Origin of the sequence: Xanthomonas sp. NCPPB 2922 (assembly GCF_041520885.1) — a bacterium.
GTDB classification, from domain to species: Bacteria; Pseudomonadota; Gammaproteobacteria; order Xanthomonadales; family Xanthomonadaceae; genus Xanthomonas; species Xanthomonas campestris.
Map to the genome: position 1 here is coordinate 57,672 of NZ_JBGOFY010000012.1, position 91,628 is coordinate 149,299.

Annotated in this window: 80 protein-coding genes, 2 tRNA genes and 2 other RNA genes; 38 read left to right on the forward strand and 46 right to left on the reverse strand. The window is 65.6% G+C overall.

The features are described from left to right. Positions 1 to 107: 107 nt before the first annotated feature. Both ACD584_RS14075 and ACD584_RS14080 read right to left on the reverse strand, forming a co-directional pair. Entirely contained in the window at positions 108 to 2,573 is a 2,466-nt protein-coding gene (locus ACD584_RS14075; RefSeq protein ID WP_076037305.1) for a hypothetical protein, read from the reverse strand. Positions 2,574 to 3,175: 602 nt separating this feature from the next. Further along, entirely contained in the window at positions 3,176 to 5,353 is a 2,178-nt protein-coding gene (locus ACD584_RS14080) for a hypothetical protein (protein ID WP_175611708.1), read from the reverse strand. A gap of 169 nt (positions 5,354 to 5,522) precedes the next feature. Here ACD584_RS14080 and ACD584_RS14085 point away from each other — a divergent pair, with 169 nt between their 5' ends. Both ACD584_RS14085 and ACD584_RS14090 read left to right on the forward strand, forming a co-directional pair. Next, positions 5,523 to 7,037: an acetyl-CoA hydrolase/transferase family protein gene (locus ACD584_RS14085; RefSeq protein WP_076037307.1), complete on the forward strand. Its 1,515-nt coding sequence runs from the start codon at positions 5,523 to 5,525 to the stop codon at positions 7,035 to 7,037. A 194-nt stretch (positions 7,038 to 7,231) separates the two neighbouring features. Next, positions 7,232 to 7,378, forward strand: coding sequence for a hypothetical protein (locus tag ACD584_RS14090; protein WP_349764469.1), 147 nt, complete (start codon positions 7,232 to 7,234; stop codon positions 7,376 to 7,378). Between the two features lie 804 nt (positions 7,379 to 8,182). Here ACD584_RS14090 and ACD584_RS14095 read toward each other — a convergent pair. Beyond that, a complete protein-coding gene (locus tag ACD584_RS14095) occupies positions 8,183 to 9,256 on the reverse strand; it encodes a 3-deoxy-7-phosphoheptulonate synthase (protein ID WP_076037309.1) in 1,074 nt (357 codons plus the stop codon). Between the two features lie 408 nt (positions 9,257 to 9,664). Next, positions 9,665 to 9,739: non-coding RNA, sX9 sRNA (locus tag ACD584_RS14100), on the reverse strand. Between the two features lie 367 nt (positions 9,740 to 10,106). Here ACD584_RS14100 and yjjJ point away from each other — a divergent pair. Next, on the forward strand, positions 10,107 to 11,483 hold the full coding sequence (gene yjjJ / locus ACD584_RS14105; RefSeq protein ID WP_076037310.1) for a type II toxin-antitoxin system HipA family toxin YjjJ: 1,377 nt from the start codon (positions 10,107 to 10,109) through the stop codon (positions 11,481 to 11,483). Positions 11,484 to 11,554: 71 nt separating this feature from the next. On the opposite strand, the gene ACD584_RS14110 is transcribed toward yjjJ, so the two are convergent. Continuing rightward, positions 11,555 to 14,443 (reverse strand): TonB-dependent siderophore receptor, encoded by a 2,889-nt coding sequence (locus ACD584_RS14110; RefSeq protein WP_076037311.1) that lies wholly within the window; start codon positions 14,441 to 14,443, stop codon positions 11,555 to 11,557. 435 nt (positions 14,444 to 14,878) lie between these two features. Here ACD584_RS14110 and xopX (ACD584_RS14115) point away from each other — a divergent pair, with 435 nt between their 5' ends. After that, entirely contained in the window at positions 14,879 to 16,852 is a 1,974-nt protein-coding gene (gene xopX / locus ACD584_RS14115) for a XopX family type III secretion system effector (protein WP_070689541.1), read from the forward strand. Between the two features lie 374 nt (positions 16,853 to 17,226). After that, positions 17,227 to 19,341 (forward strand): XopX family type III secretion system effector, encoded by a 2,115-nt coding sequence (xopX, locus tag ACD584_RS14120; RefSeq protein ID WP_076037312.1) that lies wholly within the window; start codon positions 17,227 to 17,229, stop codon positions 19,339 to 19,341. Between the two features lie 239 nt (positions 19,342 to 19,580). Here the strand turns inward: xopX (ACD584_RS14120) and yghX are convergent, their stop codons facing one another. From yghX to ACD584_RS14135, 3 genes are all read right to left on the reverse strand, one after another. Further along, positions 19,581 to 20,468 carry a YghX family hydrolase gene (gene yghX, locus ACD584_RS14125; RefSeq protein WP_006451548.1) on the reverse strand — a complete coding sequence of 296 codons (888 nt, stop codon included), beginning with the start codon at positions 20,466 to 20,468 and terminating at the stop codon, positions 19,581 to 19,583. A 342-nt stretch (positions 20,469 to 20,810) separates the two neighbouring features. After that, on the reverse strand, positions 20,811 to 22,454 hold the full coding sequence (gene groL, locus ACD584_RS14130) for a chaperonin GroEL (protein WP_023902681.1): 1,644 nt from the start codon (positions 22,452 to 22,454) through the stop codon (positions 20,811 to 20,813). Positions 22,455 to 22,599: 145 nt separating this feature from the next. Then, positions 22,600 to 22,887, reverse strand: a complete 288-nt coding sequence (locus tag ACD584_RS14135; protein WP_040940519.1) for a co-chaperone GroES — start codon at positions 22,885 to 22,887, stop codon at positions 22,600 to 22,602. Between the two features lie 272 nt (positions 22,888 to 23,159). Here ACD584_RS14135 and ACD584_RS14140 point away from each other — a divergent pair, with 272 nt between their 5' ends. The 7 genes from ACD584_RS14140 (at position 23,160) to accC (ending at position 31,863) form a co-directional block, all read left to right on the forward strand. Continuing rightward, positions 23,160 to 24,950, forward strand: coding sequence for an endonuclease (locus ACD584_RS14140; protein WP_076037313.1), 1,791 nt, complete (start codon positions 23,160 to 23,162; stop codon positions 24,948 to 24,950). Between the two features lie 603 nt (positions 24,951 to 25,553). Further along, entirely contained in the window at positions 25,554 to 25,886 is a 333-nt protein-coding gene (cutA, locus tag ACD584_RS14145; protein WP_070689538.1) for a divalent-cation tolerance protein CutA, read from the forward strand. Positions 25,887 to 25,891: 5 nt separating this feature from the next. Further along, entirely contained in the window at positions 25,892 to 28,198 is a 2,307-nt protein-coding gene (locus tag ACD584_RS14150; RefSeq protein ID WP_076037314.1) for a protein-disulfide reductase DsbD, read from the forward strand. Positions 28,199 to 29,040: 842 nt separating this feature from the next. Further along, the gene (aroQ, locus tag ACD584_RS14155) at positions 29,041 to 29,487 is read left to right on the forward strand and encodes a type II 3-dehydroquinate dehydratase (RefSeq protein WP_076037315.1); all 447 of its coding nucleotides are present in this window, start codon (positions 29,041 to 29,043) and stop codon (positions 29,485 to 29,487) included. 79 nt (positions 29,488 to 29,566) lie between these two features. Then, positions 29,567 to 30,049, forward strand: a complete 483-nt coding sequence (gene accB, locus ACD584_RS14160; RefSeq protein ID WP_011035766.1) for an acetyl-CoA carboxylase biotin carboxyl carrier protein — start codon at positions 29,567 to 29,569, stop codon at positions 30,047 to 30,049. 77 nt (positions 30,050 to 30,126) lie between these two features. After that, a complete protein-coding gene (locus tag ACD584_RS14165) occupies positions 30,127 to 30,453 on the forward strand; it encodes a four helix bundle protein (RefSeq protein WP_254843726.1) in 327 nt (108 codons plus the stop codon). Positions 30,454 to 30,495: 42 nt separating this feature from the next. After that, positions 30,496 to 31,863, forward strand: a complete 1,368-nt coding sequence (gene accC / locus ACD584_RS14170; protein WP_076037317.1) for an acetyl-CoA carboxylase biotin carboxylase subunit — start codon at positions 30,496 to 30,498, stop codon at positions 31,861 to 31,863. 231 nt (positions 31,864 to 32,094) lie between these two features. On the opposite strand, the gene ACD584_RS14175 is transcribed toward accC, so the two are convergent. The 3 genes from ACD584_RS14175 to ACD584_RS14185 are packed head-to-tail and all read right to left on the reverse strand — an operon-like array spanning position 32,095 to position 33,585. Further along, positions 32,095 to 32,283: a hypothetical protein gene (locus tag ACD584_RS14175; RefSeq protein WP_139328398.1), complete on the reverse strand. Its 189-nt coding sequence runs from the start codon at positions 32,281 to 32,283 to the stop codon at positions 32,095 to 32,097. A gap of 19 nt (positions 32,284 to 32,302) precedes the next feature. Then, on the reverse strand, positions 32,303 to 32,668 hold the full coding sequence (locus ACD584_RS14180) for a hypothetical protein (protein ID WP_011035763.1): 366 nt from the start codon (positions 32,666 to 32,668) through the stop codon (positions 32,303 to 32,305). After that, entirely contained in the window at positions 32,665 to 33,585 is a 921-nt protein-coding gene (locus ACD584_RS14185; protein WP_076037318.1) for a hypothetical protein, read from the reverse strand. The genes ACD584_RS14180 and ACD584_RS14185 overlap by 4 nt, the downstream gene beginning before the upstream one ends. 452 nt (positions 33,586 to 34,037) lie before the next feature. Here ACD584_RS14185 and prmA point away from each other — a divergent pair, with 452 nt between their 5' ends. Next, a complete protein-coding gene (prmA, locus tag ACD584_RS14190) occupies positions 34,038 to 34,958 on the forward strand; it encodes a 50S ribosomal protein L11 methyltransferase (protein ID WP_076037928.1) in 921 nt (306 codons plus the stop codon). A 1-nt stretch (position 34,959) separates the two neighbouring features. On the opposite strand, the gene ACD584_RS14195 is transcribed toward prmA, so the two are convergent. After that, the gene (locus ACD584_RS14195; RefSeq protein ID WP_228438041.1) at positions 34,960 to 35,451 is read right to left on the reverse strand and encodes a hypothetical protein; all 492 of its coding nucleotides are present in this window, start codon (positions 35,449 to 35,451) and stop codon (positions 34,960 to 34,962) included. 150 nt (positions 35,452 to 35,601) lie between these two features. Between ACD584_RS14195 and ACD584_RS14200 the strand changes: the two genes are divergently transcribed. From ACD584_RS14200 to fis, 3 genes are all read left to right on the forward strand, one after another. Then, positions 35,602 to 35,979 carry a helix-turn-helix transcriptional regulator gene (locus ACD584_RS14200; RefSeq protein ID WP_011035759.1) on the forward strand — a complete coding sequence of 126 codons (378 nt, stop codon included), beginning with the start codon at positions 35,602 to 35,604 and terminating at the stop codon, positions 35,977 to 35,979. Positions 35,980 to 36,452: 473 nt separating this feature from the next. Beyond that, the gene (locus ACD584_RS14205) at positions 36,453 to 37,748 is read left to right on the forward strand and encodes a DUF3426 domain-containing protein (RefSeq protein ID WP_076037319.1); all 1,296 of its coding nucleotides are present in this window, start codon (positions 36,453 to 36,455) and stop codon (positions 37,746 to 37,748) included. Between the two features lie 115 nt (positions 37,749 to 37,863). After that, positions 37,864 to 38,136 (forward strand): DNA-binding transcriptional regulator Fis, encoded by a 273-nt coding sequence (gene fis / locus ACD584_RS14210; RefSeq protein ID WP_011035757.1) that lies wholly within the window; start codon positions 37,864 to 37,866, stop codon positions 38,134 to 38,136. Between the two features lie 282 nt (positions 38,137 to 38,418). Here the strand turns inward: fis and ACD584_RS14215 are convergent, their stop codons facing one another. Genes ACD584_RS14215 through ACD584_RS14250 form a run of 8 tightly spaced genes read right to left on the reverse strand, consistent with a single transcriptional unit; the run spans position 38,419 to position 46,364 of the window. Next, complete coding sequence (locus ACD584_RS14215) at positions 38,419 to 39,393, reverse strand: phosphatidate cytidylyltransferase (RefSeq protein WP_012437216.1); 975 nt, start codon at positions 39,391 to 39,393, stop codon at positions 38,419 to 38,421. Continuing rightward, complete coding sequence (locus ACD584_RS14220) at positions 39,390 to 40,022, reverse strand: 1-acyl-sn-glycerol-3-phosphate acyltransferase (RefSeq protein WP_076037320.1); 633 nt, start codon at positions 40,020 to 40,022, stop codon at positions 39,390 to 39,392. Before ACD584_RS14220 ends, ACD584_RS14215 begins: the two co-directional genes overlap by 4 nt. Further along, positions 40,019 to 40,666: a CDP-alcohol phosphatidyltransferase family protein gene (locus tag ACD584_RS14225; protein ID WP_175611710.1), complete on the reverse strand. Its 648-nt coding sequence runs from the start codon at positions 40,664 to 40,666 to the stop codon at positions 40,019 to 40,021. Before ACD584_RS14225 ends, ACD584_RS14220 begins: the two co-directional genes overlap by 4 nt. Beyond that, the gene (locus ACD584_RS14230) at positions 40,666 to 42,159 is read right to left on the reverse strand and encodes a TIGR04222 domain-containing membrane protein (protein ID WP_175611711.1); all 1,494 of its coding nucleotides are present in this window, start codon (positions 42,157 to 42,159) and stop codon (positions 40,666 to 40,668) included. Before ACD584_RS14230 ends, ACD584_RS14225 begins: the two co-directional genes overlap by 1 nt. Continuing rightward, entirely contained in the window at positions 42,156 to 42,599 is a 444-nt protein-coding gene (locus ACD584_RS14235) for a hypothetical protein (RefSeq protein WP_076037323.1), read from the reverse strand. The genes ACD584_RS14230 and ACD584_RS14235 overlap by 4 nt, the downstream gene beginning before the upstream one ends. After that, entirely contained in the window at positions 42,596 to 43,933 is a 1,338-nt protein-coding gene (locus tag ACD584_RS14240; protein WP_076037324.1) for a phosphatase PAP2/dual specificity phosphatase family protein, read from the reverse strand. Before ACD584_RS14240 ends, ACD584_RS14235 begins: the two co-directional genes overlap by 4 nt. Further along, positions 43,930 to 45,693, reverse strand: coding sequence for a bifunctional alpha/beta hydrolase/class I SAM-dependent methyltransferase (locus tag ACD584_RS14245; protein WP_076037929.1), 1,764 nt, complete (start codon positions 45,691 to 45,693; stop codon positions 43,930 to 43,932). The genes ACD584_RS14240 and ACD584_RS14245 overlap by 4 nt, the downstream gene beginning before the upstream one ends. 56 nt (positions 45,694 to 45,749) lie before the next feature. Continuing rightward, positions 45,750 to 46,364, reverse strand: a complete 615-nt coding sequence (locus ACD584_RS14250; RefSeq protein WP_076037325.1) for a CDP-alcohol phosphatidyltransferase family protein — start codon at positions 46,362 to 46,364, stop codon at positions 45,750 to 45,752. 75 nt (positions 46,365 to 46,439) lie between these two features. On the opposite strand from ACD584_RS14250, the gene purH reads away from it, so the two are divergent. From purH to yccS, 4 genes are all read left to right on the forward strand, one after another. Then, entirely contained in the window at positions 46,440 to 48,023 is a 1,584-nt protein-coding gene (purH, locus tag ACD584_RS14255) for a bifunctional phosphoribosylaminoimidazolecarboxamide formyltransferase/IMP cyclohydrolase (RefSeq protein ID WP_042597277.1), read from the forward strand. A gap of 8 nt (positions 48,024 to 48,031) precedes the next feature. Continuing rightward, a complete protein-coding gene (locus ACD584_RS14260) occupies positions 48,032 to 48,730 on the forward strand; it encodes a hypothetical protein (protein ID WP_138922023.1) in 699 nt (232 codons plus the stop codon). 4 nt (positions 48,731 to 48,734) lie between these two features. Continuing rightward, complete coding sequence (purD, locus tag ACD584_RS14265) at positions 48,735 to 50,030, forward strand: phosphoribosylamine--glycine ligase (RefSeq protein WP_076037326.1); 1,296 nt, start codon at positions 48,735 to 48,737, stop codon at positions 50,028 to 50,030. A gap of 117 nt (positions 50,031 to 50,147) precedes the next feature. Beyond that, positions 50,148 to 52,361 (forward strand): YccS family putative transporter, encoded by a 2,214-nt coding sequence (yccS, locus tag ACD584_RS14270; protein WP_175611712.1) that lies wholly within the window; start codon positions 50,148 to 50,150, stop codon positions 52,359 to 52,361. Positions 52,362 to 52,547: 186 nt separating this feature from the next. On the opposite strand, the gene ACD584_RS14275 is transcribed toward yccS, so the two are convergent. Then, a non-coding RNA gene (locus ACD584_RS14275) (sX9 sRNA) lies at positions 52,548 to 52,614 on the reverse strand. Between the two features lie 61 nt (positions 52,615 to 52,675). Then, positions 52,676 to 53,866, reverse strand: a complete 1,191-nt coding sequence (locus tag ACD584_RS14280) for an MFS transporter (protein ID WP_076037328.1) — start codon at positions 53,864 to 53,866, stop codon at positions 52,676 to 52,678. Between the two features lie 101 nt (positions 53,867 to 53,967). Between ACD584_RS14280 and ACD584_RS14285 the strand changes: the two genes are divergently transcribed. The 5 genes from ACD584_RS14285 (at position 53,968) to ACD584_RS14305 (ending at position 58,786) form a co-directional block, all read left to right on the forward strand. After that, positions 53,968 to 54,870, forward strand: coding sequence for a LysR family transcriptional regulator (locus tag ACD584_RS14285; protein ID WP_076037329.1), 903 nt, complete (start codon positions 53,968 to 53,970; stop codon positions 54,868 to 54,870). A gap of 67 nt (positions 54,871 to 54,937) precedes the next feature. Beyond that, entirely contained in the window at positions 54,938 to 56,860 is a 1,923-nt protein-coding gene (locus ACD584_RS14290; RefSeq protein ID WP_076037330.1) for an MFS transporter, read from the forward strand. 334 nt (positions 56,861 to 57,194) lie between these two features. Continuing rightward, positions 57,195 to 57,539: a CD225/dispanin family protein gene (locus tag ACD584_RS14295; protein ID WP_014509198.1), complete on the forward strand. Its 345-nt coding sequence runs from the start codon at positions 57,195 to 57,197 to the stop codon at positions 57,537 to 57,539. Next, on the forward strand, positions 57,539 to 57,949 hold the full coding sequence (locus ACD584_RS14300; protein ID WP_014509199.1) for a DUF2752 domain-containing protein: 411 nt from the start codon (positions 57,539 to 57,541) through the stop codon (positions 57,947 to 57,949). The genes ACD584_RS14295 and ACD584_RS14300 overlap by 1 nt, the downstream gene beginning before the upstream one ends. A 378-nt stretch (positions 57,950 to 58,327) precedes the next feature. Next, complete coding sequence (locus ACD584_RS14305; RefSeq protein ID WP_161555966.1) at positions 58,328 to 58,786, forward strand: DUF4240 domain-containing protein; 459 nt, start codon at positions 58,328 to 58,330, stop codon at positions 58,784 to 58,786. A 217-nt stretch (positions 58,787 to 59,003) separates the two neighbouring features. Here ACD584_RS14305 and ACD584_RS14310 read toward each other — a convergent pair whose 3' ends face one another. The 5 genes from ACD584_RS14310 to ACD584_RS14330 all read right to left on the reverse strand — a co-directional run bounded on the left by ACD584_RS14310 (position 59,004) and on the right by ACD584_RS14330 (position 62,669). After that, positions 59,004 to 59,897 (reverse strand): membrane protein, encoded by an 894-nt coding sequence (locus ACD584_RS14310; RefSeq protein WP_012437204.1) that lies wholly within the window; start codon positions 59,895 to 59,897, stop codon positions 59,004 to 59,006. A gap of 136 nt (positions 59,898 to 60,033) precedes the next feature. Beyond that, on the reverse strand, positions 60,034 to 60,933 hold the full coding sequence (nudC, locus tag ACD584_RS14315; protein WP_076037332.1) for an NAD(+) diphosphatase: 900 nt from the start codon (positions 60,931 to 60,933) through the stop codon (positions 60,034 to 60,036). A gap of 76 nt (positions 60,934 to 61,009) precedes the next feature. Beyond that, entirely contained in the window at positions 61,010 to 61,396 is a 387-nt protein-coding gene (gene erpA, locus ACD584_RS14320; RefSeq protein WP_011035737.1) for an iron-sulfur cluster insertion protein ErpA, read from the reverse strand. A 79-nt stretch (positions 61,397 to 61,475) separates the two neighbouring features. Further along, positions 61,476 to 61,928, reverse strand: coding sequence for a polymer-forming cytoskeletal protein (locus ACD584_RS14325; RefSeq protein WP_011035736.1), 453 nt, complete (start codon positions 61,926 to 61,928; stop codon positions 61,476 to 61,478). Between the two features lie 3 nt (positions 61,929 to 61,931). Continuing rightward, entirely contained in the window at positions 61,932 to 62,669 is a 738-nt protein-coding gene (locus ACD584_RS14330) for a DUF6776 family protein (RefSeq protein WP_011035735.1), read from the reverse strand. Between the two features lie 127 nt (positions 62,670 to 62,796). On the opposite strand from ACD584_RS14330, the gene ACD584_RS14335 reads away from it, so the two are divergent. Genes ACD584_RS14335 through ACD584_RS14345 form a run of 3 tightly spaced genes read left to right on the forward strand, consistent with a single transcriptional unit; the run spans position 62,797 to position 67,724 of the window. Continuing rightward, a complete protein-coding gene (locus ACD584_RS14335) occupies positions 62,797 to 63,423 on the forward strand; it encodes a DUF4126 domain-containing protein (protein ID WP_011035734.1) in 627 nt (208 codons plus the stop codon). 38 nt (positions 63,424 to 63,461) lie between these two features. Further along, complete coding sequence (locus tag ACD584_RS14340) at positions 63,462 to 65,420, forward strand: EAL domain-containing protein (RefSeq protein ID WP_070689519.1); 1,959 nt, start codon at positions 63,462 to 63,464, stop codon at positions 65,418 to 65,420. Between the two features lie 39 nt (positions 65,421 to 65,459). Continuing rightward, a complete protein-coding gene (locus ACD584_RS14345; protein WP_175611880.1) occupies positions 65,460 to 67,724 on the forward strand; it encodes an ATP-binding protein in 2,265 nt (754 codons plus the stop codon). A gap of 308 nt (positions 67,725 to 68,032) precedes the next feature. On the opposite strand, the gene bfr is transcribed toward ACD584_RS14345, so the two are convergent. The 3 genes from bfr to ACD584_RS14360 all read right to left on the reverse strand — a co-directional run bounded on the left by bfr (position 68,033) and on the right by ACD584_RS14360 (position 69,634). Next, on the reverse strand, positions 68,033 to 68,503 hold the full coding sequence (gene bfr / locus ACD584_RS14350; RefSeq protein ID WP_011035731.1) for a bacterioferritin: 471 nt from the start codon (positions 68,501 to 68,503) through the stop codon (positions 68,033 to 68,035). 223 nt (positions 68,504 to 68,726) lie between these two features. After that, positions 68,727 to 68,936, reverse strand: a complete 210-nt coding sequence (locus ACD584_RS14355; RefSeq protein WP_011035730.1) for a bacterioferritin-associated ferredoxin — start codon at positions 68,934 to 68,936, stop codon at positions 68,727 to 68,729. Between the two features lie 80 nt (positions 68,937 to 69,016). After that, the gene (locus ACD584_RS14360) at positions 69,017 to 69,634 is read right to left on the reverse strand and encodes an RNA pyrophosphohydrolase (protein WP_076037334.1); all 618 of its coding nucleotides are present in this window, start codon (positions 69,632 to 69,634) and stop codon (positions 69,017 to 69,019) included. A gap of 117 nt (positions 69,635 to 69,751) precedes the next feature. Between ACD584_RS14360 and ACD584_RS14365 the strand changes: the two genes are divergently transcribed. Both ACD584_RS14365 and ACD584_RS14370 read left to right on the forward strand, forming a co-directional pair. After that, positions 69,752 to 69,828, forward strand: a tRNA-Met gene (locus ACD584_RS14365). A gap of 54 nt (positions 69,829 to 69,882) precedes the next feature. Then, positions 69,883 to 69,957: transfer RNA gene (locus tag ACD584_RS14370), tRNA-Gln, on the forward strand. A gap of 814 nt (positions 69,958 to 70,771) precedes the next feature. On the opposite strand, the gene rpsI is transcribed toward ACD584_RS14370, so the two are convergent. Together rpsI and rplM are read right to left on the reverse strand one after the other, a co-directional pair. Continuing rightward, complete coding sequence (gene rpsI, locus ACD584_RS14375; RefSeq protein ID WP_011035728.1) at positions 70,772 to 71,164, reverse strand: 30S ribosomal protein S9; 393 nt, start codon at positions 71,162 to 71,164, stop codon at positions 70,772 to 70,774. A 2-nt stretch (positions 71,165 to 71,166) separates the two neighbouring features. Continuing rightward, on the reverse strand, positions 71,167 to 71,595 hold the full coding sequence (gene rplM, locus ACD584_RS14380) for a 50S ribosomal protein L13 (protein WP_003483082.1): 429 nt from the start codon (positions 71,593 to 71,595) through the stop codon (positions 71,167 to 71,169). A 183-nt stretch (positions 71,596 to 71,778) separates the two neighbouring features. Here rplM and coq7 point away from each other — a divergent pair, with 183 nt between their 5' ends. Next, positions 71,779 to 72,432, forward strand: a complete 654-nt coding sequence (gene coq7 / locus ACD584_RS14385) for a 2-polyprenyl-3-methyl-6-methoxy-1,4-benzoquinone monooxygenase (RefSeq protein ID WP_011035727.1) — start codon at positions 71,779 to 71,781, stop codon at positions 72,430 to 72,432. Positions 72,433 to 72,768: 336 nt separating this feature from the next. Here coq7 and ACD584_RS14390 read toward each other — a convergent pair whose 3' ends face one another. Together ACD584_RS14390 and speD are read right to left on the reverse strand one after the other, a co-directional pair. Then, the gene (locus ACD584_RS14390; RefSeq protein ID WP_011035726.1) at positions 72,769 to 73,083 is read right to left on the reverse strand and encodes a multidrug efflux SMR transporter; all 315 of its coding nucleotides are present in this window, start codon (positions 73,081 to 73,083) and stop codon (positions 72,769 to 72,771) included. 163 nt (positions 73,084 to 73,246) lie between these two features. Beyond that, positions 73,247 to 74,041 carry an adenosylmethionine decarboxylase gene (gene speD / locus ACD584_RS14395; protein WP_005990692.1) on the reverse strand — a complete coding sequence of 265 codons (795 nt, stop codon included), beginning with the start codon at positions 74,039 to 74,041 and terminating at the stop codon, positions 73,247 to 73,249. A 137-nt stretch (positions 74,042 to 74,178) separates the two neighbouring features. Here speD and crp point away from each other — a divergent pair, with 137 nt between their 5' ends. Beyond that, positions 74,179 to 74,871 (forward strand): cAMP-activated global transcriptional regulator CRP, encoded by a 693-nt coding sequence (crp, locus tag ACD584_RS14400; protein ID WP_011035725.1) that lies wholly within the window; start codon positions 74,179 to 74,181, stop codon positions 74,869 to 74,871. A 340-nt stretch (positions 74,872 to 75,211) separates the two neighbouring features. Here the strand turns inward: crp and ACD584_RS14405 are convergent, their stop codons facing one another. From ACD584_RS14405 to rpe, 11 genes are all read right to left on the reverse strand, one after another. After that, positions 75,212 to 75,928 carry a haloacid dehalogenase-like hydrolase gene (locus ACD584_RS14405; protein WP_014509211.1) on the reverse strand — a complete coding sequence of 239 codons (717 nt, stop codon included), beginning with the start codon at positions 75,926 to 75,928 and terminating at the stop codon, positions 75,212 to 75,214. Continuing rightward, positions 75,921 to 76,718, reverse strand: a complete 798-nt coding sequence (gene trpC / locus ACD584_RS14410; RefSeq protein WP_076037335.1) for an indole-3-glycerol phosphate synthase TrpC — start codon at positions 76,716 to 76,718, stop codon at positions 75,921 to 75,923. The genes ACD584_RS14405 and trpC overlap by 8 nt, the downstream gene beginning before the upstream one ends. A 123-nt stretch (positions 76,719 to 76,841) precedes the next feature. Next, the gene (gene trpD / locus ACD584_RS14415; RefSeq protein WP_076037336.1) at positions 76,842 to 77,879 is read right to left on the reverse strand and encodes an anthranilate phosphoribosyltransferase; all 1,038 of its coding nucleotides are present in this window, start codon (positions 77,877 to 77,879) and stop codon (positions 76,842 to 76,844) included. Between the two features lie 124 nt (positions 77,880 to 78,003). After that, the gene (locus ACD584_RS14420) at positions 78,004 to 78,636 is read right to left on the reverse strand and encodes a flavin reductase family protein (protein WP_076037337.1); all 633 of its coding nucleotides are present in this window, start codon (positions 78,634 to 78,636) and stop codon (positions 78,004 to 78,006) included. A gap of 125 nt (positions 78,637 to 78,761) precedes the next feature. Then, on the reverse strand, positions 78,762 to 79,340 hold the full coding sequence (locus ACD584_RS14425; protein ID WP_076037338.1) for an aminodeoxychorismate/anthranilate synthase component II: 579 nt from the start codon (positions 79,338 to 79,340) through the stop codon (positions 78,762 to 78,764). 10 nt (positions 79,341 to 79,350) lie between these two features. Further along, positions 79,351 to 80,139 carry an SIMPL domain-containing protein gene (locus ACD584_RS14430; RefSeq protein ID WP_076037339.1) on the reverse strand — a complete coding sequence of 263 codons (789 nt, stop codon included), beginning with the start codon at positions 80,137 to 80,139 and terminating at the stop codon, positions 79,351 to 79,353. A gap of 18 nt (positions 80,140 to 80,157) precedes the next feature. After that, positions 80,158 to 81,234 (reverse strand): low specificity L-threonine aldolase, encoded by a 1,077-nt coding sequence (locus ACD584_RS14435; protein WP_076037340.1) that lies wholly within the window; start codon positions 81,232 to 81,234, stop codon positions 80,158 to 80,160. Beyond that, on the reverse strand, positions 81,234 to 82,709 hold the full coding sequence (trpE, locus tag ACD584_RS14440; protein ID WP_011035712.1) for an anthranilate synthase component I: 1,476 nt from the start codon (positions 82,707 to 82,709) through the stop codon (positions 81,234 to 81,236). Before trpE ends, ACD584_RS14435 begins: the two co-directional genes overlap by 1 nt. A 475-nt stretch (positions 82,710 to 83,184) precedes the next feature. Next, on the reverse strand, positions 83,185 to 84,114 hold the full coding sequence (yegS, locus tag ACD584_RS14445; RefSeq protein ID WP_011035711.1) for a lipid kinase YegS: 930 nt from the start codon (positions 84,112 to 84,114) through the stop codon (positions 83,185 to 83,187). A 373-nt stretch (positions 84,115 to 84,487) separates the two neighbouring features. After that, positions 84,488 to 84,979 (reverse strand): GNAT family N-acetyltransferase, encoded by a 492-nt coding sequence (locus tag ACD584_RS14450; RefSeq protein WP_076037341.1) that lies wholly within the window; start codon positions 84,977 to 84,979, stop codon positions 84,488 to 84,490. Next, positions 84,976 to 85,677 carry a ribulose-phosphate 3-epimerase gene (rpe, locus tag ACD584_RS14455; RefSeq protein WP_016945174.1) on the reverse strand — a complete coding sequence of 234 codons (702 nt, stop codon included), beginning with the start codon at positions 85,675 to 85,677 and terminating at the stop codon, positions 84,976 to 84,978. The genes ACD584_RS14450 and rpe overlap by 4 nt, the downstream gene beginning before the upstream one ends. A 279-nt stretch (positions 85,678 to 85,956) precedes the next feature. Between rpe and ACD584_RS14460 the strand changes: the two genes are divergently transcribed. Then, positions 85,957 to 86,796, forward strand: a complete 840-nt coding sequence (locus ACD584_RS14460) for an outer membrane protein (RefSeq protein WP_011035708.1) — start codon at positions 85,957 to 85,959, stop codon at positions 86,794 to 86,796. A gap of 413 nt (positions 86,797 to 87,209) precedes the next feature. Here ACD584_RS14460 and ACD584_RS14465 read toward each other — a convergent pair whose 3' ends face one another. Beyond that, positions 87,210 to 87,539 (reverse strand): DnaJ family molecular chaperone, encoded by a 330-nt coding sequence (locus tag ACD584_RS14465; protein WP_011035707.1) that lies wholly within the window; start codon positions 87,537 to 87,539, stop codon positions 87,210 to 87,212. A gap of 335 nt (positions 87,540 to 87,874) precedes the next feature. On the opposite strand from ACD584_RS14465, the gene ACD584_RS14470 reads away from it, so the two are divergent. The 5 genes from ACD584_RS14470 to ACD584_RS14490 form a co-directional block, all read left to right on the forward strand. Then, positions 87,875 to 88,801 carry a phosphoribosylaminoimidazolesuccinocarboxamide synthase gene (locus ACD584_RS14470; protein ID WP_161962074.1) on the forward strand — a complete coding sequence of 309 codons (927 nt, stop codon included), beginning with the start codon at positions 87,875 to 87,877 and terminating at the stop codon, positions 88,799 to 88,801. Positions 88,802 to 88,919: 118 nt separating this feature from the next. Next, positions 88,920 to 89,609, forward strand: a complete 690-nt coding sequence (locus ACD584_RS14475) for a hypothetical protein (RefSeq protein ID WP_175611714.1) — start codon at positions 88,920 to 88,922, stop codon at positions 89,607 to 89,609. Between the two features lie 170 nt (positions 89,610 to 89,779). Further along, entirely contained in the window at positions 89,780 to 90,397 is a 618-nt protein-coding gene (locus ACD584_RS14480) for a hypothetical protein (protein WP_372357301.1), read from the forward strand. A 247-nt stretch (positions 90,398 to 90,644) separates the two neighbouring features. Further along, positions 90,645 to 91,040, forward strand: coding sequence for a hypothetical protein (locus tag ACD584_RS14485; RefSeq protein ID WP_070689511.1), 396 nt, complete (start codon positions 90,645 to 90,647; stop codon positions 91,038 to 91,040). A gap of 109 nt (positions 91,041 to 91,149) precedes the next feature. Then, positions 91,150 to 91,628, forward strand: a 479-nt coding sequence (locus ACD584_RS14490; RefSeq protein WP_372357302.1) for a transglycosylase SLT domain-containing protein, incomplete at its 3' end; no start/stop codon positions are given.

Here is a 91,628-nt window from a genome sequence, read left to right on the forward strand (position 1 = left end):
ATCATAGTGCGCGCCTGTTCGGCGACTTGCACGCTGCACTGCAAAACAATACCCGGCAGTACAGAACTAGAGTTTTTCCTTCACATCGGACTCGCCACGTGCGGGCCTCAGCGCAACAGATCCGGCTGCGCGCGATACCACTCGGCGGCGCGTAGCAGATGCCATTCGGGCGTGTCGTTGCGCAAGCCCACCGCCGCACTCAATACACCCCAGCGCGCCAACAGGCTGCCGCTACGTTGCGTGCCACGCAGACGCAAACGTGCATCCACCTGATAACGCGCGTTGTGCGCCTGCAAGCGATCCACGATCACTTCATCGCCTTGCCAATGCACGCGCGCGGTGAGCTGCGCCTGGCCGGCGTCCACCAGCCGCACCATCCAGTTGGGCAACGACCGATCGCGTGCATAGATGGCCATCAAGAACGCCAGGTCACGCACGTCGATGCGCACGCGTCCATCCACACCCACTGGCGCATGCCAGTGCATGTGCGTGTCATCCAGCACGATGCGCGCCCACCAGCCATCGCGTCGCTGTCCATCGGGGCCGGTGAAACCGACATTGCGCAGGTCGATCTGGCTGGCATCAAGGCGGAAATTTTCTGCACGCAGATCGCCGCGTTGCAGTTGCAGGTTTGCATCCACATCGCCGCGCAACGCGAGCCCGGCAAACTGCAGGCGTGCCGACCGCGCGGCGATGCGCAAACCGCCCTTGCCGATACGTCCGCCCGGCTCGATCTGCAGATCGCCACTGAGCGCACCGCTGCCCCCATCGAACCGAAGCTGCTGTTGCGGCAGGTAGCGGTTATAGGCGCGCAGGTCTGGCACACGCGCATTGGTGAACACCAGATGCGCGCGCGTGGTGTCGCGCAAGCTGGCCAGGGTGCGTGCGTCGGCGCGGGTCTGCAGGTCCAGGCGCAGATCGCGCCCTTGCACGAACGGGCGCGCAAGTGCCGTGCGGTGGGCGATTGAAAACTGCTGCATGCGCAGTGCCAGCGACGGCAGCAGATGGCCGGCGGCATCGGCCTCCACGCGCAGGTCGGCGCTGGCCTGGCCTTCGATGGCGTGCTCCATCACGCCCACGCGCGCGGTGACGCGCGGCACCTGCAATCGGCTGCCGGCGGCCAGCTGTCCGCGCACGATGCGCAGGTCTGCATCCACCAGGCCGTCGCCCTCCAGCGTCAGCCAATCCACGCCGGGAAACAGTGCCGGAATCCAGCTCAGCGAGGCCAGCTGCCAATGCATGCGCGCGTGCCCGGACGTCCGCGGCAACAGGTTGCGCGGCGCCTGCAGTGGCAACCGCCGGCCCTGCACGCGCAGGTCCGCATCCAACGTCAGGCCGGCATCGGCCGGCTCGGGCATGCTGCCGCGCAGGCGCATGTCCTGATCCACCTGCAACTGCGCGGCCAGCTCGCCCAGCAATGCGTTTGGTGTGCGGGTACCGTCATGCAACGGCGCCCGCCATTGCAGATGGCTCCCCGGCTGCAGTTCACCGCGCGCCCAGCGCAGCTCGCCATCGGCACGGCCTTGCCCGGCTCGCGTCTTGAGCCTGGTTTTTCCTTGCGCATCGCGTGTCACTTCCAGCGCGGCGGTATCGCCACGCACACCGATGAGCGCGTCGGTGAGTTGCAACACCGCCAACCCGCGTGCCTGCGCCCCTGTATGCCGCGCAATGCTGGCTTCCAACCGTAACTGGCCATTGCGCAGCAGCTCGGTACCGGCCCAGTGCAGCGTGGCGTGCTCGAACACCGCACGCGATGGAAACACTTCGATCGGCCCGCCGCGCAATTGCTTGAACAGGCCGAATTGCAGCTGCCCGTCACCGGCGATCTGCAGCTGGCGAAGTGTCAGCGCATGCACCTGCTCGGCGACGATGCGATCGAACTGCAACGTCCACGCGGGGGAGTGGGTTTGACTGCGGGTGGAGCGTGCTGCTGGCTGCGTTGTTGCGGTGGCGGCTGCGGCAGTGGATGCGTTGGGCGCGGTGGCTGCAGTGGCAGCGGTGGGCGCTTCGCCAGCTGCGGCGGTGGATGCGTTCGCTGCCTTGGTTGCAGCAGGATTGACTGGCATCCCATCGGCTTGCGAAGCGCGTGGCGCAGATGCGCCGGTTGTAGTTGTCGCTGTCGCTGCGGCGCTAGAGGCAGTTGCAGTTGCAGTTGCCGATGAAGAGGCGGGCGCGGGAGATGCCACAGCGGCGCCTGGCAGGTCGGACGCATGCAAGCCGCCGCGCACACCCTGCGCATGTAGCTCCGGCACCAACAGTTGGCGATGCAACAGCGGCAGCAAGCGCACCTGGCCATGCAGGCGGTCCGCGCTCGCCTCCCAACGGCTGCGCGTCGTGCGGCCGTGCAAGCTGACGTCCCACAAGGTCAGGCGGCCCGGCCACCAGGTCATCCCCGCGCCCCACTGCATGGCGAAGCGGTCCGGCGTGCGATTGAGTGCGGCAGTGCCCAGCGGCGTATTGAGGAACAGATTGCCGAGCAGCAGGTACGCGGCGTACAGCGCCACCACCGCAAGCACCGGCCAACGCACGGCGCGGGGCACGGCACGCCAACGGGCGCGGACAGGCATCGTCATGACGGCAAGCTCCTGAAGACCGCGCAGGCGGCACAGCGCAGTGTGCCAAGCCACGCGTGATTGTCACGCGCAGCGGTGCGCGTCGCGATTGGTGTGATCGGGGCATTGCCTATGTGGCGATCCCATCGGTCGCAGCATCTCGTAGAGCGCACCGGGGCGCGACTGGGCATCACCGGGAAACCCTTGTCGCGCCCAGGTGCGCTCCTACGTGGTTATTCGCGTCAATCAGACGCGGTGTACGCGCGCCGATGACAAAAGACCGCCACACGTCCAATTACCCGCGAGCAAACGCGCTCGCGGTTGCTCCTGCATATTCCCGTCCGCCGCAGCAGCCCGTAGGAGCGCAGCCGGGGCGCGACGGGCATTACCGGGAAATCCTTGTCGCGCCCAAGCGCGCTCCTACGTGGTTATTCGCGTCACCATCGCTGTGTAAGCATGCCGATGACGACAGACCGCGACAAACGTGGTTTCCCACGAACTACATGCGTTGGTAGTTGCTCCCGCGTATCCGCTAAGCCGCAGCAGACCGTAGGAACCCACCCGGGCGCAATGTAGCGTTACTGGTAGATCCCCTAGCGCCCGGGTGCGCTCCACGCACACGCTCACTTCTTGTTCGCCATCGGCGGCAGCAAGGACGGGCGCCCCTCGTACCACTCGCGTGCGCCGGCTAGGTGCCATTGGCGCTGTTGGCCATCGAGCTCGATGCCTGCACCAAGCACGCCCCAGCGCAGATACAGGTCGCCCCGCTTGTGATCGTCGTCAATCGCCAAACGGGCGCGCAGCGACAGGCGTGCGTTCTCCGCGTGCAGGTCGTCCACCACCACCTGCTGCTTGCGCCAGCGCAGCCGGCCGGTGGCGTCGAGCTGGCCGGCATCCAGCAGGCCCAGCACCCAGCGCGGGTAATCGGCGCGTTGTGCGAACACCGACAGCAGCGGCGCGGCATCGCGCATGCGCACTGCCGCATCGGCATCCACCTGGAAGGGCGCGGTGGCCTGAATCGTGCCGGCCGGCACCTCCAACTCGCCCCACCAGGCGGCATCGGTGGCGGCGTCGCCCACGCGCATGTTGCGCAAGCGAATGTGCGTGCCACTCAGGTCGAAGAACATGGCCTTGAAGTCGGCACGCCGCAGGGTCGCCTGCAATTGCGCATCGCCGCGCATCTGGATGCCGGCGATGGACAGGTGCGCGCCCTGCCCGCGCAGGTCCGCATGGCCGTTGCCCACGTCACCGGCCGCATTGAGCGCCACCTCGCCACTCAGGCGGCCGCTGCCACCCAGCAGGCGCACGGTCTTACCGGAGAGATAGCGGTTGTAGACGGTGAGGTCCGGCACGCGCGCATCGCTGAAACGCAGCTGCGCCTTCATTGTTTCGCGCAGCCGCGCCAACTCCGCATCGCCCTGCATGGCCAGTTGCAGGTCGCGGCCGTCCAGCAATACCTGCCGTGGCGCATCGCTGGGCGTAGCCTTGAACGTGGGGATACCCACATCCAGATGCGCCTGCGGCGTGGCGGCATCGTCGATGTGCCCGTGCGCCTTGGCAACACCGGCCAGGCGGGTGCCAGCCACCTGTGCCACCGCTTCCACCCGCGGGATATCCAGCGTGCTGCCACTGGCCAGCCGGCCCTGCGCCAGGCGCAGATCCGCCTCGACCAGGCCACCGCCTTCCAGCTGAAACCACGGCTTGCGCACGAACAACTCGGCAATCCAGTTCAGCGATTCGAACTTCCAGCGGCCGCGTACCTGTCCGGACAGGCGCGGCAGCAGTTGCGCCGGTGCGGCGAACGGAATGCTGCGGCCGGCGATGCGCAGATCGGCATCCAGTTCGCTGCCGGTGTCCGCATCGCGCGGCAGCCGTGCCTGCACGCGGATGTCCTGCGCCACATCCAGCTGCAGTGCGAGCATGCCGCGATCGGTGGCACCCACACCGGCCAGCAACGGCAGCCGCCACACCGCACGGCTACCCGGCTTCAAGGCCCCGTTTTCCAGCGTGATATCGGCCTCCACGCGTGCGGCGGAAGGGCCGCTGCTGATGTCCACGTGCGGCGCGCCGGTGTCGATCTTCAGCGCCACCGTGCTGGCGTTGAGCTTCAGGCGTGCACGGGTGATGCCGAGCTTGCGCAGGCCCGGGGCCTGGTCGCGGTAATGGCGGGGGAACTGGAACTGCGCGTCCAGTTGCGCGCCGTTGAACACCTGCACGCCGTCGTAGCTGACCACCGCATCGGTAAAGCCCGCTTCGGAAGGAAACAACTCCGATGGCCCGCCCTTGAGCTGTTTGAGAAAGCCCACCGTGCCGTGGCCATGCCCGGCGATGAGCAACTTGCCCAGACGCGCACTGCGGATGCTGGTACTGCTGATCGCATCGAAGCGCAGCGTCCAGCCGCGGTTGCCGCGCGGCGGCGGCGGGATGGCCTTTTCGGCGGTTTCAACCTCGGCACTGAGGCCGGACGCATGCAGCCACGGCAGCCGTACCTCGCGCCGGAACAACGGCAGTAGCGCGATGCGCGCATGCGCGCGGTCGGCATGGAAGACATACACGGTCCGGTTGGCCTGCCCGCGCATGCGCACGTTCCAGGCCATCACCTGCCCCGGAAACACCGTGATTGCCGGGCCGGTCTGCATGGTGAACTTGTGCGGCTGCCGGTTGGTGGTGGCATCGAACAGCGGCGTGTTGAGAAAAATGTTGCCGGCCAGCAGATACAGCACGTACAGCCCCAGCAACACGACCACTGCAATGCGCCATGGCCGGGGCCAGCGCTGGAAGCGATCGCGAAGAGAGGGCATGGGTGCGCAGTGTGATGAGTCCACCGCCACTATCCCGGTTGGGCCGACGGCGACGCGTGAATGCCGGCGCCGCCGCCTGAGCGCACACACCATTGCACCATCGTCGAAGCCCCGCCCAGGCAGTGCAACGGCGATAATTCGGTTTCCCCCGTAACACGCGTGCCGCCCCATGTCCGACGAACGCATCCTCAACGCGCCGCTGCGCGACCGCCTGGTCTCTGCCGAGGCCGCTGCTGCGCTGATCCAGCCCGGCGAAACCGTGGCGATGAGCGGCTTCACCGGGTCGGGTTATCCCAAGGCAGTGCCCATGGCGCTGGCGCAGCGCATCGAAGCGGCGCACCTGCAGGGCGAGGCGTTCCAGATCAAGCTGATGACCGGCGCCTCCACCGCGCCGGAGCTCGATGGCGCGCTGGCCAAGGCCGACGGCATCGCCATGCGCATGCCGTTCCAGTCCGACCCGGATGCGCGCCAGCGCATCAATGCCGGCACGCTGGACTACATCGATATCCATCTGAGCCACGTTGCCCAGCACGTGTGGTTCGGCTTCTACGGGCAGATTGACACCGCGGTGGTGGAAGTGTCGGCAATCCGTGCCGACGGCAGCCTGGTGCCGTCCACCTCCATCGGTAACAACAAGACCTGGCTGGACCTGGCCAGCAAAGTGATCATCGAGGTCAACGACTGGCAACCGGCCGGCCTGGATGGCATGCACGATGTGTATTACGGCACCGCGCTGCCGCCGCACCGCAAACCGATTCCGCTGCTGCACGGCGACGACCGCATCGGCGAGCCCAGCCTGCGCTGCGACCCGGACAAGATCGTGGCCGTGGTGCGTACGCATGGCCCGGACCGCAACAGCCCGTTTGCCGCCGCCGATGACAGCAGCGAGCGCATCGCCGAACACCTGATCGCCTTCCTGCGCCACGAGGTAAGCAAGGGCCGGCTGCCGGCGAACCTGCTGCCGCTGCAATCGGGCGTGGGCAATATTCCCAATGCGGTGCTGGCCGGCCTGGCACGCAGCGGTTTTCGCGACCTGGAAGCCTTCACCGAAGTGATCCAGGACGGCATGCTGGCGCTGCTGCGCGATGGCGTCTTGCGTTATGCCTCGTGCACCGGTTTTGCGCTCAGCCCGGAAGGCAACGAAGAATTCAAGCGCAATATCGATTTCTACCGGCAGCGCATCGTGATGCGCACGCAGGAAATCTCCAACCATCCCGAGCTGGTGCGGCGGCTGGGCTGCATCGGCATGAACGGCATGATCGAGGCCGACCTGTACGGCAACGTCAATTCCACCCATGTCATGGGCAGCCGCATCATGAACGGCATCGGCGGCTCGGGCGATTTCGCGCGCAACGGGTTCCTGTCGATCTTCCTCAGCCCCAGCATCGCCAAGGCCGGCAGTATTTCTTCAATTGTGCCGATGGTCAGCCATGTCGACCACACCGAACACGACGTCTCAGTGATCGTGACCGAACAAGGCCTGGCCGACCTGCGCGGCCTGACGCCCAAGCAACGTGCACGCCAGCTGCTGGAGCACTGCGTGCATCCGCGTTACCGCGACGCGCTGGAAGACTACGTGGCACGTGCCAATCGCGACAGCTATGGCAAGCACACGCCGCATCTGCTGACCGAAGCATTGGCGTGGCACCAGCGGTGGCTGGAGACTGGAGATATGTTGGGGTGAGTTGGGGATTCGGGATTCGGGATTCGTCAGTTTCAGCCGCTCTTTGCGGCGCGATCGATGTGTTGCACGAACTTCAACTTGGGCCGGTGCTTTGCCGTAGATACTTGGCCGCGCCGCAGCCTTAGCGGCTCGCATCATGGGTGTCGTCGCTTTTCGCAACACGCATGAATCATGCTGTGGCAATGCGAACTGCCATGCTATTGCTGTTGCTGTTGCTGTTGCTGTTGTTGTTGTTGTTGCTGTTGTTGCTGTTGTTGCTGTTGTTGCTGTTGTTGCTGTTGCTGTTGCTGTTGTTGCTGTTGTTGTTGCTGTTGTTGTTGCTGTTGTTGCTGCTGCGCTGAAGCTGCGCAGCACGGTGCTTTCGGGGACGCCATGGTTCGACGGCAACGCTCCTACCCTTCTGATTCTTGCGGCATGCGAACGCTGCGCTGCAGCCCTGCTTTTGTCGGTGTGCACGCACAGCACAGAGCTCAACATGCGATTGCCATACCTGGCATTTAACGCTTCCCAAACTTCATTGCTGGCGTTGCCACGCTACGACATCGCGCTGGCACGTGGGTCGCGGATAACGTTCCTGCCCGCCCGTCACCGGCGGCAGGACGCCCCTCTGTCCCCTCCTGCCGCCGGTGACATCGGGTCATCACTGGGTGGTGTCCAATCCGTCGGGCCGGCTCCCTGTGCCGGCCCGGCGTTCTTGTTTTAGAACGCCATCGACCAACACTAATGCGCTCACCGTCAGGCTACTCGATGCGTTTTGTTGGCCGCTCGTGCCAACGAGATTATCGCCACCGGCGTGCAAGCACTTGTTTGGATGTGCTGCGTTTGGATGTGCTGCGTTTTTATGGGTGGCGCTTTGAAGATTTCGAGCACTGCTTGACGATGCCGAACCATGACTGTGCTGCGCTTTTGATGTGCTGCACGCAAATATTCTGGCCTTTGAATCTGTTGCACATGCACGCTTGTTACGACTACGGGTCAGTTGCAGGCACACGGCTTGGAATGGCTGTCTTCCGCCGTACCCTCACCCCAACCCCTCTCCCGGCGGGAGAGCGGCTTTATCCCTTCTCCCGCCGGGAGAAGGTGGCGCGGAGCGCCGGATGAGGGTGCGGGCGAAGCCTCGTATTCTCACGCCACTGCCTCAACGATCACGCGGCCTCGGCAACCCGCCGCGCACGACGTGCACGCACCGCACTCGCCAGGCGTTCCAGCACCTGCAGCGAGGTGTCCCAATCCAGGCAACCGTCGGTGATGCTCTGGCCGTAGGTCAGCGTGCCGCCCGGCACCAGTTCCTGCCGGCCGCCGACCAGGTGGCTTTCCACCATCACGCCAACGATGCGCGTCTCGCCGCCCTCCAGCTGCGTGGCGATGTCGTCGATGACCCTGGGCTGGTTGTCCGGGTTCTTGCCGCTGTTGGCGTGGCTGGCGTCGATCATCAGCCGCGCCGGCAACCCGGCCTTGTTGAGCACCTGGCTGGATGCTTCCACATTGGCGGCGTCGAAGTTGGGTTGCTTGCCGCCGCGCAAAATCACATGACAATCCGGGTTGCCCGCGGTGGCCGCCACCGCGGTGTGGCCATCCTTGGTCACCGCCAGGAAATGGTGCGGATGCGAGGCCGCACCCACCGCGTCCACGGCAATCTTGACGTCGCCACCGGTGCCGTTCTTGAACCCCACCGGGCAGGATAGGCCAGAGGCCATTTCGCGATGCACCTGGCTTTCGGTGGTCCGCGCGCCGATCGCGCCCCAGGCCACCAGGTCGGCGATGTACTGCGGCGAGATGATGTCGAGAAATTCAACGCCAGCCGGCAGGCCGAGGTTATTGATATCGCGCAGCAAGCCACGCGCCACGCGCAGGCCCTTGTTGATCTGGAAACTGCCATCCAGGTCCGGGTCGTTGATCAGGCCCTTCCAGCCGATGGTGGTGCGCGGCTTTTCGAAGTACACGCGCATCACGATTTCCAGCGCGTCGCCAAACTGCTCACGCAAGGGGCGCAGACGCTGCGCGTACTCCATCGCGGCCACGGGGTCGTGGATCGAACAGGGGCCGATCACCACCGCCAGGCGGTCGTCGCGCCCGTGCAGAATCTCGTGCAGGGCCGCACGTGCGTTGGTGACGGTCTCGGAGGCGCGCTCATCGCAGGGCAGCAGCGACAGCAGCTGCGAGGGCGGGGTCAACGGTTCGATCTTGCGGATACGCAGGTCATCGGTCAGCGGCGGCATAACGTTGTCTCGGGTCGGCGGTGCATCAGGGAAGCCAGGCGAGGCGGCAACAAAAAAGCCGCCAGTGTGCGCTGGCGGCTTTTCGGGAATGCTGCTGAAGTTTCCTTCAGGGTGAGCGCACTCCTTCCTCCGCCAGCGGCATCGGAAAACCGTAGTACCAAAAATAAAATTGGCTGCGGGGTGCGTTCATGGGGTGCATTGATAACACGCACGTTTCGGGTGTGCCACTGTTTCATCGGCAACGGAAAAGTGCAGCTGCGCGTTCGCGCTACCTTCTCGCCTACCCCGAGTCACACTGACGTTGCGCGCAGCACTCCACGTCGCATCATTCGCCCAGGAGGGCCACTTCCCATTGCGTGTGGCCTGCGCAAGCTGGATGCAGATCGGACGCAATGTGCGACTTAGAGTGGCTAACAAAACGTAGCGCGCAGCCGTCAGGTGGGCGCGGACGGCGCGGAGGAACCGGAGTGTACGTGGGTACATAACGATTCCGAGCACCGGCCGCGCCCGCCTGGCGGCTGCGCAGTCGTTTTGATAGCTGCTCTTAGTCAGCCTTTCGTGGAGCATCGAGCGCGATAGACGCTACGAAGCGCTGGCACGATCACCGTGCGGATTGATGCCGGTCCGCCGCAAGTTGCACCTTCGCGCCGGAGGAAACCCCCGGACACCGCCACCGTTCGCCTTGGTCCATCCTTGGATATGCTCAAGGAGCTAGCGACGTCAGGAATATCGTTTCATTTTCCAGGGCCGGAAAAGCGGAAACTGAACATAAAACCCTTACAGATCAGTTGACCGTAGAATTTCTTACGGCTTAGTATCGTTTCAGACATCGTTTCAAAAGCTGCGTTTCATGCCCCGTATAGCTGCAGTAGAACGCCTGATCACCACGCTGCGCGTCAACGGCCCCATGCGTGGGGCCGAGTTGGCGGTGCGCGTGGGCGTGAGCCGGCCGACTCTGTCTCGCCTAGTCGCAGATGCAGGCCCTGCGGTGCTGCGTTATGGCAGGGCGCGCAGCACCGGCTATGCGGCCACCGGTGAACTGCGGGGCGAGCGTATGTGGCCACTCTATCGGATTGATCACGATGCCCGCGTCATACCGTTGGGCCAACTATTGGCACTCCACAACGACCACTTCTTTGTCGAACTTTTGCAGGACAACCCCGTTCTATTGCGTTCGCCATTGGACACCGGCGTGTTCGCATCGCTACCCTGGTTTGTAGACGACCAAAGGCCGCAGGGATTTCTTGGTCGCAATTTGGCACACCGTATTTCTGCGCCGTTGCGCCTTCCGGACAACTTGGCGCTGTGGTCGCCCAGGGACAACCTTGTGGCCATGCTGTCGGTTGGTCACGACCAGCCTGGCGATCTGCTGATCGGCGAGCGCGCACTGGCTCTGGCTTTGGCGGCGATCGAACAGCCTGAAGTTATCGCCACGCAGGCACGCACCGAGGAATATCTCAGTCGCGCCGAAGCTGCATTGCGCGGCGAGGCCGTTGGCTCGTCTGCCGCCGGCGAACAGCCGAAGTTCACCGCAGTGCTGAAGGAACACGGCGCGTACCGACCTGTGATCGTCAAGTTCACCGATCAGATCGATCAACCCACCGGCCGGCGCTGGGCGGATCTTTTACAGATGGAATGGTTGGCCAGCCAGATTCTCGTTGCTGGCGGCATCCCTGCTGCGGCAACGCAGGTACTGCAGGCAGGCGGGCGCGTCTTTCTCGAATCGACACGCTTCGATCGGACTGCTGCGTTAGGCCGACGCGGATTCGTCTCGCTGATGTCGCTGTTTGCGTCCTTTTATGGCGACGCAAACGTCAGCACCTGGCGAACACTTGCTCCACTACTCAAACGCGATGGCTGGCTGAGCCCGGAAGACGCCGAGCGCCTGGAAGTGATCAGCTGGTTCGGGACCCTCATCGGCAATACCGACATGCACCTGGGCAATGCCGCACTGGTACTCGCCGATACCCTGCCCCTGCAGCTTGCCCCGGTGTACGACATGTTGCCGATGGCGCTGCGCCCGGCATCCAGTGGCGAAGTCGTGCACAGAGACATCGAGATTCCGCCGCCTACCGTGGATCAATTCGCGCAATGGCGGCGCGCTGCCGGAATGGCCGAGCAGTTCTGGCAACACGCGATCGACGACGACACTCTGAGCGAACAGATGCGCAGCATTGCCACGCGCGCGTTGGCAAGCTTGCGTCGAACCGCATCACGCCTTGCCTGACCATGTGGCATCAACACCGCACCACACGCCGCGGCGCAATACCGTGACGTGCGATGCGGCACCACCTTCACTCAGAACGTAAATACGTATTCCGCCGCTACTTCGCGGCCGACCGGGTTGAACAGCGTGGTGTTGTAGAACCCGTAGCCGTAGAAGCGCTCCTTGTTCTCGTAGCCCACCTCGTTGAACACGTTGTTGACGTAGAAATTGACCTTGGCGTGGTCGGTGATCTTGTAGCCGGTGCTCAGGTTCCAGTAGATCGCCGGTCCCACGCGGCCGAAGTAGCGCTTGCTGTTTTCGCCCAGATGCACGTTGGCGGTATCGGTCACCAGGCATTCGTCGGCGGCGCTGGGCTGGTAGCCATCGTCGAAGCGTGCGCAGGTGCCCCAGTTGACCGCACGCATCGAGCCGAGCCGGCGGAAATACACCGTCCAGTCCCAGGCGCCGCCGTTGTCCCAATGCATGCTGCCACGCACGCGGCTGCGCACGCGTTCGTCGCGGCGGTTTTCGTCGCTGTCGGTGCGGTAGATCTGCTCGCGGTAGGCGATCAGCGTGTTGTAGTCCAGCGACAACTGGAAGTTGCCCCAGCCGGCGGTGCTCAGGCGATATTTCAACGACGCATCGATGCCGGAGGTTTCCATCTGCGCCAGATTGATCGGGCCGCGCTCGATGCTGGCGATGGTGCCGTCGGCATTGCGCAGCACGCGCGAGGTGATGGTGTCGCAATAGCCTGCCCCGCCCGGATTATTCCAGGCGCCACCACTGACCGTGGTGCCGGTGCGGCAGCCGGCTTCGGCCGACAGGATCTCGTCGCGATCCAGGTCCTTGATCATTTCCTCCAGTTGGATGCGGTAGTAATCCACGCTCAACGACAGGCCTTGCGCGATATCCCACACCACGCCGCCGGTGAACGAACGCCCGGTTTCCGAGCGCAGATCCGGCGTGCCGCGGCGGTTTACATCCACGGTGTAGTAGATATTGCTGTTCTCGTCGTTGCAGCTGCCGGTGAGATACGCGCCGGAGGAAATGCAGCGGTATTGGTCGATCACCGTCTGGTTGGTGGAGCTGGGTTCGCCGAGCACGTAATGCATGTCCGGTGCGCGGAAGCTGGTGGCCAGCGTGCTGCGAAACAGCAGGCTATCGACCGGGCGCCATTCCAGACCCGCGCTCCAGGTGGTGTCGCTTTGCGTGCCGACATCGGTGGCGATGGCGGCCGATGAGCGATAGTTGCCATAGCGGTCGTAGCGACCGGCCACATTCGCGCTCAACGTGGACAGCAACGGGATCTGGAATTCCAGGCCGGCCGAGCTGCGCAGGCGTTCGCCGCCCCCACTGTCCACTACATCGACCGGATAGCATTCATTTGCACAGGGGTCGGGCGATAACTGATACCCCTGCTTGGCCACTTCGGCCACCGTGGCGAAGCGGATCGGACCGGCCCAGCCCTGCACCAGATCGCCGCTGAGGCTGAAACTGGCCTGATTTACCCATGAATACGCCGAGTTATGCGATTTGGCGACCAGCGCGTCGTACTCGTTCGACGACAGCGGCGCATACAGCCGCGCTTCGTTGATCGCGTAGATCGATGTGCCATCGGCGGCGGTGCCGATGGGACTGCCGAGAAAATAATCGGTCGCGCGCGCGGTATCCACGGTGCGGATGTATTCGTCGACGGTGTACCGCGAGCGGCCCACGCTCAGTTCCCAATCGAAACGGTCGGCCCACACGCCGCGCAGGCCAGCGCTGAGGTCCCAGGATTGTTCCTTGTTGTAGTTGGCCAGGCGGTCCCAGCCACCGGCCTCGCGGCGCGTCATCTGGCGGATCGCATACAACGAGCGGCCGGTGTCGGCATCCTGGAACGGACCCAGATACGCGTACGGCGGGTCGTAGGTCCAGCGGCCGATGCTGCGGTTGGCCGAGAACGTGGCCCAGGCTTCGGTGTGCTCGCCGAAGCGCCAGATGCCGTAGAGATACGCCGAATAATCTTCGCTGCCGGTGACCAGGCCCCAGTCCGCGTAATCGCGCGCCATGCCGCAATAATCGCCGGCGTTGGTGAGCGCGCCGGCGTTCTGGTTGTAGGCCAACCGCGAGGCATCGACGAATTCGCCACCGAAGCGCGCGCAGGTGCCCGCTGGCGGCGCCAGGCGTTCGTTGGTGTTGGCATCGACCAGGCTCAGGCCGGTGAACGGGTTGAACCCGTACAGGCGGTTCTGTCCGGTCCAGTTGGAATAGGACATGTCGTCCGAATCGTCCATCTGTGCGCGGTCGCGCCCACTCAGTGGGTCGCGCCGGGTCGCCTGCAGCGCGTAGGTGAGGCTCCAGTTCTCGCCGGTGCGCCCGCCGGCCCACGACACATCGAAACTGTCGCGGCCGCCCTCGGTGGCGGTGCCGCCGCGCAGGCGCACCTGGTCGCCCTGGTAATCGCGCTTGAGGATCACGTTGACCACGCCGGCTACGGCATCGGAGCCATAGATCGCCGAGGCGCCGCCGGTGAGGATCTCGATGCGCTCCACCGCGGCGGAGGGAATATTGCTGTAGTTGGAGAAGTTGCTTTCGCCGCCGTAGGGCAGCGGGTAATCGGCCACGCGGTGGCCGTTGACCAACAGCAAGGTGCGGCCCGGCCCCAGGTCGCGCAGATTGATCGGCGAGGCATTGGGCGTGTGCGATCCCCACTGCGTGTCGGCTTCCACCGAGCCTTGCTGGTTCATGCTGTTGAGCACGTCGTAGACGGTGGCGAAGCCTTCCTGCTGGATCTGTTGCGCGGAAATGGTGACCACCGGCTGCGCACCTTCGACCTGCGCGCGCTTGATGCGCGAGCCGGTGACGCTGACCGCATCCAGCGTGGAGGTGGCGCGCGGTTGATCGGGCTCGGATTGCTGTGCAGTGGCCGATTGCGCGGCGGTGGACAGGGCAAGCGACAAGGAAATCGACAAGGCAAGGCGATGACTGCGGCAGTTCATAAGATCCCCGGGAGAAGCCGGACGTGGCCGGCGTGGCGTTCCACTGCAACGACGCCTGCGAGCGATGCACTGCATCGCCGCCGCCCTGTCCGATGGCCCCCCGACCGTTCGGCGCAAGCGCCTGCCCTGCGACGCTAGGGTTGTGATGACATCGGTGTCAACACGCTGACATGCATATGTGATGGCCAGCTCAAAACAACCCATTCGATGCTGTCCTGCAGGCGTCTGATCGGATCACAGCGTTCCCATCCATGCGCAGCTGGCAGCACCGGAATCACTACGTTGGAGCGTCGCTACCGTTGTCACCGCCTGGTTGGGCACTTCCGGTGGCAGCGCGCCAGTTCGCATATCCGGTTGAGCCAGGTGCTCGCGCGCGGATCATGAAAGAACACCAAACACCGCGATTTGGTGTCCCCCACCGAACGGAGATATCCGATGGAGATCAAGAAAGCGCAGTTGGCAGGCCCGTCCTCGCCAGCCGAGTTGCAGAACGCACGCAAGCACGATGAAGGTATCGTGGAACTGCAACCTGCCGCATCGCCGACACACTCCCCGGTCAACCCGGTGCTATCCGAACTTGCCCCGCGCAGCCGATCGGGCAGCTCATCTGCCACATCGGCTACGGCGACTATCACCGCGCACGTGAAGTCCGCATTGGCAAACGGCGTCCGCCACGCATCCACCGCTGTATCGCGAGCCGCGTCCGATCTGTGGTCGCTCTCCGACCTGCGCACGATGCTGCAGATGCACGCAAACGATCCCGCATTTCTGGCGATCCTGCGCGGCAGCGATCCGGAACAGGCCACGCAACACACCTTGGCGTCTTGTAGACAGCAAATGGAGGAGCTCGGCGAGCTCATCAAAAATACAGAAGGGCTGGAAACACATCAGGGTAAGCAGTTGCTGGGCGACATCAAGGCGGTAATGAACGCCCTGCAGCCGCTCGACCACGCCACACCGGCCACCTCACGTGTATTGAAGTCGATCGGCAATCTCATCAATTTCTGGCCGGTCGTGGTTCCCAGCCCGCTGATGGGCAAGCAGGCAAAAACCTTCGCCTTCACGATGTCCACGGCCACTAAGGGCGTGCTTGCGATGTCGGCCTCGGCGCTGCGCCCCAGCGCCGACGGCTTGCCGTTTCCATTCGCCGGAGGCCAGCTAGGGCGCGACGCGAACGAAATGCATCTCTACAACGTGCTGATCAACACGCTGTTCCTCACCACCGAACTTCCAAAGAAATTCGGCGATCAGGCGTTGCGCAGAAACGCCGAGGCGGTCAGCCAAAGTGTGGGATATGCCGCAGGCATTTCAGTGAGCTTCACGGCGATTATGTTGACCCCATTTCTGTGGAGCAGCCTCAGCAAACTCGGCAACACGATGCTGGACAACACGGCGCGCCTGGGCGCGGCCGCAGCACAGGCAGCGGGACTGAACAACCAGGCGCAGCAACTGCGTGCCCGCCTGACGCCTGCCCGGATCAATCAAGAGGTGCGCTTGCAGCTGCAGGAAATCCGCGAACAACTGGACGCCGCCTGCGACGCCTTTCAGCAGGCGCGCAGAAGCTTCGTCCATCAGGATGGAGGGCGGGAACTCACCAGGACGGTGAATGCGCAATGCACGCACCTGCTGGAAACCTTGGACATGTGCAGCAAACGACTCGCCAGCGTGCTGCATCTGGATGGCAACCAGACGCCAAGTCTGCCGCGCGAACTACGCAACCAGGATGTCTCCTCCAAGGTGGCACTGATGATACTGGCCACTGCGGTGACCGGCTCGACCATCTACCTTGTCCAACCGGATCGGTTGGGCACGATCAATCTGCTAAGCGACACCTGCATCGTCACGGCCGTGATGGCGCAATCGGTATGGAACAAGCAGGCCACGCGGCAGGACGCAATGGAACGTTTCAAGGGCATGTGCGGCGGCAGCATGGTCATCGCGCTTGCGCTGGGCGCGGAGAAATTGTCCAAGACGTTCGCCGACAAGAGCCTGATCGAGTCCTCGCCCAACGCGCAGTTTTATGCCGGCGCCGTCATGTCGCTGATGGCGGTAACGATGCCGGGTCCGATCGCACGCGGCGCTGAGTTGGCGATGAATTTCGCAGGAAGCAGACTTAAGCGCCTGTTCACCGGACCGGAGGGCACTCCGCTGGCAACCAGTGCTCCCTCCTCTGTCGAAGAACTGCAGGAGAGGACGCGGACCACGTTGGCGTATCTGATGAGCCTGACACCGGAAGAGTTGGATCAGTACGAGCAGATCGCGGGGGAATCCATGCTGCAAGCGATCCAGGAAGCCGGCGACGCGGCGCAGGCCGGGCCCAGCAGCAGCGTCACCATCACCGAGATCGATGACAGCCAACCCGCCCCGCGAACAGAGGCCGGGAGCGCGGACCCGCCGCGCTCCGGCTGAGGGCCCCGCGCGGAAGGTCCGGTCCCGGCAATCGCGGCCAAGCCTGTAGCACCAGCCGCGCGGCATGTCGCGGGATGCGTGTCGGTCACTATGATGTCAACACCCCGACATAAATACGTGGCACCCGCCTCAAAATAGCCCATTCGATGCTGTGCTACAGGTGTGTGATCGGATCACAGCGTGCCCATCCATGCGCAGCTGGCGGCACCGGAATCACTACGTTGGAGCGTCGCTACCGTTGTCACCGCCTGGTTGGGCACTTCCGGTGGCAGCGCGCCAGTTCGCATATCTGGTTGAGCCGGGTGCTCGCGCGCGGATCATGAAAGAACACCAAACACCGCGATTTGGTGTCCCCGACCGAACGGAGATATCCGATGGAGATCAAGAAAGCGCAGTTGGCAGGCCCGTCCTCGCCAGCCGAGTTGCAGAACGCACGCAAGCACGATGAAGGTATCGTGGAACTGCAACCTGCCGCATCGCCGACACAGCCCCCGGTCAACCCCGCGCTATCGGCACTTGTCCCGCGCAGCCGCTCACGCACTTCGTCTGCCAGTTCCGCGCCAACGTCGCCCGTGGAGCCATCCTCGCCCGCACCGCAGGCGTCACACTCGGCACGGGCGACTGCTCTATCCACTGCCAAAACGCTTACCGCGCGCGCGAACTCCGCGCTGACAAGCGGCGTCCAGCATGCATCCGCTGCAGTGTCCAAGGCCGCTTCTGATCTCTGGTCGCTGGCGGATCTGCGCACCATGCTGCAGATGCATGCAGACGATCCCGCATTTCTGCAAATGGTGCGCCACACCGATCCGGAACAGGTCGCGCCGCACAGCCTGGCCGCGTGCCGCCAGCAGATCACGCAGCTACGCGGCGCCATCGAATCTGCAACCGGTCTGGAAACACGCTTTTGTCAGCAATTGCTCAGCGACGTCAAAGCCGTGGAAGATGCGCTGCAGCCGCTGGAGCATGGGACACCTGCAGCAGGGAGGGCGCTGAAGTCGCTGGCCAATCTGGTCAATCTCTGGCCCCTGGTGGTACCCAGTCCGCTGCTCGCCAACCAAGCCAAGACTTTTGCCTATTCCATTGCTGCAGCAACCAAGGGCGTGATGAGTCTATCGGCATCGGCGCTGCGCCCCACCGCCGATGGGCTTCCGTTCCCGCTGATGGGCGGGCAGCTGGGGCGCGAAGCCAACGAAATGCATTTCTACGCCATCCTGCTCAACGGATTGTTTCTCGCCACCGAACTGCCAAAGAAATTCGGCAACCCGTCCATGCGACAGCAGGCCGAAGCGGTGGAAAACAACCTGGGATTTGCCGCGGCCGCATCCACGGCCTGCACAGCGATGGTGCTGACGCCCTTTCTCTGGAACAGCCTCAACGCGCTCGGCAATCGAATGCAGCATGGCGTCTCCCACCTGGGCGCGGGTATCGCGGACCGTGCCGGCCTTCAGACGCAGGCTCAGCGGTTGCGTGCGCGCCTGACGCCCGGACAGATCAGCCAGGAACTGCGCACGCAACTCAACGAGATCTGCGCCGCTCTGGAGCACGGCCGCGACGCTTTTCAACAAGCGCGCCGAAACTTTACCGAACCCGGCACAGGGCACGAACTCACCCGCACGCTCAATGCTCAATGCACGCATCTGCTGGAGACGCTCGATCAGTGCAGCAAGCGCCTGAGCACTGCGCTGCAAGTCGACCAGGACCAGCCAGTCACCATCCCGCGCCAACTGACCAACCAGGATTTCTCTTCCAAATTGGCATTGGCATTGTTGGGTGCCGGCGTGACCGGGCTGACCGTCTACCTGATCCAGCCGGATCGGATCGGCACGGTGGACCTGCTGGCCGACTCGGCCGTGGTGACGACCGTGATGATGCAGTCGGCGTTGAACAAGCACGCGACCCGCCAGGACACGATGGAGCGCTTCAAGGCCATGTGCTCCGGCAGCATGGTCATGGCACTGGCGCTGGGTGTGGAAAAACTGTCCAAGACGTTCGCAGACAAGAGCTTGATCGAAGCATCGTCCGCATCGCCCTACTACGCAGGCGCGATCATGTCGCTGATGTCGATGACGATGCCTGGCCCAATGGCGCGTGGCGCGGAACTGGCGATGAACTGGGGCGGGCGTCAGGTCATGCGGGTGTTCAAGGGGCCCGATGGCACTCCGCTCGCAACCCGCATGCCGTCCTCGCCCGAAGAGCTGATCCAGACCGTACAAGACACGGTGAATTATGTGGCAAGTCTGTCGCCGGAACAGGCGCAGCATTACGAGCAGATGGTTGGAGATATCGCGCTGCAAGTGATCGAGGACGCGGGCGCGGGTGCGGAGACCAGGCCCGGCAACAGCGTCACGATCACCGAAATCTCCGAAGTCACCGAGATGGACGAGGCTGCCGAGGTCGCGGTACAGACCGCCTCCCCGGAACCGGAAGCGATTGCGCAACCGCACCCACTCAGCCATGACGCAACACTGCGCACAGCGGGCTCGCCCTGACATTGCAACCGACCGCAATGGGCTGCCAGCACGCACCTGCGCTGTAGTGGAGCGCACACACAAGACCCCGCCTTTGGGCGGGGTCTTGTGTGTGATGCAACAGCCAACACCAGGGCTTCGCCACGCGCGATCACCCCCGACCCGCTCCGAACCCCGGCCAGCGCTAGCGTCAGGGCGCACTGAGGCGCGCTCGCCAACGGCGCGTAATCGGCGACACTACAACGACCGCACCGACCCACTCACACCAGGTATCGCCGGAACCACGCGATGGTGCGATCCCAGGCCAGGGTTGCGGCCGCCTTGTCGTAACGCGGCGTGGAATCGTTATGGAAACCGTGGTTGGTCCCCGCATACACGTAGGCCTGATAGACCTTGCGCTGCGCCTTGAGCGCGGCCTCGTACGCCGGCCAGCCGGCATTGACGCGCTCGTCCTCTGCGGCGTAATGCAGCAGCAGTGGCGCGCGGATGCGGGCGACCTCGGCATCGGTGGGCTGACGGCCATAGAACGGCACCGCCGCCGCCAGCTCGGGATACGCCACCGCCGCCGCATTGGCTACGCCGCCGCCATAGCAGAAGCCGGTAATGCCCACCTTGCCGGTGGTGCGCTCGCGGCTCATCAAAAACTCCACTGCGGCGAAGAAATCGTTCATCAGCTTGGTCGGGTCGACCTGCGCCTGCAGCGCGCGGCCCTTTTCGTCGTTGCCGGGATACCCACCAACCGAACTCAGGCCATCCGGTGCCAGCGCGACAAAGCCGGCCTTGGCCACGCGCCGCGCGACATCTTCGATATACGGATTGAGACCGCGGTTTTCGTGCGCCACCACCACGCCCGCCACCGCGCCGGTGACCTTGGCCGGCCGCACCAGATAGCCGCGCACCTGGCCATGGCCGTTGGGCGAGGGATAGGTGATGTACTCGGCCACGATGTCCGGGTCGGTGAACTCCACTTGCGTGGCGAGCGCGTAGTCGGGGCTCAGCGATTCCAGGATCGCCGCCGCACTCAACCCGGCCACCGCGAACGCAGCGGCGCGGTCGAGAAAATCGCGCCGACTGAGTTTGCCGTGCACATAGCCGTCGTACAGCGCGAGCAGATCGGGGTGGAAATCCTGGGCGGTCAGACGACGCATCGGCGTTCTCCTGGAGATGGCTGGACTGCGACGCGGGTGCAACCACACGCAGCGCAGAGAGCGGCATCGCCTACGACACAACACCGCATCCAGCCGAGCATGCCGATGCGTCTGCAGCGGCGCAAGCAAGCCTCGTTCGTAATGCGGCAACAACCCGGAAGATCACCACGGCATGCCCAACGCGATCGGCTAGGCCTCACCAGCGCAAACGGACTCCTACAACAGCGCGTGCAGCCCATGTCGTGATTTCAGCGACGCATCGACCTCCCCACATATCGACGCCCACAAAAAAACCCCGCCTTTCGGCGGGGTCCTTTGTGATGCAACAACCGAGTGGCTGGATCAGAAATCCATACCGCCCATGCCGCCCATGCCGCCACCGCCGCCCGGCATTGCCGGCTCGTCCTTCTTCGGGGCATCGGCCACCATGGCTTCGGTGGTGATCATCAGGCCGGCGATCGAGGCTGCGTTCTGCAGCGCCGAACGGGTGACCTTGGTCGGGTCCAGGATGCCGAACTCGACCATGTCGCCGAACTCGCCGTTGGCCGCGTTGTAGCCGTAGTTGCCGGTACCTTCCTTGACCTTGTTCAGGATCACGGACGGCTCTTCGCCGGCGTTGGCCACGATTTCGCGCAGCGGGGCTTCCATGGCGCGCAGGGCGATCTGGATGCCGTGGGTCTGGTCTTCGTTGGCACCGGTCAGGTTGCCGACAGCCACCAGCGCACGCACCAGGGCCACACCGCCGCCCGGGACCACACCTTCTTCGACGGCTGCACGGGTGGCGTGCAGGGCGTCTTCGACGCGTGCCTTCTTTTCCTTCATTTCGATTTCGGTCGATGCGCCGACCTTGATCACTGCAACGCCGCCGGCCAGCTTGGCCACGCGTTCCTGCAGCTTCTCACGGTCGTAATCGGACGAGGTGTCTTCGATCTGGGTCTTGATCTGGCCAACGCGGGCCTCGATCGTGGCCGAATCGCCGGCGCCGTCGATGATGGTGGTGTTCTCCTTGGAGACCTGCACCTTCTTTGCGCGGCCGAGATCCTTGATCGTGGCCTTTTCCAGGGCCAAGCCCACTTCCTCGGAGATCACGGTGCCGCCGGTCAGCACGGCCATGTCTTCCAGCATCGCCTTGCGACGGTCGCCGAAGCCCGGTGCCTTGACGGCCACGACCTTGACGATGCCACGGATGGTGTTGACCACCAGGGTCGCCAGCGCTTCGCCTTCGACTTCTTCAGCCACGATCAGCAGCGGCTTGCCGGCCTTGGCCACGCCTTCCAGCACGGGCAGCAGGTCGCGCACGTTGGAGATCTTCTTGTCGTGCAGCAGGATGAACGGGTCGTCCAGATCGGCCGACTGGCTCTGTTGGTTGTTGATGAAGTACGGGGAGAGGTAGCCGCGATCGAACTGCATGCCCTCGACCACGTCCAGCTCGTTTTCCAGGCCCGAGCCTTCTTCAACGGTGATCACGCCTTCCTTGCCGACCTTCTGCATCGCTTCGGCAATGATGTTGCCGATCGACTCGTCCGAGTTGGCCGAGATGGTGCCGACCTGGGCAATCGCCTTGTCGTCGGTGGTGGGCTTGGAGATGTTCTTCAGCTCGATGACGGCGGCCTTGACGGCCTGGTCGATACCGCGCTTGAGGTCCATCGGGTTCATGCCGGCGGCCACAGCCTTGGCGCCTTCGCGGATCAGGGCCTGGGCCAGCACGGTGGCGGTGGTGGTGCCGTCGCCGGCGTTGTCGTTGGTGCGCGACGCGACTTCCTTCACCATCTGCGCGCCCATGTTCTCGAACTTGTCAGCCAGTTCGATTTCCTTGGCGACGGAGACGCCGTCCTTGGTGATGGTCGGTGCGCCGAAGCTCTTCTCGAGCACGACATTGCGGCCCTTCGGGCCCAGGGTTGCCTTCACGGCATTGGCGAGAACGTTGACGCCACGCACCATACGGGTACGCGCATCTTCACCGAAACGAATGTCTTTAGCAGCCATTAGTTGAAACTCCGGAAATTGGGAATGGGGAATGGGGAATCGGTCAATCAAAGGCGGATACCGGGGCTGGGTGGGATGGCGAGGGCGTTGGCTGCTCTACCGATTCCCGACTCCCTACTCCCGATTCCCAGCGCATAGCGCCTGATCAGTCGATGACCGCCAGGATGTCGTCTTCGCGCAGCACCTTGTACTCGACGCCTTCGGACTTGTAGCTGCTGCCGGCGTACTGGCCGTAGATGACCTTGTCGCCAACCTTGACCACCGGCGCGCGCAGGCTGCCGTTGTCCAGGGGCTTGCCGGCGCCGATGGCGACGACTTCACCCTTGGTGGACTTTTCCTTGGCGGAATCCGGGATCACGATGCCGCCGGCGGAAACTTCGTCGGCTTCGATCGGCTTGACTACAACGCGGTCGTGAAGCGGCTTGATGCTCATAGAGAAAGACCCTCTTAAGTGATTGATTGGTCTGGAAATTATCGGCGATGTTAGCACTCGCATGTGACGACTGCCAGCACAGCGCGCGGAAAAAACCCGACAAAGCGGGTGCGGGCCAGAGATTGTGCTGGGCGCGCGGCTTTCAAGGGCCAGGCGCAAAATTTTTTCGCTGACGCACCCATGCGCGGTAACGAAATGGAACCAGGTACCAACGATTGTCATGCGTTGGTTCTACAGTCGGGACCGCATTCCCCGATCACAAGGAGCTGTCGATGAGGTTGCCGTCCCGAGTTGTGTCCCTGCGCTGTGCGCTCCCCCTGGCCTGCGCCGTGGCGCTGGCCGCTCCCTCCGCGCACGCGGCGGTGTTCATCAACGAAGTGCACTACGACGACGCGGGCGCCTCCGGCGACAGCGGCGAAGGCGTGGAAGTGGTGGCCACCGCCGGCGAGTCGCTGAGCGGCTACCGCATCTATCTCTACAACGGCAGCGCGCCCAGCGCGGCGGTGAGCTACGCCAACACGGCGGTACCGGCCGGCAGCGTGGTCAGCTGCGGCAGCCAGGTGCGCATCGCCACGGTCAGCTACGCCAGCAACGGCGTGCAGAACGGCCCCAACGACGGCGTGGCACTGGTGGACCCGAGCGGGCAACTGGTGCAGTTCCTCAGCTACGAAGGCGCCATCACCGGCAGCGGTGGCCCGGCCGCCGGCGTCACCAGCCAGAACCTGCCGGTGAGCGAGAGCAACAGCAGCGCGGTGGGCAGCTCGCTGCAATTGACTGGCACCGGCAGCAGCGCGGCCAACTTCAGCTGGGCCGGTTCGTCGGCGCAGACCTTCGGCGCCTGCAACCGCGGCCAGACCTTCAACGGCAGTGGCGGTGGCGGCACCACCGGCGCACCCACCATCACCAGCACCACGCCCACCCAGGGCGCCACCGGTTTCCCGGCGGCGGGCGACCTGACCGTGGGCTTCAGCGAGGCGGTCACGTTGAGCAGCGGCGCGTTCGCGCTGAGCTGCGCCAGCTCCGGCACGGTGGCGCTGAGCTACCCGACGACTGGCACCCGCTTCACCCTGTCCACCAATACCGCCCTGGTCGGCGGCGAACGCTGCACCCTGGCCATCACCGCCAGCGCCATCCGCGACGCCAGCGGGCTGAGCCCGGCCGGCAATCAGTCGATCGCCTTCACCGTGGCCACGGCCAGCGGCGGCGGCACCGGCTACTACTCGCGGGTGAACACCACCAGCCCCAGCCAGCTGCGCTGCTCGCTCAACGCCACCATCCGCGGCCACACGGTCTACCCGTACAGCGGCACCGGCACCAGCACCTGGACCATCCTGGAGATGGCCGACGAGGACCCCAACAACAGCGGGCGGATCCTGGACGCCTATCGCAACCGTAGCTACGCCAAGGTCAGTGACCGGGCCGGCACCGGCAGCGGGCTCACCTACAACCGCGAGCACACCTGGCCCAACTCGCTGGGTTTCGGCAGCGCCACCGGCGACCGCGGCCTGCCGTACGCGCCCTACACCGATACCCACATGCTGTATCTCACCGACACCACTTTCAATGCCGACCGCGGCAACAAGCCCTATGCCGCCTGCACCAGCAGCTGCGGCGAGCGGGTGACCGAGGTCAACGACGGCAGCGGCGGTGGCAGCGGGCGTTACCCGGGCAATTCCAACTGGGTGCGCACCCCCGACGGCAACGGCGGCACCTTCGAGGTGTGGGGCCGGCGCAAGGGCGACATGGCGCGCGCGGCGATGTACATGGCGATCCGCTATGAAGGCGGCACTGACGCGGCCACCGGGCAGTCCGAGCCGGACCTGGAGCTCACCGACGATCGCAGCCGGATCGTGCAGACCTCGGCCTCGCCGGCCTACATGGGCCTGCTGTCCACGCTGCTGGCCTGGCACCAGGCCGACCCGCCGGACGACGCCGAACGCGCTCGCAACCAGGTGGTTTTCAGCTTCCAGGGCAACCGCAACCCGTTTGTGGATCACCCGGAATGGGCCACCTCCAGCCTGTTCTCCTCGGCCAAGCCGGCCAGCTGCCAGCTGGCCAACTGATCCACCCCGGCCCGGCGCACGATGCGTCGGGCCGGTGCGATGTGCGCCCGGCGGCCAGGGTTCCGCCGGGCGCGCATCACTGGGACATCGGCGGCGGCGTGCCTGGCGTGGCGCCGGTTTGGGTTACGTCGCCGGTTCGAAGTGCAGTGGTGTTTTTGCTGGGCGACGCAGCCCGCCTTGTCATCGTTTGTTGAGCACAGCGGCGGCGGCCTGGTCTGCGGCACACCAAAACACGCGCCCATCCACACGCAATCTCCCTGGACGGTCTGGCCACGAAGGCCAGGCCTGGCCAGCAGCGCAACGCCCTGCGTCGGCAGATGACCGAATGTATGCGCCGCCTGAGTTGCGGCCCTAGCCGGCATCGCCGCGCTGACCGTCGGGCCGACAATGCCCTGGCGTCCGATGAAGCATCGATCCCCGGTTGCCTAGCCAGGACCCCAGGTCGCGTGCACCCGGCCCCACATCGCCCCGCTCCACTACCGACCTGCCAACGCCCGGGCGTCCCCATCCTGAATCAAGCCGTCGATCGCCCACGAAGCCGCGGCGCCGTGCCGGAAGGCGCGGTCGATCCCCCGCAATTGGGGGATTACACTGCCGTGTCTGATGAGCGCCTCCTCTCTCCATTTGTTGTTCAGCACCTGCCCGGATGCCCAAAGCGCCGATCGCATCGCGCGGGCACTGCTGGAGGAACGGCTGGCCGCCTGCGTCACCCAACTGCCCGGCGCACGTTCGCTGTACCACTGGAACGGGGCCATCGAGGAATCCAACGAAGTGCAGTTGCTGATCAAGACCTGGGAAGACCGCCTGCCTGACGCCATCGCGCGGCTGCAGGCGTTGCATCCCTACGACGTGCCCGAAGCCATTGCCGTGCAGGTCAGCGCCGGCCTGCCGGCCTATCTGGACTGGGTGCGTGCCGAAACCCGCAAGGAATCCTGACGTTCATGAAGTCCCTGTCCCGCTGGATCGCCCGCTGCGCCGTACTGGTCGCGCCCCTGTTCGTCGCCTTGCCGCTGCTGCTGACCGCGCCAGCGGCGCAGGCGGTTACCGAGGCAGACCTGCTGCCGGTGGACCAGGCCTTCGCACTGAGCGCCAAGGCCGACGGGCGTGACCGCATCGCGCTGACCTGGAAGATCGCCCCGGGTTACTACCTGTACCGGCATCGCATCAGCGTCAAATCCGGCCAGGGCTTCACTGCCGGTGCGCTGGATCTGCCTGAAGGCGAGAGCAAGCACGACGAATTCTTCGGCCAGGTGCAGACCTACCGCACCGCGCTGCAGGCCAGCCTGGCCGGCAAGGCCGCGCCCGGCCAGCGCAGCGCGATCCTGCAGGTGCAATACCAGGGCTGCGCCGATGCCGGCGTGTGCTACCCGCCGCAACGCCGCGAACTGCGCGTGGATCTGCCCGACGCGCCAACCGCCGCTCCGCCGCGCGAAAGCCTGGGCGCGCTGGTGCCGCGCGGCCCCAGTGGCGCACGGTTGTTCGGCGCGCCCGGCCAGACCGCTGGCGTGGACGCCCTGCCGCTGCCGGCCGACCAGGCCTTCAAGTTTGAGGCGATCGTCGGCGACGGCAACAGCCTGCTGCTGCGTTTCACCCCGGCCCCCGGCTACTACCTCTACCGCGACCGCACCTCGCTGTCGCTGGAAGGCACCAGCGACATCCGCACCGGCCTGCCGCGGTGGCCGCAGGGCCGCACCCACCGCGACGAGCACTTCGGCGATGTGGTGGTGTATTTCGACCAGGCCGAAGTCACCCTGCCGCTGCTGCGCGACCGCCCCGATCCGGCCCGCGTGACGCTGGTGGCCACCTTCCAGGGCTGCCAGTCCGATGGCATCTGCTACCCGCCGATGACCCGGCGCGTGCGCCTGGACCTGCCGGCCGGCACGGTGTCGCCGCACAACCAGGCCACTGCCACACCGCTGCTGATCTCGCCGCTGTCGGCCGGTGAAGTGGCCGCCGAGCGCGCCGCGCCAGCACCGCCTGCGTATGCCGCACCTGGCCCCGATGCAACGGCCGGCAACCCGGAGCGCAGCCGCCCGCCGCACCTGGAGCGCAACCTGCTCGCCATCCTGCTGCTGGCGCTGGCCGGCGGGCTGGTGTTGAACCTGATGCCCTGCGTGCTGCCGATCCTGTCGCTGAAGGTGCTGGGCCTGGCCCACAGCGGCGAGAGCCGCAACCACGCGCGCAGCCATGCCATCTGGTATTCGTTGGGTGTGCTGGTGTCCTTCGCTGCGATCGGCGGGCTGGTGATCGGCCTGCGCGCTGCCGGCCAGGCTGCCGGCTGGGGCTTCCAGCTGCAGCAGCCGTGGTTCGTGGCCGCGTTGGCCTACCTGATGTTCGCGGTGGGCCTGAGCCTGTCGGGCGTGTTCACGCTGGGCAGCAACCTGGGCGGCATCGGCCAATCGCTGGCCGCGCGCAATGGGCCGCTGGGCGACTTCTTCACCGGCGTGCTGGCCTGCGTGGTCGCCAGCCCGTGCATTGCACCGTTCATGGGCACCGCGCTGGCGTATGCGTTCACCGCGCCGGCACCGCTGGCGATGCTGGTATTCCTGACCCTGGGCCTGGGCCTGGCGCTGCCGTTCCTGCTGATCGGCTTCATCCCCTCGCTGGCGTGGCGGCTGCCCACGCCCGGCGCCTGGATGGAGACGCTCAAGCAGGTGCTGGCCTTCCCGATGTACCTCACCGCGATCTGGCTGCTGTGGGTGCTGGGCAAGCAGCGTGGCGTGGATGCGCTGGCGCTGATGCTGGTCGGCGCCACCTTGCTGGCGCTGGGCCTGTGGTGGTTCGAACGCAGCCGCTGGAACAGCCATCGCCTGGGCATGGGCCTGGCCGCGGCGATGCTGGTGCTGGCGATCGTGCCGGTGGTGGCGGTCACCCGCCTCAGCCTGCCGCGTGCCACCGCCACCGAAGGCAGCGTCACCTACACCCCCGAGTTGCTGGACCGCCTGCGCGCAGACAACCGCGTGGTGTTCGTCAACATGACCGCCGACTGGTGCGTGACCTGCAAGGCCAACGAAAAGAACGTGCTGAGCAGCACCGACTTCCGCGACGCGTTGCGCCGCGTGGATGCGGTCTACATGAAGGGCGACTGGACCAACGTCGACCCGAAGATCAGCGCCTTCCTCGACCAGCACCAGGCGGTCGGCGTGCCGCTGTACGTGGTCTACGGCCCCGGCGCACCGCCGGCGGTGCTGCCCACCGTGCTCACCGGCGCCATCACCGAGGATGCGTTGCTGCGCGCGGCGCGCTGAGGCCTCGGCCAAGCAGTACTGACTGCCGCGGTGCGCTGGCATGGCGTGTTCCGGTGACCGGCTGAGGGCAATGGCGTCATCACGTGTGAGCGGCCGCCAGTTGGCGGCGCGGTCTGCCGCGCAACTTCGGTCGGCCACGCGTGTTTGAACACCCCGCATCTGCATTGCTGCCATTGCGCAGTAATTTGCGCGCTGGGTGATGCGCTGCTGCCCGCAGCGCGCAGCGCGCTCAGGCTTCAAGCAAACGCACCGCAGCCAACGCGCTCGCACGGGGCACCCCCGGAATGCCATCGCTTCGTGCGCATGGCTGGGCCACCCAGAACTGGCACGCGCGGTCTGTGGCGCACGCTGACGCGGGTCGGCAACAGATTTGCTTCTCCCGCCCTGACGCGTGCTGCCATCGGGTCGCGAAACGCTGCCCCAGCGCGCTCGCACTGCGCGTGTTTGGAGGTCATCGCTTCAGCGCCCGGGCTGCCAAGAGCTGCCAATGCGGTCTGTGGCGCCAATTCGGTCGACAACGCACCCGAGCACCCCACACGTGCGCTGCTGCCATCGGGTGGCAATCTGCGCGCATTCGCACGGTTCGCCGACACGGAAGACTGGATACTCCAGGTGCGGTCTCGGTGCAGCGCCTGAGGCCACATGCGCGTAGCGAACTGCAACGCGCCCGCTCCAGCACGCTATGCACCAGCGCTTCATGCGCGGCACAGCCCGCCAATCCACGCTTGGCGCGGGGGCGGCGCAAGAATCAAACGATTGTTTAAAACATCGATAACTTCGCCCATCTGGACAGCATCGCCTGCATCGCGCAGACTTCCGGCCTTTCCGCTCTTCCGGATGTCATGGCCCACCTGCTGCTGTTGCACGGCCCCAACCTCAACCTGCTCGGCACCCGCGAGCCGGAGGTCTACGGGCGCACCACGCTGGCGCAGATCGATGCGGCGCTGGTGAACCGTGCGCAGGCGGCCGGGCACACGCTGGACTGCCTGCAGTCCAATGCCGAGCACGTGCTGGTGGAGCGCATCCACGCCGCGCGCGAAGACGGCACCGCCTTCATCCTGATCAACCCGGCCGCCTTCACCCACACCTCGGTGTCGCTGCGCGATGCGCTGCTGGGTGTCGGCCTGCCGTTCGTGGAAATCCATCTGTCCAACCCGCACACCCGTGAGCCGTTCCGGCACCACAGCTATCTGAGCGACAAGGCCGCCGGCGTGATCTGCGGCTTCGGCGCCGACAGCTACCGGCTGGCGCTGGTAGCGGTGATCGCGCGCCTGGAGCGCGACAGCTGACGCGCACTTCGCGCCCAACCCCACCCCATTCCGCCGGCACCCGCCGGCACTCTCCACCGATTCACCTCAAGAGGCCCTTATGGATCTCCGCAAAATCAAGAAACTGATCGACCTGCTCGAAGAATCCAATCTCGCCGAAATCGAGATCAAGGAAGGCGAAGAAAGCGTGCGTCTGGCCCGCGTGCCCAAGGGCACCCAGGTGATGAGCGCCCCGATGCAGCAGTACGCGCCGGCCCCCGCCGCGCCCGCACCGGCGGCCACCATGCCGATGCAGTCGCCCACCGAAGCCTCCACCGGTGGCGCCAAGCAGGGCGCTGCCTTGCCGGAAGGCCACGTGCTGCGCGCGCCGATGGTCGGCACGTTCTACACCTCGCCCTCGCCGGACAAGCCGGCCTTCGTCACCGTGGGCCAGCAGGTCAAGGCCGGCGAGACGCTGGCGATCATCGAAGCGATGAAGATGTTCAACCCGATCGAAGCCGACATCTCCGGCACCATCGTCGCCGTCCTCAGCGACACCGGCCAGCCGGTGGAGTTCGATCAGCCGCTGTTTGTGATTGGCTGATTTGCCGGGAATCGGGAGTGGAGAATCGGGAATCGGCACAGCGGCCTCACGAAACTCTGGACGCCTGGCGTGATTCCATGGAGCTCGTCGAAATGATCTACCGGCTGACCGAGGTATTTCCCGACCAGGAGCGTTACGGCCTGACTGCGCAGGTGCGCCGCGCAGCCGTCAGCATCCCGTCGAACACCGCCGAAGGTGCGGCACGACGCTCCACTCCCGATTACTCCCGTTTTCTGTCCATCGCACGTGGATCGCTTTCCGAACTGGACACGCAAGTCCAGATCGCCGCCCGACTGGGTTACAGCCGCAGTGAAGATGACCAGAGCGTCCGCCGTCAGGTCGACCTGGTGTTCGCCAAGCTCACTGCACTGATGAACGCCCTACGCAGACGTGGAGCCGCCTGATGCCCGCATCTACCCATTCCCCATTCCCGACTCCCTATTCCCATGCTCGATAAAGTCGTCATTGCCAACCGAGGTGAAATCGCGCTGCGCATCCTGCGCGCGTGCCACACGCTCGGCATCCGCACGGTCGCGGTGCACTCCACGGTCGACCGTAACCTCAAGCACGTGGCCATGGCCGACGAGTCGGTGTGTATCGGCCCGGCCGCGTCCAGCGACAGTTACCTCAACATCCCGGCGCTGATCGCCGCGGCCGAGGTCACCGACGCGCAGGCCATCCACCCCGGCTACGGGTTTCTCTCGGAAAACGCCGATTTTGCCGAGCGGGTGGAAGAATCCGGCTTCATCTTCATCGGCCCCAAGGCCGACACCATCCGCCTGATGGGCGACAAGGTCGAGGCGATCCGCGCGATGAAGGCCGCCGGCGTACCGTGCGTGCCCGGCTCGGGCGGCCCGCTGGGCGATGAGATCATCGCCAATACCAAGATCGCGCGCGAAATCGGCTACCCGGTGATCATCAAGGCCGCCGGCGGCGGAGGTGGACGCGGCATGCGCGTGGTGCATTCGGAGGCCGCGCTGAAGGCGGCGATCGAAACCACCAAGTCCGAAGCCAAGGCCGCTTTCAGCAACGATCAGGTCTACATGGAGAAGTTCCTGGAGAACCCACGCCATGTGGAAATCCAGGTGCTTGCCGATGGCCAGGGCAACGCCATCCATCTGGGCGAGCGCGATTGCTCGATGCAGCGCCGTCACCAGAAAGTGGTGGAAGAAGCGCCGGCACCGGGCATCACCGAAGAACTGCGCGCTGAGATCGGCAAGGTCTGCGTGGATGCGTGCATCCGCATCGGTTACCGCGGCGCGGGCACCTTCGAATTCCTGTTCGAAGGCGGCAGGTTCTACTTCATCGAAATGAACACGCGTATCCAGGTGGAACACCCGGTGACCGAGCGCATCACCGGCATCGACCTGGTGTGCGAGCAGCTGCGCATCGCCGCCGGCCACAAGCTGAGCATCAAGCAGAGCGACATCGTGCTGCGCGGGCATGCGATCGAATGCCGCATCAACGCCGAAGACCCGGAAACCTTCATGCCCAACCCGGGCCTGATCACTGCCTTCCATCCGCCGGGTGGCCCGGGCGTGCGCGTGGATACGCACATCTATGCCGGCTACAAGGTGCCGCCGAACTACGACTCGATGATCGGCAAGCTGATCGTGCACGGCCCGGACCGCGAGACCGCGATCGCGCGCATGCGCGTGGCGCTGAGCGAGATGGTGGTGGACGGCATCAAGACCAACATCCCGCTGCAGCAGCGCATCATGCGCGACAAGGGCTTCCAGGCCGGTGGGCAGAACATCCACTACCTGGAAAAGCGCCTGGCCGAGCGCAAGAACAAGTCCATCGCGCTGGTCTGATCGCGGTAGCGCTGGCCAAGAAAAAGGCGGGGAAACCCGCCTTTTTCGTGTCTGCGTGTGCGCTGGGAGCGTGGTGTTCAAACTGCGGGGCCGCGGCATTGCGCCGGCGTGTTATCTGGCGAACGACTTGCGCGTCACGTCTACGCGCCGAACCGTGTGACCGGCTTCATCGCATGGAGCGCATCGCGTGCGCGGCCATGCGTCAGTGCTGCGTGGCGAACGACCTGCGCGTCATGCTTGCGCGCCGAACTGCTTGACCGGCTTCATCGCATGGAGCGCGTCGCGTGCGCGGCCATGCATCAGTGCTGCGTGGCGAACGATCTGCGCGTCACGCCTGCGCGCCGAACTGCGTGACCGGCTTCGACGTGTGGAGCGCATCGCGTGCGCGGCCATTGGCCGCTTGCACGCGTAATCGTGCATCACTGCACATCCGTGGCACTCAACGGCGCTTTGCTGCCGGTTGCTGGCTGCCCGGCACCGGCACCGCGCCGCTGGGCGAGGATGGGTCGACCACAGTCATGGTTTCGGTGGAGCCATCCGGCCAGACCACCTGGAACGTGGCGCCGGCCGGCAGCGAGGCGAACGGCATGCCGCTGCTGGCGCGATACACCGCAGCCACCTGGCTGGCGCCGTGCTGGCGCAGCTGCGCGTCGGCACCGACGGTGATGCGCTTGACCGACAACGGCTGGTAGCGGTGATCGGCGGTGTCGATCATCACGATGCCCACCGCTGCGGCCGAATACGCCACGAACAGCGCCACCCAGAACCAGAACTTGGCGCCGTGCGCCAACCGACGGTAGTTCATGACTGTGTCTCCGACCGCGTTACGAGTGTATCGACCATCTCATCCACCTTGTCTGCTCCCTGCCGCGGCACCGCGGCATCGAATACGAACGACACGAAATCCTGTGCGCTATCGCGCGAGCAGATGCCCGCGTTGGCGCAATAACTGGTGACCAGCGTGCTTTGCGCACTGCAATCCAGGCCCAGCCGGCACGCGGCGACCTGCCAGGCCAACTCGGCGAACTGATCGCCCGCCACATAACCGTCCAGGCTGTCATCGCCACTGGCGCGCGCGCCCATCGCCGGCGCAAGCGCCAGATACGCTTCCGGGTCGCGCGAGGCCAGCACGCGCTGCACCAGCGCGCGCTTGTAGCCGGGCGTGGTCTGCAAGGGTTCGCCCAACGCAAGCATGGCCGCTTCTGCAGCGAGGCTGCCGGCACGCGCGGCGGCCTGACGTTGCTGGGCCACCACGCGCGGACTCAGCCCGTCGCTGGGCGCGAAGCCGGCGCAGCGCTGCGCCACGCGTTCGCGTGCGGCGTGCATGGCGGCCACGCCGGGCGCGGGTTGGGTGGCGATCCAGGCACTGTCGGCCGCGTAGCCAGCCGGGCTCATCGCATAAGGAGCGCAGTAGTCGTAGACCCGGCTCAGGCGCCAACCGGCCTGCGCATCACCGGCGCGCACTTGTTGCTGCAGTTGCTGCGCGTAGCGGTAGAGATCCTGCGGCGGCTCGCCTGCGGTGCCGCGCGCCAGCTGCAACGCAGCGCTGCGCTCGGGCACCGCGTGCGGTTTGCCGGCTGTGGGCACGACGTGCGCAGCCGCAGTCTCCACGACGGCCGCGGGCGAGATGCCCGCTGTCTGCGGACGCGCCTGCCACCACGCCGCCGCAAGCGCGGCGGGAGCGAGCAACAGCCAGAGATGGCGGGCACGAACGAGCGGCATGGACGGCAACAGGCCTGGCGCGGGAACGTCCCGCAGCGACGGCGCGGAGTCTATCACCGGCGCTGCTGCGGGTCGGCGCTGAAGCGGGCGCTAGCGCTTTTGTGGGAATTGGGAATTGGGAATTGGGAATTGGGAATTGGGAATTGGGAATTGGGAATTGGGAATTGGGAATTGGGAATTGGGAATTGGGAATTGGGAATTGGGAATTGGGAATTGGGAATCGGCGATTTGGGATTTGGGATTCGATGATTCGGTGATTCGTTCCATCCAAAGGATCGTTACCGAGCACGCCACACACGCAGAAGGCTGCCGCTCTCCTTCCCTCGAACAAACAGGTGCAGCCGCAGACAACACGTTTCCCAGCGCAGGCGATGGGCCGTGCTGCCACGCGCCGCTCAGGGCGCGGCGCGCGAATCGTCTACGATGCACGTTTTACCGCCGCGACCGTCCCGATGCCGTTCCTTGAATTGACCCTGCCCTGCACCCGCGCCACCCAGCCCCGTTTCGAGAACGCGCTGGAAGATGTGGGCGCCTTGGCCGTGACCATGCTCGATGCCCATGCCGGCACCATCAACGAGCGCGCCATCCTTGAGCCGGGCGTGGGCGAGGTGCGGGTGTGGGAGGAGACAGCGCTCACCGCGCTGTTCGACGGCGACAGCGACCCGCTGATGCTGCTGGCCGCGCTGGAAGCCTTCGACCCGAGCCTGGACACGCGCCATGCCACGTTTCGCAGGGTGGAAGACAGCGCCTGGGAACGGGCCTGGATCGACCAGTTCAAGCCGATGCGCTTTGGCGCGCGCACCTTCATCGTGCCGTGGAATCAGGACCTGCCCGAAGAGGCCAACACGCCCGACGCGGCGGTGGTGCGGCTGGACCCGGGCCTGGCCTTCGGCTCGGGCACCCACCAGACCACCGCGCTGTGCCTGCGCTGGCTCGATGCGCTGGCCGGCGAGGGCCAGTTGCAGGGCCGCAGCGTGCTGGATTTCGGTTGCGGCTCCGGCATCCTGGCCCTGGCCGCGCTCAAGCTCGGTGCGGCCAACGCGGTGGGCGTGGATTACGACCCACAGGCATTGCTGGCCACGGCCGAAAATGCCGAGCGCAATGCGATGGAAGCGCAAATGCAGGTGTACCTGCCGCAGGACGAACCCGTGCAGACCTACCCGGTGGTGCTGGCCAATATCCTGGCCACCGCACTGGACGCGCTGGCCGAGACCCTGGCCGCGCGCGTGGCGCCCGGCGGGCGCATTGCGCTGTCGGGCATCATGCAGGGCCAGGAGCAGGACCTGGTGCAGCGCTACACGCCCTGGTTCGAGCACCTGCACTGCGAATACGACGCGGAATGGGTACGCATCGACGGCGTTCGCCGCCACTGACTCACTCCGGCCGAAGTTCACCGCTGCGGATTCGCGCGGTGGTGACGGCATCCTCGACACTGATGGCGCGCAGCTGGGTCACCGGCTGCCAGCCAGCACGCTGCAGGGCCGCGCACCGCCAGCGGCTGGCCTGCCGCACCGCAGACGCGCGCATACCGAGCTCGACCAGACCCAGCGCCGCCCACGCCAGCAACCAGCCGCCGGCGGATGCACTGGCGAGCCACAGCCCGCCCGCACTGCCCAGCACTCCCATGCCGGCGGCCAGCAGCCGCCAATGGCGATGTCGCCATGCCCACCACCGGGGCGCCAGCGCCGGCCCCCAGTGCAGCCCGTCGATCACCGCAGTCCAGTCCTGGTCGCGGCGCCAGACCAGGTAGCGGGCCGCACCCGCAAAGCGCGCCACGGCTGGATCCAGCGGCGAATAGGCCGGCCAGGGTGTCGGCGGCACAGGTTTTGGGCGCGGCGCCGCGCGCCAGCCCACAGACGTTTGCACATGACGGCTCCTCCTTGAGTTCGCTGTGATGTCGTGATCACCCAGCGAATGCCAGTATCGCAAACATCTGCCGATATGAAAGTCATACGAACTATTCGATTGTGTCGCTGGCGCTATATCTCCCGGCCCGTTCCCGCCACCGGTGTCCGTGTGAGCAAGCTATACGAGCGTGTACGCGAGGCCCGCAGCTTGACCAAGCTGACCCAGGAAGCCCTGGCCGGCGAACTGGGCGTGACCCGCAGCGCGGTGGCGCAATGGGAGATGGCCGAAGGCACCGCGCCGTCGGTGGACAACCTGATCGGCCTGGCCAAGCGCAGCGGCATGACGTTCGAATATCTGGCCACCGGCCGCGGCGAGCGCGTGTTCGGCCCGCCGGTGTCCTCGATTGCCGAAGAACCCGCCCAATACCGCCACCTGGATGAGCAGCAGCGCGTGCTGCTGTCGCGCTTCGACGCATTGGCCCCGCGCCAGCGCACCGGCCTGCTCGATCTGCTGCTGGCCGAAGGCAAGCCGCGTCGGCGGCGCTGAGGCCCGGCCGCAGCGGGCGCGTGGTCGCAATCGCTGGTGTTTTCGATTGCCGAAGGACCTGCGCAATAGCGCCATCTGATGAGCAGCAGCGCTGGTGTCGCGCTTTGACGCGCTGGCCCCGCGCCAGCGCACCGGCCCGCTCTCGATCTGCTCCTGACCGAACGCAAGCCACGCCTGCGGCACTGGACCACACGCCGAGTCTTGTTCTGCTCCGCGGGGCATTCGCCTGAGCCTGTGCGGAGCGGCGGCGGCGCCTAATCCATTTTCATCGCAGGGCAGTGTTCGCTTGAAACAGTGCTCGCGAGAAAACGTCGGCCTGTCTGAAGACGCCTGCGCCATGTGGGCACGTCCCTGGGCACTGCGCCGTGGCGCCGCACGTATCAGTTGGGTGCCGCAGTCACTGACCGCGGCAGCGGGTTCGCCATGCGGCGCGCGCGTGGTTGAATAGCGGTCTTCCCGCTGCACGCCTGCCGATGTCCGAAACTCCGCCTCCGCGCCGCCCGCTTGCCACGTTCCTGCGTGCGGCCCCGGCCGCCCCGCCGCTGGTCCCAACCCCGCCCGCGCCTTCGACCGAGCCGGCCGACACCGCAGTGCCTGCCCCCGAGTCCGCGCCGGTGGCAGCGCCGCTGGCCGCACCTGTTCCGGCGCCGGTACGTCCGTTGCCAGCGCCACCGCGCAGCCCGGAGGCCGCCCCGCCAGACGCCGCTGCACGTGCGCCTGACACCCTGATTGCACCCACACGGCGAGACGCGCCGCTGTCGGCGTCGCCACTACCCTTGCCTGCCACGCCACCCGCACCGGTGCCGGCGCATTCGTCTGCGCAGACTGCGGACCCGGCCATGCGCCGCAGTGCAGACGACCGGCCCACTGCAGCGGCGGCGATCGCTCCGGCAGTTGTAGCAACGTCTACAGCTCCGTTAGCTCCGGCCGCAGCAGCACACGCAACCAACGCCCCCGACCAACCTGCAATTGCAGCGCAGTCCGCTGCGAGCGCGCCAGGCGCCACAGTCACGCAAACGCCGCAGGCGTCCCCCCCGGCCAATCAAGACGGCCAGCCTGCCCCCGCTGCTCCCCAGGCGGCCCCGGAAGCAGAGGCAGGTGCATCGACCGAGGCCGAGCTGGAAGCAGATCCGGACGACACCGCAACCACGCCCGCCCCCACGTCCACGTCCACGTCCACATCGGCATCGGCATCGGCATCGGCATCCACATCCACACCAGCGTCGCCATCCTCCTCCCCAACTCCGGCCCCTACGCTGGAACCCGCCTTCGCCCGCCGCGGCCTGGTCCGGCCGCGGCTGCGCGCCAGCGGCTGGCAATGGGCGGTGCTGGTCGGCCTGGTACTGCTGCTGGGCCTGCAGATCGTGATCGCCGACCGCGCGCGCCTGGCCGGCGACGCGCGCTGGCGGCCGCTGGTGAGTGCGGCCTGTGCCGTTGCGCGCTGCGCGCTGCCGCCGTGGCGCGACCCGGCCACGCTGACCCTGCTGACGCGCGACGTGCGCCCGCTGCCCGCCTACCCGGGCGTGCTGCAGATCCAGGCCAGCTTCCGCAACGATGCACGCTGGGCACAGGCCTGGCCGTGGCTGCAGCTGTCGCTGTCCGATGCCGACGGCCGGGTAATCGGCACGCGGGTGTTCAGCCCGCAGGATTATCTGGGCCAGGCGCCCGCCGCGCAGGACACGCTGGCGCCCGGCCAGGCGGTGCAGGTGGCGTTTCGCGTCCGCGAACCGGCCGCGAGCACGGCCGCCTTCAGTTTTGATTTCCGTTGAGCGGACGCGACCTGAGCGCCACCCCACATGGGCGTGGCGAGCGGTGAGGTCACGCGCTAGACTCACTCCCCCTCGCCGGCCACGCGTCCCGGCTTCGTGACACTGGGAACCTCCTTTGAACGCAGCCCCCTCTCGTCCTGACAGCAGTCGTGGCGCCCCGAAGTCGCCGCTGCGCGAACACGTCGCGCAGTCCGTGCGCCGCTATTTGCGCGACCTCGACGGCAGCGATGCCGACGACGTGTATGAAATCGTGCTGCGCGAGATGGAAATCCCGTTGTTCGTCGAAGTGCTCAACCATTGCGAAGGCAATCAGAGCCGCGCCGCGGCCATGCTGGGCATTCACCGCGCTACGCTGCGCAAGAAGCTCAAAGAGTATGGGCTGACGTAGGTTTGGGAATCGGGAATCGGGATTGGGGAATCGCAACGGCGGTTTCGCGCGATGTGTGCATTCCCTGTGCGCATGAACATGCGTGGTTTGCACCGCAAATTAGGTTCGGGATGCGGGATGCGGGATGCGGAATCGCAACGGCGGTGTTGCGCTGTGTGTGCGTTTCCTGTGCGATGAAACACGTCTGGGTTGCACCACGATGGCGCAACGACTTGGGCACATGCGAGGTCTGACGGTTTAGCCGCTGTCACTGCTTGCCGACGGCGCGCTGCGGCACACCGCTTACGCCCAGCCGTAGCGAATCAGGTGGAAGAACACCGGCGCGGCGAAACACACCGAATCCAGCCGATCGAGCACGCCGCCGTGGCCTTCGATCATGTGGCCCCAATCCTTGATGCCGCGATCGCGCTTGATTGCCGACATCACCAGCCCGCCGAAGAAGCCCATCAGATTGGCCACCAGCGCCAGCCCGAACGCGTGCCACGGTGCGAACGGGGTGATCCACCATAGCGCCATGCCGAGCAGGCTGGCCGAGAGCACGCCACCGATGAAGCCTTCCACGGTCTTGGACGGCGACAGCTTCGGTGCGATCAGATGCCGGCCGGCCAGTTTGCCCCACACGTACTGCAACACATCCGAGGACTGCACCACGATCACCAGGAAGGCGATCAACAGCAGATTGCGCCCGGCATAGCCGGGGATCTCCAGATTCAGCAGTGCCGGCACGTGCGAAATGCAGAACACGCAGATCATCAAGCCCCACTGCACCTTGGCGGTGCGCTCGAGATAACGCGTGGTGTCGCCGCCGATGGTGGCCAGGATCGGCAGCACCAAAAACGCATAGACCGGGATCAGCAACGTGTACATGCCATACCAACCCGTCCACACCAGCCCGTACTGCCAGGGCAACACGATGTAGAACGCCGCCAGCAGCGCGTAGTAGTCGCCGCGCCGGGTGGGCGTGAGGGTGATGAACTCGCGCAGCGCGAACAACGACACCAGCGCAAACAGCCCGATCACCCCGGCGCGCCCGAACACGAACGCAATGCCCACCACGCCGGCCATCACCCACCAGGCGCGGATGCGGGCCACCAGGTTGTCGAGCACTGCGCTGGGCTGCGCGCGCGCGCGCCACCGCAAGGTTTCGGAAATCAGCGTGGCCACCACCAACACCAGCGCAATGCCGCTGAACAACCATAGCGTCTGCTGGTGCATCGAGGACTGCTGCAACTGCCCACTGAACGCATACGGATTCATGCGCGCGCCTCCAGCTGATCCGGCGACAACGCCAGCAACGCCTCACGCGCACGTGCCAGAAATGCCTGCTTGTCTTCGTCGGCCTCCAGCCGTAATGGCGCACCGAAGGTGGTGGTGCATAGCAGCGGCAACGGCAGCCATTTGCCCTTGGGCATCACGCGCTTGAGGTTGTCGATCCACACCGGCACGAACTCCAGTTCCGGGCGTTGCCGCGCCAGGTGGTACAGCCCACTCTTGAACGGCAACACGCCCTCGTCGGGATTGCGCGTGCCTTCGGGAAACAGGATCAGCGAATCGCCAGCATCCACCGCATCGCACAGGCATTCGATCGGGTCGCGGGTGCGGCGCGCCGCATCGCGTTCGATCAGCACGCCGTTGAACACCGCGTGGATCAGGTAGCGGCGCAGCGCGGTGCGTTGCCAGTAATCGGCCGCGGCCACCGGGCGGACTTCATGCCGCAGGCTGGCCGGCAGCGAGGACCAGATCAGCACGAAGTCGCCGTGGCTGGCGTGGTTGCCGTAGTACACGCGGCGTTCGTTGGACGGCGCGCAGGCGCGCCACAACGCGCGGGCACCGGTGAGGGTGCGGATGGCGCCACTGCAGGCACGCGCGATCAAACGGGCAATCATGTCCACTCCAATGCGCGCACGATCATGCGCAGCCGCAACACCACCGTCAGCACCGCACCGGCGATCAACACCGCCAGTGCGCCAATCAACACCCACGCCGCCGCACGCGGCTGGCCCATCCATTGCAGCGGCAGTGCCAGCACGGTCATCAACGACAACCAGTGCATGCGCTGCACGCGGCTCATTGGCCCCTGCCGCGGCTCGGCGGTGCCACAGGCCAGCCCGAGCATGCGCACGTAGGCGGTGGCCACGCAGCACAGCGCCGCGGCCCAGCCCAGTTGCGCGGCCCACGGCACGCTGTCCTGCAGCCCGTAGCCCAGGCCGATGCACACCAGCACATCCGACAGGCGATCCGGTGCGTCGTTGTAGACCTCGCCGGCACGCGACACCAGCCGCGCCTGACGCGCGAGTACGCCATCCATGCGGTTGCAGCACAGCCGCCCCTGCAGCCCGAGCAAGGCCAGCAGCAGCGGCGCGGCACCTTCGCGCGCCGGCGCGCTCAAGCCGATGTAGAACATCAGCCCGGCCAGCGCCGCGAAGGCGATGCCCACCCACGACACGCCATTGGGTGTGGCGCCGCGTCCGCGCAAAGCGCGTGCCAGCTGCCGTTGCCGCGCACGCAGCCCGGTTGTCTCGTGTGCCATCAGTCGCCTCCCCCGCCACATCCACCACAGCCGCCGCCACCATCGCCGCCGCTGTCGCCTCCTCCATCGCCGCCGTCACCGCCACCGCCGCAGCTGCTACCCGTGCTGTCGTGGTGATGCGTGTTCGGTGCGCGGATCTCGTGGTAACTGGCCCAGGGTGTGCCGACCAACGCCACCGTGCCGTACAGCGCCACGGCCTCGCCCGGATCGGCGCCGGTCCGCGCAGCATCGCGGCGCACTGCCTGGCGGCGCGCCTGCAGACGCGCATCACCGGACAGGGTGCGCCGCACCGGCACCAGCAAAAAGCCCAGGACCAGCACGCTGGTCAGCACCATGCAGCCAAGCAGGTACCCCACCGGAGACCCGCCCTGCACGCCAATCACCAGCTTGCATGCGCCCAGCACCCACACCACTGCCACCGGCACGGTGCTGACAGCGCGCACCCAGCGCGCAGCGCCAGGCGCAAGCCACAGCCCCTTGTCGATCAATTGCTGTCTGACCGGCCCGGCAAGCCCGCGCAGGGCCTGCCAGGCCACGGTGGGATCTTCGGCACTGCGCAGCGCCTGCAGCGCCGGTTCCAAAGCAGGCGGCACCGCAATGCGCGGCTGCCATCGCACCCATCGCCGTGCCTGTGCATCCTCATCGCGATCCAGATAAACCGCGTTGCGCACCAGCAACTCGGTGAACAACAGATCGGCAACGCGATCGGCGCCACCGCTCAGGTAGGCGAATTCGCTGGCATCAACGGCATCGACCGCACGTGCGCGGCCACCACGCAATGCCCGCCGCAACCACGCCGAGGTGGACCAGCCCAGCCCGATCAGCGTGATGAAAAACGGCAGGAAGTGGACCCCGCGCCATTGCAACGGCTGCGGTACGCCGCCATTGGCCGAGTAGGCCAGCCAGGCGGCGACCGCTGCGGCAAACGCCCAGCCGATGACCGCGCGCGGGAGTCGCCTGACCGACGGCGGTGCTGGCTCGCCGCGCAGCGCACGCAACGCGGCCTCGGACGCGTCAGCGTGCGCCGCCGGCACGGCTGTGGGAGCCGGCCGCGGGGCCGGCCACAGCAGCGCCGGCGGCGCGCCAAACTGCAGCTCATACCGCTCCAGGGTGGCGCGGTATTGCTGCTGGAAGCGCGCATCCTCGGCGGCGCTGCCGCGGCCGGGTTGATGATGCAGCGTGGCCTGCAACACCTGCGGGCAAAAGCTGTCCCAGTACTCGCGCGTGTCGGTGAGGTGGGTGTGCCAGACCTGATCGACCAAGGGGCTGGGCGTGGCCTGCGCGGTGCTGGTGCAGGCCAGAAAACAGAAGCGCCGGTATTCCTCCACCAGTTGCTGCGCCACCGCCACGCTGCAGTGCGCCTGCTGGGCGACGCGGCGCTCGAAGGCAGGCAAGGCATCCGCATCGGAGCCGAAGGCATACGCCTGCAGCCGCAGCCATAACGCGTGCTGCTCAGGTGTGGCCTGCAGTGGCACCGCCGGCGAGGTGGTCACAGCATCCCCTTGGCCAGCAGGCCGATCGCCAACGCCAGCACCTGCAACGCGGCGCACAGCAGCTGCGTACGCAGCAGGCCACGCATGCCGCGCCAACGCGCACTCCAATCACGTACAGGCGGTGCATGGCGCAGCAGCCCGATGTCTTGCAAGGCCTGGTCGAGTTGCTGGCCGGCTTGAGTGTCATCGGCATGACCGCCTTCCAGCTGGCCGAGCACCGCGTCGAGCAGGTCGGCGTCCAGGCCCACCCGAAACGCCCAATAGCGCTGCGCAAGGCCGGCCAACGCGCTCAGCGCATAGGCAACTTGCGCAACCGTTGGTGCATCAGTGATGCCCAGCAACAACACGGCAGCGGCCAGCAGCAGCAACGCGCAGCGGTCGATTGCCGCGCCCTGGCGCAACAGCGCGCGCATGCTGGCCAGCGTCATCACCGCGGTCATGCCGGCACCTGCGCGATAAGCGCATCGGCCGCAGCATCGCCGGCACACGCAGCGGCAATCGCCGCCTGGTGATGAGGCCCCAGCACGATCGACGGGCGCGCCGCGCGCACGCAGGCCATGGCCTCGCTCACGCTGGCCGCGCGCTGGCTGAGCACCAGCCACGTCACCACGCTGGCCGCACTGCGCGAATAGCCCAGCGCGCAGCACACCAACACCGGCCCATGCGCGCGCGCCGCCTCGATCGCCTGCGCGGCAGCACGTAGGCTGGCCGGCGCCGGCGCCACCAGATCCAGCATCGGAATGATGCGGTCGTTCGCATGCGCATGGCGCAACGACAGTTCCGCACTGACATCCACCACCACCGCGAATGCAGCGCGCTGCGCCGGCAACGGAATCCGCCCCAACCACACGTCGTCGCACACCGCGCGCGGCAACGGCGCGCGCCGCGTCCACAGCCGCGAGTTGCACCAGGCTGCCAGCAGATAGGGGGCATACAACCAGCGCGCGGCCAGGCTCAGTTGCCCATCGCTGCGCTTTTGAAACCCGCCCGGTCCCAGCAGTGCGTAATTGAGCGCCACCAGCAGCAGCGCGCCACTCATCCACAGCAGCCACAGCGCTGCACCGCCCAGCCACAGCGCCAGGCCAGCCGTCACCCCTGCGCCACCCAGATACAGCGCCGCCAGCCGCCAGCGTCGCGGGTCGCGCGCGAGGCGTGCATCGGTCCACGGTGCTGCGATGCGCTCGGGCCACAGCCACACGCACAGCCACCCGGCCGCCAGCCCGGTGGGCACATCGATGAAATGATGCTGATAGGTGGTGAGCACCGAGACGCCAATCAGCGCGAACCACCCATGCAGCAGCCAACGCCACACGCCCTGCAGCTGCGTGCCGTAGCGCACCCACAGCACCACCAGCAGCACGATGTGTAGCGATGGCGCCTGGTTGTACGGCTTATCGAAGCCCAGCAGCACCGCGAACAACCACCCGAACACGCCCTCGGTGTCGGGCCGTACGAAGCTGTAGCGCAACGGCCACAGCAGGAAACAGCTCACGCACAGCAGCTGTGCGGTGAACAGGCGCAGTGCATGCGTATCCAGCTGCCGCCGCGTGCGGCAGGTAAAAAACGACACCGCGTAGAACACATCGATGGACCAGTACGGCACGATGGTCCACGGCCAGAACGGCATGCCGTGTTCCCAGCCGAACACCACCGACGGTACGCTGACCGCGCGCCCGGCCAAGGTATTGGCCAGCCCGTAGCTGAGGAAGAAGAACGGCCCCAGCACCGCCAGCCACAGCGCGGCGCGAGCGAACGGGCGCGCGCCTGCATTCATGCGTTGATCCGCTGCGCCAGCGACACGGTGAAGATGCCGAACGCGTCGATGCGCTGGTCCACCTTGCGAAACCCGGCCGCTTCCACCAGGCCGTCCATCTCCTGCTGGCTGCGCCGGCGCATCACCCAGGCCACGCCGTCGCGGTGGCTGGTGAGTGCGCGCGCAATGAATTCCAGCTGCGGATGCCAGGGCTGCCCGGTGTAGAGCAGATAGCCGCCGGGCGGCACCGCCGCGGCCACGCCAGCGAGCGAGCGCGCCACCTGGTCGTTGTCGGCAAACAGTTCGTACAGGCCCGACACCACCGCCAGCGTGGGCGCAGGTTCCACCGCGCCCACCGAGACCGGATCGAACGCATCGCCCTGCTCGAAGCGCGCGATGTCGCCTGCACCCAGCGCCTGGATCAACGCCGCACCCTGGGTGACATTGAGCGGGCTGAAGTCGCGCAGCACGATCGCATCGGCGCGTTGCGCGCCGCTGCCCAGCGCTTCCAGCACGTAGCGGCCATGCCCGGCAGCGATGTCCAACACGCGCACCGGTTGCCCGGCCTGGCGCAGGCGGGTGGCGGTTGCGCGCAGCAATTCGCCCAGATGCGCGCCACGGATGCGGATGCCGCGCCAGCCGATGGCGTTGAGGTAATTGCGGTCGATCATGCGGCCGAGCGGCCCGCGCCCACGCGCCTGGTTGCGATAGATGTAATCCAGCGTGCTGCCGGAATCGAAGCCGGTCTGCAGGCCCAGCGCGATGCCTTCGGACAATGTGCCACCCAGCCGCAGGCCCGCACGCACACCGCGCCAGCGCAGGTCTTGCAGGCTGTTGCGTTGCGGCGGCCAGGCCAGGCGTTCGGCTTCTTCGAAACTCGGGCCCGCACGATGCGCATCGCGCAGGTCCGCGCGCACCGGTGGCTGCGCAAAGCGCTCGTTGACGAACTGACGGATCTGCGCGATCGCCACCGCACGGTCGCGCTCACCCAAGGTGTCGTGGAAAAACCCGGGCAGAAAATGCCGTTGCTTGATCGGCGAGCGCAGGTTCTCGTAGAAGCGGTCCTGCGGGCCACGATGCACCACGAAATCCGCGCCGGAGACCAGCAATTGGGTCGGCACGGTGATCGCCTGCGCATCGGCCACCACGCGGTCGGCCGCCGCGTACAGCCCCAGCAGCACACGCACCGAAATCGGCCGGGTGATCAACGGATCGGTGCGGTAGCTCTCCACGCGCGCCGGATCATGCGTCAGCCACTGCGGCTTGACGTAGCTGTTGACGAAGAAGTTGCCGCGCAGCGCCTGCATCAGCGCCAGCCCTGCGCGTGCAAACGGCACGTACAACTTGACCTTGAACGCTGGCGAGGCCAGCACCAGCGCGCGCAATGGCGGCGCGTAATCGTGCACCCAGGTGGATGCCACCACCGCGCCCACGCTCTGCGCGATCACCACGATGTCCTGCACCGCGATGCCATGGGTGGCACCGATGTGCGCAATGAAGCTGTCCAGATCGCGCACCAGCGCGTCGAAGCCGGGCGCGTCGCCGCGCGCGCCGGGCGAGCGCCCGTTGCCGCGCGCATCCCAGGCAAAGAACTGCGCGTCCGGCAGCTGCAATTCTTCGGCCAGGTGCATCACCCGCCCGGAATGCTCGTGCCCACGGTGCAGCAACACCACGGCCTTGGGCGGCGTCGCGGCGTCGGCAGCGGCCTGCACCGGCCAGTGCCGATAAAACAGGGGCGCACCATCGAAACTGGCGAACTCGCGCTCTACAACTGTGCGCATCGGATCATCCTGAGAGGTAAAGAGGTTGGGGATCGAGAAAAACCGGGCGCTGCGCGTCAGCGCGCAGCGGCGTCGGCCAGGCCGGCGCGCACGCGCCGCCACACGGTTGCGGCGCAGGCCAGGCACAGCAGCAGCGCGGCCCTGGTGACGCCATGCCCACCGAGCAGGCCAAACGCCAGCGCCAGACCGAGCGCACCGATGACGAAGGCGCGGTCGCTCTTGCCCATCGGCCCGTCGTAGCGGCGGCCCGCGCCGACCATCAGCCCGAGCACGCCGGCGTATTCGGTCAGTGCGGCCAGCAGCGCAAAGCTCCACAGCGCGCTGGCATTGACGCCGGGCACGCCGAGCAGGCTCAAGTACAAGGTTGCATCGGCAACCACGTCGCACAGCTCGTTGAGGTAGGCGCCCAGGCGCGATTGCTGGCCGAACTCGCGCGCCAGCATGCCGTCGATGGCGTTGAGCGCCATGCGCAGCAGCATCCACACCGGCAGCAACAGATACAGCAGCGGCCAGCTGGCGCCGGCGCGGTACACCACCGCGGCCACCAGCACCGAGATGGCCGCCGCGATCAGGGTGACCTGATTGGCGGTGATGCCGCCGCGGTAGAGCGCGCCAACCATGGGCCGCAGCAGGTCCTGGAAGCGTCCTTTCAGAGCATAGATCGAGGCCATACCGGTGGTTGAGTCCATTCGAGCGCTGGCGCAGCCTACAATATCGGCTGCCCCGCAACGACTGCCCTTTCACCCATGGCCTCTGATTTCCTGCCCGTGCGCCGGGCCCTGCTCTCCGTTTCCGACAAGACCGGCCTGATCGACCTGGCCCGCGCGCTGGTAGCGCGCAACGTCGAGCTGCTGTCCACCGGCGGCACCGCCAAGGCGATCCGCGATGCGGGCCTGCCGGTGAAGGACGTAGCCGAGTTGACCGGTTTCCCGGAAATGATGGACGGCCGCGTCAAGACCCTGCACCCGCTGGTGCACGGCGGCCTGCTCGGCCGCGCCGGTGTCGACGAAGCAGTGATGGCCGAACACGGCATCGCGCCGATCGACCTGCTGGTGCTCAACCTGTATCCGTTCGAGTCGGTCACCGCCAAGGCCGACTGCACGCTGGCCGATGCGGTGGAAAACATCGATATCGGCGGCCCGGCGATGCTGCGCAGCGCGGCGAAGAATTTCGCGCGCGTGGCGGTGGCCACCGACCCGGCGCAATACGCCGACCTGCTGGCCGAGCTGGAGGCCAACAACGGCCAGCTCTCGGCGGCCCAGCGCTTTGCGCTGTCGGTGGCCGCGTTCAACCGCGTGGCGCAGTACGACGCGGCGATCAGCAACTATCTCTCGGCCGTGGCCGACAGTGCGGAGAGCGTGCCTACGCGCAGCCCGTTCCCGGCGCAGATCAATTCCAATTTCATCAAGGTGATGGACCTGCGCTACGGCGAGAACCCGCACCAGTCCGGCGCGTTCTACCGCGACCTGTATCCGGTGCCGGGCACGCTGGCCACCTTCCAGCAGCTGCAGGGCAAGGAACTGAGCTACAACAACCTGGCCGATGCCGATGCGGCGTGGGAATGCGTGCGCCAGTTCGAGCGCTGCGCCTGCGTGATCGTCAAGCACGCCAACCCGTGCGGCGTGGCGGTGGGCGTGGCCTGCGGCGATGCCTATGAGCTGGCCTATGCCACCGACCCCACCAGCGCGTTCGGCGGCATCCTGGCGTTCAACCGCACGCTGGATGCAGCCACCGCCAAGGCCATCCTGGACCGCCAGTTCGTCGAAGTGCTGATCGCCCCGGACTACGAGCCCGGCGCGCTCGACTACGCAACCAAGAAGGCCAACGTGCGCGTGCTCAAGATCCCGCACGGCGCGGGTCTCAACAACTACGACACCAAGCGGATTGGCTCTGGCCTGCTGATGCAGTCGGCCGACAACCGTGGCATGTCCCTGGGCGAGCTGAGCGTGGTGACCAAGCGCGCACCCAGCGATGCCGAACTGGCCGATCTGCTGTTTGCCTGGCGCGTGGCCAAGTACGTCAAATCCAACGCGATCGTGTATGCCAAGGACAGCCGCACCATTGGTGTGGGCGCCGGGCAGATGAGCCGCGTGGTCAGCGCCAAGATCGCCGCGCTCAAGGCCGAAGAAGCCAAGCTCGAGGTGGCCGGCTCGGTGATGGCATCGGATGCATTCTTCCCGTTCCGCGACGGCATCGATGCCGCAGCGGCGGCCGGCATCCAGGCGGTGATCCAGCCGGGCGGCTCGATGCGCGATGGCGAAGTGATCGCCGCCGCCGACGAACACGGTCTGGCGATGGTGTTCACCGGCGTGCGCCACTTCCGGCATTGAGATTTTTGATGAATAACTCTGCTACGAATCACTTATTAAAGATTGTCATCGCCGCGAGAGACTTGCGATTACATGCAAGCTTCATCGATGGATGGAAAAGAATATTTGGAGAAGCTGAATCACTTGAAATCCATCGAAAAATCGGACTCTTCTACAAACTGATCGATACGGCAGCGCAAGAAGTCCTCGCGGCTGACCCAGAGCAAGCCGACGCAGTCAATCATTGGAGAAGTCAGCTCTATACCGGACTCAGCGCTGCCGCAGCGCGTAACTGGACAGATTTTCACGCTCATATCGACTCTCACACCATCAATTACTTGAAAATGCAATCGAGAGTTGTCCATCTAACAAATGGCGATAAAGCAATTGATTACGAAGAATTGATGCGCGCCAAGTCTCTATTGCTCGAAGCAATCGAGGAAATTAAGAATTCAGATTTATCGGGAAATGCAAAAGTTGCTGTCATTAGGCGAATCCGGACACTTCTGGCTGCTATCGATGATTACTCATTGACTGGGAACGAAGATGTACTTGACCAGTTTAAATCAGGAATTTACGATTTTGCCGCCAACCCGGAAATTCGCGAAAAAGGCCTGGGTGAAAAATTTGCACAGGCAGCTGAAGTGCTAGCAAATATCGTCACCTCAGTAACTGGTTTTCAGCAACTTGCAGCACCTACCTTAAAGCTCCTTGGCTTAGGAAAGTAATTTAATGAAAATCCTCGTCATCGGCTCCGGCGGCCGTGAACATGCCCTGGCCTGGAAGATCGCGCAGTCCGCGCGCGTGAGCGAGGTGCTGGTCGCACCGGGCAATGCCGGCACCGCCACCGAAGCCAAGTGCCGCAATGTGGCGATCAAGGTCGATGACCTGGATGGCCTGCTGGCGCTGGCACAGCGCGAGGCCGTTGCGCTCACCGTGGTCGGTCCGGAAGTGCCGCTGGTGCTGGGCGTGGTCGACCGCTTCCACGCCGCTGGCCTGCGCATCTTCGGGCCCACCGCCAAGGCTGCGCAGCTGGAAGGCAGCAAGGCGTTCGCCAAGGACTTCCTGGCCCGCCACGGCATTCCCACCGCCTATTACGCCGTGCATACCGAGGTGGATGCCGCGCTGGCCTACGTGCGCGAGAAGGGCGCGCCGATCGTGGTCAAGGCCGACGGCCTGGCCGCCGGCAAGGGCGTGATCGTGGCGATGACGCTGAGCGAGGCCGAAGACGCGGTGCGCGACATGCTCTCGGGCAATGCGTTCGGCGATGCCGGCGCACGCGTGGTGATCGAGGAATTTCTGGACGGCGAAGAAGCTAGCTTCATCTCGATGGTCGACGGCACACACGCCTTGCCGATGGCCACCAGCCAGGACCACAAGCGCGTGGGCGATGGCGACACCGGCCCCAACACCGGCGGCATGGGCGCGTATTCGCCGGCGCCGGTGGTGACGCCCGAAGTGCACGCGCGGGTGATGCGCGAGGTCGTCGAGCCGACCGTGCAGGGCATGATCGCCGACGGTGTGCCATTCACCGGCTTCCTCTACGCCGGGCTGATGATCGATACGCACGGCGCGCCCAAGGTGATCGAATTCAACGTGCGCTTCGGCGACCCGGAAACCCAGCCGGTGATGCTGCGCCTGCAATCGGATCTGGTCGATCTGGTGGAAGCGGCCATCGACGGCACCCTCGACACCGCGCAGGCGCAGTGGGACCCGCGCCCGTCGCTGGGCGTTGTCATCGCCGCAAAGCCCTATCCGGACACCCCGGTCACCGGCGAGGTTATCACCGGCCTGGACCAGGTGCCGGCCAACGCCAAGGTCTTCCACGCCGGCACCGCGTTGAATGCCGACGGGCAGGTGATCAGCGCCGGTGGCCGCGTGCTGTGCGTGGCCGCCCTGGGCGACAGCGTGCAGGACGCACAGCGCACCGCGTATGCCGGCCTGCAGCCGATCCACTGGCCCAACGCCTTCCAGCGCAGCGATATCGGCTGGCGTGCAATCGCCCGCGAGCGCGACGCGCAGGGCTGATACATGGCGTGCAGCGGCGGCGGTCACGCCGCCTACTGACAAAGGACTAGCCGGCCTGCACACCGGCGGCGCGTGCCTGCGGCAATAATGCCCGGGCACGCTTGCCCTTCAGAGACCGTGGCCACCACTTCGTTCGAATCCCGCCTCAGCCGCCTGTGGGCCCATGAAAAGGCCAGCTATGGCCTGCGTGTGTTCATCGCGCTGGCGGTGGCCATGGGCCTGTGCTGGCACTGGCAGCAGCTCACCGCGGTGCCGGCGCTGTTCCTGGGCGCGATCGCCAGCGCCATCGCCGAGACCGACGACAACTGGCTGGGCCGCAGCAAATCGGTGCTGCTCTCGCTGTTGTGCTTCGCTGCGGCTGCGGCCGCGGTGGTGGTGCTGTTCCCGTATCCGCTGGCGTTCGTCACCGGCATGGCCGTGGCCACCTTCTCGCTTACCCTGCTGGGCGCGCTGGGCGAGCGCTATGCCTCGATCGCGCAGGCCACGGTGGCCTTGTCGATCTACGCCATGATCGGCATGGACCAGCACGGCAGCCACGATCCGCGCATCGCCTGGCATGGCGCAGCGCTGCTGCTGGCCGGGGCCACCTGGTACGGCGTGCTGTCGATCCTGTGGACCATCCTGTTCGCCAATCGCCCGGTGCGCGAGCGGCTGTCGCGGCTGTTCTTCGAACTGGGCCGCTACCTCACGCTCAAGGCCGACCTGTTCGAACCGGTGCGGCAAAGCGACCTGCATGCACGCCGGCTGGCGCTGGCCGAACAGAACGCCAAGGTGGTGGGCGCGCTCAACGCGGCCAAGACCGCCATCATGAGCCGCTTCGGCCGCTCCGGCCGGCCGGGCGTGCAGTCCGGGCTGTATTTCCGGCTGTACTACATGGCGCAGGAATTCCACGAACGCGCCAGCTCCTCGCACTACCCGTACGAAGCCCTGACCGACGCGTTCTTCCACAGCGATGTGCTGTACCGCTGCCAGCGCCTGCTCGCGCTGCAGGGCAAGGCCTGCGCCGCGCTGGGCGAGGCGATCCGGTTGCGCCAGCCGTTCGATTACGGCGATCACAGCCGGCTGGCCACCGACGATCTGCGCCAGTCGCTGGACTACCTGCACGCCCGCGCCGATCCCGCGCTCACCCGCCTGCTCGGCGCGCTGGAATTGCTGGTCACCAACCTGCAGACCATCGAGCGGCGGCTGTCGGAAGCGGCGCAATTCGATTCCACCAGCGACAACCTCGACACCCGCCTGCGCGATTCCTCGCCGCACACCATGCGCGAGATGGCCGCACGGCTCGGCCAGCAACTCACGCCCGGCTCGGTGCTGTTCCGCCACGGCCTGCGCATGGCCATCGCGTTGGTGCTGGGCTACGCGGTCATGCAATCGATCCATGCCGACAACGGGTACTGGATCCTACTCACCACCGCGTTCGTGTGCCGGCCCAACTACGGCGCCACGCGGCTACGGCTGGTGCAACGCATTGCCGGCACCTTGATCGGCCTGATCGCCACCTGGGCGTTGATGCAGTTGTTCCCCGGCACCGAAGTGCAGTTGCTGCTCGCACTGGCTGCTGCGCTGATCTTCTTCATCACCCGCACCGACCGCTACATGCTGGCCACCGCCGGCATCACGGTGATGGCGCTGTTCTGCTTCAACCTGCTCGGCGATGGCTTCGTGCTGATCTGGCCGCGCCTGATCGACACCGTGATCGGCTGCGCCATTGCCGCTGCCGCCTCGTTCCTGATCCTGCCGGACTGGCAAGGCCGCCGCCTCAACCAGGTGATGGCCACCGTGCTGGCCAGCTGCGCGCGCTATCTGGCGCAGGTGCTGGAGCAGTACGCCAGCGGCATGCGCGATGATCTGCCGTACCGCATCGCCCGGCGCGACATGCACAACGCCGATGCTGCGCTGTCGGTGGCACTGTCGAACATGTTGCGCGAACCCGGCCGCTACCGCCGCAACCTGGAGGCGGGCTTCCGCTTCCTTGCGTTGTCCAACACGCTGTTGGGGTATCTGTCGGCGCTAGGCGCGCACCGGGCCGCGCTCGATGGCGAACACGACGCCGGCATTGCCCAGGCCGGCGATTATCTGCAGCGCACACTCGGCGAGATCGCCAACGCCCTCAGCCTGCGTCAGGTGCTACCCGTGCACGATGAAACCGAAGAACTGGCCATGGCCGATGCACTCGAGCAGCACGCCGTGCAACTACCACCCAAGCAACGCCTGGTGCGCGACCAACTGGCGCTGACCTTGCGCCTGCTGCCCAAGCTCCGCGCCGCAGCGGTGGCGGTCACTGCTGCCCCAGTCGAGACCACCGCGCCCAAGGCGCTGCAGGGTGCTTAACCTGTAGGCAGTGCGCGATCGGCACACCGCCGTCTCTGCCATGTCGTCAGCACCTGCAGGTGGCCCCACACGAGAGGCCTGCGTCCAACGATCAACCGCATTTCAGCGGTGCCCCTCGCGCGCACCGCCACCATTGCAGACCACACGCATCTGCAACACTCACCCACCCGCTGCTGCACTTAGAGCGGCTAACAACACGTCGCGGGCAGCCATCAGGTGGGTGCGGACGGAACCGGAGTGTATGGGGGTACATGCCGATTCCGAGCACCGGCCGCGCCCGCCTGGCGGCTGCGCAGTCGTTTTGATCGCTGCGCTTACTTCCAGCTACCACGCGCCACACTGAGTGCCACCCAGCCCAGCGCCGCCAGCGCCAGCACCGCGCCGCCGATCACCACCCCGTTCCAGCCGGCCTGCGCATACGCCGCAGTGCCCAAGGTGGAGCCCACCGCGCCGCCGATGAAATAGCAGGTGATATACGCCGAGGTGATGCGGTTGCGTGCATGCGGATTGCGCTGATAGATCACGCTCTGGTTGGCGATATGCACGCCTTGCACCGCAATATCCAGCAACAGCACGCCAATGATCAGCAGCACGATCGAGTGCGGTGCGAAGGCCAGCAGCCCCCACGACAGCAGCAGCATCACCAGCCCGCCCCAGCTGACGCGATCGCCGTGCCCATGGTCGGACCAGTGCCCGGAGCGGTTGGCCGCCAACGCGCCAGCAGCACCGATCAGTCCAAACAAGCCGATCACCGCAGTGCCATAGCCATAGCCCGGCCCGGACAGCAGGAACGCCAGCGTGGTCCAGAACATGCTGAAGCCGGCAAACAGCAGCCCACCCAGCACCGAGCGCGAACGCAGCACCGCATCGTCGCGCAGCAGCGTCAGCACCGAGCCCACCAACTGCGGATACGACAGTTGCGCATTGCCTGGATGGCGCGGCAGCCCGCGCCACAACAGGCCGGCGGTGAGCAGCAGCAGAGCCGCGGCAATCCAGTACACGGTGTGCCAGCCACCAACGCCGGCCAGCAGCCCGGCGGCGGTGCGGGCCAGCAGGATGCCCAGCAACAGCCCGCTCATCACCGTGCCGATCACCCGCCCGCGCTCCTGCGGGGCGGCCAGGGTGGCCGCGAACGGCACCAGGATCTGCGCCGCCACCGAGCTGGCGCCGGTGACGATCGTGCCGGCCAGCAACATGCCGAAACTCTGCGAGGCCGCGCTCACCAGCAGGCCCAACGCACTGAGCACAAACAAGCCCACGATCAACCCGCGCCGCTCCAGCCGGTCGCCCAGCGGCACCAGCAGCAACAGGCCGGCCGCGTAGGCCAGCTGCGCGGCGGTCACCACCGCCCCGGCGGTGCGCACCTGGATCTGGAACGCCTGCGCCAGGGTTTCCAGCAGCGGTTGCGCGTAGTAATTGCTGGCCACGGCCAGGCCGGTGGCCGCGGCCATCAGCAGTACCAGCCGGCGCGGCAGCGGTGGGTGGGAAATCGGTTCCGACGTCATGGCAGCAATCTGGTGTGGAGTGGATGGGGCGCAGTGTGGTCGGCACAGGCCCATCTTTCCAATGTATTGTTTTCACCGTTCCCATCTTGTTTCGAGATCGCATGTTGACCCTGCGCCAGCTGGAGTTCGCCGTGGCGGTGGCCGACGAAGGCGGCTTCACTGCGGCCGCGCGCCGCTGCAACACCGTGCAATCCGCGCTCAGCCACCAGGTCGCCAAGATCGAGGAGCTGCTGGGCGCGCGTCTGTTCGAACGCAGCACCCGCCAGGTGCGCCCCACCGCCGCCGGCGAGGTGTTTCTGCACAACGCGCGGCAGACGCTGCGCGCGGCCGAGCGCCTGCATGAAGAAATGGCCCAGGCGCTGGGCACCGTGCGCGGCCGGCTCACGCTGGGGCAGATCTCCTCGCTCACCACGGTGCAGGTGCCGGCGCTGCTGCACCGCTTCCGCAGCGCACATGCGCACGTGGATGTGCACCTGCGCACGGCCATGAGCGACGCCCTGCTGCACGACCTGCGCGAAGGCCGGCTGGACCTGGCCCTGGTCGGCGTCGGCCCGCAGGTGGTGGTGCCGGAGCAGCGCCTGCTGCTGCACGAAGAGGCACTGGCGCTGATCGTGGCCCCCGGCCATCGCTTCTCCAGCCGCAAGCGCGTGGCATTGGCCGAGCTGGACGACGAGCCGATGGCCGGGCTGATTCCCGGCGCCGGCGTGCGCGGCATCATCGACGCGGCCTTCGACCAGGCCGGCCTGCACCAGCGCCTGCAATACGAAGTCACCCATGCCGATCTGGTACGCGAGCTGGTCGCCGCCGGGCTGGGCGTGGGCATCGTGCCGCAGACCATGGCCGGCGCCATGCGTGGCGTGGTGGCGCTGGCGCTGAAGGAACACTTCCGCTTCCTCACCTATGCGGTCTGGCGGCCGGACCCCACCCCGGCCACGCGCGCCTTCATCACCCTGCTGCGCGCGCAGGTGGAGCAGCAGCGCCCGGCGCGACGCCCGGTGCGCTGAGCCGCAGCGGGCGCTCCCAGCCCGGCGCTGAAGCCTGCTAGGCTGCGCGCGTCGCGAAGGAGTCCGCATGTCCGGTCACAGTCAGTTCGCCCTGCTCAGGCAGCGCCGCTTTTTGCCGTTTTTCACCGTGCAGGCGCTGGGCGCCTTCAACGACAACGTCTACCGGCAAGCCATCATCGGGCTGCTGTTCTACCTGGGCATCGACGCGGCGCAACGCACGCTCTACACGAATCTGGCGCCGGCGCTGTTCATCCTGCCCTACTTCCTGTTCTCCGCCCTGGCCGGGCAGATCGCCGAGAAACTGGAAAAGCAGAAACTCATCGTGATCACCACCACCATGGAGATCGCGATCATGTCGCTGGCCGCGGTGGGCTTCATCACCGAGAACATGGTGATCCTGCTGATCGCGCTGTTCTGCACCGGCCTGCAATCCACGCTGTTCGGGCCGGTGAAGTATTCGATCCTGCCCTCGGTGCTGAAACCCGAGGAACTCACCGGCGGCAATGGCCTGGTCGAGATGGGCACCTCGATCTCGATCCTGTGCGGCATGATCTTCGGCGGCTTGATCTTCCAGATCGCCGGCAGCCACGGCCCGGTGGCCGCTGCCACCGCAGTCATTGCCATTGCCGTCACCGGCAACCTGGTCGCGCGGCTGGTGCCCAAGGTCGATGCCGGCGCGCCGGAGTTGACCATCAACTGGAACCCCATCCCCGAATCGCGCGCGATCATGCGCCTGACCCGGCGCACGCCGGCGGTGCGCAACGCGGTGCTCGGAGTGTCGTGGTTCTGGTTCATCGGCACCGTACTGACCGCGCAGCTGCCCACCTATGCGCAGCTCAATCTCGGCGGCCAGCAGGACCTGTACGTGTTCGCGTTGGCGCTGTTTTCGATCGGCACCGGCGTCGGCTCGCTGCTGTGCGAGCGGCTGTCCGGGCGCACCGTGGAAATCGGCCTGGTGCCGCTGGGCGCGTTCGGCATCAGCGCGTTCCTGCTGGATCTGTATTTCGCGCGTCCGGGTGCGGCGCTGGCGAACGATCTGTCGATCGGCCAGTTCGTGCAGCAGGCCGGCAGCGTGCGGCTGATCGTGGACCTGGTCGGCATCGGCCTGTTCACTGGCCTGTTCGTGGTGCCGCTATTCGCGCTGATCCAGAGCCGCACGCCCAAGGCCGAGCTGTCGCGCGTGATCGCCGGGCTCAACATCCAGAATTCATTGTTCATTGTCGCCGCGGCCATCATCGGCATCGCCCTGCAGCTGCCGCAACTGGTGCTGTTCGGGGTGCGCATTCCACTGCCCGGGCTGAGCATTCCGCAGGTGTTCCTGGCGCTGGCAATCGCCAATACGCTGGTGGCGCTGTGGATCTTCACCCTGGTGCCCGAATTCCTGATGCGCTTCCTCAGCTGGGTGCTGGTGAGCGTGTTGTACCGGCTACGTGCGCACGAGATCGATCGCCACGTGCCCGACGAGGGCGCCGCACTGCTGGTGTGCAACCACGTCAGCTACATGGACGCGCTGATCCTCTCGGCGGTGATTCCGCGCCCGGTGCGCTTTGTCATGTACTACAAGATCTTCCGCATCCCGGTGATGCGCTGGATCTTCCGCACCGCCAAGGCCATCCCGATCGCCGGCGCGCGCGAAGACCCGGCACTCATGCAACAGGCTTTCGACCGCATCGATGCGGCGCTGGCCGACGGCGAGCTGGTCTGCATCTTTCCCGAAGGCGCGTTGACCAAGGACGGCGAGATCGCGCCGTTCAAATCGGGTGTGGAAAAGATTCTCGAGCGGCGCCAGGTGCCGGTGATCCCGATGGCGCTGCGCGGCATGTGGTCGAGCATGTGGAGCCGGCGCGACACCCGCCTGGGCCGCATGCGCGTGCCGCGGCGGATGCGGGCGCAGATCGAAGTGGTGGCCGGCCCGGCGATTGCCGGCGATCAGGCCAGCGCCGCGTTGCTCGAACAGCAGGTACGTGCGCTACGCCAGGAGCACGCCTGACGGCCAGGGCGCGTGCGTGCCCGGCACTGGCGGGCGCTGGCTTTGCGTCCGCCGCGCCCGGCGAGTAGCCTGTGCGCCATCGCACGTTTCGCGCCGCTGCCCACGGCGCGCAGACAGCAGGTCGCAGCAAGGGGAAAGTGCCGTGTGTCCACATGTCATACCGCAGGCGCAGGTCCTGGTCGGCGGTCGCTGCCTGTGCCAGTCACGGAAGGCGCGCATGGTGCCCACGCTCGCGTTCGCTTGACTGCGGCCAGGGACGTCGCTTCGGTGCCGTCCCGTTGATCACCGTGTCTTGTTTCACCGCTGGATTCATCACCACCCAAGGAGCTTCACCATGAGTGCCGTCCCACCGCCGATCCACACCCCGTCCACCGCCGCGCCCGGCCCGGTTCCCAATCACCTGATCTGGGCCATCGTGTCCACCGTGATCGGCTTCTGCCTGTGCTGCCCGGCGCTGATCTCCGGCATCGTGGCGATCGTGTTCGCCAGCAAGGTCAACAACCTGCTCAACCAGGGCGACATCGACGGCGCGCGTCGTGCCTCCAACACCGCCAAGACCTGGTGCATCGTGACCTCCGTGCTGGCCGGTATCGGCCTGCTGATCAACATCGGCATGGTCGCCACCGGTGGCATGCAGGGCTACATGGACTACATGCAGCAGTTGCAGCACATGCAGTAATGGAGCTGCGTCCACGCCACTGGCTTGGACTGGGGGCGGCCACCAGCGTGGCCGCCGTCGGCGTGTCGCTGCTGTATCGCTTCGACCCGAACGCGAGCAACAGCCCGTTCCCGCCCTGCATGTTCCGCGCCGTCACCGGCTGCTACTGCCCCGGTTGCGGCATGACCCGCGCGTTGTATGCGCTGGTGCATTTCGATCTGCCCGGCGCCTTCGCCATGAACCCCGCCGCAGTGCTTGGGCTGTTCACCCTGCCCGGCCTGATCGCCTGGAAAGCCGGCTGGCGCGCCCGCTGGTTCGCCCCGGTCGTGGCAGTGATGTCGGAACCGAAGTTCTGGTTGTGGGCGCTGCCCACGTATTGGGTTGCGCGGAATCTGCCGTGGTACCCGTTTACGCTGCTGGCACCGGGTTAGGCTAAATAAAGACGTTACAAGGCAATGCTTAATCGTCAAGAGCTTCTTAAGCGATATCCCATGCAAAGCATCCGCCAAGAAAATTTTGCCTACCCTATCGTTGAAAATGACCGTATGCCACTAGGGACAGTGGGGAGAAAGTAATGACTTCAAGTACCAAAAAGTGACACGCCATCGACAATAAAAGTACCGGCAAAACCTCGGGTCATAACGACTGGCCTTGGTGAATGCATTGCAGCATGCCAGTTCTTTAGAATTAATTTCTGATCAGAAACAGTAAAGATCTTGCATTCCCCGCTGACAAATTCAGTCAAAGCGGCGCTACGCCGCAACGCGGTTCGCTGGCTCACCATCCATCAGATGTAAATGGAGCAAGTTATGGAAAACACCCAATTCTGGCAACTAATGAAACTTGTTGATCGTGTTGCGCTGGAAGATGGAGAAGAGGATCGCGCTGTACTCTCTCTCACATCCGCTCTAACTGCGATGGAAGTTACAAGCATCGAAGCGTTCCATGAGCATCTTTCGCAGCATCTTTTCGCGATCGACGGAGAGAAGTACGCAGCAAACGCCGGCAACTCAGGAGAGTCTGATGATGGCTTTCTCTATGCCAGATGCTATGTGATTGCTCGTGGTGAGGAATACTATTTCCGCGTAAAGCAGACTCCGGTTGAAATGCAACGCTCGGCTGACCAATGGTGCGAATCGCTGCTTTACGTAGCGCCAAACGCATGGGCAGCAAGGAGCGGCAGCGACCCGTCAGACTGGACGTTTGAGGCAACCGTGAGTTATGAGTCGGGCAGCAACCCTGACCTTTGGCCTCATGGCGGCGCATAACACCCCAGCAAAGCTGACACGTCTCGCGTGTCGGTTTACTTCAGGCGTCGCACCATCGCGAACTGGCCCACCGGCGCGAGTCAACGTGTAAAGCCACGTGTGTCGGAATAGGTACGCCGGACATGGATTCAAAAACCTACGCTTCAATGGTCGAAAAATGATGCCAGGACGAGAAGCAGTACGGCGCTTCTAACGACGTTAGCGTAGCGCGGCAAGATCACCGCACCCAACCGGCAATCACCAACAGCGCCAGCATCACCATCCACAACAGCAACACGCGCCACACCAGGCTCATTGCATCGCGCACTTCGGGCAGGCGGCGCCACACTGGCACCAAGCCCGAGTCCGTGTAGTCGTGCGCTTCTTCGCGCAGCTCGGCACTGACGCTGGCACGCGCCACCGCACCGAGAAAATGCGGCTCCAGCGACCAGCGATTGCCATGCGCTTCGCGCCAGGCGCGGAACACCGTGTCGAAGTTACCCACCAGCGCCATCGACACCGTCATCAACTGCGCCACCGGCCATTCCAGCGCGGCCAGCAACCAGCGCGCGCCGGCCAGGTTGCGGGGCGGCAGCAACACCGACACCGGGCTTTCCACTGCCAGCGCAGTGAGCCGATACAGCACCGCGCCGAACGGCCCCAGCAGCAGGAACCACCACAACACCGCAAACCAGCGGCGCAGGCCGTTTACCACCACCGCTTCCACCAGCGACGGCGCATCTTCGTGCACGCTGCCGCCGGCCGCCTGCAGGTGCGAAATGGCCTCGCGCCGCAGCGCCGGCTCATCGGCGTCGATCACCGCTTCCACATCGCGGTCCAGATCGCGCGGGCCCCAGGTCCAGGCCAAGACCGCCACACCGAACAGCAAGGCCAGAAATCCGTGCCACACATCGTCCAGCAGCCATTGCAGCAGGAGCACCACCGCCAGGGCCGGCAGCAAGGCCAGCAGCACGCCATAGCGGCCCTGCCACGCACCGCGCCCGGCAGCGTAGCTGTCCAGCCGGCGCAGCCACTGCGCAAACCACTCGAAACGGCGCAGCCGCACCACCTGGGCAGGCAGCACATGCCCCAACGCGAGCGCAACGATGACGGCAACCAGGGTGGTGAACATGGGCGGGCCTCCTCAGCCGAGTCTAGCCGAGCGGGCGCAACCGGCGTGCGTGTGCCGCGCGCCGGTGCTGCACACGTAGCGCCGCGGTGCACCGCAATCGCGGGCGTTCAACAACTCGCAGGCGCGGTGGGTGCGCTCAGCCATGCGTGCGGTACCAGTGCTCGATCAACGCACGCGCAATGGAAATAGCCGGCGGCAGGCCAATGCCGGTGTCGCCCGATTCGCCGGCCAATGCAGCGCCGATCTCCGCATGCGAAACCCAGCGCGCGTCTTCCAGCTCGCCAGTGACCTGCGGCACTTCGGTGGCTGCGGCCGTTGCCGCAAAGCCGAGCATCAAGGCACCGGGAAACGGCCACGGTTGCGCGCCCAGATACTGGCAGCCCTGGACCTGCACACGGGTTTCTTCGAACACTTCGCGCGCCACGGTCTGCTCCAGCGATTCGCCCGGCTCCACGAAGCCGGCAATCACCGAATAGCGCCGCGGCGCCCAGCTGGCTTGCCGCCCGAGCAACAGGCGTTGCCCGTCACTGACCGCAACGATGATCGCCGGGTCCACACGGGGGTAGTGTTCGGTCTGGCATTGCGTGCAATGCGCAATGAAGCCGGCACGGCGGAACGCGATCGCCCCACCGCACACGCCGCAAAAGCGGGTGCGCGATTGCCAGTGCAGCATCGCCCGCCCATAGGAAAACGCAGTGGACAGCTCGGCCGGCCAATCGGCGGCGGCCTGGCGCAAGTCCACGCGGTGCGGCAGCTCCGTGGTCACCTGCTCGGCCGCCAGGGCGAACCAGCCCACCCCATCGCGCAGGCCCAGGAAGATCGCCGCGCCCGGCGTATCGGCCAGGCCGGCGCCGTCGCTGAGCAACGGCTGGCCCTGGGCATCGGCGGCGGCGGTGCCCTTGGCATCGATCAACAACACGCGCCCCGTGGGCCATAGACGCGCAATCGCGTCGGGATCGTCACGCAACATGTCGCCGCGATCGAGCGGCGCATGCGTGAAGGCAAAAGCAGACAACGAAAAAAGAGGCTCTGACATCGGCGCAAGCCTGCCGACAATCGGCAACGCCCGCAACCATCGCACCGGCCCAGCCCCGGCTAGCGCCGGGATGCGTTCAGACGCTGAAGCTGCTGCCGCAGCCGCAGGTGGTCTTGGCGTTGGGATTGCGGATCACGAACTGCGCACCGGTCAGGCTTTCGGTGTAGTCCACCTCGGCGCCCATCAGGTACTGCAGGCTCAACGGATCCACCAGCAAGGTGACGCCGTCGGTGGCCACGGCCAGGTCGTCCTCGGCGCGGTTCTCATCGAACTCGAAGCCGTACTGGAAGCCGGAACACCCGCCGCCCTGGATATACACACGCAACGCCAACTCGGCGTTGCCCTCCTCCTGGATCAGCTCGCGCACCTTGGCGGCGGCGGCATTGGAGAAGTTCAGCGGCCGGTCGATGGACTGGTAGTCCGGCGCCGGGGCGGCAGTGGGAAGCGAAACGAGCGTACTCATGGCGTCAGCATGGGGGCCAACGGCGCCCACTTCAAGCCGGGGCGCCCTGCTCCGGCGCCCGGGGCTGCTGCCGCTGCGCTCAGGCGTCGGCCGCTTCGGCCTGCAGGGCCTTGACCGGCTCGGCGGCGCGACTGGGTTCCGGGGCCGGCAAGGCAGCAGTGGCACCGGCGGCAGCGGCATGGATCAGCCGCCCGGTCAGCTGCGCACCGGCGCTCATTTCCACCACCTGGTAGTGCACATTGCCCTGCACGCGCGCATTGGCGGCCAGTTCGACCCGCTCGGCGGCATGCACATCGCCGGTCAGCTGGCCGTTGATGATCACCACCGGTGCGCGCACTTCGCCTTCGATGCAGCCCTGCTCGGCCACGGTCAGGATGGCGCTGGCGCCGTCCTCGGCAATCACCTTGCCCAGGATGCGGCCTTCCACATACAGGCCACCGCTGAAGGTCAGGTCGCCGCGGATGACCACCTGCGGTCCGATCAAGGTATCGACCACGGTCTGCGCGCCACGGTTGGACTTGTTTCCGAACATGAGCTACTCCCCCGCGCCGTTGCCGGCGACTTTCCAATCGAATGTCTGATTGACCGGCGCCCCATCGCCGCTCAGGGAGATTTTGACACGTTGCGGGGTGAAATCCTTCGGCAGGATCACGCTGCCGTCCAACTGCTGGAAATAGCGGAACGAATACGGCTGGCCGGCCGCATCGGGCTTCTGGTGCAGCTCGTTCCAGCTCACCGTAACCAATTTGCCGGCGCGCACGCCTTCCACCGCAAAGCGCAGCTGTCCCTGGCTGATCGCGCCGCGGTTGAGGTTCTGGGTGAGCACCACGCTGTAGTTCCAGGTGCCACCGGCTTCGGCGGTGAACTGCACCGAGTGCGCATTGAGCCCCTTGCGCTGCGCGGTGGAGCCCACCAGCCGCTCGTAGAAGGCTACGTCGGCGCGCAGCGCGGCAATCTGCTCGTCGCGCTCGGCCAGCGAGGCCTGCACCTCGGTGTTGGCAGCGCGACTGATCTTGTCGGACATCGCCAGATTCACCTGCCGCTGCTGCAGTTGCTCGATCTGGCGGCGCTGCGCGGCCTGCGCGCGCTGGGCCTGCTGCAGGCCGGCCTCGGCCTCGACCAGGCGCGGCGCGGCGGTGCGGCTGGCCATCCACCAAACCCCACCCAGCGAGGCCAGCCACACGATCACCAGCACCGCCCACAGCCAGGGCCGGCCGGAGCGGGGCCCGCCTGCATCGCGTGGGACGATTTGAACGCGGGCGGTAGGTCTCATGGGCGTGGGCTCCGGACGGGCCGGTCTGTGATCGGCGGCGTAGTGTGCCAGAGCATCGCCGGCCCTCACGCTGGCGCCCAGCCGGCCGTTATCCGATAGTTCCGCATCCTTTGCGTGGAGCAACGCCATGAGCGAGGCCCATCTGTTTGTCATCGGCATCCTGCTGGCCTGGCTGGCGGGCATCCGCGTCTATCTCACCGTGTTCGGGGTCGGGCTGGCCGGTCTGCTCGGCTGGATCGAACTGCCACCGGCCCTGGTGCCGGCGCAATCGTGGTGGGTGCTCGGCACTTCCGGCGCCCTGGCGGTGGCGGAGTTCTTCGCCGACAAGATCCCCGGCGTGGATTCGGGCTGGGATCTGCTGCAGACCCTGGCGCGGGTGCCGGCCGGCGCCTTCCTGGCCGCAGCCACGCTATCGCCAGACGGCGATCTGGCCACCGGCGCATTGGCGGCCGGCGCAGGCGTGGCACTGACCAGCCACACCCTCAAGGCCGGCACGCGGGCCTTGCTCAACACCTCGCCCGAGCCGGCCAGCAACTGGATCGCCTCGCTGGCCGAAGACACCCTCACCGCCGCCGCGCTCGCCCTGGCAGTGGCGCACCCGTGGCTGGCGTTGAGCGTGGCGGTGGGCAGCAGCCTGCTGGCCGCGCTGGTGGTGGTCTGGGTGTGGCGCCTGTTATGGCGTGGCGTGCACCGATTGGTGGCGCCACTGCGCGCCGCCTCGACGTCGGCTGTACGCCGCTCCCCGCTATCGTGAAGTTCATCGCATAATCATCGCGACTGCAGGGAGTATCGATGGCCGCCCGAGATCCGGTTCCTTCCACCCGTGACGACACCGCGACACGTAACCGCGCGCTGCGCGCTGAAACCCCGCCGGCCGACTATTGGCGCCGCTGGGCCGACGACGCCGCATCCGCCGACAACGCCGAGCCAGTGAGCGCCACGATCATTCCCGCACCCGCGCTTGCCGCAGTGGCCAACGTCACGCCACCGGCCCAGCAAGCCGCTGCCAGCCTGCCGCGCAGCGCAGCATCCAGCGCACCTGCGCCGGCCGCTGCCGCGCAGCCAGCTGGCGGTAATGGCGCTGACAATGTCAATGTCGCTGCCGACGCGCCCTATCGCGTGCTGATCGTCGAGGACGACCGCTCGCAGGCCTTGTTCGCCCAGAGCGTGCTGCACGGCGCCGGCATGCATGCGCAGGTCGAAATGACCGCCGCCAGCGTGCCGCAGGCGATCCAGGACTATCACCCGGACCTGATCCTGATGGATCTGCACATGCCCGAGCTCGATGGCATCCGGTTGACCACGCTGATCCGCCAGCAACCCGGCCAGCAGCTGTTGCCGATCGTCTTCCTCACCGGCGACCCGGATCCGGAGCGCCAGTTCGAAGTGCTCGACAGCGGCGCGGACGATTTCCTGACCAAGCCGATCCGTCCCCGCCACCTGATCGCCGCGGTGTCCAACCGCATCCGGCGCGCGCGCCAGCAGGCGCTGCAGCAGGCCGGCGAACAGGTCAGCGTGCGCAGCAATCCGGAAACCGGGTTACCGACGCGCGGCCACGTCATGGAACTGCTCGCCGATGCACTGGCACGCAAGCAGAGCGGCGGCCTGTTTTTCATCGAAATCGCCAGCGCGCTCGGTTTGCGCGAGCGTTATGGCTACGCCGCCTACGAGCGCCTGATGACCCAGGCCGGCCATCGCCTGGCCAGCGTCGCGCAGCCGTATCCGCTGGCGCGCCTCAACGACAACAGCTTCCTGCTGCTGGGCGTGGAGATGGACGAAGCCGGCCTGGAAGCCTACGCGCTGGAGATCCGCCAACGCCTGTCTGCGCATGCCTTCCCGGTGCGCGAGGAAGAATCCGTGCATGTGCGCTGCGCTATCGGCGCCGCACCGCTCGGCCTGGGCTTCGACGACACCGGCAGCGCGCTGGAAGCGGTCGAGCGCACCGCACTGCAGGCCCGCCTGCGCAGCGACGGCGTGCAGACCTATCTGGCGCCCAGCCAGGCCGAGCAACAGGAACAACTGCGCCTGGTCGAAGGCCAGCTCGAACTGGCCTACCAGCCGATCGTGGCCGTGGCCGGTGGCGATACCGCGCAATACCAGGTGCTGCTGCGGCTGCGCCAGGCCGATGGCACCTTGCTGTCGGCTGGTCAGGTCATCCCGGCCGCCGAAGCGGCGGGGCGCATCGCCGATCTCGACCAGCAGGTCATGGATCACGCGCTCGGCCTGCTGCATCTGTACCAGCACGCCAGCCCGCCGCTGCGGCTGTTCGTCTCGCAATCGCCGCGCACGCTGGCGCGCGACGCCTTCGCCGACTGGTTGCTCAAGGCCATCACCGAGCGTGGCGTGGCCGGGCAGTCGCTGATCGTGGACCTGCGCCTGGACGATGCGCTGATCCACGCCGTCACCGTGCAGCAGTTCTGTGCCCGCCTGATGCCGGCCGGCGTGCAGTTCTGCCTGAGCCAGTTCGAACCCGGCGATGAAGCCAACGCACTGCTCAGCCAGTTGCCGCTGAGCTTCGTGCGCATGGCCAACCGCTTCGCCGATGCACACGGCAACGCGGCCGTGCGCGACGAATTGCGCGGGGTGATCGACATCGCGCACCAGCGCGGCCTGCTGATCATCGGCCAGCGCATCGAAGATCCGCAGGCTGCCGCCGCCATGTGGATGAGCGGCGTGGACTTCATCCAGGGCAACCTGGTGCAGACGGTCGGCAAGGAACTGGACTTCGACTTCACGAACGCGGTGCTCTGAGTGGCAGCGCGGGCAGGAGGCCTTCGCGGCTGGAGCACGCTGGTCGCCTTGGCCGCACTGGTTGCAGCATTCGCTGCGGCGTTGCAGTGGCTTGGCGTCGCAGGGCCATGGGGAATCGTCACCACCGCTGCCAGCGTGCTCGCGGTGGTTTGCGGCATCTGTAGCGCGGTAGCTGCTTATCGCGCCAGCCGCGCGCTGAGCGCTCTTACCCGCCAGCTCGACGACATCAACACCGCGCAAGCGCGCATGCAGCAGGAGTTGCAGCGCCACGGCGAACTGGAACAGGAACTGCTGCGCGCCAAGCAGGCCGCCGAAGCCGCCTCGCTGGCCAAGGGCGAATTCCTGGCCACCATGAGCCATGAGATCCGCACCCCGCTCAACGGCATCATCCCGATGCTGGAGCTGATCTCGCGTGGCCAGCTCAGCCTGGACCAGCGCGACATGCTGCAGACCGCCACCGGCAGCTCGCTGCAGCTGCTGCGCATCGTCGACGACATCCTCGATTACTCCAAGCTCGAAGCCAACAAGCTCGAACTGGAAATCACCACCTTCAACCTGCGCGAGCTGCTCGACGGCGTCGCCCAGCTGATGCAGCGCACTGCCGAAGGCAAGCAACTGCGCCTGGGCCTGGATATCGAACCGTCGGTGCGCCTGCTGGTGCGCGGCGACCCGATCCGGCTGCGTCAGGTGCTGGGCAACCTGATCGGCAACGCCATCAAGTTCACCGAACGCGGCAGCGTGGACATCCAGCTGCGGCGCCTGGGCGAAACCCGCGCCCAGCACCTGCTGCGCTTCCAGGTGCGCGACACCGGCATCGGCATCGCAGCGGACCAGCAGGCGCGCCTGTTCCGCTCCTTCGCCCAGGCCGACGCCTCCACCACCCGCCTGTATGGCGGCACCGGGCTGGGCCTGGCCATCTGCAAACGCATCATCGACCTGATGGGCGGCCGCATCGGCGTGGAATCGGAGCCCGGTCGCGGCGCCACGTTCTGGTTCGAAATCCCGCTGCTCAAGGTCATCGGCGACCTGCAACAGACCACCGGCGCCGACGCCGCCCGCGTGATGGTGATCAGTTCCGACGCACGCCTGTCGCAGCGGCTCAAGCGCCTGCTCGACAGCTGGGGCATCTCGCACGTGCTGATGGAAACCACCCAGGAGGCGCTGGAGCGCGTGCGCCGCCACACCGACGACGAAGGCTTCCGCTGCGTCATCGCCGACCACGAGACGCTGCGCTACAGCGCGCGCGCCGTGCATCGCGCCCTGGCACGGCCGGAAGACCTCAGCGGCTCACGGCTGATCTGGCTCTACGGCGACGAGCCGGTACCCGACGAACTGCAGGCCAATGCCACCCTGGTGCCGCGCCAGAGCCCGGACGAAACCCTGCGCGCGCTGGTGCTGCCGCCCGAACCCAAGCCGCCCGTGGCGCCCACGCTGGCGTCCGCGATGATCCCCGAGCCGCTGCCGCCGCCAGTGGCGCATGCGCGCGACGTGCGCATCCTGTTGGTCGAAGACAACCCGGTCAACCTGCTGGTCGCGCAAAAACTGCTGGGCGTGCTCGGCTTCGAGGCCGACACCGCCACCGATGGCGAAGCCGCGCTAAGCAGCATGGAATCCACCCGCTACGACATGGTCTTCATGGATTGCCAGATGCCGGTGCTGGATGGCTATGCCGCCACCCGCCGCTGGCGCGCCATGGAAACCGAAAGCGGTGGCCGCCCGATCCCGATCGTGGCGATGACCGCCAACGCCATGGCCGGCGACCGCGAACGCTGCCTGGCCGCAGGCATGGACGACTATCTCTCCAAGCCGGTCGCCCGCGAACAGCTCGATGCCTGCCTGCAGCGCTGGCTGCCGCGCCAGGCCGTGTTGCCGGGCCCAAGCACCGGAGCCCCCAGCGCGGATGCCGAGAGCGCTGCCAGCGCCGCACAGGCGCGCGCGCTGCCGATCCTGGAAAGCGGCGTCATCGACGAGTTGTACGAAGTGGCAGGCGCGGACACCATCCGCATCCTGCAGCTGTTCCTGGAAGACGCCCCCGGCATCATCGAACGGCTAGAAGCGGCCGCCAGCAATCGCGACAGCATGCAGCTGCGCGATCTGGCCCACACCCTGAAGTCCTCCAGCGCCAACGTCGGCGCCCAGGCGCTGGCCAACGCCGCCCGCCGCATCGAATTGGCCGCACGCACCGGCACCATCGAACGCCCCTCGGTCATGGTCGCCTTGGTCATCGCCGAATACGCCCGCGCCCGCCTGGCGCTGCTAGGCCAAGTCACCCGTTTGCAAGCCGCCAGCCGCGCTGCGGGCTGATTGGCGGGTTAGCCGTGTGGCTGAGTGACGCAGGTCTCTCGCAAGATCGCAGCGTCGTCGTTCTTCAATCGAGCGTCTTAGTTCTCAACGAGCGTCAACCGCGTCTTCGCCTTTGCCAGCCCTAGGCACGCGCGACCGAACGCGCAATCAGCCACAGGTTGATAACGATGCGCCCGCGCAGCGGCCATCATCGCGCCCACGGTGCCAACGTTGAGAATCCGCAACAGCAGGCGGGCACCGGCAGACGCCACGCGCGCACAAACGCCTAACCGCAGCAGCCGCAGGAGCTGCGGCCGCCCTCAGCGCGTTCAGTCGTCCAGCTTGGTCAGCAGATAATTCGGTTCGCCGATACGCGCCACCAGATCCAGCTGGGTCTCCAGCCAATCGATGTGCTCTTCTTCGGACTCCAGGATGTCCACAAACAGCTGGCGGCTCACGTAGTCCTTGACGGTCTCCGCATAGGCCACCGCTTCGCGCAGCACCACGACCGCCTCGCGCTCAAGCGCCAGATCGCAGCGGAACATCTCGGTCGGGTTCTCGCCGATGCGCAGCTTGCCCAGCGCCTGGAAATTGGGAAGTCCCTCGAGGAACAAGATGCGGTCCGACAGCTTGTCGGCATGCTTCATCTCGTCGATGGATTCCTTGTACTCATGCTCGGCCAGTTCTTTCAGGCCCCAGTTCTTCAGCATCTTGGCGTGCAGAAAATACTGGTTGATCGCAGTGAGTTCGTTGTAGAGCACCTTGTTGAGGTACTCGATGACTTTGGTATCGCCCTTCATGCGATGTCTCCGAGACAGTGAGCCGGCCGCACTCTAACGCGTTGCCGCGGCGCATGAAGGAACGCGAATCGTGATCAGTTGCGGAACGCGCCGCTGGCGCGTCACTCGCTGGGCCTGCTGTCGCTGCAGCCACCAATGGCATTACCAAGCTCGATGGCCGCAGAGGATTAGACGCTGCTTGCCTCCAAGCGTGGCGCCTCAGCGCCTACGCCAACAACCAGACTCAGGCAGCGCTGGCGAATCCCAACATCGGCAAGGGCAATGCGCGGCTGGCATGTGCCTGGCTCAGCAAATCGCCCGCCATTTCCAGGCAGGAACCGCAGTTGGATCCACAGCCGGTGCGCATGGTCAGCTCGGCAAGGCTGGCGCAGCCGTTCTCGGCCGCTTCGCGGATCTGGTGGTCGGTGACCCCATTACAGATGCAGACGTACACGGTATCGGTCAGGTGCTGGCGGTCCGGAGGAGACCGGGACTGATTGCACCGCAAACGAGAATAGGTGTCAATTCCAAACGTTAATCATTATTAATCCGCACAGGCAGAGCCCCGCTGCGCTTACGTGGGCGCTTGCGCGGCCGGTCGTGGCCGGCTGCGCTGCTGCCCGGCAACCAGGCTTCCAGCGCACGCTGCGGCATCACGCCCACCGCTGCTGGCCCGGCCACGGTCTGGGCGAGCGGCGCTAGATGACGCAATGCACGTGCATACACGCCGCGCTTGAACATCACCACGTGTTCCACCGGATACCAGAAATCCACCCAGCGCCAGTGATCGAACTCCGGGCTGTCGGTATGGTCGAGCTTGAGGTGAGATTCCTGGCCGGTGAACTGCAGCAGGAACCAGACCTGCTTCTGGCCGATGCACACCTGCCGTTCGTTGCGACGCACCGCCCGGCTGGGCAGGCGATAGCGTAGCCAACCAGGGGTAGCACCGAGCAATTCCACATGCTCGGGCAACAACCCGGTTTCTTCGCGCAACTCGCGGTACATGGCTTCCACCGGAGTCTCATCGGTATTCATGCCGCCTTGCGGGAACTGCCAGCCATCCCTGCGCACACGTCGTGCCCAGAACACCTGACCATCCTCACGCATCAGCACAATGCCGACGTTTGGCCGGAAACCGTCCGGATCGATCACGATGCGGACTCCTGAAAATCTACTGTCACCGACTCTGCCACGGCGACGCCCGGCCCACAAGCTGAAAACGAAATGCTTGACAACATCTCCGCCCATCGTAAAATTGGCGGTTCCCTAGGCTATGTAGCTCAGCCGGTTAGAGCACAGCACTCATAATGCTGGGGTCGGTGGTTCGAGTCCACCCATAGCCACCAAGGTGTTCAGGCCATCACAGGCATGCGATACTCTTGGACCAACACGTTTTATATTGCCCCGTCGCCAAGCGGTAAGGCACCTGACTCTGACTCAGGCATTCGGTGGTTCGAATCCATCCGGGGCAGCCAAACACGAGAGGTCCGATCTAACGATCGGGCCTTTTTTGTTGCGCGCCATCTCGCCGCTGCACGTAAACGACAGCATGCTGGCGTAGAGCGACACCTGCTCTCACCGAGATCGCCTCGCGCAGCAGACTTGCGTTGCAAGTGCTTGCACGCGCGAAGGCACTTCAGAGGAAGCACTTTGTAGGAGCGCGCTCGCGCGCGATGAAGCTTTCCCAGTAAAACCCCATCGCGCTCAAGCGCGCTCCTACCGAAGCAAGCGGGCACGGCTGCCACAACACAAGCAATCAGAAAACCCGCAGCACACGGCTAGAGCACCAGGCTCGTGCGCGACGATCGCGCTGCAACGGCTCCACCACGTTACAGCTGCTACTCGCGGAAGTGCGCGCCAAGCAAGCATCTGTAGGAGCGCGCTAGCGCGCGACGAAGCTTTCCAGGTAACGCCCATCGCGAACATCGCGCCCACGTGCGCCCACAGCAGCGACCTCGTCAAGATTTCCACAACACCGGCAACCAGAAAAAAGGCATCCCAGAACGGCACGCTTCGCCACATCCGATTTGTGACTTGCCTGCATCAGTCTCAAAACGGCGCCGATGCCGCCACTCCCAGTCGAACAGAAGGCGAGCCTCATACACGCCCAAATGCGCATGACGGAGGCAACCAACGCCCGATCGTTCGACCAAACCAGCACCACACCGCATGACACAACGGCCGCCAATAATCAGACCAAAAAATGACGTGCCCAAAACGACAAAAGCCCCGGCATTGCCGGGGCTTTTGAAGCATCCCGGCGAACCGGGACGCAGCAAACGCGATGGATCAGCGCTTGGAGAACTGGGTCGCGCGACGGGCCTTGTGCAGACCGACCTTCTTACGCTCGACTTCGCGGGCGTCACGGGTCATGAAGCCAGCCTTGCGCAGCTCGGACTTCAGGGTTTCGTCGTACTCGACCAGTGCACGGGCGATGCCCAGACGGATCGCACCGGCCTGGCCGGTGGTGCCGCCGCCCGAGGCGGTGACCAGGATGTCGAAGCTCTCGGTGTTCTTGGTGAGTTCCAGCGGCTGACGCACGATCATGCGCGCAGTCTCACGGCCAAAGAACTCGTCCAGCGGACGGTTGTTGACGGTGATGTTGCCGGTACCCTTGCGCAGGAACACGCGAGCGGTGGAGGACTTGCGGCGGCCAGTGCCGTAGTTTTGCGTGATAGCCATGATTAGATATCCAGAACTTGCGGCTGCTGAGCGGCGTGCGGATGCTCGGCACCCGAATAGACCTTGAGCTTGCGGTACATGGTGCGGCCCAGCGGGCCCTTCGGCAGCATGCCCTTGACGGCGATTTCGATCACGCGCTCCGGGTGGCGCTGCAGCGCCTGCTCCAGGCTCTCGGTCTTCAAGTTACCGATGTAGCCGGTGAAGCGGTGATACTTCTTGTCTTTCAGCTTGTTACCCGTGACCACGATCTTCTCGGCGTTGATTACCACGAGGTAATCGCCGGTATCGACGTGAGGGGTGTAAACAGGCTTGTGCTTGCCGCGCAGGCGGCGAGCCAATTCGGTGGACAGACGGCCGAGCGTCTTGCCGGCGGCGTCAACGAGATACCAGTCGCGCTGGACGGTCTCGGACTTGGCGGTGAACGTAGTCATGAGAAAACTCTTGAGTGTGGTCGGGCGGATTGCAGCGGCAATGACCGCTGGAACTTTGCCACGCGTTGTGAAGGCGAAACAGAAGAGGCGGGATTGTACGGGATGCCCCTCCCCGGCGCAAGTCGAGGCCTCACATGGCCGGCAATGGTTGGCAGCACGTCGGCCGGGGGCGAGAATCCCTACATGACCCAGATCCCCCCTTCCCGACTGCACAGCCCGCTCGACCGCCTGCTGGTCGAAGCCCAGCGCGCGCTGGACACGGTGTTCGGCAATCCGCCGGCCGAGCGCCCCAATCCCGCCGGCGACACTCCCGATGCCGCTCTGGCACCTGCGCAACGCCAGCACGCCGCCGGGCTGATGCGGATCAACCACGTCGGAGAGGTGTGCGCGCAAGGCCTGTATTTTGGCCAGGCCGCGGTGGCGCGCGATGACCACACCCGCCAGCATCTGCTCACCGCCGCGCAGGAAGAGACCGACCACCTGGCATGGTGCGCGGACCGGCTACGTGAGCTGGAGAGCCGCCCCAGCCTGTTCAACCCGCTCTGGTACGCCGGCAGCTATGCGCTCGGCGCTGTCGCCGGGCTGCGTGGCGACGACTGGAGCCTGGGCTTTGTGGTGGAAACCGAACGGCAGGTGGAAGCCCATCTGGACGAACACCTGGAGACCCTGCCCGAGACCGACCAGCGCAGCCGCGCGATCCTGCGCGTGATGAAGATCGACGAAGCACGCCACGCCGATCACGCCGAGCAGGCCGGCGCACGCATCTTGCCGCCACCGATCCCCAGCGCGATGGCCCTGGCCTCCAAGCTGATGAAGACCATCGCCTACCGTTTCTAGGGGATTGGGGATTGGGGATTGGGGATTGGGGATTGGCGGCTGGCGGCTGGCGGCTGGCGGCTGGCGATCAGAATCTTGCGTGCATCCCCACGCAGATCGCACAGTGAGACGCGCGCCATGCCGTGTACGCCAACGGCGACTTCGGTATGAGTGTCTGACGACGACTCTGCCGCCTGACCTAATCGCGCCGCATGCCTCGGCGCACGCCACTGAAGCAGAGCCCCCTTTTGTTGGGGAGGCACACCAAAGGCGCGGGGATAGGCTGCGACGGAGTGGGGCCCAAGGTTTGCGCAGCAAACCTCGGGAGGCAGGCCTACGAAGCGGGACTGACTACAACTACGACACCAGCTTCAGACCGATCACGCCGGCCACGATCAAGCCAATGCAGGCCAGCCGCGACCACGAGGCGCTGTCGCCAAACAGCGCGATCCCGGCGATGGTCACGCCCAGTGCGCCGATGCCGGTCCAGATCGCGTAGCCGGTGCCCACCGGGATGGTCTTTAGCGCCTGGGTCAGGAACCACAGACTCACGCCGGCCAGGCCGATCGTCAGCACGCTCGGCCACAGGCGGCTGAAGCCGTCGCTGTATTTGAGTCCCAGGGCAAAGCCGATTTCGAACAGGCCGGCCAACACCAGATAGATCCAGGGCATCACATCACTCCTCACAGAAAAAACGGACAAAAAAAAAGCGACCCGGTGTCTGCACACCGGGCCGCCGTCGGCTATGGAACGCGAGGTCATCGCGTGGCGGGCCGTCCCGCCGTGTCATGTGGTTGCGCAACTGCAAGCAGGTACGCAACGGTCGAAACTACGCTTATTCGCTCAGATTGCGGCCGTGGAACAGTTCTTCGATCTCGCGCTTGAGCAGCGTTTCGATCTTCATACGCTCCTTGAACGAAAGGTTCTTCGCACGCTCTTCGAACAGGTACTGATCCAGGTCGAAATCTTTCAGATGCATCTTCGTGTGGAAGATATTTTCCTGGTAGACGTTGACGTCGAACATCTCGTAGCGCGACTTCACGTTCTTGGCGAGGAAGTGCTGGATCGAGTTGATCTTGTGGTCGATGTAGTGCTTCTTGCCCTTCACATCGCGGGTAAAGCCACGGACGCGGTAGTCCATGATCACGATGTCGGACTCAAGACTCTCGATCAGGTAGTTCAACGCCTTCAGCGGCGAAATCACGCCGCACGTGGCGACATCGATATCGGCGCGGAAGGTGGCGATGCCTTCCTGGGGATGCGTCTCGGGGTATGTATGGACAGTGATATGGCTCTTGTCCATATGCGCAACCACGGCGTCGGAGATGAGCTCCTTGCCGGCCTGCTTCTTGTCGATCACCGGCTCTTCCGAGATCAGGATCGTCACCGACGCACCTTGTGGATCGTAATCCTGACGCGCGATATTGAGGATGTTGGCGCCGATGATTTCGGCCACATCCGTCAGGATCTGGGTCAGACGGTCCGCATCGTACTGCTCGTCGATGTACTCGATGTAGCGCTGACGCTCCTCTTCGGTACGTGCATAGCAGACGTCGTAGATGTTGAAGCTCAACGCCTTGGTGAGGTTATTGAACCCCTGCAGCCTCAGACGAGGCAACGGCTTGACCACGGCGGTCGGTCCTTTGGGAAGACGGGAAAGGGGGCAATTATGGGCCAAAGCTCTCATCAACGAAATGCCGGCGTTGAGAATGGTTTACCTTGCATGACTCATGCCGTTAAGCTTCGGGAATTACACGCGGAACTACCATGAGCCTAGGGAACACGACGGTTGTGACTACGACGGTACGTAACGCTACCCCCTCACTGACGCTGGACGCGGGCACCATTGAGCGATTCCTGGCGCACAGCCACCGCAGGCGCTATCCGACCCGGACCGATGTGTTCCGGCCGGGAGACCCCGCTGGCACCCTCTACTACGTGATCAGCGGCTCGGTGAGCATCATTGCCGAGGAAGATGACGATCGTGAGTTGGTGCTGGGCTACTTCGGTAGCGGCGAGTTCGTTGGTGAGATGGGGTTGTTCATCGAATCCGATACGCGCGAAGTGATCCTGCGCACCCGCACGCAATGCGAGTTGGCTGAAATCAGCTACGAGCGCCTGCAGCAGCTGTTTCAGACGAGTTTGTCGCCGGATGCGCCGCGAATTCTGTACGCCATTGGCGTTCAGCTTTCAAAACGGCTGCTCGATACCACAAGGAAAGCCAGCCGCCTGGCGTTCCTGGATGTGACCGATCGCATCGTGCGCACACTGCACGATCTGTCGAAGGAGCCGGAGGCGATGAGCCATCCGCAGGGCACGCAGTTGCGCGTCTCGCGGCAGGAACTCGCGCGCCTGGTCGGCTGCTCGCGCGAAATGGCCGGACGCGTCCTGAAGAAGTTGCAGGCCGATGGCCTGTTGCACGCACGCGGCAAGACCGTCGTGTTGTACGGCACGCGCTAAGCGTGTGGTGGCGATCGGTACGCTGGCGCACCGATCGCTTCGCAATACCGGTGGCGCCGGCGCAAAACCGGCCAAACGCTGCGCCAGAGCGCTGCATATCGCCTTAGCGAGCCCATCCGTAGCGCGACCCAGTCCACAGATCACAACATTGCTTTGCAGGACCTGTGGGTGATGTACGGCAGCTACTGCGCATCGATTGCGTCACAGTTGTTGCGTTATCCGCGTACAGCAGTTCGACAGTGATCCACGCCATCGAACGCGGGCGAGATCACCGAATGACCGCAGCGACGCTTTCTATAGTGATCACCAAGCGCGTACGGGCTGCCGGTGATCGGCGCGGCTAGAGCGCCTTGCCACCGCGATCGCGACAGCCCCAGTTGAGAATCGGAGTACCGACGGGCAGCACCTGGCGGAACAGGCTCTCGCGATTGGCCTTGGGGTTGACCACGACCGGTGCGCGCGCGGCCTTGAGCAATGGCAGATCCGCGGTGCTGTCCGAATAGGCAATAGCGATATCGGCATAGCCGCGTTCGCGCAGCATGCGCATCTTTTCTTCGTTGTGGCAGTGCCGGCGTGCGGTCACTGCACCCAGGCGCGGGCCCACCAAGGTGCCGATCACCGGCACGTCCTGATGCGCAACGAAGCCCAGAATTGCGCGCGCCAGCTCCGGCGGCGCACCGGTCGCCACGACCACCCGATCGCCTGCGGCGCGATGTTCGGTGAAGACCTTCAGTGCGTGCGGCAGCAGCCGCTGCCGGATCTGCGCTTCATGCTTGAGCACGTAGGCGTCGATGAAGCGATTGAACTCGCGTGCACGGTGCAGGCCGAAGGTGGCGATCCAGACATACCCGGACACGCCGCGCCGACGCGTGGGCAGCATCGCCACCATGGGCCCCAGGATCGGCGAGGCCAACAGCGCCACCAGCAGGCGCAACGGGTTGCGGCGGATCAGCCAGGCAAACAGATGGCTGCCGGAATCGCCGTCGTACAGGGTGTGATCGAAGTCGAAGACCACCAGCGGTGCGTCCTCGCGCGGGGCGGGATACGACTCAGTCATGCGCGAAGAATAGCTGACGCAGTGCTTCGCCGGGTTCGGGCGCGCGCATGAAGGTCTCGCCGACCAGAAACGCGTTCACGCCGTTGCTGCGCATCAACTGCACGTCGGATGCGGTGACGATGCCGCTTTCGGTGACCAGGACACGATCACGCGGCACAGCTGCGCGCATGTCCAGGGTGGTCTGCAGCGACACCTCGAAGGTGCGCAGATTGCGGTTGTTGATGCCCACCAGCGGCACCGGCACCTGCACCGCACGCTCGAGCTCGTCGATATCGTGCACTTCCACCAGCACATCCAGGCCCAACTGCATCGCCAGACCGGACAGGTCGGCCAGTTGCTGGTCCTCCAGCGCCGAGACGATCAGCAGGATGCAGTCGGCGCCAAGCACGCGCGCCTCGTAGACCTGGTACGGATCGACGGTGAAATCCTTGCGCAGCACCGGCAAGGTGCAGGCCTCGCGTGCCTGCTGCAGATACGCATCGGAGCCCTGGAAGAAATCCACATCGGTCAGCACCGACAGGCAGCTGGCACCACCGAACTCGTAGCTGACCGCGATGTCAGCCGGGTGGAAGTCGGGCCGGATCACGCCCTTGGACGGGCTGGCCTTCTTCACTTCGGCAATCACGGCTGGCTCGCCAGCGGCAATGCTGGCCTTCATGGCGGCGGCAAATCCGCGGGTGAGCGGCAGGTCTACGCTACGCGCGACCAGCTCGGCCAGAGGCACGCGTGCGCTACGCTCGGCGATTTCGTCGGCCTTGAGGGCAAGGATGGTGTTGAGAATATCGCTCATCGTGTCGGGTCCTGGCGGGCGGGCATTATCGGTCAAGATCATGGCGGCGACCTGACCAGCGCGCGCTGCGCAGCATGCCAGCGCCGCCGTGAGGGTGTCGGCCAGCGTGGCCGGACACGGGAATCAGCCTTGTGCGGCGGCCTGCTGGGTGAAGGCGACATAGGCGTCCAGACGGGCACGTGCCGAGCCATCGGCGAGCACTTGGCGGGCGCGCACGATGCCATCGGCGATGCTGTCGGCCACGCCGGCCACGTACAGCGCCGCGCCAGCGTTGAGCGCCACGATGTCCAGCGCCGGGCCGGGCACGTTGTCGAGCACCTGCAACAGCATGGCGCGCGACTCGGCGGCATCGGCCACCTTGAGATTACGGCTGGCCGACATGGCAATGCCGAAATCCTCCGGATGCACTTCGTATTCGTGCACCTGCCCGTCGCGCAACTCGCCAACCAGGGTGCCGGCACCCAGCGAGAGTTCGTCCATGCCATCGCGGCCCCACACCACCAGCGCGCGCTCGGCACCCAGCTCCTGCAGCACGCGCGCCTGGATGCCCACCAGATCAGGATGGAACACGCCCATCAAGATGTTCGGCGAGCCGGCAGGATTGGTCAGCGGGCCGAGAATATTGAAGATGGTGCGCACGCCCATCTCGCGGCGCACCGGTGCCACCACTTTCATCGCCGGGTGATGCACGGGTGCGTACATGAAACCGATGCCGGTCTGCGCCAGCGATGCAGCCACCTGCTCGGGCTGCAATTCGATCACCGCGCCTAACGCCTCTAATGCGTCGGCACTGCCCGACTTGGACGACACGCTGCGATTGCCGTGCTTTGCGACTTTTGCGCCGCCGGCAGCGGCCACGAACATGGCGCAGGTTGAAATGTTGAAGGTGTGCGAACCGTCGCCGCCGGTGCCGACGATATCGACCATGTGGCGGCGATCGGTGACCTCCACGCGGCGCGAGAACTCGCGCATCACCGTGGCCGCACCGGCGATCTCGCCAATGGTTTCCTTCTTGACCCGCAAGCCGGTCAGAATGGCCGAGACCATGGCATCGGACACCTCGCCGCGCATGATCTGCCGCATCAGATCAACCATTTCGTCATGGAAGATCTCGCGGTGCTCGATGGTGCGTTGCAGGGCTTGTTGTGGGGTGATGGGCATGGAACCAACCGTGGAGTAAGAAGAAAGACATCAGGCGATGCGCGCAGTGTGCGGGGCCAGCGTGACCGAGCAAGCCCCGTGCGTACGCCTGCGTGCGCAGGACCGAATCAGTGCCACCCGCTGGTCACTGCCCCGGGCGCCGCATGCGAAAGCGCGCCTGCGCCTGCACTTCAAAATAATCGGCCGGGCCACCGGCGCGCAGGATGGTGTGCACGGCGGCCGGATCGTAAATGCCATCGCTCAGCGCTGCGTGCGCCAGATGCACGCCGACCACCTCGCCCAGCACCAGCCAGGTCTGGATGGGCTGCCCATCGGCAGCCTGCAACGGAATCAACTGGCTGAGCCGGCACTCGAAGCTCACCGGGCTGGCCGCCACACGCGGCACGTCGATCAGCCGCGACGGCGCGGCCTGCAGGCCGGCCAACTCGAACTCGTCGACCTCCTGCGGCACCAACGCGGCGCTGGCATTCATCGCCTCGGCCAACGGGCGCGTGGCCAGGTTCCAGGTGAACACCCCGGTGGCCTCGATGTTGCGCACGCTGTCCTTCCAGCCGATGCTTGCGAAGCCGACGATTGGCGGGGTGTAGTTGAAGGCGTTGAAGAAACTGTACGGCGCCAGGTTGACGATGCCATCGGCGCTGCGCGAGCCGATCCAGCCGATCGGCCGCGGGCCGACGATGGCATTGAACGGATCGTGCGGCAGCCCGTGCCCGTTGGCTGGCTCGTAGAAATGGAAGGTGTCGCTGGGCGGGTTCATCGTGGTCCAGGGCATTGCGGTGCTAGTGTGGGAAGTGGATGCGTTGGCGCCGCGATGGGAAGAGCTGTGCGTTGCGCCAGGCATGGTGTGCTGTGCGGCATGCGCGTTGGCGCAGGCAGCAACGCTCATCGCTCCAGGAAATTCTTCAGCAACGCATGGCCGTGCTGGGTGAGGATCGACTCCGGATGGAACTGCACGCCTTCGACCGGAAACTTGCGATGGCGCAGGCCCATGATCTCTTCCATCGAGCCGTCCGTATTTTCGGTCCACGCGGTGACTTCCAGGTCTGGCGGCAAGGTGGTCTTGTCCACCACCAGGGAGTGATAGCGCGTGGCCTGGTAGCTATCCGGCAGCCCGGCAAACACGCCCTTGCCTTCATGGCGGATCGGCGAGGTCTTGCCATGCATGATGTTGCCGGCGCGAATGACATCGCCGCCGTAGACCTGGCCAATGCTCTGGTGACCCAGGCAGACACCGAGAATCGGCGTGGTCTGGCCCAGTTGCTCGATCAGCTGCAGCGAGATGCCAGCCTCGTTCGGCGTGCACGGCCCCGGCGAAATCACGATGCGCTCGGGCTTGAGCGCGGCGATCTGGTCGACGCTCATCGCATCGTTGCGCACCACCGTGACCTCGGCACCCAGCGCCTGCAGGTACTGCACGAGGTTGTAGGTGAAGCTGTCGTAGTTATCGAGCATCAGCAGCATGGCAAGGGACTCATTGCGCGATCAGGAAGACCGCATAGATGTTTTCGGTGTAGGTGATGGTGCCGGTCAGCAGACTTTCGCCCAGACCCTGCGCACCCGCACCTGGAGCAGGTGGCGGCGGAGGGGGCGGTGCCTGTGGCGAAGGCGGCGATACTGCCGAGCCGGGCCTGGGCACTGCAGGGGCGGACCAGGTGCCTGCTTCGACACCGTAAGCAAAACTCGGCGCTACATCGGAGATGCTGTAAATCCCGCCAAGTCGCACGCCGTAGGCAGCGGCCAACCCCTGGGCAGATTCGCGTGACTGCGTGGCCGCTTCGCGCTTGAGTGCTGCGCGCAAGGCGGCCGCGTCGGCGAATGCTGTCTGCATCGACAGCACCTGGACATTCTCGTTGGCATCCAGCCCGCCGAGGAAAGCGCGCACATCCTTCAAGGACGTGAAGGTGCCGCGGATCTTTCGCTCCACCTGGGTTCCCTGGAAAGCCAGCTTGCCGTTCTCGTAGCGCGATTGCGGAGAGATAGACAGTGCGGAGGCGTAGAGCGAATCCTTCATGACGTGATTGCGCTGGAGCCCCTGCAAGACCTGCTTGGCGCGCTCCTCGACGAACTGCCGTGCCAGATCTGGCTGCAGGTCGATCTTGCTGATCTTGAGGTCGACGATGAAACGATCCGGATCGACGGTACGAAATGCCTGCCCCTTCACCAGCAAGTGCGGTTGGGAGGGCAGCGTGTTGATCTGTGCCGATGCCACCACGGGCAACATCAGGGCGCCAGCGAGCATCCAACCTATGATTTTTTTCATCGTCATCATCCTTGTGTCCTAGAAACGGTCCTGAGATTTTGGGTCTTGCACAAGCGTGGCAACATCCGCACACAGACGATCGACCGCGGCAGGCGTGGTGGCCCACGAAGTCACGAAGCGAATCACCAGGCGGCCGTCGCTGCGCGTTTCCCAGCGTTCGAAATCGTAGCGCTGCGCGATCTGTTCGGCCTGCTGCGCGCTCACGGCAATGAATTGCTGGTTGGTCGGCGAGTTGCTGGTGAATTCGGCGCCGGCCGCCAGCAAGCCGGCGCGCAGCCGCTGCGCCATTGCATTGGCATGCGCAGCTAATTCAAAGAACAGCCCCTCTTCGAACAGCGCAGCGAACTGCGCACCCAGCACCATGCCCTTGGCCAGCAGCGCACCGCGTTGCTTGATCAGGTAGCGAAAATCGGACTGCAACGCGGGATTGACGATGACCAGCGCTTCGCCGAGCAAGGCGCCATTCTTGGTGCCGCCGATGTAGAACGCATCGGTGAGCGCGGCAATCGTCGGTAGATCCAGATCGTTGCCATGGGCAGTCAATGCCGCGCCCAGGCGCGCGCCATCCAGATACAGCAGCAAGTCATGCGCGCGGCAGAACTGCGCGAGCGCCTCAAGTTCGGCACGCGTGTAGATGGTGCCGCTCTCGGTGCTGTTGGAGAGATAGACCAGCCGCGGCTGCACCATGTGCTCGTTGCTGTGCACCGCAAGCAGTGGCGCGATCAAGGCAGGCGTCAGCTTGTCGTGCAGCGCGGGCACGGTGAGCACCTTGTGCCCGGTGGCCTCGATCGCGCCGGTTTCGTGCGTGGCGATGTGGCCGGCTTCCACCGCAATCACCGCCTGATGCGGGCGCAAAAATGCGCTGATCGCAATCAGGTTGGTCTGCGTGCCGCCGACCAGTAGATGCACGGCGGCCTGCGGTTGCGCAATGGCATTGCGAATCAATGCCGCAGCACGTTCGCTATGCCGATCGGTACCGTAGCCGCCATTTTGCTCGGCACTGGCCTGCGCCAATGCCTGCAATACGCGCGGATGTGCGCCCTCGCTGTAATCGTTGCGAAAGCTGATGCGTGCATCGCCGTCCTGCCCGTCCATCACAGCCCCTTGGCGGCCTGAGCAACTGCGCGGAACAGGGCGCGGCCCTTGTTCATGGTTTCCTGCCATTCCAGATCGGGGTCGGAGTCGTAGACCACGCCGCCGCCGGCCTGCACATACAGATAGCCGTCCTGGATCACGGCGGTGCGGATCGCAATCGCGGTATCGGCGTCGCCATGCCAGCCGATGTAGCCCACGGCGCCGGAATACACATTGCGCTTGACCGGCTCCAGCTCGCGGATGATTTCCAGTGCGCGGATCTTCGGTGCGCCACTGACAGTGCCGGCGGGAAACGTCGCGCGCAGCACATCGCTGTAATTCAGGCCGGCTTTGAGCGTGCCGGTGACTTCGCTGACGATGTGCATGACGTGGCTATAGCGCTCGATCACGAACTGCTCGCCCACCTTGACCGTGCCCGGCTCGGCCACGCGGCCGACATCGTTGCGGCCCAGGTCGATCAACATCACGTGCTCGGCGCGCTCTTTCGGGTCGGCCAGCAACTCTTCTTCCAGCGCCTTGTCCAGCTCCGGTGTTGCGCCGCGCGGGCGGGTGCCGGCGATGGGACGCACGGTGACCACGCCATCGCGCAGGCGCGCGAGGATTTCCGGCGAGGAGCCGACCACCTGGGTGCCGCCGACATCGAGAAAATACATGTACGGCGAAGGGTTCAACGCACGCAGCGCGCGATACACATCCACCGGGCGCGCACGGAATGGCACCCGCAACCGTTGCGACGGCACCACCTGGAAGATGTCACCGGCGCGCACGTATTCCTGCGCCTTGCGCACCACCGCGTGGTACTCCTCGCGGGTGAACGAAGAATGGAAATCCGATTCGTCGATGGCATCGGAAATTTGCGCCTGCGGATACCCGGCGCCGCCCTGGCGCAGGCGATGCGCCAGTTCGTCCAGGCGGCGGTTGGCGCGCACATAGGCCTGCGGCTGGCGCGGGTCGGCATGCACGATCAGGTACAAGCGGCCTTTGAGATTGTCGAACACCGCCAGCTCTTCGGAGAGCATCAGCAGGATGTCCGGCGTGCCCAGTTCGTCGGGCTTCTCGCCGCTACCCAGGCGCGGTTCGATGTACTGGATGCATTCGAAGCCGAACCAACCGACCAGCCCGCCGGTAAACCCGGGCAGGCCATCGAGCTGGGGCACCGAGTGCTCGGCGCGCAAGGCGTCGACTTCGGCCAGCGGATCGGCGACTTCGCGGGTCTCCAGCACTTCGCCGTGTTCGCTGACTTCCAGCGTGTGGCCGCGAAAGCTGTACACGCGCCGCGCCGGCAGGCCGATGATGGAATAGCGCCCGAAGCGCTCACCGCCTTCGACCGATTCGAACAGGTAGGTGTAGGCGCCGTCGGCGAGTTTCAGATAGACCGACAGCGGCGTGTCCAGGTCGGACAGCACTTCACGGACAACGGGGATACGGGTGTGGCCTTCAGCGGCCTGGCGCTGGAACTGCTCTGCAGTGATCAAGACGACTTTCCTTCCGGGACTCTGTGGCGGGGCGGACGACGGCAACGGGCCACCATCGCCACCAGCGGCGAGCGGAAGAGAAGGAGCGTGGGGTCGTCAGGCGGGACACGTGGGTACTGTAGCGCAACTGCCGGTTTAGGGCAGCAGGTGCCAAGGCGAAAACTGTGGGAATTGCGAGGGTGGGTTGTGCCAGGTTGGGCGGTGTTGGTTATGGCGTCTCAGGCTGACCGACATCGGCTCCGGATAGCGCGTCCTTGTTGTAGAGCGCGTTTTTCGCACACGGTGAGACATTGCCGTGCGCCGGTGCAGAGCGAGCTACCTGGTAGCGGCATGTGTGTCGACACAGGCACCCTCACCCCAACCCCTCTCCCAAAGGGAGAGGGGCTTACAGCGGTGCGTTGGCGGTTGCTTCGCTTGAGCCGCAGTTGCTTCGCTTGAATCCCGATTCCCGATTCTCCATTCCCCATTCCCCGCTTCAAGCGCTCCGCAACGGGCAATCGATCGGCAAATGCATGCGCAGGCGGGCCGCCACGCATTCGACGCGGAAATGCCGCGAGGTCTCCGGTTCGCCATCCAGATTCAAGGTGAGCGGTTGCACGGAGGCGATCTCCAGCCAGGGCAGCCGGGTGCGCACCGCGACCCGTTCGAGCGCGGCCTGCTTGCCGCCGGTGACCAGGGTGCCCAGCGTGGCGGCGACCTCGCCGTTGAGCGCGGGCACGATGGTGACATCGAGCAGGCCGTCGTCGATCAGTGCCTCCGGGCACAGCGCCTGGCCACCGCCGGCCTGGCGCCCGTTGCCCAGGCCCAGTGCGATGAATTCGCCTTCCCAGCTGAAATCCGGGCCGGTGAAATGGGCACTGATCGGGTCGATCCGCCCCAGCCGCGACATGCCGGTGATCAGGTAGGCCAGCCCGCCGAGCATCTTCTTCAGGCCCGCATCGGTTTCCACGGTGACCTGAGTGCCGAAGCCGCCGCTGGCCACATTGGCGCACCAGTGCGGGCCGTGGTCGGCGTCGATACGCAGCAGGTCGATGGGCTCGGCCGCACGTTCGGCAATCAGGCCCAGGGCGCCGAGCGGTTCGAGCGGGATCATGGCGGCAGTTGCGAAATCGTTGGCGGTGCCCAGCGGCACCAGGCCCAACGATGGCAGCGTGGCGGCGTCGTCCTGGTGGTGGGCCAGTGCGGCGGCCACTTCGCTCAGCGTGCCATCGCCGCCGGCGGCGACCACGGTCTGCACGCCATCGGCGATGGCTTCGGCCACGTAGCGCTCGGCGTCGCCCTCTTCCCAGGTCACGCGTACATCGAGCTGGATGCCGCGCTTGCGCAGCACGCCCACCGCCTCGCGCAGATCCTCGTTGTCGGTGGACTTGCCGTTGAGGATCAGTCGCCAGTGGGACGGGGCCATGCGCGCTGCCGATGGAGGAGGGTGTGGTGCGCGCAGGCTAGCAGCGGCGGAATGCGTGGATCGTGAATACGCAGTGCCCGCACCTGTCATCGGCATGTCATCGATGACCCGGAGGATAGAAGGCCATAGCAGGGACGACGGGCGGAGGCAGGATCAGCCTCCAAATTTTCTTGAAGGCCGCTCCATTGGGGCGGCATTTTTTATGCGTGTTTCGGAGGGGTGGCGAGGTGACGCGCGGTTGCTTGGCCACAAACTGCATGGTTGAAGCAGGATGCCCTGGGGCAGGCCTGCACTTCGCGCCCCCAAGCGGGCGTCAACTGCCAGGCAAGCCTAGAGCCTGGCTGACGCGCGGCTCATCCCTTGCCCCGCCGCCTCAGCTGCCTGCAGCAAACGCGGCCAGGCGTTCACCATCGAGCCGGTACACCGTCCAGCCCTCCATGGGGCGCGCACCCACGCCCTGGTAGAACTCGATCGCCGGCTGGTTCCAGTCCAGCACCGACCACTCGAAGCGTCCGCAGTCCTTATCCACCGCCAGTTGTGCCAGGTGCCGCAGCAGCGCCAGGCCGGCGCCCTGCCCGCGCGCTTGCGGCCGCACGAACAGGTCTTCCAGATACAGGCCGTTGCGGCCCAGCCAGGTGGAGTAATTGAAGAAATACACCGCGAACCCAAGCACCTGGCCGCCCTGCTCGCAGAGCAACGCGTGCGCGGTGGCACCGTCGCCGAACAGGCTGGCGCGCAGATCCTCCGGCGTGGCCTTCACCGCGTCGGGCTCGCGCTCGTACACCGCCAGCGCGGTGACCAGTTCGTGCAGCAGCGCCGCATCGGCGGGCGTGGCGGGGCGGATCTGCAGCGGCGCCTGAGTCATCGCGCCGCATCCACCGCCGCGCGCATCTGCGCAATGATCTGCGCGTAGTCGGGCGCATTGAAGATGGCCGAGCCGGCCACGAAGGTATCCGCACCGGCGGCAGCGATCGCGCCGATGTTGTCGGCCTTGACGCCGCCATCGATCTCCAGGCGGATCGGCTTGCCCAGCGCATCAATCTTGCTGCGGATGGCGCGCAGCTTGTCCAGCGCCGAGGGAATGAAGGCCTGGCCGCCGAACCCGGGGTTGACCGACATCACCAGCACCAGATCCAGCTCGGGCAGCACCCAATCGAGAATATCCACCGGCGTGGCCGGGTTGAGCACCAGCCCGGCCTGGCAGCCATGCGACTTGATCAACTGGATGGTGCGGTGCACGTGGCGGCTGGCTTCGGGATGGAAACTGATGGTGGTGGCACCAGCGTCGGCGAAGTCCGGCACGATGCGGTCCACCGGTTCGACCATCAGGTGCACGTCGATCGGTGCAGTGATGCCGTGCTTGCGCAGCGCCTGGCAGACCATCGGGCCGATGGTCAGGTTGGGCACGTAGTGGTTGTCCATCACGTCGAAGTGCACCCAGTCGGCACCGGCCTTCAGGACGTTGTCCACTTCCTCGCCCAGGCGGGCGAAATCGGCAGACAGGATGGACGGGGCGATCGCCGTCGGTTGCATGGGCAGCTCGGGAAAATGCAGGAGCCCCATTGTCGCAACCGTGGCGCGGCGAGGAAAGCCGAGCGCGGCGGCAGCTGCTCTGCAAGCGGGCGTTCGGTGGAGCTTCGGGCCGGCTTGGCGTTGGCTGCCGGCGATGGGCGCCTGGCGCCGCCAACACCGGCGGTATTGCACTCGATCGGCCAGAGCCGCTGCCTGGCAGGTCTTCCAAATCCGCAACCGCTTCCCAAAAAGCGATTGTCAGTGCATCCGCAGCGGACGCCAGCGCGTAGGGTGATGGACCGGCGCGCCGCGCCAGATGAAGGAAACCGCATGAAAACCACCCCGCTCGCTTCCGCTGCCCTCGTTCTATTTGCCCTGGCCCCCTCGGCCTGGGCGCAATCCGGCCCCGCTGACTGGTCCGGCTTCTCGCTGGGGGCCAATGTGGGCGGCGCCGACCCGGCCGGCGTGTCCGGCGGCCGTTTCGGCTTCGATACCAACCTGGACGGCCGCGACGGCGACCAGGTCAGCACCGCCACCGGGGCGGATGCGTTTTCGCCGGGCTTCTGCGGTGGCGCTGCGGCCGGGCGCACACCGGCAAGCGGGTGCAGCAAGGACAAGGGCGGTGCCGAATACGGCGTGCGCGCCGGCTACGACTGGCAGGTGGGCGACTGGGTCTACGGCGTGGTGGCCGAATACACCCGTAACGACCTGCGCGACAGCGTCAGCGCCTTCAGCACCACACCGGCGCTGTACACCTTTACCCGCCAGCTCAATCGCACCGCCGCGCTGCGCGGGCGCGTGGGCTATGCGTTCGGCGCACAGGGCGACTACCTGGCGTATGTCACCGCCGGCGTGGCACGCGGCGAGTTCGACCACAGCTTTGCCAGCAGCAACACCGCCAACAGCTTCACCGGCAGCGGTGGCGACAGTGCCAACGGTTACCAGGCCGGCATCGGGCTGCAGCGTCGCTTGAGCGACCATGTCTCGGTGGGCGTGGAATATCTGTTCACCCGCCTGCAGGACGAAGACACCCGCGTGCGTGTCGGCCCGGGCACCGCCCCGGCGACCAACCCGTTCCTGCGCGTGAACCCGGCCGGCACCGACCTGCGCCGTACGGACACGGATTTTTCGTCCAATGCGATCCGCCTGACCGCCAGCTACCGCTTCTGATCCGGCGAAAGGGCATGGCCTGAGGGCTCGGCCCTGGGTGACATATTCGCCCCATGTGCGCCCGGGAATCTCTAGGTTCCTGGGCGTTTATGTAAGACCTCGCCGACTGTTGCGGGGGCAGTTCTGGAACGCGCCTCGCCAAGCGATGCGCGCATCGGGTTTTCGTTTAATTCGGCGCATTCAAGGCCTAGTCGCGGTCTCTTTCAGGGACTGCTCCAAGGCCTGTTCCTCCATTCCTGCAGTTCTGGCCCGAGAGAGCCAGGCCTATGGGCGAGGCTGTGCCCGCAATGCGCGGCGTCAGATGCTGAGGATGGCTCAGCAACGCACACCCGATGTTGGGCAAATGGGATCAGGCAGCCCCGCATTGATCTGATGATCCTGCTACGGTCCGTTGCCCCGCTCTCCGTCAGAGCTCAGCGCTTGCGCTGCCGCTGGATGCGGTCGTAGGCGGCGTTGATCTGGCTGGCCTTCTTTTCGGCCTGCCGGCGGTCTTCCGGGCTGGCGTTGGCCACCTTGTCGGGGTGGTAGCGCGACATCAGGCGGCGATAGGCCAGGTCGATCTCGGCTTTGGTGGCGTCTGCTTCCAGGCCCAGTGCCTCGTACGGGTTCTCTTCGCGGCGCTTGAACCAGCCCGCATCCACCGCATGCCCGATCGCCAGGCCGATCATCACCCCGATCAGCGGCGCCCCGCGGAACAGCAAGGCGCCGGCAAGTGCGCCGAGCAATTTTCCGTACCAGGACATGGGGGCGATCGGCAGCCAAAGAGGCGGGCCGGCGATTTTACCCGAAGCCCTGTGTGGCTTGGCTGTCGATCGGCGTGCGAGGCGCTCATGGGCGAAGTACCGGGTAGGTTTGCGACGCGCCGCATGCCAGCGGCAGCGTGCCTGACACCCGGGTGCGGCCGTCGGCCCTGCCGGTTGGGCATAGCGGCCATGGCCGCCAGCTGGCAGTGCAACGCCTGCCAGCCACTGCGTGCAGCGGGGCGCCGCGAAGCACCGTACACTACGCGGCCCGCTGCCTACCCGCGGGCCCGCCGGGTCCTGGGGACAGCGTCATTGCGACGTCCTTAGGAGTGCCTGTGTCGACCACGCTGTTGCAATCCGATCTCCCCGGCCTGCCGTTGCGCCACCGTGGCAAGGTCCGCGATGTCTTCGACATTCCCCGCGACCGCCTGCCCGCCGATGCGCCCCCCGGCGACTACCTGTTGATGGTGGCCACCGACCGCCTGTCTGCGTTCGACGTGGTGCTGCCCGACCCGATTCCCGGCAAGGGCGAAATGCTCTGCCAGGTGTCCAACTTCTGGTTCCACAAGACCGAACACCTGATGCCCAACCATCTGGTGGACATCCGCGTCGAGCAGGTGCTGCCCGAGGGCGTGGATCCGGCGCTGTACGCCAAGCGCGCGGTGGTCACGCGCAAGCTCAAGCCGGTGCCGGTGGAAGCGATCGCGCGCGGTTATCTGATCGGCAGCGGCTGGAAGGACTATCAGCGCACCGGCAAGATCAGCGGCATCGAATTGCCCGATGGCCTGCGCCAGGCCGAGAAACTGCCCGAGCCGATCTTTACCCCTTCGACCAAGGCTGCGGTCGGCGACCATGACGAGAACATCGACTTCGATGCGATGGTCAAGACCGTCGGCGCCGAGCTGGCCGAGCGCGTGCGCGATGCCACCTTGCGCATCTATCGCTTCGCCGCCGATTTTGCCGCCGAACGCGGCATTTTGCTGGCCGACACCAAGTTCGAATTCGGCACCGACGCCGATGGCCGCCTGTACATCATGGACGAGATGCTGACCCCGGATTCGTCGCGCTATTGGCCCGCCGACCAGTACGAGCTGGGCACCAGCCCGCCGAGCTACGACAAGCAGTTCGTGCGCGATTACCTGGAAACCCTGGACTGGGGCAAGACCGCACCTGGCCCGCGCCTGCCGGCCGAAGTGATCGAACGCACGCGCGCCAAATACGCCGAGGCGTTGCAGAGGCTGGCGGGTATTTCGGTCGATTGATGTTCAAGGCCCCGGTCCCGAGGCTTTGAGGCTGTACTAAAGCAGCAATGGCGGGCAGCGCTCTTTCTTGAGCGCTGAAGGACGCACCTGACGGGATCTGTTAGCCAAGGAAGTCGCAATGGCACTCCCACATTTTTCATTCCGCAGATTGCCGGCGTTACGCAACGCACTGCTGCCCGGGCTGCTTGCAGTAAGCGCGTGCAGCGCCGGCGAATCAGCCCCCGATGCGACGCTAGTCACATCGACGGCATCGGCATCGGTATCGGCGCCTGCAGCAACGCACGCACCGGCTTCTTCTGGCGCTTCCCTCAATGACCAGCTCGCGACGTTGCTACAGGCAAGCAGCGTGCAGTGTGCCGATGCGAACATGGCAAAAGGCTGCACGGCCGGAAATGTCGATGCCGGCGATTTCTACGACGTGGAGCTCTCGCCTGCGTGTGACGATGCGGGCTTGTTTGCCGGCGTGGCGCAGGCAAGCGGGGTGGATGCACTTGATGCGGTGCCGACCACTGGCAGTAGCGTGGTCGCCAGAGCCAGGCTGGCGCAGGGCCAGCTCGTCTGCATTCAAGCGATCGGCCGCGCCGGACAGAATCCTCTGTATTACTACGTCATTGCGATTCCTGCAGACAGTGTTGCCGGATGCAAAAACAACCCGGCATGCCGAACATATGGCGACAGGCCGATCCAACGTTCGAAGAGCGCCACTGGCGGAAATTGCCATGCCGCTGCCCCAGGCCAGTATGTCGGCGACTGCGCACAGGGATGGGTGGGTGCGGATGCACTCGATGTATTTTCAAACGGGATATAGTCAGCCGCGCCATACCAGATAAATTCCCGGCCAAAACCATGATCAAATCATGATGATCTTTGCACAGGCTCGATCAAGATAACCTGGCTTTGCTGACAGCAATCAACGGCCGCGGACTCGCCCGAGCACCGGGGCCACCGTCAGGTTGCTTGTTCTGTGAGGACATTGGCTTGCCGCATGCCGGCCAGTTTGTGCAACCCACGCTCTGCAAGCCTTCACACATCGGCAAGCAGCGCGCGTATAACGTCCCGCCCGCGCTCCAGCTTGCCCGCTATGATCAGGAGGATCCATTGGCCCTTTTCCGAACGTCCCTGCACGCTCTCGCACTGAGCCTGGCGCTGGTTGCCTGCAAGCCGCAAGCTGAGCCAGCCGGCGCTGCGACACCTGCTGCGAATGCATCGCCTGCATCCGCCACCGTTCCGGCAACGCCCGCGCAGGCAACAACCTGTCACAGCGCCGACTTCTCTGACTTTCTGAAAAGCTTCAGTGCAGACATTGCGGTACAGGAAAAAGCCACGGCCGATCCGCTGACGATGATCCAACTCGACCCGGACGCACAGCCCGAGCCCACCCCGGTCACCCGCACGGTTCCGCTTGCCAAGGTCGAATGGCCTGTCATCCCGAACCTGGAGGCAGCACGCAACGGCGGCCGCGAGGTCACGATTTCCGAAGAAGCCGATGGCCGCCAGGTACTGGTCCGCACACCGGACACCGGCGATCAGCAGTTCTACCACTTCGCCCAGCGCCCCTGCTGGATGCTGGTCAAGGTGGACGACCAGTCTTTGTAAACGTCGGTGGGCACTGGAAGCAGGTTCTGCCGGCTTGGCTATCGTCACCTATAACTCATACCGTCAAAGAGGCGACTTGATGCGACGCTTCATCTCCGTGCTACCTGCTCTCGGCCTGAGCCTGGTGCTTTCCGCATGCGGTGACAAGCCAGGGCCCGTAGCTGCCACCACCAGCGCGCCTAGTACGCCGCCTGCCACCACACCATCCCCGACTTCGACAGAAGCAGATACACAAGGACGGAACGACATGATCAAGGAATGCTCCGGCGTGCGCCTGCACCTGAGCGCGTTGCCATCCGAGAGCAGCGGCTCTTCCAAGACCCACCTGGAAATGGAGCACGATGGCCAGCGCCAGGAAGTGGCAGCGCCTCCAGAGATGGCGGACTACACCGCAGTGGGACTGGGTTGCGCGGAAGACGCAAAAGGAAGCACGTACTTTGTCGTCCAGTACGGCGAGCTTCCTTACGGCTGCGAATTTTGCGAATGGTTCTTCCTGTATGACATCAAGGGTCAGTTGCTGAATCATGCGACACCACCGCTGCATACGCAGGACGGCCAGCAGAGCCCGAATAACGACGAATACGAACACAAGCTCGAAGAGTTAGGACTGAAGCACCCGGAATTGGAGCCTTTCCAGCCCTGAGCAAAGGAAGTCTATGCGCCGATTGCGGCGCATGGTGAAAGCAGTACGCAGTACATGGAGCAGCACCCGTTACAAGGAAGAATCTGTCTCATAGAAAGGAACGCACGATATGACCGACACCACGATTTATACCGAAATGGTTCAACCACGCGGCGCTGCTTACAGCAGCGACCGAATCAAACCCTGGAGCCATTACCGCGAACCCATCGACAGCGGAGATGGCAGATTGCATGGCGAATCGCGTCGCTGGGGCGATGCTAGCCCACAGACACAATCACGCGTGATCGATAGCCTTATCGATTCCTCGCGAGATGCAGGGCTTTCAGCGCGCGAGACTGCATACGTCCTTGCCATCGCCCGAGTTGAGTCAGGCTTCAACCCTGATGCAGCTGCGGGGACAACGTCTGCCTCTGGGCTAGGTCAATTCATTGACCGGACTGGTGCGCATTATGGCGTCAACGCGTCCAACCGCTTTGACGTGGAAACGCAGTCGCAGGCATTGGTGCAACATTTCGTTGATAACCGGGACCTCGCGCGTAGCCGCGGCCAGGGCGAGGATTACATTTACAAGTATCACCATGATGGTCC

Coding starts and splice junctions, on each gene's coding strand:
- ACD584_RS14215 (WP_012437216.1), bottom strand. CDS start 39,393: ATGAATCCGTATGCGTTCAGTGGGCAGTTGCAGCAGTCCTCGATGCAC.
- cutA (WP_070689538.1), top strand. CDS start 25,554: ATGAGCGCCTCCTCTCTCCATTTGTTGTTCAGCACCTGCCCGGATGCC.
- ACD584_RS14420 (WP_076037337.1), bottom strand. CDS start 78,636: ATGAACCCGCCCAGCGACACCTTCCATTTCTACGAGCCAGCCAACGGG.
- ACD584_RS14285 (WP_076037329.1), top strand. CDS start 53,968: ATGTTGACCCTGCGCCAGCTGGAGTTCGCCGTGGCGGTGGCCGACGAA.
- trpD (WP_076037336.1), bottom strand. CDS start 77,879: ATGCCCATCACCCCACAACAAGCCCTGCAACGCACCATCGAGCACCGC.
- ACD584_RS14180 (WP_011035763.1), bottom strand. CDS start 32,668: ATGAACTACCGTCGGTTGGCGCACGGCGCCAAGTTCTGGTTCTGGGTG.
- ACD584_RS14175 (WP_139328398.1), bottom strand. CDS start 32,283: ATGCACGATTACGCGTGCAAGCGGCCAATGGCCGCGCACGCGATGCGC.
- yegS (WP_011035711.1), bottom strand. CDS start 84,114: ATGGCCCCGTCCCACTGGCGACTGATCCTCAACGGCAAGTCCACCGAC.
- ACD584_RS14430 (WP_076037339.1), bottom strand. CDS start 80,139: ATGAAAAAAATCATAGGTTGGATGCTCGCTGGCGCCCTGATGTTGCCC.
- ACD584_RS14295 (WP_014509198.1), top strand. CDS start 57,195: ATGAGTGCCGTCCCACCGCCGATCCACACCCCGTCCACCGCCGCGCCC.
- ACD584_RS14330 (WP_011035735.1), bottom strand. CDS start 62,669: ATGAGACCTACCGCCCGCGTTCAAATCGTCCCACGCGATGCAGGCGGG.
- ACD584_RS14205 (WP_076037319.1), top strand. CDS start 36,453: ATGTCCGAAACTCCGCCTCCGCGCCGCCCGCTTGCCACGTTCCTGCGT.
- rpsI (WP_011035728.1), bottom strand. CDS start 71,164: ATGGCTATCACGCAAAACTACGGCACTGGCCGCCGCAAGTCCTCCACC.
- aroQ (WP_076037315.1), top strand. CDS start 29,041: ATGGCCCACCTGCTGCTGTTGCACGGCCCCAACCTCAACCTGCTCGGC.
- coq7 (WP_011035727.1), top strand. CDS start 71,779: ATGACCCAGATCCCCCCTTCCCGACTGCACAGCCCGCTCGACCGCCTG.
- ACD584_RS14310 (WP_012437204.1), bottom strand. CDS start 59,897: ATGTTCACCACCCTGGTTGCCGTCATCGTTGCGCTCGCGTTGGGGCAT.
- purD (WP_076037326.1), top strand. CDS start 48,735: ATGAAAATCCTCGTCATCGGCTCCGGCGGCCGTGAACATGCCCTGGCC.
- ACD584_RS14225 (WP_175611710.1), bottom strand. CDS start 40,666: ATGGCACACGAGACAACCGGGCTGCGTGCGCGGCAACGGCAGCTGGCA.
- xopX (WP_070689541.1), top strand. CDS start 14,879: ATGGAGATCAAGAAAGCGCAGTTGGCAGGCCCGTCCTCGCCAGCCGAG.
- rpe (WP_016945174.1), bottom strand. CDS start 85,677: ATGGGGCTCCTGCATTTTCCCGAGCTGCCCATGCAACCGACGGCGATC.
- ACD584_RS14140 (WP_076037313.1), top strand. CDS start 23,160: ATGAGGTTGCCGTCCCGAGTTGTGTCCCTGCGCTGTGCGCTCCCCCTG.
- ACD584_RS14405 (WP_014509211.1), bottom strand. CDS start 75,928: ATGACTGAGTCGTATCCCGCCCCGCGCGAGGACGCACCGCTGGTGGTC.
- trpC (WP_076037335.1), bottom strand. CDS start 76,718: ATGAGCGATATTCTCAACACCATCCTTGCCCTCAAGGCCGACGAAATC.
- ACD584_RS14075 (WP_076037305.1), bottom strand. CDS start 2,573: ATGACGATGCCTGTCCGCGCCCGTTGGCGTGCCGTGCCCCGCGCCGTG.
- ACD584_RS14220 (WP_076037320.1), bottom strand. CDS start 40,022: ATGATTGCCCGTTTGATCGCGCGTGCCTGCAGTGGCGCCATCCGCACC.
- ACD584_RS14465 (WP_011035707.1), bottom strand. CDS start 87,539: ATGTCCTGGTACGGAAAATTGCTCGGCGCACTTGCCGGCGCCTTGCTG.
- ACD584_RS14340 (WP_070689519.1), top strand. CDS start 63,462: ATGGCCGCCCGAGATCCGGTTCCTTCCACCCGTGACGACACCGCGACA.
- ACD584_RS14085 (WP_076037307.1), top strand. CDS start 5,523: ATGTCCGACGAACGCATCCTCAACGCGCCGCTGCGCGACCGCCTGGTC.
- accC (WP_076037317.1), top strand. CDS start 30,496: ATGCTCGATAAAGTCGTCATTGCCAACCGAGGTGAAATCGCGCTGCGC.
- prmA (WP_076037928.1), top strand. CDS start 34,038: ATGCCGTTCCTTGAATTGACCCTGCCCTGCACCCGCGCCACCCAGCCC.
- ACD584_RS14335 (WP_011035734.1), top strand. CDS start 62,797: ATGAGCGAGGCCCATCTGTTTGTCATCGGCATCCTGCTGGCCTGGCTG.
- groL (WP_023902681.1), bottom strand. CDS start 22,454: ATGGCTGCTAAAGACATTCGTTTCGGTGAAGATGCGCGTACCCGTATG.
- purH (WP_042597277.1), top strand. CDS start 46,440: ATGGCCTCTGATTTCCTGCCCGTGCGCCGGGCCCTGCTCTCCGTTTCC.
- ACD584_RS14240 (WP_076037324.1), bottom strand. CDS start 43,933: ATGAATGCAGGCGCGCGCCCGTTCGCTCGCGCCGCGCTGTGGCTGGCG.
- ACD584_RS14425 (WP_076037338.1), bottom strand. CDS start 79,340: ATGCTGCTGATGCTCGATAACTACGACAGCTTCACCTACAACCTCGTG.
- xopX (WP_076037312.1), top strand. CDS start 17,227: ATGGAGATCAAGAAAGCGCAGTTGGCAGGCCCGTCCTCGCCAGCCGAG.
- ACD584_RS14450 (WP_076037341.1), bottom strand. CDS start 84,979: ATGACTCAGGCGCCGCTGCAGATCCGCCCCGCCACGCCCGCCGATGCG.
- ACD584_RS14390 (WP_011035726.1), bottom strand. CDS start 73,083: ATGCCCTGGATCTATCTGGTGTTGGCCGGCCTGTTCGAAATCGGCTTT.
- ACD584_RS14110 (WP_076037311.1), bottom strand. CDS start 14,443: ATGAACTGCCGCAGTCATCGCCTTGCCTTGTCGATTTCCTTGTCGCTT.
- yjjJ (WP_076037310.1), top strand. CDS start 10,107: ATGCCCCGTATAGCTGCAGTAGAACGCCTGATCACCACGCTGCGCGTC.
- ACD584_RS14135 (WP_040940519.1), bottom strand. CDS start 22,887: ATGAGCATCAAGCCGCTTCACGACCGCGTTGTAGTCAAGCCGATCGAA.
- ACD584_RS14280 (WP_076037328.1), bottom strand. CDS start 53,866: ATGACGTCGGAACCGATTTCCCACCCACCGCTGCCGCGCCGGCTGGTA.
- ACD584_RS14235 (WP_076037323.1), bottom strand. CDS start 42,599: ATGACCGCGGTGATGACGCTGGCCAGCATGCGCGCGCTGTTGCGCCAG.
- ACD584_RS14460 (WP_011035708.1), top strand. CDS start 85,957: ATGAAAACCACCCCGCTCGCTTCCGCTGCCCTCGTTCTATTTGCCCTG.
- ACD584_RS14185 (WP_076037318.1), bottom strand. CDS start 33,585: ATGCCGCTCGTTCGTGCCCGCCATCTCTGGCTGTTGCTCGCTCCCGCC.
- ACD584_RS14325 (WP_011035736.1), bottom strand. CDS start 61,928: ATGTTCGGAAACAAGTCCAACCGTGGCGCGCAGACCGTGGTCGATACC.
- rplM (WP_003483082.1), bottom strand. CDS start 71,595: ATGACTACGTTCACCGCCAAGTCCGAGACCGTCCAGCGCGACTGGTAT.
- ACD584_RS14250 (WP_076037325.1), bottom strand. CDS start 46,364: ATGGCCTCGATCTATGCTCTGAAAGGACGCTTCCAGGACCTGCTGCGG.
- ACD584_RS14245 (WP_076037929.1), bottom strand. CDS start 45,693: ATGCGCACAGTTGTAGAGCGCGAGTTCGCCAGTTTCGATGGTGCGCCC.
- ACD584_RS14090 (WP_349764469.1), top strand. CDS start 7,232: ATGCTATTGCTGTTGCTGTTGCTGTTGCTGTTGTTGTTGTTGTTGCTG.
- nudC (WP_076037332.1), bottom strand. CDS start 60,933: ATGTCAGAGCCTCTTTTTTCGTTGTCTGCTTTTGCCTTCACGCATGCG.
- ACD584_RS14165 (WP_254843726.1), top strand. CDS start 30,127: ATGGAGCTCGTCGAAATGATCTACCGGCTGACCGAGGTATTTCCCGAC.
- ACD584_RS14485 (WP_070689511.1), top strand. CDS start 90,645: ATGATCAAGGAATGCTCCGGCGTGCGCCTGCACCTGAGCGCGTTGCCA.
- accB (WP_011035766.1), top strand. CDS start 29,567: ATGGATCTCCGCAAAATCAAGAAACTGATCGACCTGCTCGAAGAATCC.
- ACD584_RS14150 (WP_076037314.1), top strand. CDS start 25,892: ATGAAGTCCCTGTCCCGCTGGATCGCCCGCTGCGCCGTACTGGTCGCG.
- ACD584_RS14475 (WP_175611714.1), top strand. CDS start 88,920: ATGGCACTCCCACATTTTTCATTCCGCAGATTGCCGGCGTTACGCAAC.
- crp (WP_011035725.1), top strand. CDS start 74,179: ATGAGCCTAGGGAACACGACGGTTGTGACTACGACGGTACGTAACGCT.
- ACD584_RS14080 (WP_175611708.1), bottom strand. CDS start 5,353: ATGCCCTCTCTTCGCGATCGCTTCCAGCGCTGGCCCCGGCCATGGCGC.
- ACD584_RS14305 (WP_161555966.1), top strand. CDS start 58,328: ATGGAAAACACCCAATTCTGGCAACTAATGAAACTTGTTGATCGTGTT.
- bfr (WP_011035731.1), bottom strand. CDS start 68,503: ATGAAGGGCGATACCAAAGTCATCGAGTACCTCAACAAGGTGCTCTAC.
- ACD584_RS14300 (WP_014509199.1), top strand. CDS start 57,539: ATGGAGCTGCGTCCACGCCACTGGCTTGGACTGGGGGCGGCCACCAGC.
- ACD584_RS14435 (WP_076037340.1), bottom strand. CDS start 81,234: ATGGACGGGCAGGACGGCGATGCACGCATCAGCTTTCGCAACGATTAC.
- ACD584_RS14095 (WP_076037309.1), bottom strand. CDS start 9,256: ATGCCGCCGCTGACCGATGACCTGCGTATCCGCAAGATCGAACCGTTG.
- ACD584_RS14260 (WP_138922023.1), top strand. CDS start 48,032: ATGAATAACTCTGCTACGAATCACTTATTAAAGATTGTCATCGCCGCG.
- ACD584_RS14290 (WP_076037330.1), top strand. CDS start 54,938: ATGTCCGGTCACAGTCAGTTCGCCCTGCTCAGGCAGCGCCGCTTTTTG.
- erpA (WP_011035737.1), bottom strand. CDS start 61,396: ATGAGTACGCTCGTTTCGCTTCCCACTGCCGCCCCGGCGCCGGACTAC.
- yghX (WP_006451548.1), bottom strand. CDS start 20,468: ATGCGTCGTCTGACCGCCCAGGATTTCCACCCCGATCTGCTCGCGCTG.